Source organism: Pseudomonas brassicacearum subsp. brassicacearum (assembly GCF_008801605.1).
Classification (GTDB): domain Bacteria; phylum Pseudomonadota; class Gammaproteobacteria; order Pseudomonadales; family Pseudomonadaceae; genus Aquipseudomonas; species Aquipseudomonas brassicacearum.
This window is the reverse complement of the sequence record NZ_VZPJ01000009.1, coordinates 1-114019: the sequence shown is the minus strand read 5'-3', so window position 1 is coordinate 114019 and position 114019 is coordinate 1. Positions and strand designations below refer to the sequence as shown.

At 59.7% G+C, this 114019-nt stretch carries 111 protein-coding genes, 1 tRNA gene and 3 pseudogenes (1 of these 115 cut by a window edge); 65 read left to right on the top strand and 50 right to left on the bottom strand.

Features of this window, described 5'->3' with window-relative positions; all coding sequences use genetic code 11:
• The 4 genes from glcF to F7R20_RS20445 form a co-directional block, all read right to left on the bottom strand.
• Nucleotides 1–433, bottom strand: the start of a protein-coding gene (gene glcF, locus F7R20_RS20465) for a glycolate oxidase subunit GlcF (RefSeq protein WP_003203704.1). It extends 788 nt beyond the left edge of the window; only the first 433 of its 1221 coding nucleotides appear in the window; its start codon is at nt 431–433; the stop codon falls past the left edge of the window.
• Between the two features lie 161 nt (nt 434–594).
• Nucleotides 595–1653: a glycolate oxidase subunit GlcE gene (gene glcE / locus F7R20_RS20455; RefSeq protein ID WP_003203703.1), complete on the bottom strand. Its 1059-nt coding sequence runs from the start codon at nt 1651–1653 to the stop codon at nt 595–597.
• Entirely contained in the window at nt 1653–3152 is a 1500-nt protein-coding gene (gene glcD, locus F7R20_RS20450; RefSeq protein ID WP_003203701.1) for a glycolate oxidase subunit GlcD, read from the bottom strand. The genes glcE and glcD overlap by 1 nt, the downstream gene beginning before the upstream one ends.
• Before the next feature lie 90 nt (nt 3153–3242).
• Nucleotides 3243–4172, bottom strand: coding sequence for an alpha/beta fold hydrolase (locus F7R20_RS20445; protein ID WP_003203699.1), 930 nt, complete (start codon nt 4170–4172; stop codon nt 3243–3245).
• Between the two features lie 296 nt (nt 4173–4468).
• Between F7R20_RS20445 and F7R20_RS20440 the strand changes: the two genes are divergently transcribed.
• Both F7R20_RS20440 and F7R20_RS20435 read left to right on the top strand, forming a co-directional pair.
• On the top strand, nt 4469–5554 hold the full coding sequence (locus tag F7R20_RS20440; RefSeq protein ID WP_003203697.1) for a diguanylate cyclase: 1086 nt from the start codon (nt 4469–4471) through the stop codon (nt 5552–5554).
• A gap of 85 nt (nt 5555–5639) precedes the next feature.
• Nucleotides 5640–6878 carry a M20/M25/M40 family metallo-hydrolase gene (locus F7R20_RS20435; RefSeq protein ID WP_003203695.1) on the top strand — a complete coding sequence of 413 codons (1239 nt, stop codon included), beginning with the start codon at nt 5640–5642 and terminating at the stop codon, nt 6876–6878.
• A gap of 601 nt (nt 6879–7479) precedes the next feature.
• On the opposite strand, the gene F7R20_RS20430 is transcribed toward F7R20_RS20435, so the two are convergent.
• The gene (locus F7R20_RS20430) at nt 7480–8805 is read right to left on the bottom strand and encodes a substrate-binding domain-containing protein (protein WP_085983275.1); all 1326 of its coding nucleotides are present in this window, start codon (nt 8803–8805) and stop codon (nt 7480–7482) included.
• Nucleotides 8806–8909: 104 nt separating this feature from the next.
• Complete coding sequence (locus F7R20_RS20425; RefSeq protein WP_003203691.1) at nt 8910–9809, bottom strand: LysR family transcriptional regulator; 900 nt, start codon at nt 9807–9809, stop codon at nt 8910–8912.
• Between the two features lie 115 nt (nt 9810–9924).
• On the opposite strand from F7R20_RS20425, the gene F7R20_RS20420 reads away from it, so the two are divergent.
• Nucleotides 9925–10938, top strand: coding sequence for a polysaccharide deacetylase family protein (locus F7R20_RS20420; protein ID WP_003203689.1), 1014 nt, complete (start codon nt 9925–9927; stop codon nt 10936–10938).
• A 53-nt stretch (nt 10939–10991) separates the two neighbouring features.
• Complete coding sequence (locus tag F7R20_RS20415) at nt 10992–11543, top strand: ester cyclase (protein ID WP_003203686.1); 552 nt, start codon at nt 10992–10994, stop codon at nt 11541–11543.
• 35 nt (nt 11544–11578) lie between these two features.
• Here the strand turns inward: F7R20_RS20415 and xthA are convergent, their stop codons facing one another.
• On the bottom strand, nt 11579–12391 hold the full coding sequence (gene xthA, locus F7R20_RS20410; protein ID WP_003203684.1) for an exodeoxyribonuclease III: 813 nt from the start codon (nt 12389–12391) through the stop codon (nt 11579–11581).
• Nucleotides 12392–12568: 177 nt separating this feature from the next.
• Between xthA and F7R20_RS20405 the strand changes: the two genes are divergently transcribed.
• From F7R20_RS20405 to F7R20_RS20375, 7 genes are all read left to right on the top strand, one after another.
• Complete coding sequence (locus tag F7R20_RS20405; protein ID WP_003203682.1) at nt 12569–13219, top strand: GNAT family N-acetyltransferase; 651 nt, start codon at nt 12569–12571, stop codon at nt 13217–13219.
• 65 nt (nt 13220–13284) lie between these two features.
• Nucleotides 13285–15012, top strand: coding sequence for an autotransporter assembly complex protein TamA (locus tag F7R20_RS20400; protein ID WP_081352564.1), 1728 nt, complete (start codon nt 13285–13287; stop codon nt 15010–15012).
• Nucleotides 15009–18695 (top strand): translocation/assembly module TamB domain-containing protein, encoded by a 3687-nt coding sequence (locus F7R20_RS20395; RefSeq protein WP_003203678.1) that lies wholly within the window; start codon nt 15009–15011, stop codon nt 18693–18695. Before F7R20_RS20400 ends, F7R20_RS20395 begins: the two co-directional genes overlap by 4 nt.
• Nucleotides 18696–18935: 240 nt before the next feature.
• Complete coding sequence (locus tag F7R20_RS20390; RefSeq protein WP_003203676.1) at nt 18936–19409, top strand: MarR family winged helix-turn-helix transcriptional regulator; 474 nt, start codon at nt 18936–18938, stop codon at nt 19407–19409.
• Complete coding sequence (locus tag F7R20_RS20385) at nt 19406–20875, top strand: efflux transporter outer membrane subunit (RefSeq protein WP_003203673.1); 1470 nt, start codon at nt 19406–19408, stop codon at nt 20873–20875. Before F7R20_RS20390 ends, F7R20_RS20385 begins: the two co-directional genes overlap by 4 nt.
• A gap of 15 nt (nt 20876–20890) precedes the next feature.
• The gene (locus tag F7R20_RS20380) at nt 20891–22087 is read left to right on the top strand and encodes an HlyD family secretion protein (RefSeq protein WP_003203671.1); all 1197 of its coding nucleotides are present in this window, start codon (nt 20891–20893) and stop codon (nt 22085–22087) included.
• A gap of 139 nt (nt 22088–22226) precedes the next feature.
• On the top strand, nt 22227–23756 hold the full coding sequence (locus tag F7R20_RS20375; RefSeq protein WP_003203669.1) for a DHA2 family efflux MFS transporter permease subunit: 1530 nt from the start codon (nt 22227–22229) through the stop codon (nt 23754–23756).
• Between the two features lie 151 nt (nt 23757–23907).
• Here the strand turns inward: F7R20_RS20375 and lpxH are convergent, their stop codons facing one another.
• Nucleotides 23908–24657 (bottom strand): UDP-2,3-diacylglucosamine diphosphatase, encoded by a 750-nt coding sequence (gene lpxH, locus F7R20_RS20370; RefSeq protein WP_003203667.1) that lies wholly within the window; start codon nt 24655–24657, stop codon nt 23908–23910.
• Nucleotides 24654–25157 (bottom strand): peptidylprolyl isomerase, encoded by a 504-nt coding sequence (locus tag F7R20_RS20365; protein ID WP_003203665.1) that lies wholly within the window; start codon nt 25155–25157, stop codon nt 24654–24656. The genes lpxH and F7R20_RS20365 overlap by 4 nt, the downstream gene beginning before the upstream one ends.
• A 249-nt stretch (nt 25158–25406) precedes the next feature.
• Between F7R20_RS20365 and F7R20_RS20360 the strand changes: the two genes are divergently transcribed.
• From F7R20_RS20360 to F7R20_RS20345, 3 genes are all read left to right on the top strand, one after another.
• A complete protein-coding gene (locus tag F7R20_RS20360; RefSeq protein WP_003203664.1) occupies nt 25407–27104 on the top strand; it encodes a glutamine--tRNA ligase/YqeY domain fusion protein in 1698 nt (565 codons plus the stop codon).
• Nucleotides 27105–27125: 21 nt separating this feature from the next.
• Nucleotides 27126–28508: a cysteine--tRNA ligase gene (cysS, locus tag F7R20_RS20355; protein WP_003203662.1), complete on the top strand. Its 1383-nt coding sequence runs from the start codon at nt 27126–27128 to the stop codon at nt 28506–28508.
• A gap of 198 nt (nt 28509–28706) precedes the next feature.
• Nucleotides 28707–29162: a DUF2214 family protein gene (locus F7R20_RS20345; RefSeq protein ID WP_003203659.1), complete on the top strand. Its 456-nt coding sequence runs from the start codon at nt 28707–28709 to the stop codon at nt 29160–29162.
• A 193-nt stretch (nt 29163–29355) separates the two neighbouring features.
• On the opposite strand, the gene csrA is transcribed toward F7R20_RS20345, so the two are convergent.
• Entirely contained in the window at nt 29356–29550 is a 195-nt protein-coding gene (gene csrA, locus F7R20_RS20340; RefSeq protein WP_003179932.1) for a carbon storage regulator CsrA, read from the bottom strand.
• A gap of 247 nt (nt 29551–29797) precedes the next feature.
• Here csrA and F7R20_RS20335 point away from each other — a divergent pair, with 247 nt between their 5' ends.
• Entirely contained in the window at nt 29798–30163 is a 366-nt protein-coding gene (locus F7R20_RS20335) for a hypothetical protein (RefSeq protein ID WP_003203657.1), read from the top strand.
• Between the two features lie 144 nt (nt 30164–30307).
• On the opposite strand, the gene F7R20_RS20325 is transcribed toward F7R20_RS20335, so the two are convergent.
• Nucleotides 30308–30997, bottom strand: a complete 690-nt coding sequence (locus F7R20_RS20325; RefSeq protein ID WP_013693784.1) for an endonuclease — start codon at nt 30995–30997, stop codon at nt 30308–30310.
• A 5-nt stretch (nt 30998–31002) separates the two neighbouring features.
• Nucleotides 31003–31302 carry a DUF1654 domain-containing protein gene (locus tag F7R20_RS20320; protein ID WP_027913013.1) on the bottom strand — a complete coding sequence of 100 codons (300 nt, stop codon included), beginning with the start codon at nt 31300–31302 and terminating at the stop codon, nt 31003–31005.
• A gap of 197 nt (nt 31303–31499) precedes the next feature.
• On the opposite strand from F7R20_RS20320, the gene F7R20_RS20315 reads away from it, so the two are divergent.
• The 8 genes from F7R20_RS20315 to F7R20_RS20280 all read left to right on the top strand — a co-directional run bounded on the left by F7R20_RS20315 (nt 31500) and on the right by F7R20_RS20280 (nt 39043).
• Nucleotides 31500–31946 (top strand): hypothetical protein, encoded by a 447-nt coding sequence (locus F7R20_RS20315; RefSeq protein ID WP_003203651.1) that lies wholly within the window; start codon nt 31500–31502, stop codon nt 31944–31946.
• A 133-nt stretch (nt 31947–32079) separates the two neighbouring features.
• Nucleotides 32080–33036: a sugar ABC transporter substrate-binding protein gene (locus tag F7R20_RS20310; protein WP_003203649.1), complete on the top strand. Its 957-nt coding sequence runs from the start codon at nt 32080–32082 to the stop codon at nt 33034–33036.
• Nucleotides 33037–33094: 58 nt separating this feature from the next.
• Nucleotides 33095–34648, top strand: a complete 1554-nt coding sequence (locus F7R20_RS20305) for a sugar ABC transporter ATP-binding protein (protein WP_003203647.1) — start codon at nt 33095–33097, stop codon at nt 34646–34648.
• Nucleotides 34645–35622, top strand: coding sequence for an ABC transporter permease (locus F7R20_RS20300; protein ID WP_003203644.1), 978 nt, complete (start codon nt 34645–34647; stop codon nt 35620–35622). Before F7R20_RS20305 ends, F7R20_RS20300 begins: the two co-directional genes overlap by 4 nt.
• 3 nt (nt 35623–35625) lie before the next feature.
• The gene (locus F7R20_RS20295; protein WP_003203642.1) at nt 35626–36645 is read left to right on the top strand and encodes a LacI family DNA-binding transcriptional regulator; all 1020 of its coding nucleotides are present in this window, start codon (nt 35626–35628) and stop codon (nt 36643–36645) included.
• 23 nt (nt 36646–36668) lie between these two features.
• Nucleotides 36669–37583, top strand: a complete 915-nt coding sequence (rbsK, locus tag F7R20_RS20290; RefSeq protein WP_003203640.1) for a ribokinase — start codon at nt 36669–36671, stop codon at nt 37581–37583.
• On the top strand, nt 37580–37984 hold the full coding sequence (rbsD, locus tag F7R20_RS20285; protein ID WP_003203638.1) for a D-ribose pyranase: 405 nt from the start codon (nt 37580–37582) through the stop codon (nt 37982–37984). The genes rbsK and rbsD overlap by 4 nt, the downstream gene beginning before the upstream one ends.
• Nucleotides 37985–38014: 30 nt before the next feature.
• Nucleotides 38015–39043, top strand: coding sequence for a nucleoside hydrolase (locus tag F7R20_RS20280; RefSeq protein ID WP_003203636.1), 1029 nt, complete (start codon nt 38015–38017; stop codon nt 39041–39043).
• 47 nt (nt 39044–39090) lie between these two features.
• Here F7R20_RS20280 and F7R20_RS20275 read toward each other — a convergent pair whose 3' ends face one another.
• Nucleotides 39091–39288: a hypothetical protein gene (locus tag F7R20_RS20275; RefSeq protein WP_003203634.1), complete on the bottom strand. Its 198-nt coding sequence runs from the start codon at nt 39286–39288 to the stop codon at nt 39091–39093.
• A gap of 128 nt (nt 39289–39416) precedes the next feature.
• Here F7R20_RS20275 and F7R20_RS20270 point away from each other — a divergent pair, with 128 nt between their 5' ends.
• On the top strand, nt 39417–39722 hold the full coding sequence (locus tag F7R20_RS20270) for a hypothetical protein (protein ID WP_003203632.1): 306 nt from the start codon (nt 39417–39419) through the stop codon (nt 39720–39722).
• 161 nt (nt 39723–39883) lie between these two features.
• Complete coding sequence (locus tag F7R20_RS20265) at nt 39884–40198, top strand: I78 family peptidase inhibitor (RefSeq protein ID WP_003203630.1); 315 nt, start codon at nt 39884–39886, stop codon at nt 40196–40198.
• A gap of 68 nt (nt 40199–40266) precedes the next feature.
• Here the strand turns inward: F7R20_RS20265 and F7R20_RS20260 are convergent, their stop codons facing one another.
• Both F7R20_RS20260 and F7R20_RS20255 read right to left on the bottom strand, forming a co-directional pair.
• On the bottom strand, nt 40267–40479 hold the full coding sequence (locus F7R20_RS20260; RefSeq protein ID WP_003179963.1) for a cold-shock protein: 213 nt from the start codon (nt 40477–40479) through the stop codon (nt 40267–40269).
• A 289-nt stretch (nt 40480–40768) separates the two neighbouring features.
• Nucleotides 40769–41071 (bottom strand): hypothetical protein, encoded by a 303-nt coding sequence (locus tag F7R20_RS20255; RefSeq protein WP_003203628.1) that lies wholly within the window; start codon nt 41069–41071, stop codon nt 40769–40771.
• A 370-nt stretch (nt 41072–41441) separates the two neighbouring features.
• Between F7R20_RS20255 and thrS the strand changes: the two genes are divergently transcribed.
• From thrS to F7R20_RS20210, 9 genes are all read left to right on the top strand, one after another.
• Complete coding sequence (gene thrS / locus F7R20_RS20250; RefSeq protein WP_003203626.1) at nt 41442–43364, top strand: threonine--tRNA ligase; 1923 nt, start codon at nt 41442–41444, stop codon at nt 43362–43364.
• Nucleotides 43364–43915, top strand: a complete 552-nt coding sequence (gene infC, locus F7R20_RS20245; RefSeq protein WP_169432615.1) for a translation initiation factor IF-3 — start codon at nt 43364–43366, stop codon at nt 43913–43915. Before thrS ends, infC begins: the two co-directional genes overlap by 1 nt.
• 60 nt (nt 43916–43975) lie before the next feature.
• Nucleotides 43976–44170, top strand: coding sequence for a 50S ribosomal protein L35 (gene rpmI / locus F7R20_RS20240; protein WP_002553160.1), 195 nt, complete (start codon nt 43976–43978; stop codon nt 44168–44170).
• Nucleotides 44171–44200: 30 nt separating this feature from the next.
• Nucleotides 44201–44557, top strand: coding sequence for a 50S ribosomal protein L20 (gene rplT / locus F7R20_RS20235; RefSeq protein ID WP_002553161.1), 357 nt, complete (start codon nt 44201–44203; stop codon nt 44555–44557).
• A 109-nt stretch (nt 44558–44666) separates the two neighbouring features.
• Nucleotides 44667–45683 carry a phenylalanine--tRNA ligase subunit alpha gene (gene pheS, locus F7R20_RS20230; protein WP_003203624.1) on the top strand — a complete coding sequence of 339 codons (1017 nt, stop codon included), beginning with the start codon at nt 44667–44669 and terminating at the stop codon, nt 45681–45683.
• A gap of 36 nt (nt 45684–45719) precedes the next feature.
• Nucleotides 45720–48098 (top strand): phenylalanine--tRNA ligase subunit beta, encoded by a 2379-nt coding sequence (gene pheT, locus F7R20_RS20225; RefSeq protein ID WP_003203622.1) that lies wholly within the window; start codon nt 45720–45722, stop codon nt 48096–48098.
• A 3-nt stretch (nt 48099–48101) separates the two neighbouring features.
• Nucleotides 48102–48404 (top strand): integration host factor subunit alpha, encoded by a 303-nt coding sequence (gene ihfA / locus F7R20_RS20220; protein WP_002553164.1) that lies wholly within the window; start codon nt 48102–48104, stop codon nt 48402–48404.
• A complete protein-coding gene (locus tag F7R20_RS20215) occupies nt 48385–48741 on the top strand; it encodes a MerR family transcriptional regulator (protein ID WP_003179985.1) in 357 nt (118 codons plus the stop codon). The genes ihfA and F7R20_RS20215 overlap by 20 nt, the downstream gene beginning before the upstream one ends.
• 90 nt (nt 48742–48831) lie before the next feature.
• A tRNA-Pro gene (locus F7R20_RS20210) sits at nt 48832–48908 on the top strand.
• Between the two features lie 69 nt (nt 48909–48977).
• On the opposite strand, the gene F7R20_RS20205 is transcribed toward F7R20_RS20210, so the two are convergent.
• From F7R20_RS20205 to F7R20_RS20185, 6 genes are read right to left on the bottom strand one after another with little or no spacing between them, the layout of a single operon-like run.
• Complete coding sequence (locus tag F7R20_RS20205; protein WP_232002356.1) at nt 48978–50105, bottom strand: tyrosine-type recombinase/integrase; 1128 nt, start codon at nt 50103–50105, stop codon at nt 48978–48980.
• Entirely contained in the window at nt 50027–50440 is a 414-nt protein-coding gene (locus F7R20_RS31970; RefSeq protein ID WP_003203616.1) for a hypothetical protein, read from the bottom strand. Before F7R20_RS31970 ends, F7R20_RS20205 begins: the two co-directional genes overlap by 79 nt.
• Nucleotides 50441–50476: 36 nt before the next feature.
• Entirely contained in the window at nt 50477–50683 is a 207-nt protein-coding gene (locus tag F7R20_RS20200) for a hypothetical protein (RefSeq protein ID WP_003203614.1), read from the bottom strand.
• 47 nt (nt 50684–50730) lie between these two features.
• Nucleotides 50731–51201, bottom strand: coding sequence for a class I SAM-dependent methyltransferase (locus F7R20_RS20195; protein ID WP_003203613.1), 471 nt, complete (start codon nt 51199–51201; stop codon nt 50731–50733).
• Between the two features lie 49 nt (nt 51202–51250).
• Nucleotides 51251–52039 (bottom strand): hypothetical protein, encoded by a 789-nt coding sequence (locus F7R20_RS20190; protein ID WP_003203611.1) that lies wholly within the window; start codon nt 52037–52039, stop codon nt 51251–51253.
• Nucleotides 52036–52365 carry a hypothetical protein gene (locus F7R20_RS20185; protein WP_003203609.1) on the bottom strand — a complete coding sequence of 110 codons (330 nt, stop codon included), beginning with the start codon at nt 52363–52365 and terminating at the stop codon, nt 52036–52038. The genes F7R20_RS20190 and F7R20_RS20185 overlap by 4 nt, the downstream gene beginning before the upstream one ends.
• Before the next feature lie 112 nt (nt 52366–52477).
• Between F7R20_RS20185 and F7R20_RS20180 the strand changes: the two genes are divergently transcribed.
• Nucleotides 52478–53023, top strand: coding sequence for an MltR family transcriptional regulator (locus F7R20_RS20180; protein WP_003203607.1), 546 nt, complete (start codon nt 52478–52480; stop codon nt 53021–53023).
• Nucleotides 53024–53136: 113 nt separating this feature from the next.
• The gene (locus F7R20_RS20175; protein WP_033028132.1) at nt 53137–53367 is read left to right on the top strand and encodes a hypothetical protein; all 231 of its coding nucleotides are present in this window, start codon (nt 53137–53139) and stop codon (nt 53365–53367) included.
• Here the strand turns inward: F7R20_RS20175 and F7R20_RS20170 are convergent.
• Entirely contained in the window at nt 53364–54287 is a 924-nt protein-coding gene (locus F7R20_RS20170; RefSeq protein ID WP_003203603.1) for a DNA cytosine methyltransferase, read from the bottom strand. The genes F7R20_RS20175 and F7R20_RS20170 overlap by 4 nt on opposite strands.
• Nucleotides 54288–54324: 37 nt before the next feature.
• Nucleotides 54325–55104, bottom strand: coding sequence for a DUF2786 domain-containing protein (locus F7R20_RS20165; RefSeq protein ID WP_003203601.1), 780 nt, complete (start codon nt 55102–55104; stop codon nt 54325–54327).
• A 185-nt stretch (nt 55105–55289) separates the two neighbouring features.
• Here F7R20_RS20165 and F7R20_RS20160 point away from each other — a divergent pair, with 185 nt between their 5' ends.
• Nucleotides 55290–55913, top strand: a complete 624-nt coding sequence (locus F7R20_RS20160) for a DUF4145 domain-containing protein (protein WP_197675461.1) — start codon at nt 55290–55292, stop codon at nt 55911–55913.
• Between the two features lie 111 nt (nt 55914–56024).
• Entirely contained in the window at nt 56025–56627 is a 603-nt protein-coding gene (locus tag F7R20_RS20155) for a hypothetical protein (protein ID WP_149632430.1), read from the top strand.
• Here F7R20_RS20155 and F7R20_RS20150 read toward each other — a convergent pair.
• The 5 genes from F7R20_RS20150 to F7R20_RS32090 all read right to left on the bottom strand — a co-directional run bounded on the left by F7R20_RS20150 (nt 56624) and on the right by F7R20_RS32090 (nt 58877).
• Nucleotides 56624–56992, bottom strand: a complete 369-nt coding sequence (locus tag F7R20_RS20150; RefSeq protein WP_003203598.1) for a hypothetical protein — start codon at nt 56990–56992, stop codon at nt 56624–56626. The genes F7R20_RS20155 and F7R20_RS20150 overlap by 4 nt on opposite strands.
• A gap of 69 nt (nt 56993–57061) precedes the next feature.
• Entirely contained in the window at nt 57062–57655 is a 594-nt protein-coding gene (locus F7R20_RS20145; RefSeq protein WP_003203596.1) for a hypothetical protein, read from the bottom strand.
• Between the two features lie 2 nt (nt 57656–57657).
• The gene (locus F7R20_RS20140; protein ID WP_003203593.1) at nt 57658–58176 is read right to left on the bottom strand and encodes a lambda exonuclease family protein; all 519 of its coding nucleotides are present in this window, start codon (nt 58174–58176) and stop codon (nt 57658–57660) included.
• Between the two features lie 148 nt (nt 58177–58324).
• On the bottom strand, nt 58325–58678 hold the full coding sequence (locus F7R20_RS32095; protein ID WP_269458365.1) for a hypothetical protein: 354 nt from the start codon (nt 58676–58678) through the stop codon (nt 58325–58327).
• 13 nt (nt 58679–58691) lie between these two features.
• The gene (locus F7R20_RS32090; protein WP_269458367.1) at nt 58692–58877 is read right to left on the bottom strand and encodes a recombinase RecT; all 186 of its coding nucleotides are present in this window, start codon (nt 58875–58877) and stop codon (nt 58692–58694) included.
• Nucleotides 58878–58949: 72 nt separating this feature from the next.
• Between F7R20_RS32090 and F7R20_RS20130 the strand changes: the two are divergent.
• Nucleotides 58950–59039: pseudogene (locus tag F7R20_RS20130) on the top strand (IS5/IS1182 family transposase); the annotation flags it as partial.
• 29 nt (nt 59040–59068) lie between these two features.
• Here F7R20_RS20130 and F7R20_RS20125 read toward each other — a convergent pair.
• Both F7R20_RS20125 and F7R20_RS20120 read right to left on the bottom strand, forming a co-directional pair.
• Nucleotides 59069–59761, bottom strand: a complete 693-nt coding sequence (locus F7R20_RS20125) for a response regulator (protein WP_003203589.1) — start codon at nt 59759–59761, stop codon at nt 59069–59071.
• Entirely contained in the window at nt 59736–63131 is a 3396-nt protein-coding gene (locus tag F7R20_RS20120; protein WP_003203588.1) for an ATP-binding protein, read from the bottom strand. Before F7R20_RS20120 ends, F7R20_RS20125 begins: the two co-directional genes overlap by 26 nt.
• A gap of 320 nt (nt 63132–63451) precedes the next feature.
• On the opposite strand from F7R20_RS20120, the gene urtA reads away from it, so the two are divergent.
• The 9 genes from urtA to F7R20_RS20075 all read left to right on the top strand — a co-directional run bounded on the left by urtA (nt 63452) and on the right by F7R20_RS20075 (nt 72254).
• On the top strand, nt 63452–64696 hold the full coding sequence (gene urtA, locus F7R20_RS20115) for an urea ABC transporter substrate-binding protein (RefSeq protein WP_003203587.1): 1245 nt from the start codon (nt 63452–63454) through the stop codon (nt 64694–64696).
• A 115-nt stretch (nt 64697–64811) separates the two neighbouring features.
• On the top strand, nt 64812–65729 hold the full coding sequence (urtB, locus tag F7R20_RS20110; RefSeq protein ID WP_003203586.1) for an urea ABC transporter permease subunit UrtB: 918 nt from the start codon (nt 64812–64814) through the stop codon (nt 65727–65729).
• Between the two features lie 10 nt (nt 65730–65739).
• Nucleotides 65740–66927, top strand: a complete 1188-nt coding sequence (gene urtC / locus F7R20_RS20105; RefSeq protein WP_003203584.1) for an urea ABC transporter permease subunit UrtC — start codon at nt 65740–65742, stop codon at nt 66925–66927.
• Complete coding sequence (urtD, locus tag F7R20_RS20100) at nt 66924–67682, top strand: urea ABC transporter ATP-binding protein UrtD (RefSeq protein WP_003203582.1); 759 nt, start codon at nt 66924–66926, stop codon at nt 67680–67682. Before urtC ends, urtD begins: the two co-directional genes overlap by 4 nt.
• Nucleotides 67683–67692: 10 nt before the next feature.
• Nucleotides 67693–68382 carry an urea ABC transporter ATP-binding subunit UrtE gene (urtE, locus tag F7R20_RS20095; protein WP_003203579.1) on the top strand — a complete coding sequence of 230 codons (690 nt, stop codon included), beginning with the start codon at nt 67693–67695 and terminating at the stop codon, nt 68380–68382.
• Nucleotides 68383–68535: 153 nt separating this feature from the next.
• Nucleotides 68536–69765 carry a formamidase gene (gene fmdA / locus F7R20_RS20090; protein WP_003203578.1) on the top strand — a complete coding sequence of 410 codons (1230 nt, stop codon included), beginning with the start codon at nt 68536–68538 and terminating at the stop codon, nt 69763–69765.
• Between the two features lie 36 nt (nt 69766–69801).
• Nucleotides 69802–70149 (top strand): FmdB family zinc ribbon protein, encoded by a 348-nt coding sequence (locus tag F7R20_RS20085; RefSeq protein ID WP_003203576.1) that lies wholly within the window; start codon nt 69802–69804, stop codon nt 70147–70149.
• Between the two features lie 14 nt (nt 70150–70163).
• Nucleotides 70164–71207 carry an aliphatic amidase gene (locus F7R20_RS20080; RefSeq protein WP_003203574.1) on the top strand — a complete coding sequence of 348 codons (1044 nt, stop codon included), beginning with the start codon at nt 70164–70166 and terminating at the stop codon, nt 71205–71207.
• A gap of 3 nt (nt 71208–71210) precedes the next feature.
• The gene (locus F7R20_RS20075) at nt 71211–72254 is read left to right on the top strand and encodes an AAA family ATPase (RefSeq protein ID WP_003203572.1); all 1044 of its coding nucleotides are present in this window, start codon (nt 71211–71213) and stop codon (nt 72252–72254) included.
• A gap of 153 nt (nt 72255–72407) precedes the next feature.
• Here F7R20_RS20075 and F7R20_RS20070 read toward each other — a convergent pair whose 3' ends face one another.
• The gene (locus F7R20_RS20070; protein ID WP_003203570.1) at nt 72408–73370 is read right to left on the bottom strand and encodes a GlxA family transcriptional regulator; all 963 of its coding nucleotides are present in this window, start codon (nt 73368–73370) and stop codon (nt 72408–72410) included.
• Between the two features lie 95 nt (nt 73371–73465).
• Between F7R20_RS20070 and F7R20_RS20065 the strand changes: the two genes are divergently transcribed.
• The 6 genes from F7R20_RS20065 to arsJ all read left to right on the top strand — a co-directional run bounded on the left by F7R20_RS20065 (nt 73466) and on the right by arsJ (nt 78302).
• Nucleotides 73466–73909, top strand: coding sequence for a tautomerase family protein (locus F7R20_RS20065; protein ID WP_003203568.1), 444 nt, complete (start codon nt 73466–73468; stop codon nt 73907–73909).
• A 90-nt stretch (nt 73910–73999) separates the two neighbouring features.
• Nucleotides 74000–74347 carry an ArsR/SmtB family transcription factor gene (locus F7R20_RS20060; RefSeq protein ID WP_003203566.1) on the top strand — a complete coding sequence of 116 codons (348 nt, stop codon included), beginning with the start codon at nt 74000–74002 and terminating at the stop codon, nt 74345–74347.
• A 36-nt stretch (nt 74348–74383) separates the two neighbouring features.
• Nucleotides 74384–75442: a flavin-containing monooxygenase gene (locus F7R20_RS20055; RefSeq protein WP_081352563.1), complete on the top strand. Its 1059-nt coding sequence runs from the start codon at nt 74384–74386 to the stop codon at nt 75440–75442.
• A 133-nt stretch (nt 75443–75575) separates the two neighbouring features.
• The gene (locus F7R20_RS20050) at nt 75576–75956 is read left to right on the top strand and encodes a metalloregulator ArsR/SmtB family transcription factor (protein ID WP_003203561.1); all 381 of its coding nucleotides are present in this window, start codon (nt 75576–75578) and stop codon (nt 75954–75956) included.
• A 111-nt stretch (nt 75957–76067) separates the two neighbouring features.
• On the top strand, nt 76068–77072 hold the full coding sequence (locus F7R20_RS20045; RefSeq protein ID WP_003203559.1) for an ArsJ-associated glyceraldehyde-3-phosphate dehydrogenase: 1005 nt from the start codon (nt 76068–76070) through the stop codon (nt 77070–77072).
• 9 nt (nt 77073–77081) lie between these two features.
• On the top strand, nt 77082–78302 hold the full coding sequence (gene arsJ, locus F7R20_RS20040; RefSeq protein ID WP_003203557.1) for an organoarsenical effux MFS transporter ArsJ: 1221 nt from the start codon (nt 77082–77084) through the stop codon (nt 78300–78302).
• Between the two features lie 34 nt (nt 78303–78336).
• Here the strand turns inward: arsJ and F7R20_RS20035 are convergent, their stop codons facing one another.
• The 3 genes from F7R20_RS20035 to F7R20_RS20025 form a co-directional block, all read right to left on the bottom strand.
• Complete coding sequence (locus F7R20_RS20035; protein ID WP_003203555.1) at nt 78337–78603, bottom strand: thioredoxin family protein; 267 nt, start codon at nt 78601–78603, stop codon at nt 78337–78339.
• A gap of 22 nt (nt 78604–78625) precedes the next feature.
• Complete coding sequence (locus F7R20_RS20030; RefSeq protein ID WP_027913018.1) at nt 78626–80068, bottom strand: permease; 1443 nt, start codon at nt 80066–80068, stop codon at nt 78626–78628.
• Nucleotides 80069–80277: 209 nt separating this feature from the next.
• On the bottom strand, nt 80278–81717 hold the full coding sequence (locus tag F7R20_RS20025; RefSeq protein WP_033028203.1) for a hypothetical protein: 1440 nt from the start codon (nt 81715–81717) through the stop codon (nt 80278–80280).
• Between the two features lie 241 nt (nt 81718–81958).
• Here F7R20_RS20025 and F7R20_RS20020 point away from each other — a divergent pair.
• The 7 genes and pseudogenes from F7R20_RS20020 to F7R20_RS19990 form a co-directional block, all read left to right on the top strand.
• Nucleotides 81959–82123, top strand: a pseudogene (locus F7R20_RS20020) (alcohol dehydrogenase catalytic domain-containing protein); the annotation flags it as partial.
• 120 nt (nt 82124–82243) lie between these two features.
• Nucleotides 82244–82483, top strand: a complete 240-nt coding sequence (locus F7R20_RS20015) for a YceK/YidQ family lipoprotein (RefSeq protein WP_003203548.1) — start codon at nt 82244–82246, stop codon at nt 82481–82483.
• 117 nt (nt 82484–82600) lie between these two features.
• Nucleotides 82601–83641 carry a zinc-dependent alcohol dehydrogenase family protein gene (locus F7R20_RS20010; RefSeq protein WP_003203546.1) on the top strand — a complete coding sequence of 347 codons (1041 nt, stop codon included), beginning with the start codon at nt 82601–82603 and terminating at the stop codon, nt 83639–83641.
• Nucleotides 83642–84044: 403 nt separating this feature from the next.
• On the top strand, nt 84045–84896 hold the full coding sequence (locus F7R20_RS20005) for an IclR family transcriptional regulator (protein ID WP_003203545.1): 852 nt from the start codon (nt 84045–84047) through the stop codon (nt 84894–84896).
• A 127-nt stretch (nt 84897–85023) separates the two neighbouring features.
• Nucleotides 85024–86415: an MFS transporter gene (locus tag F7R20_RS20000; protein WP_003203543.1), complete on the top strand. Its 1392-nt coding sequence runs from the start codon at nt 85024–85026 to the stop codon at nt 86413–86415.
• 133 nt (nt 86416–86548) lie between these two features.
• On the top strand, nt 86549–87478 hold the full coding sequence (locus tag F7R20_RS19995) for a dihydrodipicolinate synthase family protein (protein ID WP_003203542.1): 930 nt from the start codon (nt 86549–86551) through the stop codon (nt 87476–87478).
• Nucleotides 87479–87684: 206 nt separating this feature from the next.
• Nucleotides 87685–88929: an OprD family porin gene (locus F7R20_RS19990; RefSeq protein ID WP_033028202.1), complete on the top strand. Its 1245-nt coding sequence runs from the start codon at nt 87685–87687 to the stop codon at nt 88927–88929.
• 35 nt (nt 88930–88964) lie between these two features.
• Here the strand turns inward: F7R20_RS19990 and F7R20_RS19985 are convergent, their stop codons facing one another.
• The 13 genes from F7R20_RS19985 to F7R20_RS19930 all read right to left on the bottom strand — a co-directional run bounded on the left by F7R20_RS19985 (nt 88965) and on the right by F7R20_RS19930 (nt 104683).
• Nucleotides 88965–90974 (bottom strand): DKNYY domain-containing protein, encoded by a 2010-nt coding sequence (locus F7R20_RS19985; RefSeq protein ID WP_003203538.1) that lies wholly within the window; start codon nt 90972–90974, stop codon nt 88965–88967.
• A gap of 61 nt (nt 90975–91035) precedes the next feature.
• Nucleotides 91036–91122 carry a small membrane protein YohP gene (locus F7R20_RS32485; RefSeq protein ID WP_442087941.1) on the bottom strand — a complete coding sequence of 29 codons (87 nt, stop codon included), beginning with the start codon at nt 91120–91122 and terminating at the stop codon, nt 91036–91038.
• Between the two features lie 81 nt (nt 91123–91203).
• Nucleotides 91204–91467 (bottom strand): hypothetical protein, encoded by a 264-nt coding sequence (locus F7R20_RS19980; RefSeq protein WP_003203536.1) that lies wholly within the window; start codon nt 91465–91467, stop codon nt 91204–91206.
• A 60-nt stretch (nt 91468–91527) separates the two neighbouring features.
• Nucleotides 91528–92634: a glycosyltransferase family protein gene (locus tag F7R20_RS19975; RefSeq protein ID WP_003203534.1), complete on the bottom strand. Its 1107-nt coding sequence runs from the start codon at nt 92632–92634 to the stop codon at nt 91528–91530.
• A complete protein-coding gene (gene wecB, locus F7R20_RS19970) occupies nt 92625–93734 on the bottom strand; it encodes a non-hydrolyzing UDP-N-acetylglucosamine 2-epimerase (RefSeq protein ID WP_003203533.1) in 1110 nt (369 codons plus the stop codon). Before wecB ends, F7R20_RS19975 begins: the two co-directional genes overlap by 10 nt.
• On the bottom strand, nt 93731–95317 hold the full coding sequence (locus F7R20_RS19965) for an FAD-dependent oxidoreductase (protein WP_003203530.1): 1587 nt from the start codon (nt 95315–95317) through the stop codon (nt 93731–93733). Before F7R20_RS19965 ends, wecB begins: the two co-directional genes overlap by 4 nt.
• The gene (locus F7R20_RS19960) at nt 95307–96590 is read right to left on the bottom strand and encodes an NAD-dependent epimerase/dehydratase family protein (RefSeq protein WP_027913023.1); all 1284 of its coding nucleotides are present in this window, start codon (nt 96588–96590) and stop codon (nt 95307–95309) included. Before F7R20_RS19960 ends, F7R20_RS19965 begins: the two co-directional genes overlap by 11 nt.
• Before the next feature lie 2 nt (nt 96591–96592).
• Nucleotides 96593–97000, bottom strand: coding sequence for a GtrA family protein (locus F7R20_RS19955; protein ID WP_003203525.1), 408 nt, complete (start codon nt 96998–97000; stop codon nt 96593–96595).
• The gene (locus F7R20_RS19950; protein ID WP_223523087.1) at nt 96997–97683 is read right to left on the bottom strand and encodes a class I SAM-dependent methyltransferase; all 687 of its coding nucleotides are present in this window, start codon (nt 97681–97683) and stop codon (nt 96997–96999) included. Before F7R20_RS19950 ends, F7R20_RS19955 begins: the two co-directional genes overlap by 4 nt.
• Nucleotides 97684–97775: 92 nt before the next feature.
• Complete coding sequence (locus F7R20_RS19945) at nt 97776–98798, bottom strand: glycosyltransferase family 2 protein (RefSeq protein ID WP_003203521.1); 1023 nt, start codon at nt 98796–98798, stop codon at nt 97776–97778.
• A gap of 12 nt (nt 98799–98810) precedes the next feature.
• A complete protein-coding gene (locus tag F7R20_RS19940; protein ID WP_232002351.1) occupies nt 98811–101219 on the bottom strand; it encodes a phospholipid carrier-dependent glycosyltransferase in 2409 nt (802 codons plus the stop codon).
• 47 nt (nt 101220–101266) lie between these two features.
• Entirely contained in the window at nt 101267–103561 is a 2295-nt protein-coding gene (locus F7R20_RS19935) for a glycosyltransferase (RefSeq protein ID WP_232002350.1), read from the bottom strand.
• A gap of 303 nt (nt 103562–103864) precedes the next feature.
• The gene (locus F7R20_RS19930; protein WP_003203515.1) at nt 103865–104683 is read right to left on the bottom strand and encodes an ABC transporter permease; all 819 of its coding nucleotides are present in this window, start codon (nt 104681–104683) and stop codon (nt 103865–103867) included.
• Nucleotides 104684–104867: 184 nt separating this feature from the next.
• Between F7R20_RS19930 and F7R20_RS31965 the strand changes: the two are divergent.
• The 4 genes and pseudogenes from F7R20_RS31965 to F7R20_RS19915 form a co-directional block, all read left to right on the top strand.
• Nucleotides 104868–106091 (top strand): annotated as a pseudogene (locus F7R20_RS31965) (ABC transporter ATP-binding protein); the annotation flags it as partial.
• Nucleotides 106071–107591 (top strand): polysaccharide pyruvyl transferase family protein, encoded by a 1521-nt coding sequence (locus tag F7R20_RS31960; protein ID WP_232002354.1) that lies wholly within the window; start codon nt 106071–106073, stop codon nt 107589–107591. The pseudogene F7R20_RS31965 and the gene F7R20_RS31960, both read left to right, overlap by 21 nt.
• Nucleotides 107585–108271, top strand: coding sequence for a 2OG-Fe(II) oxygenase (locus tag F7R20_RS19920; protein ID WP_003203512.1), 687 nt, complete (start codon nt 107585–107587; stop codon nt 108269–108271). The genes F7R20_RS31960 and F7R20_RS19920 overlap by 7 nt, the downstream gene beginning before the upstream one ends.
• A complete protein-coding gene (locus F7R20_RS19915; protein WP_003203510.1) occupies nt 108264–110429 on the top strand; it encodes a glycosyltransferase in 2166 nt (721 codons plus the stop codon). Before F7R20_RS19920 ends, F7R20_RS19915 begins: the two co-directional genes overlap by 8 nt.
• Before the next feature lie 461 nt (nt 110430–110890).
• Here F7R20_RS19915 and F7R20_RS19910 read toward each other — a convergent pair whose 3' ends face one another.
• The 3 genes from F7R20_RS19910 to bamA all read right to left on the bottom strand — a co-directional run.
• Nucleotides 110891–111727 (bottom strand): NAD-dependent epimerase/dehydratase family protein, encoded by an 837-nt coding sequence (locus tag F7R20_RS19910; RefSeq protein ID WP_197675460.1) that lies wholly within the window; start codon nt 111725–111727, stop codon nt 110891–110893.
• 25 nt (nt 111728–111752) lie between these two features.
• Nucleotides 111753–112697, bottom strand: coding sequence for a glycosyltransferase family 2 protein (locus tag F7R20_RS19905; RefSeq protein WP_003203505.1), 945 nt, complete (start codon nt 112695–112697; stop codon nt 111753–111755).
• A gap of 107 nt (nt 112698–112804) precedes the next feature.
• Nucleotides 112805–114019: outer membrane protein assembly factor BamA (gene bamA, locus F7R20_RS19900; RefSeq protein ID WP_151180612.1), on the bottom strand; the 1215-nt coding region annotated here is incomplete at its 5' end.

Sequence of the window (114019 nt, the reverse complement as noted above, 5' to 3'; positions counted from 1 at the left end):
CTGGCAGCAACGGACGGAAGATCGCTCCAAGACGCAGCAGGGCCTTGAACCGATCGGGGCTGGCGGCCAGGCTTCGCAGCCCCAGGCGCAGCGCGCGTTGGTCGGCGGGACGCGGCACGGCTTGGTCGACCACCGCCCGGCCGATGTCCAGCAGGTTGTGGTAATCCACGCCGGACGGGCAGGTGGTCTCGCAGTTGCGACAGGATAGGCAGCGATCCAGGTGCAGCTGGGTGCTGGCCGTCGCCGGCTGGCCTTCGAGCACTTGCTTGATCAGGTAGATGCGTCCGCGCGGGCCGTCCAGTTCATCGCCGAGCAATTGGTAAGTGGGGCAGGTGGCATTGCAGAAGCCGCAATGCACGCAGCTGCGCAGGATCCGTTCGGCTTCTTCGGCGCGGGGTAGATTTTTGCTTTCCTCACTGAACCGAGTCTGCATAGGTAGTGTCCTGTATCACAAATGCTGTTTCTTTTTGACGGCGTCTGTTGTCGTCATGCTGCGTTGCCGCTCCTCGCCATAGCGGGCTATGACTCGTCGCGGCGCCTTGCCTGACGACAACAGCCACTCGTCAAAAAGGAACGCATTTGCGACACAGGACACTAGAACTCCAGATACATCCGACCAGGGTTGAAAAGCCCCAGGGGATCGAGCTGGGTCTTGAGCTGCCGGTGATAGCGCAGCAGCGCCGGGGCCAGTGGCTGGAACGGTGTGTCGCTGGCACCCTGACGATAGCAGGTGGCATGGCCACCGACTTCATGGGCCAGGGTTTGCACCGTGTCGGCCTCGGTTTTCAACCAGCGTTGGGCGCCGGCCCAGTCGATCAACTGCGCGCCGGGCAGGGTGAGCGGCCCGGTATGGTTGGGCAGCGACAGGCGCCACAGCGGCAAGCCTTCATCGAAGAAGGCCAACTGATGTTCATTGAGTGCCGTCCAGTATTGATCGTCGATCACCTCGCCACCGAAACGCTGATGAGCGGCGCTGACCGAGCCTTCGCCACCCTCCAGGCGCAGGTGCAGGCAGTCGCCGTCATGGCTGGCTGCGCTGATGGGCAGGGGCTGACGGCCCCATTCGGCGAGTTTTTCCAGGGCCTCGGTGCTGTCCAGTTCCAGGCGGATACTCAGGCTGTGACGGGGCTTGGGCAGGACCTTCAAGGAAACTTCGGTGATCACCCCCAGGCAACCGAAACTGCCGGCCAACAGGCGCGACAGGTCGTAGCCGGCGACGTTTTTCATCACCTCGCCGCCGAAACGCAGCAACGTGCCGTGGCCACTGATCAGCCGCGTGCCCAGGACGAAGTCGCGCACCGAACCGGCCCACGGTCGACGCGGCCCCGACAGCCCGGCGGCGACCATGCCGCCGACCGTGGCGTCATCGCCAAATGCTGGCGGTTCGCAGGGCAGCCGCTGCCCGGCGGCGTCGAGGGCGGCAAGCAGTTCCCGCAGCGGGGTGCCGGCCCGGGCCGTGATCACCAGTTCGGTGGGGTCGTAGTGGACGATGCCACGATGCACGCGGGTGTCCAGCACTTCGCCGGCCACTTCGTGCCCCAGGAAAGCCTTGCTGTTGGCCCCCTGGATGCGCAGCGGCGTGGCGTCGGCCCGGGCGCGATTGACCTGTTCGAGCAGCAGGTGGCTGGCGTCCTGGTCGGCTTCGCGGTTCATCAGAAACGCTCCAGTTCAGGAAACGGCAGTTGTCCGCCATGGATGTGCATGGCACCGAATTCGGCGCAGCGGTGCAGGGTGGGGATGTTCTTGCCGGGGTTGAGCAGGCCTTGGGGATCGAATGCTGCTTTCACCGCGTGGAACAGGTTCAGTTCGTCGCTGTTGAATTGCGTGCACATCTGATTGATTTTTTCCCGGCCGACACCGTGTTCGCCAGTGATGCTGCCACCTACCTGGACACACAGTTCGAGGATTTTCCCGCCCAGGGTTTCGGCGCGCTCCAGTTCGCCGGGCTGGTTGGCATCGAACAGGATCAGCGGGTGCATGTTGCCGTCACCGGCGTGAAAAACGTTGGCGACGCGCAGGCCATGCTCGGCACCGAGGCTGGCGATGCGCTGCAGTACCTCGGGCAGGGCACGTCGCGGGATGGTGCCGTCCATGCAGTAATAATCCGGCGCCAGGCGACCCACCGCCGGGAAGGCGTTCTTGCGCCCCGCCCAGAAGCGCAGCCGCTCGGCCTCGTCCCGCGCCTGGCGCACCTCGGTGGCCCCGGCCTGCTCCAACACCTGGCGGACCTGTTCGCAATCGTCATGGACATCGGCCTCTACCCCGTCCAGTTCGCACAGCAGGATCGCTTCGGCCTCCACCGGATAACCAGCGTGGATGAAGTCCTCGGCGGCGCGGATCGCCAGGTTGTCCATCATTTCCAGGCCGCCGGGGATGATCCCGGCGGCGATGATGTCGGCTACCGCTCGCCCGGCCTTGTCCACCGAATCGAAACTGGCCAGCAGCACCTTGGCGACCTGGGGCCGGGGCAACAGTTTGACCGTCACTTCGGTGATCACCCCCAGCAAACCTTCGGAACCGGTGAACAGCGCCAGCAGGTCCAGGCCCGGCGAGTCCAGGGCTTCGCTGCCGAGGGTCAGGCGCTCGCCTTCGATGGTGAGGATTTCCAGCTTCAACAGGTTGTGCACCGTCAGGCCGTACTTGAGGCAGTGCACGCCGCCGGCATTTTCCGCGACGTTGCCGCCGATGGAACAGGCGATCTGCGACGAGGGATCCGGCGCGTAATACAGCCCGAACGGCGCCGCCGCCTGGGAGATCGCCAGGTTGCGCACACCGGGCTGAAGACGTGCGGTGCGGGCGTCGGGGTCGATGTGCAGGATCTGGTTGAACCGCGCCATCACCAGCAACACGCCGCTTGCCAGGGGCAGGGCGCCGCCGGACAGGCCGGTCCCGGCACCCCTGGCGACCACCGGCACATTCAGCCCATGGCAGAGCTTGAGCAGCGCTTGCACCTGCTCGACTCGCTTGGGCAGTACCACCAGCAGGGGCGTGGTGCGGTAGGCCGACAGGCCATCGCATTCGTAGGGCTTGAGATCTTCCTCCTGATGCAGGATGTCCAGGTCTGGAACCTGTGCCTGCAAGGCTTGAAGCAGCGCCTGTTTGTCCACCTTGGGCAAGGGGCCGTCGAGGTGTTCGTCGTAGAGGATGTTCATGAAGTCGATACCTCTGAGTCGGCTCGAATCCCTGTGGGAGCGAGCAAGCTCGCTCCCACAGGGATTCATTTTGTTATTTTCGCATCGCCGTCACTGCCCCAGCCCCTTGAGAAATTCCCGGTACAGCGCCGCGGTTTTTCCCGGTCGTTCGACCATGGGCATGTGGCCAATACCGTCCCAGATTTCCACCCGCAAATCGGCGATGCCCTTGCTCCACACCGGCACGCTGCTGACGTCGATCAACCTGTCCTTGCGCCCCCAGAGTAGCAGCGACGGGGCGCGGATGTCGGCCAGGCGCGGTTCCATCGGCGGGCTGGCGCGAAAATCGACGAAGATCTCCGCCAGTTCCTCGCGGCGCTGTTCGTAACGTTCGGCCATTGCCGCCAGCACCACGCTGGGCACCCAGGGCGGGGAGGCCATGGTCATTGCGTAGAACGGCGCGAAATCGTCCCGCGAGTCGACGAGGAACGGGTTATGCCCGGCGGCCAGGTGGCGTTCCATGTCGCTGGCCTGGGGCGCGGTGACGCCGGCCGGATCGATCAGCGCCAGGGTCAGCACGCGCTCGGGCGAGGTGGCCGCCAGCCATGCGGCGAGGTAACCGCCCATGGAATTGCCAATCACATGGACCTTGTCCAGGCCACAGGCGTCGAGCAACTCGATGACCCGCCGGGCCTGGGTCGGGATGTCATAGCCGCCGCCGGCCTTGAAGCCGGTTTCGCCATGGCCGGCCAGGTCGGGCACCACCACCCGGTAGTCGCCGACAAAATGTCGGGCGAAGCGCAGCCAGAGATTCTTGTCGGCGCTGTAGCCATGCAGCATCAGGATGCTGCCGGACGCTTCATAAGGCCCGCCTTGCCAGGTCGATACGGTCATCTCGCTGATGGGGACGGTGATCTTGTGCAACCGGTAGAGACGTGCCTCCAGCGCCATGCCCATGTCGTACAGCACATGGCCGATGCCTGGATATGTCAACCAGCTCCAGGCGATAAACACGGCAAGGACTACCCACAACACCAGCATGTTTTGCCCCCCATGGGTCAGGACAGAATGTGATCGGCCAGTCTGAGCCGACGGGCCAGATATTCTTAAGTGAAGCTGAAACCCGAGCACATCGCGATGACATGGCGCATTTGCTTTGCTACTTGCTATGACAGCCGCCGGATGACTCATGTATAGCCAAGATCCGCGGCAGGGCCCGACATTTGAAGGAGAATAAATACCCCCTCATTCAGTGGTGGCTATTTGATGCTGCCCTGATAGACTCCAAGCTACCCCCCGTCCCAACGACTTGGGAAACCCGCGGTGCAGAGGTTCCTATGCAAAAAACGGGAAAAAAGGGACGGACGCTGGCCAGGAGGCTTTATATATCGCGCATTCTGGGCCTGACGCTGGGGTTGCTGTTGGTGAGTGCTGCCGTCTTTCCCCTCGAGCCGGCGCCGTGGGTCTGGGGTTTCATGCTGTTCAACGGCCTGCTCTGGCCACACTTGTCCTACGGGTGGGCCCGGCGTTGCTCGGTGCCGTACCAAGCCGAACACATCAACTTATTGATCGATGCGGCGCTTGGCGGCTTCTGGGTCGCGGCAATGCAGTTCAACCCGCTGCCCGCAGCCGTCACGCTGGCGATGATGGCGATGAACAATGTCGCCATTGGTGGCCTGCGTTTCCTGCTCATTGGGGCCTTGGCCCAAGTGGCCGGCATTGTCGTGGGGGTGCTGATCTTCCCGCTGACCAGCGTGCCCATGACCAGCCCGGCGCAGATCTATGCTTGTTTGCCGTTGCTGTGCCTGTATCCGATGGCGCTGGGTTGGTTCTGCTATCGCCAGGCCTACATTCTGGGCCGGCAGAAACGCGAGTTGCTGGCCCTGAGTCGCACCGACAGCCTGACTGGTTTGCTTAACCATGGCGCCTGGAAAGATCGCCTCAACGAGGAGTTCCAGCGCTGCCAGCGTCACCCGAATGACGGGGCAGGGCGCGGCGCGATTGCGCTGATCGACATCGATCATTTCAAAGCCATCAATGACACCTATGGCCATGTCGCCGGCGACATCGTGCTGCGCCAGCTTGGCAAGATGCTCAAGCAAAACCTGCGCGCCGCCGATGTGGTCGGGCGTTATGGCGGGGACGAGTTCTGTGTGATTCTGCCGGACCTGACGCTTCACAACGCCGTGCAGGCCATGGACGGCTTGCGCGAGCGCTTTGCGACGCTCAGCTATGAACAGAACCCGGCGCTGAAGGTGAGCCTGAGTATTGGCCTGGCGGCCTTCAACCCGGCTTATGGCGATGCGACCCATTGGCTCAATGATGCCGACCAGGCGCTTTACGAGGCCAAGACCGGCGGGCGCAACCGGGTCACGTGTTACCGGCATCGGCAGGTGTTGGAGGTATCGGCCATTTCTCCCTGAGGTGGCCACCTGCGGTCTAGAGCCTTGACCCATTGTCGGGTAGGGTGCCTCTGGCACTCTTTCGATACGGAACAAGGATGAAATCATGATGATGACCGCTCTTCGCTCCCGTCTGGCCGTCAGTCTTGGCCTGAGCCTGGCCCTCGGCGCCTTTGCTCCCGTTGCTTTCGCGCAGCCCCATCAACAAGTCCTGAGCGACGCCGAACAGTACAAGGGCGAGGCCCTGAAACTGCTCGAACGCTTGGTGAACATCGACTCCGGCTCAGGCTATGTGCCGGGGCTGACCCAGGTCGGTGACATTGCCATCGATGAATTGCAGAAGTTGGGCGCCACCATCGAAAAGGTGCCTAACTCGGACGGCACCCAGCACATCCTGGCGACCCTCAAGGGCACCGGCAAGGCAAAAATCCTGCTGATGGCGCACATGGACACGGTGTTCAAGGAAGGTTCGGCCGCCGAGCGTCCCTTCCACATCAAGAACGGCCGGGCCTACGGGCCGGGGGTGATGGATGACAAGGGCGGCATCGTCGCCGGGATCTACGCCTTGAAGGTGCTCAAGAACCTGGACTTCAAGAACTACGCGCAGATTACTTTCCTGCTCGACGCCAGCGAAGAAACCGGTTCGGACGCCGCCACCGACCTGATCAAGAAAACCGCCAAGGCCCATGACGTGACGCTCAACCTCGAGCCGGGGCGCCCGGCCGATGGTCTGGTGGTGTGGCGCAAGGGCAGTGCCACGGCGCTGGTGGAGGTCAAGGGCAAGGCGTCTCACGCCGGTGTCGCGCCGGAGTTGGGGCGCAATGCGGCGATGGAAGCCGCGCATCAGATCTTGCAACTGGGCAAGCTCGGCGACGCGGAAAAGAAAACCACCATCAACTTCACGGTGATCAAGGCCGGCGACCGGACCAACGTGATTCCCGACCAGGCGAGCGCCAAGGCGGATGTGCGGGCAGCGGTGCCGGAAGAGTTCGACCGCATCGAAAAAGACCTGGCCCGGGTGTCGCAGGACAAGTTGATCGCCGACACCGAAGTCACCACCAGCCTCAAGCGTGGCTTGCCACCGATGCCGCAGACGGCGGAGTCGGACCGGTTGATGGCCATGGCCCAAGGCATCTATGGCGAACTGGGGCGCAAACTCACTGAAGAAGGTAGCGGTGGGGCGGCGGATGCCAGCCTGTCGGCCGGGGTTGGTACGCCGACGCTGGATGGCTTTGGCATTGTTGGCGGCAACATCCATACGCCGGAGGAATACGCCGAAGTCGAGAGTGTGGTGCCAAGGATTTATCTGTTGTCGCGGATGATCATGGAGTTGGCGGGGCGGTAAAGCGCTGCCCATTTTTTAAAGGATCGAAACATCGCACCGTCCCGCTGTGGGAGCAAGGCTTGCCCGCGATGCAGATGACGCGGTCTCCTGGGGAACCGAGGTGCCTGCATCGCGAGCAAGCTTTGCTCCCACTGGGATTTGTGTTGCGCCGCTTCGATCGTTCGGTGGCGGCTATACGCAGGTTGGTAGACCGGGTACCAAGGCAAACCCAGCGCGCCACAAGGGCGCCCCGCGCACAGCCGCCATAATAAATATGCCGGAGCCGTGCGCCTTAGTTTTACCCGGGCTACCAAACCCGATTGCTGATTCGTCAGCGACCCGGAAACGATAAAGCCCTGGCCTCAAGGCGCGCAAGCCGGCGGATTCTGGCGTAGTTGTAGGTAACGGCGCAAGACGATGTGGCTCGGTCCTACCCCGAGGCTAATGTGATAAACATCCAGGCTTTTGTAGTGAGGGAATTTAGCGAAATGTCGCAGCGTCCTGCTGTGGGAGCAAGGCTTGCCCGCGATGCAGATGACGCGGTCTCCTGGGGAACCGAGGTGCCTGCATCGCGAGCAAGCTTTGCTCCCACAGGGATTTGTGTTGCGCCGTTTGACCTGGTTCAGTAGACCCAAACCTCAACCCGTCGATTCCTGACCCTTCCTGCATCCTCGCTGTTGGCCGCCACCGGCATCAATGCGCCGAACCCCCGTACCTCTCGCAACGCCACGCCGTATTTGACCAGTTCGCGCCGCACCGCCATGGCCCGCAGTTTTGACAGAAGGTCGGCCCGCGCCGGGTCGTCCTTGGCGTCGCCAAACCCCACCAGGGTCACACGCCGGTCGGTTTTGCCATGCTGCTTTATATAGTCGAGCACGCGGCCCAGGTCCTGGTGGGCCTTGTTGTCCAGGCTGGCGCTACCTTCTTCGAAGCGGAAGTTCACGGTCAAGCGTTGGGCGTGGCGGCTCAGGGCCTGGTAACCCTCGGGCATCAATGCATTCGGCGTGACGGCCATGGCCTGGACGGTTTGGGCGATGAATCCATTGGCCGCGACGATGGTCTGGCCCTGCTCGCTTTGGGTGAACGCCACCAGCGCCTCGGCCCACGGGTTGGTCGCCTGGGGTGGCAAATAAAAGAACAGGCGCCGGGACAAGGGGTAGTCCTCGGTGGCGATCAGGTTGTTCAACGGCAACATGGGTTGGGAATCACCGTCGACAATCGCCAGTGCCTTGGCCTGGCGCACATAGGGCAAACCGATGAAGCCGATGCCTTGCGGGTCCTGGCTGACAGCGTCGGACAACTGTTCGCTGGATTCGAAGCGCCGTGCTGTAGGATCCAGCCGTTTTCCCTGTCGGCTGAGGACCAGTTCCTTGAAGGTGTCGTAGGTGCCGGACTGTTCATCCCGGGCATAAAGATGAATCGGCCCGCCAGCACCGCCCACGGCTTCCCAGGTTTTCGCCTCGCCACTGAATATCCGCGCCAGTTGCACGGTATCGAGCTGACGCAATGGGTTCTGCGGATGAAGAATAATCGCCAGGCCATCAATGGCGATGACCTGCTCGGCGGTGGGACTTTTCAGGTCGCCCAGGGACGACAGTTCCTTCAGCTCACTGTCCTTGATCGGTCGTGAAGAGGCGGCCAGGTCGGCGTTGCCCTGCTTGAGGGCGGCGAAACCGGTGCTGGAGCCGTGGGCGGCAATGTCGATTTCCACTCGCCGACCGTCAGTGGTCTGGCCGACGATCCGCTGCTCATTATCCGTGCCGGTGATTTCGGCGCTCACTTTGAGCAGCCCCTGGCTTTCCATCAGCCCTTTGACCAGCGCCGGGCCGAGCGTTGCCCCTATGGTATTGGAGCCTTGAAGGCGCAGGGCCGGGCCGGATTCTGGAAGAGGCAAGCCGGGAACAGGCTCGCGTTCAGCGCAGATCGCCAACGGCAGCCACAACGCCATTATCCAGACCACGCACAGACGCATGCCGACACCTTCAGAACCCAGGGAAGTGCCGGGAGAATAAGTCAGGCAGATGACTAAACGATGACAGGGCGATTGCGTTCTTAAGCGCCGGACTCCATTGCTGCCAGCTCGGTCACCAGATGTTCGATCAACGCCCTCACGCGCTTGGGTTGGACGCGGGCAGTCGGGTAGACGATCTGCAGTAGCGTGCTGCCGGCCGTGAACTCCGGGAGTAACTCCACCAACCGCCCGCTCTTGAGATCGTCGCGCACATCCCAGATCGACTTGAGACTGATGCCGTGTCCCTCCAGGCACCACTGGCGTACGAGGCCGCCGTCATTGGCGATTCGCCGACCCTGGACCAACACGCGATGCACCTCGCCGCGTCGGCTGAAGGTCCATTCCCGCGCCGTATTGATGCCCAGGCGCATCACCAGGCATTCGTGTCGGGTCAGTTCGGCGGGGTGCGTTGGCGTGCCATGACGCGCCAGATAAGTGGGCGCGGCACAGACCACGCGACGGTTTTCCCCCAAGGGCCTGGCGCGCAGTGAGCTGTCGGCCAAGGCGCCATAGCGAATGGCGAAATCGAGCCCCTGGCTGACCAGGTCCACGTAGCCGTCGCCCAGGTCCAAATCCAGGCTGACATCTGGATGCTCATCGAGAAATCGCGACAGGATGGGGTCGATGTATTGGCGTCCCAAATCTTGCGGGGCACTCATGCGAATCGGCCCGCTGAGGGTTTGGGTGCCGGCGCGAATGCTGCTGTGCAACTCGCCGGCTTCGGCCAGTAACCGGCGGGCCCCTTCGACCAGCAACTTGCCTTCGTCGGTCAGGCTGATCGCACGCGTGGTGCGATTGAGCAGGGTGGCGCCGTAGTAGGTTTCCAGGGTGGCGAGCCGTTCCGAGACCGAAGCGGGGGACAGCCCCACCTCCCGGCCGGCAGCAGAGAGTCCACCTTTCTCAACGATGAGTAGAAAAAGCTCGAGGTTCTTCAGGAACATTATTCGGTAATTCCGAAATGTATTTTCGCCAGTGGATCAATTATCAGGAAAACACGCAAGGCATACCTTAGTGCCTCAGACGATTGCACTTCAGTGTTTTTTCCAGGAGTCCGCCATGGCCATTTCCGAGGTACCCGATGCTACTCACAACCCCGAACGCAGGACCTTCCTGGCCCAGGCGAGCGCTGGTGCTGCGTTGCTGGCGGCGGGGGACCTTTTGACGACGGGCTCGGCGCAGGCCGGTATCTCGACAAAAGCCGTCGGCGTTTCCAAGAATGGTTTCTGGCCGGGCGACACCCGCTTGGTGATTTCGATTTCCATGCAATTCGAAGCCGGAGGGCAACCGCCCAAGGGGACCGACAGCCCGTTTCCCCCAGTGGATTTCCCTGACAGTGTCCCCTCCGATCCGGCGACCAATACCTGGTTTGCCTACGGCTATCGGGAAGGTATCCCACGCATGCTGGATTTGTGGGACCGCCATGACGTCAAGGTCACGTCCCATATGATCGGCGAAGCGGCGCGGCGCCAGCCGTCCCTGGCACGGGAGATTGTTGCGCGCGGTCACGAAGCGGCCGGCCATGGCCCGCGTTGGAGTTCGCAGTTTGCGATGAGTCGCGAGGAGGAACGGACGTTCCTGCGCCAGGCCGCCCAGATGGTGCAGGAGGTCACCGGGCAGCCGGTCACCGGTTACAACTGCAACTGGTTGCGCCGGGGGCCCAATACCCTGGCGTTGCTGCAGGAGCTGGGCTACCTCTACCACATCGATGACGTCAGTCGCGACGAGCCCTTCATCGAATCGGTCAATGGCAAGGACTTCGCAGTGGTCCCCTACACATTGCGCAATAACGACATCGTGCTGATCGAAGGCCGGCATTATTCGCCCCAGGCCTTCCTGGAGCAGGTAAAGCTCGATTTCGACCAACTCTACGAAGAAGCCGGCACACGGCGGCGAATGATGTCGATCAGCGCCCATGACCGTATCAGCGGCACGCCGCAAATGGTGCGGGTCTGGGATGAGTTCCTGCGTTACGCCAAAAGCCACCCGGGCGTGACGTTCATGCGCAAGGACGATATTGCCCGCTACACCCTCGCCAGTGCGCTGTCGGTGCGTGAAGCCGAAACGCTCTGAAGCCTTTTTACAAAACCGGGCCCCGGCCCTTGATCGACCCGAAGGAACCTACCATGCCGTTCTCATTCCTTGCCCTGCCTGGCGGCTTGCGCCTGGCCGGTTTTTCCCTGGCCCTGGGCCTGTCGCTGGGGGCCTCGGCCGCCACCGATGCGCTCGTGGCGCCCCAGAGTCTGATTGTCGACCAGAGCCTGTCGGCGTGGCAGGCGTCCGCCATGATCCTCGCGGCCCGGCGTTATGACACGTTCTGGCACACCGGAGACGAAGCGCTGGCCCGCGAAGCCCTGGCGCCTGGCTTCATCGACAAGACGCCACCTGCCGGGCGCAAGCAAGGCCCGGAAGGACCGTTACTGGCGTCTCGAGCCTTCCGTGGCGCAGTGCCGGATCTCAGTTGTGTCGTGGAACAGATGTTGGTGGTGGGGGATCGGGTCGTGGTGCACCTGCGCTTTCGCGGCCATTTCACCGGCACCTTTGACCAGCTCCGGGGCCAGGGCCAACCCGTGGAGTTCATCGCGACGGATATCTATCAGGTGGACCAAGGAAAAATCGTCGCCAACTGGCACATCGAGGACAACTTGAGCCTGTTCAAACAGCTGGGTGCTCTCTGACAGACAGGCTCGCCTTTGGCGAGCCGTTTTGCTGATCAGCTCAACTGCAACCAGATCGGCGCATGGTCCGACGGTTTTTCCATGCCTCGCAGTTCGTAGTCCACGCCGGCGTCCTTGACCCGCGGCAGCAGGCCGTGGGAGGTGAGGATCAGGTCGATGCGCAGACCGCGCTTGGGCTCGTCCTCGAAACCGCGGCTGCGGTAGTCGAACCAGCTGAAGCGGTCGGTGACGTCCGGGTTCAGGTGGCGGAAGCTGTCCACCAGGCCCCAGTTCTTCAGGCGGGCCATCCATTCGCGTTCTTCCGGCAGGAAGCTGCATTTGCCGGTTTTCAGCCAGCGTTTCATGTTGTCCGGGCCGATGCCGATGTCGCAGTCTTCCGGGGAAATGTTCACGTCGCCCATCACCACCACCGGCTGGTCGTTGCTGAAGCGGCTTTCCAGCAGTTGCTGCAAATCGCTGTAGAAACGTTCCTTGGCCGGGAATTTGGTCGGGTGGTCGCGGCTTTCACCTTGTGGGAAATAACCGTTCATGATGGTCACCGGCACGCCGTTGGCATCGGCGAAGGTGCCCCAGATGAAGCGCCGCTGGGCATCCTCGTCGTCGCCCTCGAAGCCCTTGTACAGGCTCAGTGGCGCCTGGCGGGAGAGCAGGGCGACGCCGTAATGGCCCTTTTGCCCGTGGTAATGCACGTGGTAGCCCAGGGCCTGCACCTCGGCCAGGGGGAATTGTTCGTCGTGGACCTTGGTTTCCTGCAGCCCGATCACGTCCGGCTGGTGCTTCTCGATCAGCGCCGCCAACTGATGGGGGCGGGCGCGCAGCCCGTTGATGTTGAAGGAGACGATCTTCATGGTCGGCTGTCCTGGCAAAACTGCGATGCTAGCTGACATGTCGGAACACGGCCAGCGTGGCAGTAGGACAAATGCGCTGCTAATGTCCTGTGGGTGTAGGAACGATCGCAACCCAATCGGGTTCGTACTCAATAAGAGCAGGGCCTCATCGAGCCTCGCCCCAGGAGAACTACCGTCATGCCTGAAACCGCCACCGCCATCGCCGACATCCATATGCTCGACAGTGGTTATTCCCGTGAAGCCCGTTCGTTGCTGTACCAGGCCTATCGCCACGAGCCGACTTTCAGCTACCTGTTCGAATCCGAGCGTCCCGGTTATGAACAGCGGGTACGGGCCACGGTGCGTGAGCTGGTCAAGCAGCATTTTCTCCAGGACCTGCCGGCCATCGGCTTGCTGGTCAACGACCGCCTGATTGGCATCGCCCTGATCGCCCCGCCGCAGCGGCGCCTGGGCATCACCGAAAGCTGGGCCTGGCGCCTGCGGATGGTCTTGAGCACTGGTTTTCGTTGCACCCGGCGCTACCTGGAATACCACGCGGCGGTGCTGGCCTGCCTGCCGTCGGATGCGGTCCATGTATTGCCGCTGCTGGGGGTGCATCCACAGTTCCAGGGCAAGCATTTCGGCGAACAGTTGCTCGAAGCGGTTCATAACTGGTGTGCGGTGGACGAGCATTCCCAGGGCGTGGTGCTGGACACCGGCAACCCACGTTACCTTGAGTTTTATAAACGCCAGGGTTACGAGGAAATCGGTGAAGTGGCGGTAGGACCGATCCGCGAGCATGTGTTCTTCCACGCCAACCCGCAGGTCCTGCAAAGCGCAACGGCATAGTCTGGCGAACTTTTGCGAAATGTCCGGCTCTATCAAGCACCTACGCTCGTGATAGCATCCGCGCCATGAACCTCCCAGGAAGAATGACCAGTGGCGCGCTCCTGCTGTCTCTCAGTTGCGCAGCGCTGGCAAACAGCGAATTGGAAGTACGGGTCAAGCCGTCCAACGATGAACTCAAGGCCAACGTAGAAGGTTACATCGGCGGCGTGGGTGATCGTGACGAGGAGGCCTTGCTGCGCTTCAGCCGTGGTGCCGAGGAGCAGGCGCGCAAGGCCGCCCAGGCGTTGGGCTACTACCAGCCGCAGATCGACAGTGAGGTCAAGGGCGGCAAGGACCCACGCCTGGTGCTGACCATCGACCCCGGCGAGCCTGTGCATTTGCGCAACGTCACCGTGCGCATTGATGGCCCGGCGGCATCGCTCAAAGCCTTTCGCGTACCCAGCAACGCCGCCCTCAAGCCCGGCGCGGTGCTCAACCATGGGCGCTACGAAGACGCCAAGCGAATCATCCAGAACCAGGCCTCGCGCTATGGTTTTTTCAGCGGGCGTTTCACCCAGCAGAAGCTGTTGGTTGACCCCCAGGCGGGCATTGCCGACATCGAACTGATTTACGACAGCGGCCCGCGCTATGCCTTGGGCCCGGTGAGTTTTGAGGGTGATACGCCGTTCGACGAAGATCTGCTGCAGCGCATGGTGCCGTTCAAGGCCGGCACGGCGTACGACTCCGAACTCATTGCAGAGCTCAACCAGGCCCTGCAATCGAGCGGTTATTTCGAAGGCGTCCGGGTGGATGCCGCACCGACGGCGGCCACTGACAACGTGATCCCGGTGGCGGTCAAGCTCGACACGCGCAAGCCGCGCACCATGGGCCTGGGCCTGGGTTTTTCCACCGATGTCGGCCCACGGGTCAAAGCCAATTGGACGCGTCACTGGGTCAACCCCCAGGGCCACAGTTATGGCTGGGAAGCGGAAGTGTCGGCGCCCCGGCAGAACGTCGGCCTGTGGTACGACGTGCCGCTGGATCCGCCGCTGACCGACAAGATACGTTACGCCGGCGGTTATCAATATGAAGAACTGGCCGGCACCGACAGCCTCAGCAAACTGCTCACCGTGGGCCCGGAATGGCACAGCAAGTTGCCCAGCGGCTGGCAGCGGGTGGTGTCGCTCAAGTGGCAGCGCGAGGAATATCGCCTCGGCGACGATGCGGGCCTGAGCACACTGCTGATGCCGGGCCTCAGCTATTCCTACCTGCGCAGCGACAACCGCATCGATCCGCACAACGGTTACCGCTTGCAGTTCGACACCAAGGTCGCCAAGGAAGGGCTCGGCTCGGACAACAACCTTTTATACGGCACCGCCATGGTCAAGGGCCTGACCACGGTGTTCGACAAGCATCGTTTGCTGGCGCGTGCGCAGATCGGCGGCAGCGCCACCAATGGCTACAAATCCATCCCGCCGTCCCTGCGCTTTTTTGCTGGTGGCGACCAGAGCGTGCGGGGTTACGACTACCAGAGCCTGTCGCCGGAAAACGCCGAGGGCGACCGTATCGGTGGTCGCTACATGGTCGCCGGCAGCCTCGAGTATCAATATTCAATCGCGGAAAAATGGCGGGTGGCGACGTTCATCGACCAGGGCAACTCGTTCAACAGCCTTGAACTGCCGAGCCTCAAGACCGGCGTGGGCGTCGGCGTGCGCTGGGTTTCGCCGGTGGGTCCGATCCGCCTCGACCTGGCCCATGCGATAGACGACGACGGTGGTATCCGCTTGCACTTTTCCATGGGGCCTGAGCTGTGACGCGTGGTTTGAAGATAACGCTGCTGGCGCTCGCCGGGGTACTGGTGGCGCTCGTGCTGGCCTTGAGCGTGGTGCTGGGCACGGCATTGGGCAGCCGTTGGGCCCTCGGCCTGGTGCCGGGGCTGACCGTGGAGAATTTCCAGGGGCGGCTGGGCGGACAGTGGAGCGCCGATCACCTGCTGTGGCAGCAGGACGCCAGTCGGGTGGAAGTGGATCGGCTGATATTCGCCTGGTCGCCGCTGTGCCTGGCACGCATGACCTTGTGCATCGAACAGCTCAAGGCCGACCAGGTCGCCTTGCAATTGCCAGCCTCTGCCGATGAGCCGAGCAGCGGCCCGATCAGCTTGCCGGATCTGGATTTGCCACTCGCCATCGAACTGGGCGACGTGCAGGTCGGCAGCCTGTCGTTCAACGGCAGCGAGCAGCTCAAGGGCCTGCAATTGGTTGCCCACTGGACCGCCGCGGGCATGCAGATCGATTCGGTGCAGTTGCAGCGCGATGAGCTGAGCCTGAAACTCTCCGGTCTGCTGAAGCCGGGCGGCGACTGGCCGTTGAACGCCGAGGGCCGGTTGACCTTGCCGGCGCCGGGCGCAACGCCCTGGGCCCTGGACCTGAAAGTCGACGGCAACCTGCTCAAGACCCTCAACCTCAAGGCCGACAGCAGCGGTTACCTGCAAGGCCAGTTGAACGGTGAGCTGCAACCGTTGGCGGACAACCTGCCCGCCAAGGTGCGCATCACCGCCGACGGCTTCAAGGCCAGTGCCGATTTGCCCGACACGTTGTTGCTCAATCAACTGGAATTGACCGGCGAAGGCGATCTGAAAAACGGCTATCAACTGCTCGGCAAGGCGACGCTGCCCGCCGAAAAAGGGCCGGTGGCGTTGTTGCTGCAAGGCACGGTGGACGCCAACGGCGCGCAGATCGCCGGCCTGGATCTGGATGCCGGCGATCAGCAAAGCCTGAAACTCAGCGGCCAATTGGACTGGCGCGAAGGCCTGCGCGCCGAGGCGAAAGTCGCCTGGCTGGATTTCCCCTGGCATCGCCTCTATCCGCTGATCGACGAGCCACAGGTGACGCTGCGCAGCTTCGACGGCGAAGTCTCCTACACCGATGGCCAATACCTGGGCAACTTCCAGGCCGCGCTGGACGGACCCGCCGGGGCCTTCAGCCTGGGCAGCCCGTTCAGTGGCGACCTGACGCAAATCCATTTGCCGCAGCTCAAGCTCGCGGCGGGGCAGGGCAAGGCCGAAGGGCACCTGAGCCTGCAATTTGTCGAGGGCATTGCCTGGGACACGGCGCTGCAACTGTCGGCCATCAACCCGGCGTATTGGCTTGGCGAACTGCCCGGGACCCTGGCCGGGCCGTTGCGCAGCAAAGGGATGATGAAGAACGATCGCCTCGATCTCGACGCGGACCTGGACCTCAAGGGCAAACTGCGTGGCCAGCCCGCGGTGTTCCAGGCCAAGGCCAGCGGCGCTGGCGAGCAGTGGAAGCTCAGCGCGCTGGATATTCGCCTGGGGGATAACCGCATCAACGGCAGCGGCAGCCTGCAAGAGAAGCTGACCGGCCAGATCGACATCAAGCTCGCACGCCTGGCTCAGCTCTGGCCGCAATTGCGCGGCCAAGTCGTCGGCCGTGTCGACGTGGCCGGCACGCTCAAAGCCCCCCAAGGCAAGCTCGGCCTGCAAGGCACGCAACTGGCCTTCCAGGACAACCGCCTGCAAAGCCTGAACCTGGATGCGATCCTCGACAGCGCCCAGCGCGGCAAGCTCGACCTCAAGGCCAGCGGTATCCGCGCCGGCGAAACGTCACTGGGCGTGCTGACGGTCAGCGGACAGGGCGACATCAAACGGCAAGCACTCAACCTCGACTTGCAAGGGCCGCAGCTCGACACGACCCTGGCACTCGATGGCGCGCTCGACCAAGGCAATTGGCGCGGGCGCCTGGCCAGCGGCGACGTGCAGGCCGGCGGTCAAGCCTGGCGCCTGCAAGCCCCGGCTAAACTGGAGCGCCTGGCCGATGGCACGCTCAACGTCGGCGCGCATTGCTGGCGTTCAGGCGAGGCCAGCCTGTGCGGTGAGGACCAGCGGCTGATGCCGGAACCGAAGTTGCGCTATCACCTCAAGCAATTCCCCATCGAAAGCCTGGCCCAGTGGATGCCCAAGGATTTTGCCTGGCAGGGCCGGCTCAACGCGGACCTGCAACTGGACCTGCCGGCCAGCGGTCCGAATGGCCGGATCCTGGTGGACGCCAGCGGCGGTACTTTACGGATTCGGGACAAGGAGGGCGATAAGGCGCAATGGCTGGACTTCCCCTACCAGACCCTGACGCTCAACAGCCGCCTGACCCCCAAGCGCATCGACACCGACCTGAATTTCGTCGGCGCCAGGCTCGGCGAACTGATGCTCCAGGCACAAATCAACCCCATACCGGCCAGCAAACCCGTCAGCGGCTCGTTCCGCCTGACCGGCCTGGACCTGTCCGTGGCGCGGCCATTCGTGCCGATGGTGGAAACCCTCACCGGTCACCTGAACGGCAGCGGAACCTTGTCTGGTGGTCTGCTTGCGCCCCAGGTCAACGGCAACCTGGTGCTCAGCGACGGTGAAGTGTCTGGCCCGGAACTGCCGGTCAGCCTTGAAGCCTTGCAGATGCGGGCAGCGATTACCGGCGAAGCGGTGCAGCTCAATGGCAATTGGAAAAGTGGCAAGAGCGGGCAGGGCAGCCTGAACGGCAACATCGGCTGGGGCGACGCCCTGACCATGAACCTGGCCCTCAAGGGTTCGCAACTGCCAGTCACCGTCGAGCCTTATGCGGTGCTCGACGTGGCGCCCGACCTGAACATCACCATGCACGGTGAGCGGCTTTCCATTGCCGGCAAGGTCCTGGTGCCCAAAGGCGAGATCACCATCCGCGAACTGCCGCCGTCCACCGTCAAGGTTTCGGATGACACGGTGATCGTCGGCCACCAGACCGAAGAGGGCAAGGCGCCGCTGGCCATGGCGATGGACATCGACGTGATCGTCGGCCAGGACAAGCTCGCGTTCTCGGGTTTCGGCCTGACCGCCAACGTGCAGGGCCAGGTTCACATCGGCGACAACATGGACACCCGCGGCGAGCTCTGGCTCAACGACGGTCGTTATCGGGCCTACGGGCAACGGCTGACAGTGCGGCGGGCGCGGCTGCTGTTCGCCGGGCCCATCGACCAGCCCTACCTGGACATCGAAGCGATCCGCCAGACCGACGACGTGATCGCCGGCATCCGCTTGAGCGGCAGCGCCGAACAACCGACCACGCAAATCTTCTCGGAACCGGCCATGAGCCAGGAACAGGCGTTGTCCTACCTGGTGCTGGGCCGGCCGCTGAGCACCACCGGCGAGGACAACAACATGCTCGCCCAGGCGGCGCTGGGCCTGGGGTTGATGGGCAGCTCGGGGGTGACCACCAGCCTGGCCAATAACCTGGGGATCGAGGATTTCCAGCTCGACACCCAGGGCAGCGGCAATGCCACCAGCGTGGTCGCCAGCGGCAACCTGTCGGAAAAACTCAGCCTGCGCTACGGCGTCGGCGTGTTCGAGCCGGCCAACACCATCGCCCTGCGCTACAAGCTCAGCAAGAAGGTCTACCTCGAAGCCGCGAGCGGCGTCGCCAGCTCGCTGGACATCTTCTACAAGCGCGATTTCTAACCTTCCCCGAACCCCCCTTTGTGGGAGCGGGCTTGTGTGGGAGCAAGGCTTGCCCGCGATATAGGCAACTCGGTCTATCAGTCGAACCGAGGTGATGCTATCGCGGGCAAGCCTTGCTCCCACAGGACCAGCTCCCACACACTTCATGTGAATAGCAAGCTAACTATTCGATTGACATTTGCTGCCTAAGCAGTAATATCTCGACATACATTCACTGCCTAGGCAGCAAACGGTGGTCAGATGAAGCATTTCACTCCAGACAACTTTCACAATTGCCATCTCGGCATGCTGCTCGGCCGCACCGCGCTGCTCAAGGATCGGATCATCGACACTCACATGGAACCTGTCGGCATCACCGCCGCGCAGTTCAAGGTGTTGATCATCATGGCCCAGTACGGCATCGAGACGCCGGCCGAGCTGTGTCGTTACCTGTCCCTGGACAGCGGCTCGATGACGCGGATGCTCGATCGCCTGGAGCAGAAAGGTTTCCTGGCCCGTGAACGCTCCGCCCAGGACCGCCGGCAAGTGCGCCTGGTGCTGACTGAAGCCGGCCAGGCCCTCGCCGATCGCCTGCCGTTTATCGGTGCCGAAGCCATGAACCAGTTGGCCGGCGCCATCAGCCCCGAGGAGCTGCAAACCCTCGAACAGATCCTCAAGAAAATTCTGCTCGCCGCCGGTGACCCCATCACCGTGTCGCGAATGGGGGGAAAATGAAGCGTAGAACCTTGCGTACCCGATTAAGCCTGGTGGTCTTGGCCATGAGCCTGGCTGGCTGTGCCAGCTACAGCGGCCTGAAGACCGAAGGCGTCAGCCTGGAGGCCCAGAGCCTCAAGGCTGGGCAATCGCTGAATGGTGTCACGCTGTCGCAGGCCGCGTGGCCGAAAAGAGATTGGTGGAAGAGCCTCGGCGACCCGCAACTCGATGGCCTGATTCGTGAAGCCCTGCGCGATAGCCCGGATATGCAGATCGCCAGCGCCCGGGTCCATCAGGCCAGTGCCGCCGCCTATGCCGCCAACGCGGCGCGCCTGCCGACCCTCGATGCCAGCGGTGGTGCCAGCCGTTCGCGCCTGTCCCGTGACCAGGACCCGCAAGGGCAGGGCGGGGCGTACAGCACCCTGCGCACGTTAGGTGTGGACTTCAATTACAACTTCGACCTCTGGGGCGGCCAGCGTGCCACCTGGGAAGCCGCCCTCGGCCAGGCCCGCGCCGCCGAGATCGATCGCCAGGCCGCGCAACTGACCCTGGCCGCCGACGTGGCCCGGGCCTACAGCGACCTGGGCCAGGCCCACATCATTTATGACCTGGCCTCCGAGGACCTCAAGCGCACCCGGCAGATGCTCGACCTGGGCAAGCGCCGCCTCACTGCCGGGATCGACAGCGAATATCAGTTCCAGCAGACCGAAAGCCTGGAAGCCAGCGCCGATGCAACCCTGATCGACGCAGAGAAACGCCTGCAAAGCGCCAAGATCGCCCTGGCGGTGTTGCTGGGCAAGGGGCCTGACCGCGGCAATGAAATCCCCCGGCCCAACGTGCTGCAAGCCAGCACGGTCGCCTTGCCATCGAACCTGCCGGCCGAGTTGCTGGGGCGGCGTCCGGACCTGGTCGCGGCACGCTGGCGGGTCGAGGCGGCGAGCAAGAACATCGAGGCTGGCAAGACCAACTTCTACCCCAATCTCAACTTGAGCGCAGCCGCCGGAACCCGGTCGTTGCTGGGCGATGCGATGTTCGGTTCGGCCAGCCGCTTCTTCAATGTTGGGCCGACGGTGTCGCTGCCGATCTTCGATGGCGGCCGCTTGCGGGCGGACCTGGATGCCCGGGACGCCGATTACGACCTGGCGGTGGCGCAATACAACAAGAGCCTGGTCACGGCCCTTGGCGATGTCAGCGACACCATCAACCAATTGCGTGACATCGCTCGCCAGATCGGCGCCCAGCAACATGCCACTGATATCGCACAGAGCTCCTACGACACGGTGGTCCAGCGCTACGGCTCGGGCATCGGTAATTACCTGGACGTGCTGAGCATCGAGCAGCAATTGCTCCAGGCCCAGCGCCAACTGGCGAACCTGAATGCCGACCAGATCGATTTGTCGATCCAACTGATGCAGGCCCTGGGCGGTGGTTTCGAAGCCCAGACCCTGGCGGCGGCCACCCCGGCCGCTACCACGCCAAATAACTGATTCGAGGTACTTGTCATGGCGACTGCCGAAACGACTCAATCCGAACATGCGCAGGACGGCAACCCACGCAAGCGCAAGGTCATGCTGCTGACACTGGCGCTGCTGGTCATTCTCTCGGGCCTGGGCGTCTGGGCCTGGCACGAACTGTATGGCCGCTGGAGCGAAAGCACCGACGATGCCTATGTGAACGGCAACGTGGTGGAGATCACACCGCTGGTCACTGGCACCGTGGTGAGCATCGGGGCCGACGACGGCGACCTGGTGCGTGAAGGCCAGGTGCTGGTGCAGTTCGACCCGAACGATGCCGAAGTCGGGCTGCAAAGTGCCCAGGCCAACCTGGCCCGGACCGTGCGCCAGGTGCGTGGCTTGTACAGCAACGTCGATGGCATGCGGGCGCAGGTCAATGCGCAAGAGGCCGAAGTGCAGAAGGCCCAGGAAAACTACAGCCGACGCAAGAACCTGGCGGCCGGCGGGGCGATTTCCAAGGAGGAACTGTCTCACGCCCGGGATGACCTGACCTCGGCGCAGAACGCCTTGGCCAATGCCCGGCAACAGCTCAAGACCACCAGCGCCTTGGTGGACGATACCGTGGTGTCGTCCCATCCCGATGTGCAGTCCGCCGCCGCGCAACTGCGCCAGGCCTTCCTGGCCAACGCCCGCAGTACCTTGATCGCACCCGTCACCGGTTATGTCGCCAAGCGCACCGTGCAACTGGGCCAACGGGTGCAGCCGGGTACGGCGTTGATGGCGGTGATCCCGCTGGATCAGCTGTGGATCGACGCCAACTTCAAGGAAACCCAACTGCGCGACATGCGCATCGGCCAGCCAGTGGACATCGAAGCCGACCTGTACGGCAGCGATGTGAAGTACAGCGGCACCATCGACAGCCTCGGCGCCGGGACCGGCAGCGCATTTGCCTTGCTGCCGGCGCAGAACGCCACCGGTAACTGGATCAAGATCGTCCAGCGGGTGCCGGTGCGCATTCACATCAATGCCCAGGAGCTGGCCAAGCATCCGCTGCGGGTCGGCCTGTCGACCCTGGTCAGTGTCGACCTGCACGACCAGAGCGGCCCGGTACTGGCCCAGCAGCCACCGCAGAAAGCCTCGTTCAGCACCCAGGTCTACGACCAGCAGCTGACCGATGCCGACGCGATGATCGCCCGCCTGATCCACGACAACAGTGCGGTGGCGAGCAAGACCGTGCAGCGCTGATCGCAATTGCAGGCCAACCTCTGAAACCTGTGGGAGCCAGGCTGTTGGCTTTGCTCCCACACAGCCAACAGCCTGGCTCCCACAGGGTTTGTGTCTTGCCCTAAGGGATTTCGCCACCTTCGCTTCATAGGATTTCGCAATGAGCAATAACGCGTCTTTCACGCCGCCCAGCCTGTTGCTCAGCACCATCGGGCTGTCGCTTGCGACGTTCATGCAAGTGCTCGACACCACCATCGCCAACGTTGCCTTGCCGACCATTTCCGGCAACCTGGGTGTCAGCTCGGAGCAGGGCACTTGGGTGATCACCTCGTTCGCGGTGAGCAACGCCATCGCCTTGCCGCTTACCGGCTGGCTGAGCCGGCGGTTTGGCGAGGTGAAACTGTTTTTGTGGGCGACGATGCTGTTCGTGCTCGCGTCGTTCTTGTGTGGTATTTCCACCTCGATGCCGGAGCTGATCGGCTTTCGTGTACTTCAAGGGCTGGTGGCCGGGCCGTTGTACCCGATGACCCAGACCTTGCTGATTGCCGTGTACCCGCCGGCCAGGCGCGGCATGGCCCTGGCGTTGCTGGCGATGGTCACGGTGGTGGCGCCGATTGCCGGGCCGATCCTCGGCGGCTGGATCACCGACAGCTACAGCTGGCCGTGGATCTTCTTCATCAACGTGCCCATCGGCGTCTTCGCCGCGCTCGTGGTGCAACAGCAGCTCAAGGCGCGGCCGGTGGTCACCAGCCATCAACCGATGGATTATGTGGGGTTGATCACGCTGATCATTGGCGTTGGCGCGCTCCAGGTGATTCTCGACAAAGGCAACGACCTGGACTGGTTCGAGTCGAACTTCATCATCATCGGTGCGCTGATTTCGATCATTGCCCTGGCGGTGTTCGTGATCTGGGAAATGACCGACCGTCACCCGGTGGTCAATCTCCGCCTGTTCGCCTATCGCAACTTTCGCATCGGCACCATTGTGCTGGTGGGGGGCTACGCCGGGTTCTTCGGCATCAACCTGATCCTGCCGCAGTGGTTGCAGACCCAGATGGGCTACACCGCGACCTGGGCCGGGCTGGCGGTGGCGCCCATCGGTATCCTGCCGGTGCTGATGTCGCCTTTCGTCGGCAAGTACGCCCACCGGTTCGACCTGCGCGTGTTGGCCGGGCTGGCGTTCCTGGCCATCGGCCTGAGCTGCTTCATGCGGGCCGGGTTCACCAACGAGGTGGATTTCCAGCACATTGCGATGGTGCAGTTGTTCATGGGCATCGGCGTGGCGCTGTTCTTCATGCCGACCCTGAGCATCCTGATGTCGGACCTGCCGCCGCACCAGATTGCCGACGGCGCGGGGCTGGCGACGTTCCTGCGGACCCTGGGTGGCAGCTTTGCCGCGTCCCTGACCACCTGGATCTGGATCCGCCGGGCCGACCAGCATCACGCCTACCTGAGCGAAAGCATCAGCACTTTCGAGCCGGCCACCCGCGAAGCACTCAACCAACTCGGTGGTGCGAGTGCCCCGGCCTATGCCCGGCTCGAGCAGGTCCTCAACAGCCAGGCGTACATGCTCTCCACCGTGGATTACTTCACGCTGCTGGGTTGGGCGTTCATGGGGTTGATCGTGCTGGTGTGGCTGGCGAAGCCGCCGTTCGCGGCGAAGGCTGGGCCTGCATCGGCGGGGCATTGATCCACACACAACACCCTGTGGGAGCGTACCTGTGGGAGCAAGGCTTGCCCGCGATGCAGGCGACATGGTTCAACTGCAAGACCGTGTCATCGTTCATCGCGAGCAAGCTTTGCTCCCACAGGCTCGCGCCCACAAAGGAGATCTGCGGTCTTTAGGTGCTTGGCAACGCCAACTGCGCATTACCAAACCCAAACGGCGCCAACGCAAACCCCTGTTCGTCCACCTGCAACGCCCAGCCTTGCTTGTCCCAATCCCCCAGCACAATGCGCCGGGCGGCGTGTTCGCCCAGTTGCAACTTGTGGATGGCGGGCCGATGGGTGTGGCCGTGGATCAAGGTCTTCACGCCGTATTGCTGCATGATCCGTGGGATCTCTTCGGGCGTGACGTCGACGATGTCATTGGCTTTCATGCGTGTCTGCGTGCGGCTTTCGCTGCGCAGTTTGCGCGCCAGCTTCTGGCGGCTGCCCAGCGGCAGGTGCCGCAGGACGAACAGCGTGACCGGGTTGCGCAGCCAGCGCCGCAGCTTCATGTAGCCTTCGTCGCGGGTGCAGAGGCTGTCGCCGTGCATCAGCAGCACCGGCTCGCCATTGAACTGCACGACACTCGGGTCCTTGAGCAGGGTGCAGCCGGCCGCTTTGCAAAAGGCCTGACCCAGCATGAAGTCGCGATTGCCGTGCATCAGGAAGATGGCCGTGCCGCTGTCGCTCAATTCGCGCAGGGCCTGGCAGATGGAACGCTGGAACGGCGTCATGGCATCGTCGCCGATCCAGGCTTCGAAAAAGTCGCCCAGAATGTACAACGCTTGCGCCGAGCGGGCGCGTGTGGCGAGTAAATCCAGAAACGCCCGGGTGATGTCCGGGCGCTCCTCTTCCAGATGCAAGTCTGAAATCAGCAATATCACTCAATGATCTCGGCTTTCTCGATGATCACGTCTTCTGCCGGGACATCCTGGTGGCCGGCCTTGGACGTGGTGGAAACGCCTTTGATCTTGTCGACCACGTCGGTGCCTTCGATCACTTCACCGAACACTGCATAGCCCCAGCCCTGGGTGGTCTTGCCGCTGTGGTTCAGGAAGCTGTTGTCCGCCACGTTGATGAAGAACTGCGCGGAGGCCGAATGCGGCTCCATGGTACGGGCCATGGCAACGCTGTACTTTTTGTTCGGCAGGCCGTTGTCGGCTTCGTTCTGGATGCTTGGGCGCTTGTCTTTCTTTTCCTTCATGCCGGGCTCGAAACCGCCGCCCTGGATCATGAAGTTGCCGATGACGCGGTGGAACACGGTGTTTTCGTAATGGCCGGCCTTGACGTACTCGACGAAGTTGGCAACGGTCAGCGGTGCCTTCTCGGCGTTCAGTTGCAGGACGATGTCGCCGTGGTTGGTGGTCAGTTTGACTTTGCTCATGATCGGTACTCTTTCAAGGAATTCGTGGGTTTCGGGGCTTCACTGCCCGCAACCGGTCTGGCTGTAATCGGCCAGGCTGGGCAGTTTAGCGTGCCGGGCACGAATTTCGAGGCTGTTTTTCATCTGGCCGTCGATTAAATTCAATCGTTTGCCGGCCTGGCCTGTCAGGTGCTTGACAGCATCGGCTATGATACGGGCTTTGATTTATCAGGCCGCACCCGGCCGCGCACTTGTCTGTTCAAGGATCCTATGAGCAAGCCCACTGTCGACCCTACCTCGAATTCCAAGACCGGCCCGGCCGTGCCGGTCAACTTCCTGCGCCCGATCATCCAGGCGGACCTGGACTCGGGTAAGCACACACAGATCGTCACTCGCTTCCCGCCAGAACCCAACGGCTACCTGCACATCGGCCATGCCAAGTCGATCTGCGTGAATTTCGGCCTGGCCCAGGAGTTCGGCGGCGTCACGCACCTGCGTTTCGACGACACCAACCCGGCCAAGGAAGACCAGGAATACATCGACGCGATCGAAAGCGACGTCAAATGGCTGGGCTTCCAATGGTCCGGTGAGGTGCGCTACGCCTCGCAATATTTCGACCAGTTGCATGACTGGGCAGTGGAACTGATCAAGGCCGGCAACGCCTACGTGTGCGACCTGACCCCCGAGCAGGCCAAGGAATACCGTGGCAGCCTGACCGAGCCGGGCAAGAACAGCCCGTTCCGTGACCGCAGCGTGGAAGAGAACCTGGACCTGTTCGCCCGTATGCGCGCCGGTGAGTTCCCGGACGGCGCTCGGGTGCTGCGTGCCAAGATCGACATGGCTTCGCCGAACATGAACCTGCGCGACCCGATCATGTACCGCATCCGTCACGCCCATCACCACCAGACCGGCGACAAATGGTGCATTTACCCCAACTATGACTTCACCCACGGCCAGTCGGACGCCATCGAAGGCATCACGCATTCGATCTGCACCCTGGAGTTCGAAAGCCATCGTCCGTTGTACGAGTGGTTCCTCGAGCACCTGCCGGTGCCGGCCACCCCGCGCCAGTACGAATTCAGCCGCCTGAACCTGAACTACACCATCACCAGCAAGCGCAAGCTCAAGCAACTGGTGGACGAGAAGCACGTCAACGGCTGGGATGACCCGCGCATGTCGACGCTGTCGGGCTTCCGTCGTCGCGGCTACACCCCCAAGTCGATCCGCAATTTCTGCGAAATGGTCGGCACCAACCGTTCCGACGGCGTGGTGGACTTCGGCATGCTGGAATTCAGCATCCGTGACGACCTCGACCACAGCGCCCCGCGCGCCATGTGCGTGCTGCGTCCGCTGAAAGTGGTCATCACCAATTACCCGGAAGGCCAGGTCGAGAACCTCGAACTGCCGCGCCACCCGAAAGAAGACATGGGCGTGCGCGTCCTGCCGTTTGCCCGGGAAATCTACATCGACCGTGACGACTTCATGGAAGAGCCGCCTAAAGGCTACAAGCGCCTGGAGCCTACCGGCGAAGTGCGCCTGCGTGGCAGCTACGTGATCCGCGCCGACGAGGCCATCAAGGACGCCGACGGCAACATCGTCGAACTGCGTTGCTCGTACGATCCCGACACACTGGGCAAGAACCCGGAAGGTCGCAAGGTCAAGGGCGTGATTCACTGGGTGCCGGCCGCCGCCAGCGTCGAGTGCGAAGTGCGCCTCTACGATCGCCTGTTCCGTTCGCCGAACCCGGAAAAGGCCGAAGACAGCGCCAGCTTCCTGGACAACATCAACCCTGACTCCCTGCAAGTACTCACTGGTTGTCGTGCCGAGCCTTCGCTGGGCAACGCACAGCCGGAAGACCGTTTCCAGTTCGAGCGCGAAGGTTACTTCTGCGCGGATATCAAGGACTCGAAACCCGGTGCTCCGGTATTCAACCGTACCGTGACCTTGCGCGATTCCTGGGGTCAGTGATCAAGTCTTAAGGGAAACCCTGTGCTTACGATCTACAACACGCTCACCAAGAGCAAAGAAGTCTTCAAGCCGCTGGATGGCAACAAGGTCCGCATGTACGTCTGCGGCATGACCGTGTACGACTACTGCCACATTGGTCATGGTCGCAGCATGGTCGCCTTCGACCTGGTAACCCGCTGGCTGCGGTTCAGCGGTTATGACCTGACCTACGTGCGCAACATCACCGACATCGAAGACAAGATCATCAACCGTGCCCGCGAAAACGGCGAGCCTTACGATGCGCTGACCGAGCGCATGATCAAGGCCATGCACGAGGATGAGGCGCGCCTCAATATCCTCAAGCCGGACCTGGAGCCCCGTGCCACGGACCACATCCCTGGCATGCTGAGCATGATCCAGACCTTGATCGACAAGGGCTACGCCTACGCACCGGGCAATGGCGACGTGTACTACCGCGTTGCCAAGTTCATGGGCTACGGCAAGCTGTCGCGCAAGAAGATCGAAGACCTGCGTATCGGCGCGCGTATCGAAGTCGACGAGTCGAAAGAAGACCCGCTGGACTTCGTGCTGTGGAAGGGCGCCAAGCCGGGTGAGCCGAGCTGGGAATCGCCATGGGGCGCCGGGCGTCCGGGCTGGCACATCGAATGCTCGGTGATGTCCACCTGCTGCCTGGGCGAGACCTTCGACATTCATGGCGGCGGCAGCGACCTGGAGTTCCCGCACCACGAAAACGAAATCGCCCAGAGCGAAGCGGCCACCGGCAAGACCTACGCCAACGCGTGGATGCATTGCGGCATGATCCGGATCAACGGCGAGAAGATGTCCAAGTCCTTGAACAACTTCTTCACCATCCGCGACGTGCTCGACAAGTACCACCCGGAAGTCGTGCGTTACCTGCTGGTGTCGAGCCACTACCGCAGCGCCATCAACTACTCGGAAGACAACCTCAAGGACGCCAAGGGTGCCCTGGAGCGTTTCTATCACGCGTTGAAGGGCCTGCCGAGCGTGCCGGCCGCCGGTGGCGAAGCGTTCGTGGCGCGTTTCACTGAAGTGATGAACGACGACTTCGGCACGCCGGAAGCGTGCGCGGTGCTGTTCGAGATGGTGCGTGAGATCAACCGCCTGCGTGAGAGCGATCTCAATGCCGCGGCCGGTCTGGCGGCCCGCCTGAAAGAACTGGCCAGCGTACTGGGTGTGTTGCAGCTCGAAGCCGATGACTTCCTGCAGGCTGGTGCCGAAGGCCGCGTGGACGCCGCCGAAGTCGAGGCGTTGATCCAGGCGCGCCTGACTGCGCGCGCCAACAAGGATTGGGCCGAATCCGACCGCATCCGCGACCAGCTCACTGCCATGGGCGTGGTGCTGGAAGATGGGAAGGGCGGCACGACCTGGCGTCTGGCGGACTAAAATCTTTTAACGTTCGCAATACCCCTGTGGGAGCGAGCTTGCTCGCGATAGCGGAATGTCAGACAACATTATTGTCGACTGATACACCGCCATCGCGAGCAAGCCCGCTCCCACATTTTTTTGTGACCAGCCTGGCATTCATTGTTTTATGAGCTAGTACTGTCAGGTCGATTCGACGTTCTCTGACAGGGTTCTTCCATGTTGGCTCATTGGTCTCTCGCGGCAATTCATCTGCTGGCCTTCGCCCTCGGGTTCTGGGCGGTGCTGACGCGCGGCACGGCGCTGCGACGCCTGGCGAGCGGTGTGGATGCGGTTCGGAGTGTCTTGGTCGCTGACAATCTGTGGGGCCTGTCGGCGCTGGTGTTGTTGGTGACTGGTGGGATGCGGGCGTTTGGCGGGTACGAAAAAGGCACGGATTATTACCTGCACCAACCGCTGTTTCACCTGAAGATGACCTTGCTCCTGCTGATCCTGTTGCTTGAGATCGCGCCAATGATCGCCCTGATCAAATGGCGGATGGCGCTGGGCAAAGGGGCTGCGATCGATCCTTCGAAAGCTGGCCGGTTTGCACGGATCAGCCACATCGAGGCTTTGTTGCTGATCTTGATGATGATCGCCGCCACGGGCATGGCGCGGGGCGTGAGCCTGGGTTGACCGGCCGCGAACGCCCGCTTCGTCATCATTAAAACGAAACGTCTGACAGCCATGCTAAGCGCCATGTCATTAGTATCGGTTCAACGGGCTGGACGAAAAGAAGTGGGATGGGCAGGGTAAGACACGGTCGACCAGAATCTTTAGCCAGCCATTGCGGCGATGCAAACGGGCTGGCTACGGACTGCAGCAAGGCTCAGGGAGTTTGCGGCTTGTCGGGGGCAGTGAGGCCCGCCTGAATACGCTGGTAAATCTCTTCGCGATGCACCGCAACGTTTTTCGGGGCGTTGATGCCGATCCGGACCTGTTGGCCGCTAACGCCCAGAATGGTGATCGTGATGTCGTCACCAATGTTTATGCTTTCACCGACTTTGCGGGTGAGTATCAGCATGGTGTTCTCCTTGATTGCTTTATAGGGCACCTGATTCAGACAGTGCAGATGTCGGTACTGCTTATAGATTAGTGCTAAGTGTCACAATGTGGGTGCCTCTTTCTGACGTACAGATGCAGCATTAATTCCCAGGGTGCGACTATACAGAGACGCCGGGCAGGATTCTCGTGTTTTGAGCACTGTTTGCGGCGATCTTGAGGGGCACGGGTGCTAAAATCCGTCCCTCATGTCTTCCGAGGGAAACGTTGTGCGCAAATTGGCTTGGGTTATTGCGGTATTGGTGCTGGCAGGATGCGGTGAGGGGCGTGACGTCGAAGCACCGAAACCCAAACCCGTAGCGACCTCCGCACCGGCCGCCGCTGCCGCGCCGCAGTGGGCCGTCGAGGTTCGCGGCGAAACGCCGCAGGCGGTCAGCGACCTGACCGGTTGGCTCATCGAACACAGCTTCATGTCGAACGTGGTGCGGGAAAACGGCAAGGAGCGCGTCCTGGTCGGTCCTTTCAGCTCCAAGGCTGAGGCCGAAGCCAAGCAGGAACAGGTGACGGCTGCCCTGGTCCGGGCGAAAAAACGCAACATCGAGACGTTGGTGGTGGATTACCCGACGGCCCAGTAATCGGGCAGCACAAATAAGCCAGTCAAGCCACAAAACCTGTGGGAGCGAGCTTGCTCGCGATAGCGGTGGATCAGCCAATGTTGATGTTGACTGACATGCCCCTATCGCGAGCAAGCTCGCTCCCACAGTTTCATAAATGCGAGGTCAGCCGCAGGCCTTCATGTCCACCGGCCCCACGAACTCGTTCCCGCGGCCCATGACGCACGCCACGCTCTGGTTGCGCTGACGCTCCCAGCTTTCGACCGGGTAGGTCTTGTCCCAGGCCTCATACAAGCGCCGGTCCTGATTCGAGAGGCGCAGGCCATATTGCTTGCTCATGTAGAAATAGGTCCGGGCGATCATGCCCCGGATAGAAGGGCGGGGCATGACCTTCTTGGCCTTGAAGTCCACCTGGGTCAGGCATGAGCCGTACTGACCCTTCTGCACCGGCAGCCAGCCGAAACTGAAATTGCTGCGATCACCGTTCACTTCCCCGATGCTCGGCACCAGGTTGTGCAGGTCGGCCTCGGCCCGTTGATAGACCGGGTCATAGCGGGTGCAGTTCTTGCGACCCCCTTGTTGCCAGCATTGACGCTGATGGCCGATCTGCCACGCCGGGACAATATGCTCCCACTCGATGCGAGCGGCGCGGCTGGCATTCTTGCGCGGTACATAACCGCAGGCGGCCAGGTTCACGCGATTGCCGGTGTATTTGCAGCCACAGTAAAACTCGGTGGATTGTGGCGCGTAGAGTTTCCAGGCGACTTTCTTGGCTTCGTTGAAGGTGCGCGGAGCACCGGCCTGTGCGCCCATGGCGATAAACACAAGCAAAAAAGCTAAACAGCGAACACTCATCAGACTCAATCTTCCTTCGGCACAACCCAGAAAACCTGCACACCACCATCGTCGCGATAGGCGAGGGTCACGTTGTCGTTCTCGTCGATTTCTTCCAGCAGGCGCTCCCACTCATCCACCGGCTCGTCGGGAAGACGGAAGATCAGGGCTGCCTTGGCTTTTTGCGCGGTGGGGGCGTTGATGATTTTCGAGACCCGCAGGCCGAGTCGTGTATAGGAATCTAAAGGGGTAGTTGCAGCGGAGGGCGGGGCCACAGGATTATCCTTATTAAGCTGTACGTGCATACAGTATTTAACCGTAGGCAATTACGCAACTGCTTAAAATTCAAGAAAATCGTCTGACAGCACTTTTTTCGTTTTGGTGTAGGCGAAAGGAATTTTTTATTGGCTGGCATAAATGGGTGGATCAACCGCTCTGGCCTGTGGCGGATTTGCGCGAGCGCTAAAGAAATTGCTTTGGCGGGCGATGTCCTGCGTAGGAATCCCACCCATGGAGTTTTGTCATGTCGTTTACAGTCGGCTTTCCCAACGCGGCGGCCGTGACCATCGGCGGTCAGTCCGCAGCCACCCTGAAGGCCTTGAATGAGGCGAGTACCGAGGCCGCCGATGAGGCCCTTGGCGAGACGCAAACGCCCGGCAAAGTCCGTGCGGGGGCGGGCGCGGAAGCGACCGATCAGGCACAAGAGAGCGGCAGCACCCAGAGCATTGCCGTCCAGATTTTGCTCAAGCGGATGCAAGAGCTTCAGCAACAGCTCAGGGAGCAGCAGCAACAACTGGCCGCCGCACAGGCGCGCGACTACCCAACGGCGGAAGCCAAGACCTCGGCGGTCATGGCGGCCCAGGGACAGATCGCCGACACCAGTGGCGCGTTGCTGGAGGTCACCGGCCGTTTGGTCACGGAGCTGGCAAAGGGCGCCAGTTCGGGTACGGTGGTCAATACGACGGCCTGAACTGCGACGTTGCGGATGAAACCGCAACGTTGACAAATCCCCGAAGCCTTACCATAGTTCACTTCACGCAAACGTTTGCGCGGCGTTCCGTGCATTGATTTGCTCACAATAATCATAAGATCGGAGTGAACCCATGAAGTTGCCATTCGCTGGACGCCTTCTCGCTGTTGCCATGCTCGCGGCCGCATCCGCTGCGCTGCCTATCTCCTCGGCATTCGCCCAGACCGCAGAAAAACCCAAGGTCGCCCTGGTCATGAAATCCCTGGCCAACGAGTTCTTCCTGACCATGGAAGACGGCGCCAAGGCTTATCAGAAGGAACACTCCGCCGATTTCGACCTGATCTCCAACGGGATCAAGGATGAAACCGACACTGCCAACCAGATTCGCATCGTCGAGCAGATGATCGTGTCCAAGGTCGATGCGCTGATCATCGCGCCAGCGGATTCCAAGGCCATGGTTCCGGTGATCAAGAAAGCCGTCGACGCTGGCATCACCGTGATCAACATCGATAACCAGCTCGATCCGGTCGTCGTCAAAAGCAAGAACATCAATGTGCCGTTCGTAGGCCCGGACAACCGCAAAGGGGCGCGCCTGGTGGGCGAGTACCTGGCCAAGCAGCTCAAGGCCGGTGACGAAGTCGGCATCATCGAAGGCGTGTCCACCACCACCAATGCCCAGGCACGCACCGCGGGCTTCAAGGACGCGATGGAGGCGGCGCAGGTCAAGGTCGTTTCCCTGCAATCGGGTGACTGGGAAATCAACAAGGGCAACCAGGTTGCCGCGTCGATGCTCAGCGAATACCCGAACATCAAGGCCCTGCTGGCCGGTAACGACAGCATGGCGGTCGGCGCTGTATCGGCCGTGCGCGCGGCGGGCAAGGCGGGCAAGGTGCAGGTAGTCGGCTACGACAACATCAATGCCATCAAGCCGATGCTCAAGGATGGTCGTGTCCTGGCGACGGCCGACCAGTTCGCCGCCAAGCAGGCCGTGTTCGGCATCGAGACGGCGCTGAAGATCCTCAAGGGCGAAAAAGTCGACAGCGGTATCAACGGCGTTATCGAAACTCCGGTCGAGCTGGTGACCAAGTAGTTATCCTGGCGACACAACGGTGCTCGCCCATCCGGGCGAGCGCATTGGAGAGTTTGTTATGTCCGTTCTCGACCCGAACGCTGTCCTGTGCGTCAGCGGTATCGGCAAGACCTATGCCCAGCCTGTACTGACCGATATCAACCTGACGTTGATGCGCGGTGAAGTGCTGGCGCTGACCGGCGAAAATGGCGCCGGCAAAAGTACCTTATCCAAGATCATCGGCGGGCTGGTGACGCCGACGACCGGGCAGATGCAGTTTCAAGGTCAGGATTATCGTCCTGGCAGTCGGACCCAGGCTGAAGAGCTGGGCGTGCGCATGGTGATGCAGGAACTCAACCTGCTGCCGACGCTTTCCGTGGCCGAAAACCTGTTTCTCGACAACCTGCCCAACCACGGCGGCTGGATCAGTCGCAAGCAATTGCGCAAGGCGGCCATCGAGGCCATGGCCCAGGTGGGGCTGGATGCAATCGATCCCGACACGCTAGTCGGCGAACTGGGGATCGGTCACCAGCAGATGGTCGAGATCGCCCGCAACCTGATCGGCGACTGCCATGTGCTGATTCTCGATGAGCCGACGGCGATGCTGACGGCCCGTGAAGTCGAGATGCTCTTTGAGCAGATCACTCGTCTGCAGGCTCGCGGCGTGTCGATCATCTACATTTCCCATCGCCTCGAAGAACTGGCGCGGGTCGCCCAGCGCATTGCCGTACTGCGCGATGGCAACCTGGTTTGCGTCGAGCCGATGGCCAACTACAACAGCGAGCAACTGGTGACCCTGATGGTCGGCCGGGAGCTGGGCGAGCATATCGACCTGGGCCCACGCCAGATCGGCGCGCCGGCGCTGACGGTTAAAGGCCTGACACGCTCCGACAAGGTCCGCGACGTGTCCTTTGAAGTGCGCAGTGGCGAGATCTTCGGTATCTCCGGCCTGATCGGGGCAGGGCGCACCGAACTGTTGCGGCTGATCTTCGGTGCCGATACCGCCGACAGCGGCACGGTGGCGCTGGGTTCGCCGGCCCAGGTCGTGAGCATTCGCTCCCCGTCCGATGCGGTGGCCCATGGCATCGCGTTGATCACCGAAGACCGCAAGGGTGAAGGCCTGCTGCTGACCCAATCCATCGCCGCCAACATTGCCCTGGGCAACATGCCGGAGATTTCCAGCGCCGGCCTGGTCAATGGCGATGCTGAACTGGCCTTGGCACAGCGGCAGGTCAATGCCATGCGCATCCGCAGTTCCAGCCCGACCCAGTTGGTGTCCGAGCTGTCGGGTGGTAACCAGCAGAAAGTCGTGATCGGGCGTTGGCTCGAACGCGATTGCGCGGTCATGTTGTTCGACGAGCCGACCCGTGGCATCGACGTCGGCGCCAAATTCGACATTTATGCGCTGCTCGGCGAGCTGACGCGCCAGGGCAAGGCGCTGGTCGTGGTGTCCAGCGACCTGCGGGAGCTGATGTTGATCTGTGACCGGATCGGCGTGCTGTCCGCCGGACGCCTGATCGACACCTTCGAGCGCGACAGCTGGACCCAGGATGACTTGCTTGCCGCCGCATTCGCCGGCTACCAGAAACGTGATGCGTTGCTCAATGAAGCAGCGCCTAGGGATTTTTCATGAAAACCGCACCTGCCGTCGGCAAATCGAGTGGCAACTTCTATGGTCTCGGGACCTACCTGGGCCTGGCCGGCGCGCTGCTGGCCATGGTCGCGCTGTTCTCGGCCCTGAGCAGCCATTTCCTGTCCTATGACACCTTCAGTACCTTGGCCAACCAGATTCCGGACCTCATGGTGCTGGCGGTCGGCATGACGTTCATCCTGATCATCGGTGGCATCGACCTGTCGGTGGGGTCGGTGCTGGCGCTCGCGGCATCGACGGTCAGCGTGGCCGTGCTCGGCTGGGGCTGGAGCGTCTGGCCATCGGCCTTGCTCGGCATGGCCGTGGCGGCGCTGGCGGGTACGGTCACCGGTTCGATCACCGTGGCGTGGCGGATCCCATCGTTCATCGTCTCCCTCGGCGTGCTGGAAATGGCCCGAGGCCTGGCGTACCAGATGACCGGCTCCCGGACCGCCTACATCGGCGACTCGTTCGCCTGGCTGTCCAATCCCATCGCCTTTGGCATCTCACCTTCGTTCATCATCGCCTTGCTGGTGATCTTCATTGCCCAGGCAGTGCTGACCCGTACGGTGTTCGGCCGTTACCTGATCGGCATCGGCACCAATGAAGAAGCCGTGCGCCTGGCCGGTATCAATCCAAAGCCTTACAAGATCCTGGTGTTCAGCCTGATGGGCTTGCTGGCCGGTGTGGCTGCGCTGTTCCAGATTTCGCGCCTGGAAGCGGCGGATCCGAATGCCGGTTCAGGGCTTGAGCTGCAAGTCATCGCTGCCGTGGTCATCGGTGGCACCAGCTTGATGGGTGGGCGCGGTTCGGTCATCAGCACCTTCTTTGGCGTGCTGATCATCTCCGTGCTGGCGGCGGGCCTGGCGCAAATCGGCGCTACTGAGCCGACCAAGCGCATCATTACCGGTGCGGTGATCGTGGTGGCAGTCGTGCTCGATACCTATCGCAGCCAGCGCGCCAGTCGGCGGGGCTGAACCATGGCGACGATCAAGGATGTAGCAGCGCTCGCCGGGATTTCCTACACCACCGTGTCCCACGTGGTGAACAAGACGCGACCGGTCAGCGAGGAAGTGCGGCTCAAGGTCGAGGCGGCCATCGAGCGCCTGGACTACGTGCCCAGCGCCGTGGCCCGATCGCTCAAGGCCAAGACCACGGCGACCATCGGCCTGCTGGTGCCCAACAGCCTCAACCCTTACTTTGCCGAGTTGGCCCGGGGGATCGAGGATTACTGTGAGCGCAACGGCTATTGCGTGATCCTGTGCAACTCCGACGACAACCCGGACAAGCAGCGCAGCTACCTGCGGGTGCTGCTGGAAAAGCGCATCGATGGCCTGATCTTCGCGTCCGCCGGCGGTGATGTCGGCTTGGCCGAGGGGCTGTCCAACGTGCGCACGCCCATGGTGATCGTCGACCGCGGGCTCGAGGGCGTCGACGCAGACCTGGTGCGTATCGATCATGAATACGGCGCTTACCTGGCGACCCGGCACCTGCTGGAGCTGGGTCACCGCGATATCGCCTTCATCGGTGGCCCGGCCAACACCAGCGTGGCGCAAATGCGCTTGGCCGGTTACTGCCGTGCGTTGAAAGAGGCCGGGATCGAGCTGCCCGTCGAGCGCATGCTCGAGAGCGATTTCACCAGTACCGGCGGCTACCGCGCCGCTGCGCAACTGCTTGAACAGCAGCCGCCGAGCGCGATTTTTGCGGCCAACGACATGATCGGCATCGGTGTGCTGCGCGCCGCCGCTGAACGTAACGTGCGCGTGCCCAGCGAACTGTCGGTCATCGGTTTCGATGACATCCAGATGAGCCGTTATGTCTACCCGGCGTTGACCACGGTAGGGCAGTCGATCCTGCAACTTGGCGAGATGGCGGCCGAAGTGCTGCTGCGACGAATTGCGACGCCGGGCCTTGCCGCCGAGCAGCGGATCGTGACGCCGAGTATTGTCCTGCGAGAGTCGACTGCACCGCTGTCCGGTACATTCGCCCAATACCGCTGAACCGAATTGATGAGTAGTGATGTATGCCAGCAAAAGTAGTGGTAATAGGCAGCCTGAACATGGACCTGGTAACCCGGGCGCCGCGTCTGCCGCGTGGTGGTGAAACACTGATCGGCGAGTCGTTCTCCACCATCCCGGGCGGCAAGGGGGCCAACCAGGCGGTGGCCGCCGCGCGCCTGGGGGCGCAGGTATCGATGGTCGGTTGCGTGGGCAATGATGCCTACGGCGAACAATTGCGTAACGGGTTGTTGGCCGAGGGCATCGACTGCCAGGCGGTCAGCGTGGTGGAGGGGGCCAGCGGCGTGGCGCTGATCGTCGTCGACGACAACAGCCAGAATGCGATCGTTATCGTCGCCGGTGCCAACGGTGCGCTCACCGCCGAGGTCCTGGACAGTGTCGATGAAGTGCTGCAAAGCGCCGATGTTGTCATCTGCCAGCTCGAAGTGCCGGATGCCACCGTCGGCCACGCCCTCAAACGCGCTCGTGAGTTAGGCAAAATCGTCATCCTCAACCCGGCGCCAGCCTCGCGGAGATTGCCGGCCGACTGGTACGCCTGCATCGACTACCTGATTCCCAATGAAAGCGAAGCAGCGGTCTTGAGCGAACTGGCGGTGGACTCCCTGGAAACCGCCGAAGCCGCCGCGGCGCATCTGATCGCCGCTGGCGCCGGCAAGGTGATCGTGACCCTGGGTGCCCAGGGGTTGATGTTTGCCAACGGCGCCAGCTTCGAACACTTCCCGGCCCCACGGGTCAAGGCAGTGGACACCACGGCGGCCGGAGACACCTTTGTCGGCGGCTTCGCGGCAGCCCTGGCCAGCGGCAAAAGCGAGGTCGACGCGATTCGTTTCGGCCAGGCCGCCGCCGCGCTGTCGGTCACCCGCGCGGGCGCGCAGCCTTCAATCCCCACGTTGCTGGAAGTACAGGCTTTCAAATCATGAAAAAGACGCCGTTGTTGAATGTGGCACTGTCACGACTGATCGCTTCCCTGGGCCATGGCGACAAGGTGGTCATCGGTGATGCCGGCCTGCCCGTGCCGCCCCATGTCGAATTGATCGACCTGGCCCTGACCCATGGCATTCCTGACTTTGTCAGTACCTTGAAGGTGGTGCTCAGCGAAATGCAGGTGCAAAGCCATGTCCTGGCCGAGGAGATCCTCGATAAACAACCGTCGGCCCTGACGACCCTGGAGGCGCTGCATGCCGAGGGTGCGCTGGGCGAGCGGGAGCTGGTCAGCCATGAACAATTCAAGATCATCAGCCGACAGGCGCGGGCGATCATTCGCACAGGCGAGTGCTCTCCGTACTGCAATATCGTGCTGGTCGCTGGAGTGACGTTCTAACCCTCTTCAACCCTGCACAAGGAGTGCGCCATGCACCGCTATGCTCAGAAAATGCATCAACTGATCCGGAGTCTGCTGCTTTTGTCATTGATCACTGCTACGAGCGCCCAGGCGGCGGAAAAAATCGACCTGATCATCGACACCGATCCAGGGGCTGACGACGTGGTGGCGCTGTTGTTCGCCCTGGCGTCGCCCGAGGAGCTGCATATCCGTGCGCTGACCACCGTCGCCGGCAATGTGCGCCTGGACAAGACCTCTCGCAACGCTCGCCTGGCCCGGGAATGGGCGGGGCGCGAAGACGTGCCCGTGTATGCCGGTGCGCCGAAACCGTTGATGCGCACGCCGATCTACGCGGAAAACATCCATGGCAAGGAAGGCCTGTCGGGTGTCACCGTGCACGAGCCGAAGAAAGGGTTGGCCGAAGGCAATGCCGTCAACTACCTGATCGACACGCTCAAGGCGGCCAAGCCACACAGCATCACCATTGCCATGCTTGGCCCGCAGACCAACCTGGCCCTGGCGCTGGTGCAGGAGCCCGATATCGTCCAGGGCATCAAGGAAGTGGTGATCATGGGCGGTGCGCATTTCAACGGCGGCAATATCACGCCGGTGGCTGAATTCAATCTGTTCGCCGACCCGCAGGCGGCCGAGGTCGTGGCCAAGAGCGGCGTGAAGCTGACGTACCTGCCGCTGGACGTGACCCACAAGATCCTCACCAGCGAAGCGCGCCTGAAGCAGATCGCGGCGCTGAACAACAATGCCAGCAAGCTGGTGGGCGATATCCTCAACGAATACGTCAAGGGCGACATGGAGCACTACGGGATGACGGGCGGGCCGGTGCATGACGCGACGGTGATTGCCTATCTGCTCAAGCCGCAGTTGTTCACTGGTCGTTCGGTCAATGTCGTCGTGGACAGTCGCGAGGGCCCGACGTTCGGGCAGACCATCGTCGACTGGTACGATGGCCTGAAAGCACCGAAGAACGCGTTCTGGGTGGAAAACGGTGATGCCCAGGGCTTCTTCGACCTGCTGACCGAGCGCCTGGCGCGCCTCAAGTAACCTGCCTGGCTATGCGCCCGCAGGTTGGGCCTGCGGGTGCGTGAGTATCAGTCCACGGCGTCGACCACGCTCGGGTAGCGTTCGAATGCCTGCTGGATGAAGTTGCGGGCGACCTCCGTCCCCAGTTCCCTCACCAGCAATTCTATGCCGATGATTGCCAGTTCCTCGGGGCTGCTCGGGCTATAGGAGCTATGGCCCTCCGACCATTTGGCATTGATGGTGGCTTCGATGCTGACGGTGCTCATGGTAGGGCTCGCGAGTTGGAGGGCTGTAAGTGGAGTTAAGCATTTTTGCCCCCGGTTTGGCACTGCGACTTAGGCATTGGAGGAGGGCTGTGCGACACTCTTTTTTTTGTTTTTAAAGGAGCCCCGCCGTGCAGATCGATTTGAACGCTCCGGATGGCCTGACCCTCGAGGCGGTTCGCCAATTACTGGCTTCGGCCAGTGATGACGAGCATACCCAGCTGCGCGTGACCAAGGGCGGTATCGCCTATTTGTCCTCGGGTGTGGTCGGTGGCGCTGACATCGATGGTTTGCTGTTTCGGCTCGAGACCTGGGCGAAGGGCTCGGGATATGTCGGGCGGGTCGCTGCCAGCGACGAGGTCTGGGTCATGCAGATCTACAATGCGCTGAAGGATAACTGGCCCAATCCTCCGTTCGATTACATCGACGTTTATTGAGCGGCGTTCATATCCAGTCACGATTCATGTCTGAACAGCGGTAGCGGCTCAGGCAAACTGCTGGTTTTCCGGATGAGCCAGACCGAGGGCTGTGGTGTTGAAACCAAGCGCCGTTTGGGTTGTCGCACGCTCTCTGTTTATTTATCGAAAAAGGAGGCTTCATGCCTTGGAAGCTCGCGTCATTGAGTACTCTGTTGGCCGCTGTGGTCTTGAGCGGTTGCAGCAGCACCTCGGAATCGACCCCCGAACCCGTGGCGACCGAGACCGGTCACAGCCGCTGCGAAGCAAAGGGCGCCGAGTTCGCCATTGGCAAGCAGGCCTCGCCACAATTGCTGGAGCAGGCTCGTACCCGTGCCGGCGCGCAGATTGCCCGGATCCTCAAGCCCAACGACATGGTGACGCTTGAGTACCGCTCCGATCGCCTGAACCTCAATACCGATGCCAACCTGGTAGTCAACCGGGTGAACTGCGGCTGACAGGCGGTTTTCAATCGCCCACAAAAAACCCCGTCACATGGACGGGGTTTTTTTAGTGCGCCGAGAAATTACTCTGGGCGAACCTGTGCAGCTTGCATACCCTTTTGGCCTTTCTCAGCCACGAAGGAAACGGTCTGGCCTTCTTTCAGGCTTTTGAAACCGTCGCTTTCGATAGCTTTGAAGTGTACGAACAGGTCGTCACCGCCACCTTGAGGAGTGATGAAGCCGAAGCCTTTTTCATCGTTGAACCATTTAACGGTGCCGGTTTGGCGATTAGACATGGTGTATCTCCAAGAAACATATATTTTCAGTGTACTGTGCTGCTCAGGCCAACTGGGCACACCCGGGTATCATAGTCGAAATGTTCGATTTGGGACCCCCCCAGACGCGCTGTTTGCCAATCAGTCGTGTTTACTTTACTGCCTTTACCCGCTGAAAGGCCCGGTTTTAAAGGCTTTCAGCCGAAAGTAAAGACGATAAAAAAAGCTGTAAAACCTGAATAAATCGTTCAAAAAAGCCTGAAATCAGAGCTTTTCAACCCTGCCGGGCCTGTTCAGGAACCCTGCTTTCTCACTTTTTCGCCTTGTTGTCGGCCTTGCATTTTGCGATCTCCCCCAGTGCCTTTTGCTGCAGCTGTGGGGTGGCCTTGTTGTCCATCAAGGCCTGGATGTCCGCGGCTGGATAGGACTTGATCGCATCGGCGCCACAGGCGCAATGCGCCTTGGCAGCGGCCGGGCCGATCTGGGGCGTTGCCGCCTCGGTGCATTGAGCCATGTATTTTTCGCGCTCGCCTTTGGGCCAGTCGGCATGGGCGGTCAGTGGGAGCAGCAGGGCGAGGGGGGCGACTACTGCAAACAATGTATTGAGACGCATGCGAAGATGCTCCTTTCGGGTCGATGTCTTGATATCTGAGGCGTTGCGCTCGGTTCAGTTCAGCACTCTGGCATAAAAACCGTGGATTTACGCCTGCTTCAATTCGAGCGCGGCGATGACCGTTCATCTGTGCTAGCATGCCGGGCTCGGGTATTTCCAGGCTGCGGATGACAACTCGTCCCGGCGGCAAATGTTCGAATAACCCTGATTTGAATCCCAGTCACTCTGGTTCGGTTTTCCCGGTTGGCCGCAAGGCTCCTGCCGCTGTAAGGCAGGCGTTCGTCATTGAATGGCCTGGACTGGATCTTGTACTGGCTCATCCCAACCCACGTGACCTTTGGTAGGGGTCACCACTAGGAGAGGAGGCGCCATGCCAACTATTACTCTTCCCGACGGCAGTCAACGTTCATTCGATCACCCGGTTTCCGTAGCCGAGGTCGCCGCATCCATCGGCGCGGGCCTGGCCAAGGCGACCCTGGCCGGCAAGGTCAACGGCAAGCTGGTCGACGCCAGTGACGTCATCGACAGCGACGCCACGCTGCAAATCATCACGCCAAAGGATGAAGAGGGGCTGGAGATCATTCGCCACTCTTGCGCGCACCTGGTCGGCCATGCGGTCAAGCAGCTGTACCCAAGCGCGAAGATGGTCATCGGGCCAGTCATCGACGAAGGCTTCTATTACGACATCGCCTTCGAGCGTCCTTTCACGCCGGAAGACATGGCGGCCATCGAACAGCGCATGCAGCAGCTGATCGAGAAAGATTACGACGTCATCAAGAAAGTCACCCCGCGCGCCGAAGTCATCGAAGTCTTCAAGGCCCGTGGCGAGGACTACAAGCTGCGTCTGGTGGAAGACATGCCGGACGAGCAGGCCATGGGCCTGTACTACCACGAAGAATACGTCGACATGTGCCGTGGCCCGCACGTGCCGAACACGCGTTTCCTGAAGTCCTTCAAGCTGACCAAGCTGTCCGGCGCCTACTGGCGTGGCGATGCGAAGAACGAGCAGTTGCAGCGCGTCTATGGCACTGCCTGGGCGGACAAGAAACAACTGGCGGCCTACATCCAGCGCATCGAAGAAGCCGAGAAGCGCGATCACCGCAAGATCGGCAAGCGCCTGGGCCTGTTCCATACCCAGGAAGAGTCCCCGGGCATGGTGTTCTGGCACCCGAACGGCTGGACCCTGTATCAGGTGCTCGAGCAGTACATGCGCCAGGTCCAGCGTGAGAACGGCTATCTGGAAATCAAGACGCCGCAAGTGGTGGACCGCAGCCTGTGGGAGAAATCCGGGCACTGGGCCAACTACGCCGACAACATGTTCACCACCCAGTCGGAAAACCGCGACTACGCCATCAAGCCGATGAACTGCCCATGCCACGTGCAGGTGTTCAACCAGGGCTTGAAGAGCTACCGCGAGCTGCCGATGCGCCTGGCCGAGTTCGGTGCCTGCCACCGCAACGAGCCGTCGGGTGCGCTGCACGGCATCATGCGCGTGCGTGCATTCACCCAGGACGATGCACACATCTTCTGCACCGAAGAGCAGATGCAGGCCGAATCCGCCGCCTTCATCAAGCTGACCATGGACGTCTATCGGGACTTCGGCTTCACCGAAGTCGAGATGAAGCTGTCCACTCGTCCGGAAAAACGCGTTGGCTCCGACGAGCTGTGGGATCGCGCCGAAGCGGCCCTGGCCGCCGCCCTTGATAGCGCGGGCCTTGCGTACGACCTGCAGCCGGGCGAGGGGGCCTTCTACGGTCCGAAAATCGAATTCTCGCTGAAAGATTGCCTCGGTCGTGTGTGGCAGTGTGGTACCTTGCAGCTCGATTTCAACCTGCCGATCCGTCTGGGCGCTGAATATGTGTCCGAAGACAACAGCCGCAAGCACCCGGTCATGCTTCACCGCGCGATCCTCGGTTCGTTCGAGCGTTTCGTCGGGATTCTGATCGAACACTACGAGGGCGCGTTCCCTGCGTGGCTGGCGCCGACCCAGGCAGTGATCATGAATATCACTGATAAACAGGCAGATTTTGCCGCCGAAGTCGAAAAAACTCTCAATCAAAGCGGATTTCGTGCCAAGTCCGACTTGAGAAATGAAAAGATCGGCTTTAAAATCCGCGAGCATACTTTGCTCAAGGTTCCCTTTCTCTTGGTTATTGGAGATCGGGAGGTCGAGATGCAGACTGTCGCTGTGCGTACTCGTGAAGGTGCTGACCTGGGCTCGATGCCCGTCGCCGAATTCGCTGAGTTTCTCGCGCAAGCGGTTTCCCGGCGTGGTCGCCCAGATTTGGAGTAATTATTATTAAGCGTGAAATGAGACAAGATAAACGAGCTGCACCGAAAGCCCCGATCAACGAGAATATCTCGGCACGCGAGGTTCGGTTAATTGGCGCTGACGGCGAGCAGATTGGCATCGTCTCGATTGATGAAGCGCTTCGTATTGCTGAAGAAGCCAAGCTTGATCTGGTAGAAATTTCCGCAGACGCAGTCCCACCGGTTTGCCGGGTGATGGACTACGGCAAGTCGATCTTCGAGAAGAAGAAGCAGATTGCCGCGGCGAAGAAAAACCAGAAGCAGATTCAGGTAAAAGAAATCAAGTTTCGTCCAGGGACGGAGGAAGGGGATTACCAGGTAAAACTGCGCAACCTGGTACGTTTCCTGAGTGACGGGGACAGGGCCAAGGTATCCTTGCGATTCCGCGGCCGTGAGATGGCCCACCAGGAGCTGGGGATGGAACTCCTCAAGCGGGTTGAACAAGACCTGCTCGAGTACGGTTCGGTCGAACAGCATCCTAAGATGGAAGGACGCCAGCTGATCATGGTCATCGCCCCGAAAAAGAAGAAGTAATCACCAGGGCACGGCAGGCCTTGCGATTATGTTTATCAACTGAATGCGGAGTATCCGAACATGCCAAAGATGAAGACCAAAAGTGGTGCTGCTAAGCGGTTTCTGAAAACTGCTAACGGTATCAAGCACAAGCACGCTTTCAAGAGCCACATCCTGACCAAAATGTCGACCAAGCGTAAGCGTCAACTGCGCGGTAGCAGCTTGCTGCATCCGTCTGACGTGGCAAAAGTCGAGCGCATGCTGCGCCTTCGTTAATTTTTGGATCAAGAATAGAGGAAGTAACTCATGGCTCGTGTAAAGCGTGGCGTCATTGCCCGTAAGCGTCACAAAAAAATTCTGAAACTTGCTAAAGGCTACTACGGCGCGCGTTCCCGCGTATTCCGTGTTGCCAAGCAAGCGGTAATCAAGGCAGGCCAATACGCCTACCGTGACCGTCGTCAGAAAAAACGTCAGTTCCGCGCTCTGTGGATCGCTCGTATCAATGCTGGTGCTCGTGTTAACGGTCTGTCCTACAGCCGTTTCATCGCTGGCCTGAAAAAAGCGTCCATCGAGATCGACCGTAAGGTTCTGGCTGATCTGGCAGTGAACGAAAAAGCGGCGTTTGCTGCGATTGTCGAGAAAGCTAAAGCCACCTTGGCTTAAGTACCCCCGGCAGTCACCGGGGCCTACATCTGTGGGCCCAGGTGTCGAACGTCATAAATAGGGGAAGAGCCTTAAAGCTCTTCCCCTATTTCGTATCTGGAGTCTGTACATGGAAAACCTGGACGCGCTGGTCGCTCAAGCACTAGAGGCTGTGCAAAGCGCTGAAGATATCAATGCCCTGGAGCAAATCCGGGTTCACTACCTTGGCAAGAAGGGCGAGTTGACTCAGGTGATGAAGACCCTGGGGAACCTGCCAGCCGAAGAGCGTCCGCAGGTCGGTGCGCTCATCAACGTTGCCAAGGAGCGTGTCACAGAGGTCCTCAATGCGCGCAAGGCGTTGTTCGAGGAGGCGGATCTGGCTGCCAAGCTCGCCGCCGAGTCCATCGACGTGACCCTGCCTGGCCGTGGCCAGACTTCCGGTGGCCTGCATCCGGTGACCCGGACGCTGGAACGCATCGAGCAGTTCTTCACCCACATCGGCTACGGCATTGCCGAAGGCCCTGAGGTCGAAGACGACTACCACAACTTCGAAGCGCTCAACATCCCAGGCCATCACCCGGCCCGGTCGATGCATGACACTTTCTATTTCAACGCGAACATGCTGTTGCGCACCCATACCTCGCCGGTACAGGTCCGCACCATGGAATCGCAACAGCCGCCGATCCGCATCGTCTGCCCAGGCCGTGTGTACCGCAGCGACTCCGATATCACCCACTCGCCGATGTTCCACCAGGTCGAAGGCCTGCTGGTTGATCGCGACATCAATTTCGCCGACCTGAAAGGAACGATCGAAGAGTTCCTGCGGGTGTTCTTCGAAAAAGAACTGGCCGTGCGTTTCCGCCCTTCGTACTTCCCGTTCACCGAGCCATCGGCTGAAGTCGACATGGAATGCGTGATGTGCAGCGGTAAAGGCTGCCGCGTCTGCAAACAGACTGGCTGGCTGGAAGTCATGGGCTGCGGCATGGTTCACCCGAACGTGCTGCGTATGTCCGGGATCGATCCGGAAGAGTTCTCGGGCTTTGCCTTCGGCATGGGCGTCGAGCGCCTGGCCATGCTGCGTTACGGTGTGAATGACTTGCGCCTGTTCTTCGACAACGACTTGCGGTTCCTTGCGCAATTTCGCTAAGCCGCAGACCCGTAACGAATCTAATAGGAGAGCAGGATGAAATTCAGTGAACAATGGCTGCGCGGCTGGGTAAGCCCGCAGGTAAGTCGGGACGAGCTGGTTGCTCGCCTGTCGATGGCCGGCCTTGAGGTCGATAGCGTCACGCCGGCCGCCGGTGATTTCAGCGGTGTGGTAGTGGGCGAGGTGCTGGGCACCGAGCAGCACCCAGACGCTGACAAACTGCGGGTTTGCCAGGTCAGCAATGGCGCGGAAACCTTCCAGGTCGTCTGTGGAGCGCCCAACGTGCGCCCGGGCCTGAAGATCCCGTTCGCCATGATCGGTGCCGAACTGCCGGGCGACTTCAAGATCAAGAAAGCCAAGCTGCGCGGCGTCGAGTCCAACGGCATGTTGTGCTCCCAGGCCGAGCTGCAGATTGGCGAAGGCAACGATGGCCTGATGGAACTCCCGGCGGATGCGCCGGTTGGCCAGGACATCCGTGAATACCTGGGCCTGGACGATGCGAGCATCGAGGTCGACCTGACGCCGAACCGTGGCGATTGCCTGTCCCTGGCCGGCCTGGCCCGTGAAGTCGGCGCGTTGTATGCCGCTCCAGTGACGCGTCCCGTGGTTGCGAGCGTGCCGGCCGTGCACGACGAAGTGCGTTCGATTGAAGTCCTGGCGCCGGCCGCGTGCCCGCGTTACCTGGGTCGTGTGATCCGTAACGTCGACCTGTCCAAGCCGACGCCGCTGTGGATGGTCGAGCGCCTGCGTCGCGCCGACGTGCGCAGCATCGACGCCGCTGTCGACATCACCAACTATGTGATGCTGGAGCTGGGTCAGCCGCTGCATGCGTTCGATCTCGCCGAAATCAACGGTGGCATCCGCGTACGCATGGCCGAAGAGGGTGAGAAGCTGGTGCTGCTCGACGGCCAGGAAGTGACCCTGCGCAGCGACACCCTGGTGATTGCCGACCACTCCCGTGCCCTGGCAATTGCTGGCGTAATGGGCGGCGAGCACAGCGGTGTCTCCACGACGACCCGCGATGTATTCCTGGAAAGTGCGTTCTTCGACCAGATCGCCGTCGCTGGCAAGGCCCGCTCCTATGGCCTGCACACCGACGCCTCGCACCGCTACGAGCGTGGCGTGGACTGGCAACTGGCCCGTGAAGCCATGGAGCGCGCCACAGGCCTGCTGCTGGATAACACGGGTGGTGAAGCCGGCCCGATCATCGAGACGGTCAGCGAACAGCACCTGCCCAAGATTGCCCCGGTCACCCTGCGTGCCCAGCGCATCACCCAGATGCTGGGCATGGAAATGGACCCGGCCGAAGTCGAACGACTGCTCAGCGCCTTGGGCCTGAACATCAGCGCCGATGGGGCAGGGCAGTGGCGCGTCGAAGTGCCAAGCCATCGCTTCGATATCAGCCTGGAAGTCGACCTGATCGAAGAACTGGCCCGCTTGTACGGTTACAACCGCCTGCCGGTTCGCTACCCGCAAGCACGCCTGGCCCCACAGGCCAAGGCTGAAGCCCGCAGCGACCTGCCGGAACTGCGCCGCCTGTTGGTGGCCCGTGGGTATCAGGAAGCGATCACCTACAGCTTCATCGATCCACGCCAGTTCGAGCTGTTCAATCCGGGTGTCGAGCCGCTGTTGTTGGCCAATCCGATTTCCAACGACATGGCTGCCATGCGCTCGTCCCTGTGGCCAGGCCTGGTCAAGTCGCTCCAGCACAACCTGAACCGCCAGCAGGATCGCGTGCGGCTGTTCGAAAGCGGCCTGCGTTTTGTCGGTCAGCTGGAAGGCTTGAAGCAAGAGCCGATGCTGGCCGGTGTCGTCTGTGGTAGCCGCTTGCCGGAAGGCTGGGCGCAAGGTCGCGATGTCGTCGACTTCTTCGACGTCAAGGCTGACGTCGAAGCGGTGCTGGGCTTCGCCGGTGCGCTCGACGCGTTCACTTTCGTCCCGGGCAAGCACCCGGCGCTGCACCCGGGGCAGACCGCGCGCATCGAACGAGACGGGCGTGAAGTCGGCTATGTCGGTGCCATTCACCCGGAATTGTCGAAAACCCTGGGCCTTGATCGTCCGGTCTTCGTTTTCGAGCTGGTCCTGGCCGAAGTGGCGCTGGGGAAAATGCCGAAATTCCAGGAGTTATCGCGCTTTCCTGAAGTGCGTCGTGACCTTGCGTTGCTGGCCGACCGTGACGTTGCTTCCAGCGCTGTGCTGGACGTAATCCGTGAAAATGCAGGCGAATGGCTCACGGACCTCAGGCTATTTGACGTGTATCAGGGTAAAGGCATTGATCCGCATAGAAAAAGCCTTGCAGTCGGCTTGACCTGGCAGCATCCATCGCGCACTCTTAATGACGATGAGGTGAATACCGCAACGCAGAATATCCTCACCTCGCTCGAAACCAGGTTGAACGCCACGTTAAGGAAGTGACGTATGGGGGCTCTGACGAAAGCTGAGATGGCGGAACGTCTGTATGAGGAGCTGGGCCTGAATAAACGGGAGGCCAAAGAATTGGTCGAACTGTTTTTCGAAGAAATCAGGCACGCTCTGGAAGACAACGAACAGGTCAAATTGTCCGGTTTTGGCAATTTTGACCTGCGGGACAAACGCCAGCGGCCTGGCCGCAATCCGAAAACGGGAGAAGAAATCCCGATCACGGCTCGCCGTGTGGTCACCTTTCGTCCAGGGCAGAAGTTGAAGGCCCGAGTTGAGGCTTATGCTGGAACCAAGTCATAACGACGAACTACCCGTCATCCCGGGCAAACGCTACTTCACCATTGGTGAAGTCAGCGAGCTGTGTGCGGTAAAACCGCACGTGCTGCGCTATTGGGAGCAGGAGTTTCCTCAACTCAACCCGGTCAAGCGCCGCGGAAACCGTCGGTATTATCAGCGCCAAGACGTGCTGATGATCCGGCAGATCCGCGCGCTGCTCTATGACCAGGGGTTCACCATCGGCGGAGCGCGTCTGCGCCTCTCCGGTGATGAGGCCAAAGACGATACAACCCAGTACAAACAGATGATCCGCCAGATGATCGCCGAGCTTGAAGATGTTCTGGTGGTGCTCAAGAAATAAATTTCTGCTTTTAAATACTTCCAGTTTTCAAAAGCTTGCGATATATTCCTGAGCGTTCCGTTGAGAAGCGGAACAAGATTCACGCCTAGTCGGGGCGTAGCGCAGTCCGGTAGCGCACTAGCATGGGGTGCTAGGGGTCGAGTGTTCGAATCACTCCGTCCCGACCATATTTTTCAATGACTTAGCCCAACTCTAGCCAGTTGGGCTTTTTCATTGGTGGGGAGTTTTTCGGGACTTCATCCTGTTTTCCTCTTCAAGATTGTCAGCACCGGTCCCCTAGAGTCGGTTGCTGATACCATATTTGCAGCTTCGATCAGATGCCCGAGCTCGGCGCCCGAGTAGTGACTGGTGATGCTGCCGTTCTTGTGTCCCAGCAAAGCCTTTCGGTCTTCCTGCGTGACACCTGCCGCCCGAAGGCGACGGCCAAACGTGTGCTTCAGGTCGTGCACCCTTATGGATGCATACCCAGGGTGAGCGGGGCGAAGGTTTTCCTCCTGCCAGAGTTTCGCCGCTCTCACCCGTGCTTTCTTCCAGGCCGAGTCGTTCATGCGATGCATGGCCGTGCCGTTGTACGGGAAAACCCATTCCTTGCTCAGGCCGCGCTGCTTATCAATGATCGACTTCGCCACGTTGTTCAGCACAACCAACCGCTCGTCGCCATTTTTCACGCCTGACCGTTCGTTCCTCCCGCCGAAGTCGGACGGTATCAGGAACACGCTGGTGCCAAGCTCCGGCACCGGAATCTCCCAGTCCCATCTCAACTTGCAGACCTCTTGCTCGCGGCAACCCGTGTTCACCTTGAACAGGGCCATCGTTTGCAGGTGCGCCGGCAATTCCCCGAAGAGGATCGACTGCTCTTCCCATGTCATGGGGTAGGGCTCGCGAACCTTTTTCTTCAGGTCCAACCTGGTCAGCATCGGAACCGAGTCCAGCCAGGGCCTGCGCTCCTCATCCCTCCATTTCCTCACGCAAAGCGAAAGGACCCGTATCACCCGCTCGATTGAGATGTTGATCGTTCTGGGCGCTACCGGCTTCAATTGCTTGCCGCACGGCATGACCATTCCCTTCAAGCGATCCCTCACGAACGGCTCAAGAGCCTGGTCATCGATGTGCGTCAATGGCAGATCCTTGAGATAAGGGTGCAGTTGCTTCAGGTGATGCGCAGTCAGCTTGATCGACGGCTGGTCCTTGTTGTCGATCAGGAACTTCGTTGCCGCCTCATCCCAGGTGCGCATCCGGCGCACGCCATACACCTTTTGCTGCCGAAGCTGCTCCAGGCGGTGAATCAGGTACTGCTCGGCTTCTTGCCGGTCACTAGTGCCAGTGCTTTCTCGAAGTCGCTCACCTCGGAAAACTTTGTCGATTTGCCAGATTCCACCTTTCTGGTAGAGGCCGGAGATCGCTTTTCTCGCCATGGTTTACCTCCTGTTGGTTCGCCACGGCGCTCGCTGCGGGGGCGATTGTTGTCCTGATTCGCTGCCTTTTCAATCGACTTGCTCTCGACGTAGGCGTCAGCCCACTGATCAAGCTCGATCCGATCGAAGGCTACCCCCTGCTTCCCGATCGGGAATTCGCGCACGTTTGGTCGAACCGTTTTGTTGAATTCGTCCCGGCACATACCGAGATAGCCGGGTGCATCCATGAACCGGATGAACCTCGGCGGAATGCTTGTTGCCTTTGCCGCTGTGGCGTTTGCCATGTACTTGCTCCGTGCCGCGCCTGGCGGCAGAAAGGGTTACGCGGGGCGCGCCTTCTGGATGATGTAAATGAGGATGCAGCCGGTGGCGGCGAGCCAGACCATCGAGCCGAAGCCGGCGGTGATCAGGCCTGCGTCCGAGCCCTGCTCGACCATTTCCGGCATCGCGTAGACGAACCAGAGCAGCGTGATGAGCAGGTACAGCAGGGCGCTGATCAGAACTTCAAACAGCTTTTTCGCTGACATAGGAATTCCTCGCCCGCCGTTCACCGGCAGGCTGTAGGTGGATTGGGTTAGTGGCGTTTCATGAAGGTGATCCAGTGCGTCTTTTCGCGCTTACCGGACTTGTGTCCAAACAGTGGTTGCTCATCGGTCAGGGCCAGGATCTCGCTGACTCGGACCTGGGTTTCGTTCCATTTGAAAATCAGGAACTGACCGGGGCGCAACACGCGGAAGCACTCGGCGAAGCCTTTGCGCAGGTCGTCCCGCCAGTCATCAGTCAGTATTCCGTACTTCAGGCGTAGCCAGCTCTCACGGCCCGCGCGAACCAGGTGCGGTGGGTCGAAAACAACCATGTTGAAGCTGGCATCGGGGAATGGCAGGTTGCGGAAATCCATGATGACGTCGGGCTCTACCTTCAGCACCCGGCCATCACACAGCACATGCTCTTCATCACGGATGTCGCCGAACAGGGCGCGCTGGTCGCCCTTGTCGAACCACATCATGCGGCTGGCGCTGCATGGATCAAGGACTTGCGCGTTCATGGCCTCGGCCCCCTGTAGATCAGGTGGGCCATGTAGAGCAGGGGGAGGATCATGGCGTCACCCGCTTGAACTCGATGACCCAGACCCATGGGTTGGCGTCCCAGGCATCAGGGCCATTGACTGCGTTCCAGAGGTTGGCGAACGCCCAGCGCGGCGCGCCAAGGCACTGTTCATGGCTGGTAGTCTTGTCCCACATCCAGCCATTGAGCTGCGGGTGATGCGCTTCCGGCGCAGGGCACGACCCGACATCGGTCCAGCCTTTACCACCGTGCCCGCACTTGCGGCCGTAGTCGGTGAAGAAACAGCCTTCGGCCTTGGCCTGGTCCTCGCTGATGTCCTGCAACCGCTCGACGCGGACGGCGGCGACCTCAAGCAGGATGCGGCAGACCCAGCGGTGCATGTGGATGCTCGGCCTGGAATCGCGCGGGTAATCCCAGTGGGCAACAGAGCCGTTGTACTCGGGATCTTCGCAACGGGCGTATAGGACTGGCTCCCTGTCGGCGGCGTAGCGTGACAGGACAGCACCGTTGGTTGTGTCGTAGTCCGCCTCGGTGGTCTCGCGCACCCACAGTCGGTCGCCTGGCTTGCCGTAGGGGCAGCGGCCATAGATCGCCAGTTCGGCGGCGCACTCTTCCTCAGTCGAGCCAGAAACGATGAATCCGTATCGCCGGTCATGCTGGCCTACCGCGATCCATTGGCAGCCATCGATATCAGAGCTACCGCGGTGCGGGATCTGGTCGCCCTTGACTGGGCGCCGGGTGACCGTCTTCCGGTCGTCCAGGATGGCGCGCACCATCGGCGCCGAGAACAAGATCGGCCGTTCCTTTACTTGAGTCATGGCGTCACCTCTCGGCGTGCCCACCAGCAGACCGGGCCGTCGTCCGTATCGTGAATCGCCAGGCAGAACCAATCCTCGCCTTCGGGACGGTCAGGATCCCAGTAGCTGCAATCCGGATCGCCCGCTTCGAAGTAGCGCTCCGAGACTGCCTCGTCGCTGTGGTATTCGAGCTCAACCATCTTCACCTGCAAGCGCTGTTCAGCGATCCAGGCTTTGGACTTTTCACCGTCGCCCTCTTCAAAGTCAGGCAGGTCGGGGTGCTGGAAAAAGCCGTTCTCGTCGCGCACGACTGGGGCTGGTTGAATCAATTTGATTTCTTCAGGCATGATTTCGTCCTTGCCGCTATAGCGGCTGAACTGTATGGATAAATTAAAGGACCTGTGAAATTTGGTGGTGTGCGTTATTATCGAGTAGCTTTAGTAGGTATTAGAAAGTCTTTTGCGTAATTATTGTCGGGGGTGCGGTTTGAGATCTGAGACTAAAACTTTAATTAACGAATCTGATAGAGGGTGCGTTATCATTGCAGCGGTAATTCTAGAAAAGCGGTTGGTCGACGACATAAGTGCGATTTTTGCAAAAAATGAACTTTCGAATAGATATATGTCTCACATATTCGACGGCAATGGGGCGCTTGGTAATTTCTCCTCAAAAATTTTAGTGGCGAAGGGCATGGGGCTGATATCTGGAGAGGTCATGCACGATTTGATGGTTATTAGAAAAATGCGAAATGAGTTTGCTCATTCTCTAACAGATGTCTCATTTTCTGATCCTAAGGTAAAATCACGTATCGATTCTATGTTTTTTGCTCGCCGAGCCAAAGAAAGTATGAAGGATAACCCAGCTTTCAACTTATCTGATGACCCCAATGGTCCTCCTGTATATTCATATAAGTCAATATTCTGTATCGCTGTTAAGGATTTGGATATTTATTTACTTGAAGCTCGCGTCTTAAGGTCTGGGTTGAAAATTAGGGCTGAAATCTAGATCAGTTACAAGAAATTAAGAAAGAGCTATTGGGGATGCTTGGCGGTGCATGCCCGGGCGGTGGAGTGGGTTGGAGAATCAGCTACAGTTCAGCGACCACAACGGAGGTTGCTATGAGCTGCTATATCTGCGGTAAAGACGTTGAAGCTGTTGTGTTCGCCGACAGCGAGGAATATCCGTGCTCAGACTGCGGACACTACCGAATTTCGGGAACGGCAATGGCGCTCTTCAAGTCGCACAACTGGACGTTCAATATTGATCTGGCGCGGCGATGGATCGCATCGCAGCAAGGTAATGGCACCATCCCGTTAATCGATTCGAACCGGGCGGCATCGCTGATCTAAGCGGCAGCCTTAAGCGCTTCGATGACCCGTTCGCCGGCCAGCGGCGGCACCGCATTGCCGGTCATGTGCATGGTCAGCCTATGATTGTCCGGGCGCTTGGTGTCTGGACCGAACGATTGGGCCGCCAGAGCCTCGTCAGCCGACAACATACGCATCTCGTCACCCCGCACCAGGGCCCAGCGGTCTAGCGTCGTGATGGTGCCGATTGGCCGGTCCAGGCTGCGACCGGTCAGGCCGGAGCCAGAGCCGTAATACGGCATGATGAAGTGTTCGCCGAAGCGCTCACGGCCATTTTTAACGCGGATCAGTGTCGATTCGGCGCGGCCAGGCTTTTCGATCTTGCTCCACTTCCCAGCGTTGAAGTCGAGGATGTCGCGGGCGGGCACATGCTGGCACCGGGGCAGCTGAAGGTGCAGCGGTGCCTTGCTGCGAGAGCAGACCATGAACAGCCGCACTCGGTGCTGGGGAACGCCAAGATCGGCGCAGTCAACTATGTGAGGTGCCAGCGCATAGCCAAGGCGTTGCATCGCGTCTGCCCAGGCCGGGTACAGAACCCAATCCATGAACTCCGGAACGTTTTCGATGATGGCGAAATCTGGGCGGTTGACTTCGGCGTTCGACACCGGAGACCAAGCAGTTGATCGTGAGTTGTCGTGCTTTGGATTGCCGTTATCCCGGCCCCTGGCCTTGGTGTGGCCTTGGCAGCAGGGGGAGGCAAGCATCAGGTCATGCTTTGGCACCTGCGACCAGTCGGCCTGGTGCAGATCCTGACAGACATGCTGCGTTTCAGGATGGTTGGCGCTATGCCATTCCACCGCGGCAGGCCAGTGGTTGGCCGCCCATAAGACCTGGAGCCCGGCGGCGCGGCCACCGGTGGTCCATCCGCCTAAACCGGCGAACAAATCGATTGCTGTGAGCATGCGTAATCCTTCGGCTATTGCGGTCGCTGGGTTGTGGTCAGGCGGTTGCGGACAGAGCGAGAGTTTCCTCGCCGCCGCGTGCAATGCCGGCGTGCAGCTCGACCTTGCTCCCAGCAAGCATGCCGGCGATTTGGGCGTTCATATCCAACTCAACGCCTTTACTTTTCCGCGACTCTTTGATGTCTTGAGCGGCCAGGTACTCGCTGATCAAGGCCTTGTCCTGCACCTGAATTGCGACGAGGCCTTGGCCAGCGGAGGGCTGACCGAGCGAATCATCGTCGCCTTGGGGCACAAGCGCTTTCAGCTTCGACTGGACCTCCCAAACCCACGCCAGTGCAAAGTGGTCGCCGGCGGTTTCTGCCGAATACTCACTGCGCCGAACTCCAGACCTGACTGCTGAGCAGTACTCCTTCCGCGCCTGTGTGAGCTTGGTGTGCAGGGCCTCATACGCATACAGCGCGATGTTCTGGGCCGGAGAAACGCCGACGAATATCGCGCACTCGATGACCTGGCCTTTTGCTGGACTCCACTTCCTACGCCGCAGGGTCGTGCAGCTGAATGCTTCCGCTACGGCGATGCTCAGTTGTTGGTCCCAAGCCGGCCGTCGCTTGGCGCGGAAGAGAGCCGACTCGACTTCGCCGACGTCGCTCAACTTCACATCCATCTCGGTGAGGCGGTATTCGCGCATCAATGCCTGTGCCTGCCGCAGCGCCGTGGCGGCTTCGTTCTCGTTGGCGCTTTGGGCCAGTGCCAGGCAGTGCTTGATTTTGCGGATCGCACGCTCAAGCTTCTTTTCGTCGATTTGTTGTGCGGACATAGAAGATCCTCGCCGGCTGGCGTGATTCGTTGAAGTGGGGTATTTGTGTCGCTCAAGACTGAGTTGGGCGGACGGCTATGGATCGGATAACCAAGGTTTTTGTGTTAGCTGTTGAGCTCGATAAGCTACAAAAGTATCCATGTAGAAAATGTAATCTTGAGACAAGGCACAAAGTGGTCGCGTGCTTGACTGAAAACGGCTCCCAAGACTGCGGCGGTGGTCACAGCGTTGACTGGACCGAAGAGAATCAGTTAATCCAGTGTATGGGCTGTGAGGAAGTGTCGTTCCGAGTCTGCTCAACAAATTCTGAGGACTATGATCATGAATATGACACGGGCCACCGCTTTTTCAATGAGACGATTACTTATTATCCCGGTCGCGCAATTGGTTCTAAGGTAATAGATCATTGGCTTCTACCGTGGGGCATAGGTCAAATTTATAAGGAAGCCCGGTCGGCTGTAGAGAATGAGCTATTTATCATCGGTGGCATAGCTATCAGAACATTGCTGGAGTCCATTTGCTCGGATGTTGGGGCAAAAGGTCGAAAGCTTGACCAGAAAATCGACGATCTTCATGCCAAATCATTGGTAACAAAGGAAGGCGTAGAAACACTTCACAAAATAAGAATTCTTGGTAATAGGGCAGCGCATAAGTCTGAAGCACATTCTAAAAATCAGCTTCTTTTAGCGCTTGAAGTAATCGAGCACATCCTCATTGGCAGTTACATAATTCCAGAGAGAGCGAAAGAACTCTTTAAGAATTTGGAAGTCGTGAAGCAGCTTCCATCTCCTGCTGACGCTCCACCATGATTGACCTCTATTCTTGCTGACGAGTCAGGCGCCGCCCTCCGTGACCGGTGGTGGCATGATTCGTTGAAGTGGGGTATTTGTGTACAAAATTAGTTTTGAGGAACTGGATAAATGGAACCGAAGGATTGGGTAACCTTCTCTCTCTCTGCCGCAGCTTTTGCGGTTGCTGCGGCTAGCTTCTATTTTTCGCACATACATAGGCCATCCGGAGCAATGCTGATATTGCTGGAGCGGCTATTCAGCCCGGAAAGGAGAAGGTTGACTGACGAGAAGGATGAGCAAGGGAACAATGTATGGGCCACTACTTCAGTGCAGACCCGAAACTTAAAGTACAGTCTGAGCAATACTGGCAAACAGGCACTGTATATAAAAAATGTCGAATTGCTGCAAGGGCCAGATAGTAGAGGGCATCTAAAAGGGCAGGGCTCATTTACAATAATTCCGAGCATGCCTGTTGATTCTTTTCTAATTGAGCCGGGTGAAATCAAAATCATTGAAATAGTGCATGCGACTAACTTCCAATTTCCAACAGGTTACGATTTCAAAAAAAATTGCTATGAGTTAGTAAGCCTTGAAGTCGTCTCTGCTGACGGAAATCGTTATCAAATTTGTCACGACATCACTAACCTAGGCGCTTCAGGCCCTGACATACATCATCCACTATGGGATGGGAAGGCTCTTGGCTCACCGGTTCGCGGATCGGGCTTCGTTTAAGTTAGATCAGGTATGAGGATCTCGTCTTCTGGCTCGCCGAGATCTGCGCTTAACGCGGCAATGCTCTTATTTCGGAAACTCTGCGACACCTTTGCGCTAGGCTCGTAAGGTGTCGTGACACAGCGCAGCATTGCGGCCTGGGTCTCGAAGTCTGCCGCGATCAGGTTCATCAGCAGCCGCTGGTGGACGTCCTGCTGGTTGTTGATGCCGTGGGCCTTCATGACTCGCTGAAGGTCCTTCTTGAAAACGCCGGCAACCTCAACCGTGAACTTCTCGATGCCCAGGGCGGCAGCCTTCGCCGCTGCCTTCTCGCGCTTCCGGCGCTGCTTGAGCGCTTCCGCCGTCGGCTGCTGTGTTTCGGCCATGGCCTGCTCCTTCGATTCCACTGGCCGGCAGTGCCAGCCAGGTCTGTCGTTTGCGTTGTTGGGTGCGAGCTATGCGGCGCATGAAGTGCAACCGCGCCGCGCTTTCGGGTAATCGATGCCGTGCTCGGCGAGGATGCGCTCGAACGTCTTGTTGGCGATCCCGAGTCGGCCACAGACCTGTCGCCGGGTGATGCCAAGCTCAAGGAAGGCTCTGATCCGCTCGGCGAACTTCGCGTCACGCTCCTCCAAATGCTTGTTTCGGTCTTCTCCGCCAGAGCGCAACCGAGCCGGCCGCTTGAATGTCAGGTTGTGGTCCTGGGCGATTCCGTACAGCGTACGGCGGCTGATGCCAAGGGCGTCGACGATCTCGGCCTGCGTGTGCGTCGGCGCCATCTCGCGAATCTTTTCGATCTGCTTCATCCGCGCCTGGTGGCGAATGTCCTGGGCGGACAGTGGTGGAGGCGGTGCCGGAGGGCGTCGGCGAACAAACGGCTTTGGTGCCGGCGGCATCTGGTTGCTGTAACTGATCGGCTTTGGCTTGTAGCCGATCGGCTCGGCCTCTTCGATTTTTCCGCCCGCGGCCAGGTATTGCTCGGCCTGCGCCGCCAGCTTTTCGCGTTCCGGCCGAAGGGCCTCGACCATGCTGAGGTGGTTGCTGATCATGCTCAAGCTCCCAATCTATGGGCCTGCGCCCGTGCTTTGTCTGCGACTTCATCAACCATCCGGCCAAGTTCCAGATTGAACTGGACCAGCTCTTGATGAAGCATCGCGATGTACTCGTCATCGCGCATAATGGTCTCGATGTACAGGCGGCAGTCTTCATCTTGGCGCGGATCGAACGACAGGAAATCCCACCATTCCCGGCCCGTGACGAACATGCAGCCCTGAACTTGCGGCTTATGTTCCTCGGGCATGCCTTCGAGCCAGGTGCGAACGTGGACGGCCTCATTGAATGGACATTTCGACTCAATGCCCCCGTCTTCACCAATCAGGCCGTCCGGCGAACAGCCCAGCCAGTCGTACTTTGGGTGGACCACAAAGCCCGACTTGATGACGTTATTTCCGGTCAGGATTTCGTAAAAGTCATGACTCGACTGCTCAACCTCGGTACCCCAGGCCATCGACTTACTGCTGACCGAATGTTTCGATCTGTTAGCCAGCCGTTCAAATGCCAGTTTGTGCATATAGGTGGTGCAGGCAGAAAGGGGGGGGGGCGCTTGCCGTGCCTGTCACGATCTCCCCAAGCAATCACATCCTTGAACCTGCTTGCTGTTAGGCGACCGCTGCGGTCCTGATGCCACTGTTCCGTGCGCTGAAGCTCTACAGAGGCGCTCATTGATTGCCGTCCTGCAGATCGCTGCCGGCATTAACGTCGAATCCCTCCTTGAGAGTTGTGAACTCTGCTTCGATAGTCTGCGCAATCGACTTCAGCTCGCCGTGACGAGTTACACCAATGGCGCCGCGCTGCTGCGGCTTCAGCGCCTTCCAAGCCTTTTCGTAACCCTCAATACCCTGCTCCTGAGCGATCTTTTTCAACTGCTCGAATAGGTCTGCGGTTGCGTCGGTTGTATCACCCTGAGGAACTGACGCGGCGCCCACGTCTGCTGGCTTTTCGTTAGTAGATCTCGGGGTAACATCTGTTTCAGGAAGCGTGTAGCCGTCGTCCAGCTCGTCGCGTGTGTACACGCTCAAGATCACGTCAGGGCAATACAGGCGGGCCCATTTTTTTGAGGGCCTGGTACGCGATCTGCTGCTTTGGATCGTCCGCCCATAGCGTCGAGTTCCGTGTCCGCGCCTGAGTCATCAAGGTGGTCAGTTCGCGGGGAGCGTCCTCGCCCACGAACGTAGCCCAAACGCGGACCTCAAGCCCTTTCTCGTCATTTATGTTCCAGTTTGGGACGCGGTACTTCTTCGGCTGCGGATACCGTATTCGCAGCCTCGATCAGATACCCAAGCTCGGCGCTGTCGCTGGCTTTTTGCTGACAAGGGCTTCGATGCTGAAGCCCAGCGGCGCTACTGTGACCATTGCCGGATGCGGCCGGTAATAGATCCAACACTACATCTGGCTATCGCGGCTTACCTTGAAGCACTGTTGCGAGAATCGGTCATGGCCGACAACGCCACGGAGGTCGCTGCTGTGCGCGTCTCTACACCTAACTTCACATACACATGTTCCAGATGTTTGTTCACGGTGCGTGGGCTCAGATCGAGAATGGTGCCAATGTCGCGGTTGGTCTTGCCGCAGGCCACCCAGCGCAGAACCTCGACTTCCCGACCAGTGAGCTGAAAGCGTGCCGACAGCACCCTGTGCGCCGGCTCGTCGTCCAGGCTCGGCGCGGCTGGCTGTGACGCCGCTCGGGCCGACAGCAGGATGCGCGAGGTGCGCAGGTGCGCGGCGACCCTGGCCAGCACTTCGTCGGTCTGGATCGGCTTGGTCACGTAGTCGCTGCCACCCACTTCAAAGCCCTGGACCACATGCCTGCTTTCCGTCAGCGCGGTCATGAACAGCACCGGAATATCGGCGTTGACCGGGTGCTCCTTGATCCGCCGGCAGGTCTCGAAGCCGTCCAGGCCCGGCATCATCGCATCCAGCAGGATCAGGTCCGGACGCCGACGTTCGATGCGGTTCAGGGCGCTGAGCCCGTCGAGGGCCACCAGCACCATGTAGCCGGCATCGTTGAGGGCGTCGGAGAGCATGGCGAGGTTGTCCGGGGTGTCGTCCACAATCAGCACGACACCGGGTTCAGCGACTGTGGTCAGTGCATTCATCTTCTGCCTCCTTGAGGGCGCGGTTGATTTCGTCCAGGCGAAAGTTTTTCAGCAGCTTGCGTAGCGAACTGATGAAAGGGGCGGTGGCTGGCGTCTCGGCCTGGATGGCGTCGAGTTTTTCGTGCAGACCGCGTACGTAGCCGATGGCGCTGAGTTCGCCGAGGGCGATGAGGTCAGGCTGTGAGGGCAATATCCCCGGTTCGGGGAATGTCGCAGGGGCTGGTTTTTCGCGGCGCAGCCAGTGCAGGTCGAGCTGCTTCTGGATCCGTTCGAGCAGCTCCGGGGTGTGTACCGGCTTGGCAAGGTAGTCGTTGCAGGCACTGGCCAGGCTGCGCTCGCGCTCGTCGTTAAAGGCATTGGCCGATATCACGATGATCGGTGCCGTGGACAACGCATTGCGGCGGATCAGCCGGCTGGTTTCCCAACCATCCATCGTCGGCATAGACAGGTCCATGAGGATCAGGTCCGGCCCCAGCAGGGCGACCTGGCGAATCGCTTCCTGGCCGTTGCTGGCCTGGACCACTTCAAAGCCCAGGGGCGTGAGCATGCCGCTGAGGACCTTGCGATGGTCCACATGGTCGTCCACTACCAGCACCAGACGCCGCGGCCCCTGGTAGCCGATGATGTCGTGTTCGACATGGATCACCGCCTGCGGCACCCGTACTTGCGAGAGAAACAGGCGCACCTGGAAACAGGTGCCCTTGTCCTGCTGACTCTTGACCTGCAACTCGCCGCCCATCAACGAGGTGAGCATGCGAGTAATGGTCAGGCCCAGGCCAACGCCCTTGTCCTGGCGCATCAGATCACCGCGTTCGAAAGGCTGGAAGATTCGCTCGATGTGCTCGGGGTCGATGCCGATACCCGTGTCGATGATGTCGAAGGTTGCCGTCTCGCGCATGTAACTGACCCGCAGGCAGACCTCGCCGCTGTCGGTGAAGTTGACCGCATTGCCCAACAGATTGATGAGGATCTGCCGGACGCGCTTTTCGTCGCCTCGCACCACCGCCGGCATCTTGCCGATCAGCTCCAGGCGAAAGCGCAACCCTTTGTCCCGGGCTTGTGGGGTAAACATCAGCTCCAGATCGTGGATCAGTTCCGGGAAGGGGATTTCCGTCGCTTCCAGGCGCAGTTTGCCGGCCTCGATCTTGGCCACATCGAGCAGGCCGTCGATCAGCGACAGCAGGTGCGAGCCGCTGCGCAGGATGGTCGCCAGGGCATCCTGATGCTGCTCCGGCATGGCCGCGTCGCGCTGCAGGATCTGGGTAAAACCGAGGATGCTGTTCAACGGCGTACGCAGTTCGTGGGACAGTCCGGTGACGTAGCGACTCTTGGCCGCGTTGGCCGCCTCGGAAGCCTCCTTGGCATCTTGCAGGGCCTGGTCGGTCAAGCGGTGGGCTTCGATTTCCTGCATCAGCAGTTGGGTCTGGCGGTCCGACTCTTCCTGGGCCACGTGGCGGCTTTCCCGCGTCAGAACCACCCACCAGGCGAGAATGGCCGCCAGTACCGAGAGCGTCAGGAAGGCCTTGAAAAATGCCTGGTACAGCGTCGCCTGGGCTTGCGGCGAGTGGGGCAGCCCCTGGGAGGCCTGGCCATAGATCAGCGCCAGAGCGCCGCTGAGCATCAGGATCAGTGCGAGCAGCAGGCCCAAGTAATGCACTAGCCGGGTGTGCAGGCGTGGCACCGTTGCATTGGGCAGCAACCAATGCAACAGCGCTTCGAACTGCGCCGACAGACGCCCGTGGGGTTTGCAGCGATCGCCGCAACGCGCGTCCAGCGAACAGCAAAGTGAGCAGATGGGCGTGCTGTAGGCCGGACAGAAAGCCATGTCGGCGGTTTCGAACGGGTTGCTGCACAGGCCGCAGGTGATCTGCGTGCTCGGTGCCACCGGTTGCAGCAGTAGCGGATCGCTGGTGCGGGCGATGTAATAGCGGCTGCGGGTGGCCCAGGCCAGCAGCGGGGTCATGACCAGCGAGGTGCCGAGGGCGACGAAGGGCGGGGCGGCCTGGGCCAGCGCACCAAATAGACCGAAGTGGGCGAGGACCGACAGCAGCGAGGCAATCAGCATAGAGCCGACGCCCACCGGGTTGATGTCGTAGAGGTGAGCGCGCTTGAACTCGATGTGTTTCGGTGACAACCCCAAGGGTTTGTTGATCACCAGGTCGGCGACCACCGAGCCGATCCAGGCGATGGCGATGTTGGCGTAGAGACCGAGCACCTGGTCGATGACGTCGAATACCCCCAGTTCCATCAGCATCAGGGCAATCGCCACATTGAACACCAGCCAAACTACGCGGCCGGGGTGACTGTGGGTGACCCGGGCGAAAAAGTTCGACCAGGCCAGGGAGCCGGCGTAGGCGTTGGTCAGGTTGATCTTCATCTGCGAGACGAAGACGAACAGCACCATGGCCGCCAGGGCCCATTCCGGCGAGGCGAACACATAACCGAAGGCCACCAGGTACATCTGGGTCGGTTCCGTAGCGCGCTCGATGGGGATCTCGTGTTGCAGGGCGAGAAACGCCAGGAAGGCGCCAGCGAACATTTTCAGGGCGCCGGGCAGGATCCAGCCGGGGCCGGCGCAGAGTAGGGCGGCCCACCAGCGCTTGCGGTTGGCCGCGGTTTTTTCCGGCAGGAAGCGCAGGTAGTCGACCTGTTCGCCGATCTGCGTCACCAGGGACAGGGCCACGGTACAGGCCGCGCAAAACGCCAGCAGATTGAAATCGCCGCCGCCGGTATCACGGCCCTGAAAACTGGTCCAGTCGCTGAAGGCCTCGGGGTTTTTCAGCAGTACAAACAGGTAGGGCAGCACCAGCAGCGCCAGCCACAACGGTTGGGTCCAGAGTTGCAGGCGGCTGATCAGGGTCACCCCATAGGCCACCAGGGGGATCACCAGCACAGAGCAGATCACATAGGCAAAGGCCAATGGGATATGGAAGTACAGCTCCAAGGCCAGGGCCATGATCGCTGCTTCCAGGGCGAAGAACAGAAAGGTGAAGCTGGCGTAGATCAGCGAGGTGATGGTCGAGCCGATGTAGCCGAAGCCGGCACCGCGGGTCAACAGATCCATATCGACGCCGTAGCGGGCTGCGTAGTAGCTGACGGGCAGGCCGGTGAGGAAGATGATCAGGCTCACGGCGAGGATCGCCCAGAAGGTGTTGGTGAAGCCGTAGCTCAGGGCCAGCACCCCGCCAATCGCCTCCAGGGCCAGGAACGACACCGCACCCAGGGCGGTGTTGGCGATGCGCAGTTCCGACCACTTGCGAAAGGACTTTGGTGTGTAACGCAGGGCGTAGTCTTCCATGGTTTCGTCGGCGACCCAGCTGTTGTAGTCGCGACGGATCTTGGCGATGCGCTGGGTGCCAGGTGGAAGCACGGTGAAAGACTCCTGGGGTCAAGGCGCTCCGTGCCTGGCGGGTGTGCCCGTGGCGGATAGCCGAGCAATTTTCATGCCCTGCACCACGGCGTCTTGCCGCGCCAGCTGGTGCCTGCGCGCGCGTCCGCGCAGTGCCGGTCGGTCGGGACCTGGAGCAATAGCCTGCGCCGCCTTGGTGCATTTTTCCCTACGTCAAATGACGTATGCGCTTACGTCAGGCTGCGTATACCCGTCGTCGAGACGCCCCTCCATGCTGATACCACCACCGTTGCTGGCCGCCATAGGGCGTACCACCAGCGTCACCGCAGAGGAGTAGCAGCATGCAACCACCATTGATCCGGACTAAAGGCCTGTTGCCGCGCCGCTTGGCGCTAGGGGCGGCGGCCCTGTCGTTACTGGCTGCCAGTGTGTTCAGCCAGGGTGTATGGGCGGACGAGGCCAACAGCACCGGCCTGGCGGTGACCGCCACTGAAGTCACGGTCGGCCAGTTGCACTCGGCCACCGGCACCATGGCGATTTCCGAGACCGGTTCGATCCAGGCCGAACGCTTGGCCATCGAGCAGATCAACGCTTCAGGCGGCATCCTCGGTCGGCAGATCAAGGTGATCCAGGAAGACGGCGCCTCCGACTGGCCGACCTTCGCCGAGAAGGCCAAGAAGCTCCTGGTCAACGACAAGGTGGCCACGGTGTTCGGCTGCTGGACCTCGGCCTCGCGCAAGGCTGTGCTGCCGATCTTCGAGAAGGAAAACGGTCTGCTGTACTACCCGACTTTCTACGAGGGGCTGGAGCAGTCGAAGAACGTGATCTACACGGGCCAGGAAGCCACCCAGCAGATCCTCGCCAGCCTCGACTGGATCGCCAAGACCAAGGGCGCCAAGACCTTCTACCTGGTGGGTTCGGATTACATCTGGCCACGCACCTCGATGAAGATCGCCCGCAAGCACATTGAGAACGTGCTGCACGGTACCGTGGTCGGCGAAGACTACTACCCCTTGGGCAACACCCAGTTCGGTTCGCTGATCAACAAGGTCAAGCTGAAGAAACCCGACGTGGTGTTCGCCGCAGTGGTGGGTGGCTCCAACGTGGCTTTCTACAAACAACTCAATGCGGCGGGCGTCAATTCGGCCAAGCAGACCTTGCTCACGCTCTCGGTCACCGAAGATGAATTGCTGGGCATCGGCGGCGAGAACATGGCCGGTTTTTATGCCTCGATGAAGTACTTCCAGAGCCTGGACAACCCCAACAACAAGGCCTTCGTCGACGCCTTCAAGGCCAAGTATGGCAAGGATTCGGTGATCGGCGACGTGACCCAGGCCGCGTATCTGGGCCCATGGTTGTGGAAGGCTGCGGTGGAAAAAGCCGGCAGTTTCGATGTCGACAAAGTGGTTGCAGCCTCGCCGGGCATCGAGCTGAAAACCGCGCCTGAAGGCTACGTCAAAGTGCATGAAAACCATCACCTGTGGAGCAAGACCCGCATCGGTGAAGTACAGCCCGATGGTCAGTTCAAGGTGGTTTACGAGTCTGATCTGATCGAACCGAATCCTTTCCCTAAAGGCTACCAGTAAGGGCTGGCGTCATCCCTGGCAAACCAGCTCCTACGGGCGTTGTGTAGGAGATGGCTGGCTGGTGATGGGGCCCCAACGGTTTCCACATCCTCCCTCCAAGCAGGAGTCCATCATCATGGAATGGCTATCGGAATTTGGTGCCATCGCGGCGATGCAGGGGTTCAACGGCTTGTCCGTGTTCTGCGTGCTGCTGTTGATGGCATTGGGGCTGGCGATCATTTTCGGCCAGATGGGGGTCATCAACATGGCCCACGGCGAGTTCCTCACGATCGGCGCCTACACCACCTATGTCTGTTCGAGCCTGACCAGCCATTTCACCCCGTGGTTTCAACCCTATTACTTTTTCATCGCCATCGCCCTGTCGTTTCTGGTGGCCGGGGCCATTGGCTGGCTGGTGGAGTGGGCGATGATCAGTCGGCTCTACAAACGTCCGCTGGACACGCTGCTGGCGACGTGGGGGCTGTCCCTGGTGATGCAACAGACCTTCCGTTCGGTGTTCGGCGCCCGTGAAGTCAGCGCCACGCCGCCGGAGTGGCTGATGGGCTCGTTCAACTTCACCGAGTCCATCGAGATTCCGCGCAACGGTCTGTTCATGATGGCCCTGACCCTGCTGCTCACCGGGGCCATTTTTCTCTTGCTCTACCGCTCGCGCTGGGGTCTGCAAGTACGGGCTACGGTACAGAACCGGTTGATGAGCCGTGCCGTGGGCATCAATACGCGCAAGGTCGATCGCATGACCTTTGCCCTCGGTTGCGGTGTCGCGGGGGTGGCCGGCGCGGCCTTTACCACCATTGGCTCAACCGGGCCCACCGCGGGCTCGCAGTACATAGTCGACACCTTCCTGGTGGTGGTCTTCGGCGGCGCACAAAGCCTGTTCGGCACTATTGCGTCGGCGTTCGTCATTGCCCAGACCCAATCGATCTCGGAGTTTTTCCTCAGTGGTTCGATGGCCAAGGTACTGACCCTGTCCGGGGTCATCCTGATCCTGATGTTGCGCCCTCAAGGGTTGTTCTCCATCAAAGTGCGCAAGTAGAGGCGAGCCAATGAAGCTTTTAGACAAGATGCTGGCGGGCAAGCAGAACCTGTTGGGCGTGGGCCTGTTGGCGCTGCTGATTTTCGTGGTCTTCCCGCTGACCCTGGATGCCTTTCGCCTGAACATGGTGGGCAAGTACCTGACCTATGCCTTCGTCGCTGTCGGCCTGGTGTTGTGTTGGGGCTATGGCGGCATTCTCAGCCTCGGGCAGGGGGTGTTCTTCGGCGTCGGCGGCTACTGCATGGCGATGTTCCTCAAGCTCGAAGCCTCCGACCCGCAGAGCACCAAAATCCAGTCGACGCCGGGCATTCCGGATTTCATGGATTGGAACCAGATCACCGAACTGCCGTGGCTCTGGGTGCCGTTCCACAGTTTCAGCTTCACCCTGTTGGCGGTGATCCTGGTGCCGGTAGTGCTGGCCTTCATCATTGGCATGGCGCTGTTCAAGCGGCGGGTGGGGGATGTTTATTTCTCCATCGTCAGCCAGGCCATCGCGCTGATTCTCACGGTGCTGATCGTCGGCCAGCAGGGCCTGACCGGCGGGGTCAACGGCATCACCGATCTCAAGACGCTGCTCGGCTGGGACCTGCGCAGCGACAGCGCCAAGTTGCTTTTGTACTTCATTAACGCGGCTTTGCTGTTCGGCTGCATTTTCATCGGCCGTTTCGTCCTCGCGTCGAAGCTCGGGCGGCTGCTGATGGCGATGCGCGACAAAGAGGAGCGGGTGCGCTTCTCCGGTTATGACGTGGCCAGTTTCAAGATTTTCGTGTTCTGCATCGCCGCTGCCTTCTCGGCCATTGGCGGCGCCATGTTCGCCTTGCAGGTGGGCTTCATGTCGCCTTCGTTCGTCGGCATCGTGCCGTCCATCGAGATGGTGATCTTTGCCGCCGTCGGCGGGCGCATGTCGCTGCTCGGCGCGGTGTATGGGGCCTTGCTGGTGAACTACGGCAAGACCTATTTCTCCGAGTCCTTCCCCGAGCTATGGCTGTACCTGATGGGCGGGCTGTTCATTGCCGTGGTCATGTACTTTCCCAATGGCTTGGCCGGACTCTGGGACAGCCATGGCCGCCAGACCCTTGGCCGTTTATTACGGCGTACCCCGCAGCAAGCCGCCGTTGCCGCGCCCCTGCCGGAGACGTCGCGCACTGCGCCGCCGACCCCGGCTCCTGAACGTCCTTCGCTGGAGACGCAGCCATGACCGCCGTGGGTTTTCAAATGAACAAGCCGGTGCTGGTTATCGAGGGGCTGACGGTGTCCTTCGACGGTTTCAAGGCCGTGGACAACCTCAACCTGTACATCGACCGCAATGAAGTGCGGGTGGTGATCGGGCCCAACGGCGCAGGCAAGACCACGGTACTCGACCTGATCTGTGGCAAGACCCGCGCCACCAGCGGCAGCATCCAGTTCGATGGAAAGGAACTGACCAAGATGCGCGAGTACAACATCGTCCGTGCCGGCGTCGGGCGCAAATTCCAGAACCCGTCGATCTACGAAAACCTCACGGTGTTCGAGAACCTGGAGATGTCCTACCCGGCGGGGCGCAAGGTGTTTGGCGCGTTGTTTTTCAAACGCAGTGCCGCAGTGATTGCCCGGGTTGAAGAGGTGGCGCGGGAGATCTTTCTCGGCGAGCTGTTGCAGCAACAGGCCGACCTGCTGTCCCACGGCCAGAAGCAGTGGCTGGAGATCGGCATGCTGCTGATGCAGAACCCTGACCTGTTGATGCTCGATGAACCGGTCGCAGGGATGAGCGTCAACGAGCGCGTACAGACTGCGGAACTGCTCAAGCGCATCAGCCAGGGACGCTCGGTGCTGGTGATCGAACACGACATGGAATTCGTCAAGAGCATCGCCCATAAGGTCACGGTGCTGCATCAGGGCAAGGTCCTGGCCGAGGGCAGCATGGAGTCGGTGCAGAACAACCCGAAAGTCATCGAAGTCTATTTAGGCCATTGAGGAAGCAGGCATGTTCAACGTAGACAAGCTGTCCTGTGGTTACGGCCAGAGCCAGATCCTCCACGACCTCGACCTGGCCGTGGCCAAACGCGAAATCGTCGCCGTGATGGGACGCAACGGTATGGGCAAGACCACGCTGTTCAAGAGCTTGATGGGCATCCTTCCGCAGTGGCGGGGGCAGGTCTGCGTCGATGGTCAGGAAGTCTCGAACCTGGAAACCCACGAGCGGGTGGAGCACGGCATCGCCTATGTACCTCAGGGACGGATGATTTTCCCCAGCATGACGGTGTTGGAAAACATTCAGACCGGCCTGCCGGCATCGGCCCGGGGCCAGGTGCCCGAAGACCTTTATGCGTTGTTTCCGGTACTCCACGACATGCGCTCGCGCAAGGGTGGCAACCTTTCAGGCGGGCAACAGCAGCAACTGGCCATTGCCCGGGCGCTGGCGACCAATCCCAAGGTGTTGTTGCTCGATGAACCCACTGAGGGCATCCAGCCGTCGATCATCAAGGACATCGCCCGCACTTTGAAAGAGATCCGCCACCTGCGCGACCTGACCATTGTGGTCTCCGAGCAGGTGCTGTCATTCACCCTGGAAATCGCCGACCGCTTCCTGGTGATCGAGAAGGGTCGCTTCGTGATTGAGGAGACCCGCGACAAGGTCGACGAAGCCACCATCAGTCGCTACCTCTCCGTGTAGGCGCGATCGGGCGGCGCGATGGTTTATAGGCCCCTTTTGTAGCAGCTGGAAAGCCAGCTCAAAGGGGTACGTCATCCAACGTATTGGCCGATTCGTGCCGCCATTCGAGACTGGTTCCAACGCGGTACATCCCTAATGTTCAGGAGCTTCGCCATGACCGATACCTTGATCAAAGTCGACCTCAACCAGCCCGCCACCGAGAACGAACAGATCCACAACCGCTGGCATCCGGACATTCCCATGGCCTGCTGGGTCAAGCCGGGGGATGATTTTATTCTCGAGACCTATGACTGGACCGCCGGCGCGATCAAGAACAACGACGACGCCTCGGATGTGCGTGACGTCGACCTGTCCACCGTGCACTACCTGTCCGGTCCGGTGGGCGTGCATGGCGCCGAGCCGGGGGATCTGCTGGTGGTCGACCTGCTGGACATCGGCGCCAAGGCCGAATCGATGTGGGGTTTCAACGGTTTCTTCTCGCGGCAGAACGGTGGCGGATTCCTCACGGATCACTTTCCCAGCGCACAGAAAGCCATCTGGGATTTCAAAGGCATGTTCACCAGCTCGCGGCACATTCCCGGGGTCAACTTTGCCGGCCTGATCCACCCCGGATTGATCGGTTGCCTGCCCGACCCGGTAATGCTCGGCGACTGGAACCGCCGCGAGCAGGAGCTGATCGACACCCACCCGACCCGCGTGCCGCCCTTGGCCAACGCGCCGCTGGCCGCCACCGCGCACATGGGCAAGCTCAAGGGCCAGGCCCGGGATGATGCTGCGGCCACCGGCGCACGCACCGTGCCACCGCGCGAACATGGCGGTAACTGCGATATCAAGGACCTGTCCCGGGGCTCGAAGATTTTCTTCCCGGTGTACGTCAAAGGCGCCGGGTTGTCGGTGGGGGATCTGCACTTCAGTCAGGGCGACGGCGAGATCACCTTTTGCGGTGCTATCGAGATGGCCGGCTGGGTGCATATGAAAGTCGAGCTGATCAAGGGCGGCATGGCCAAGTACGGGATCAAGAACCCGGTGTTCAAACCCAGCCCGATTATCCCGACCTACCAGAACTACCTGATCTTTGAAGGTATCTCGGTGGATGAAGCCGGAAAACAGCACTACCTGGACGTCAATATCGCGTATCGCCAGGCCTGTCTGAATGCGATCAACTACTTGACCAAGTTTGGTTATTCGCCCGCCCAAGGCTATGCACTGTTGGGCTCTGCGCCGGTGCAAGGGCATATCAGCGGCGTGGTCGACATCCCCAACGCCTGCGCGACCCTCTGGTTACCCACCGAAATCTTCGAGTTCGACATCAACCCCAACGCCAACGGCCCCATCAAACACCTCGACGGCAGTATCGATCTGCCGATTGCCCCGGACCTGTGAGACACGCCCGAGCTCGATCAATGTCTGGAGAGTGCCATGCCGACTTATGAGTACGAATGCCAAACCTGTGGCTCTTTCACAATGTTGCGGCCCATGGCCCAACGGCACGAGTCGTGCCAGTGCCCGTCTTGTGCGGGCCCAGGAGGGCGGTTGCTGTTGTCTGCGCCGGCACTGACGACGTTGTCGAGCAGTCAACGCCAGGCCATGGCGACCAACGAGCGAAGTGCCCACGTGCCGCAGACGCTTGGCGAGTACCAGCAGAACCGTCGTCATCCCAGTGGGTGCAGTTGTTGCGCACCGAGCAAACCGCTGGCCCCGACCAAAGAGAATCCACAGGGGCTCAAGAGTAAAACCGGCTCCAGACCTTGGATGATCAGCCATTAACAGAGGTAAATTTCATGCGTCATGGTGATATTTCCAGCAGCCCGGACACCGTGGGTGTCGCGGTCGTCAATTACAAAATGCCGCGGCTGCATACAAAAGCCGAGGTCATTGAAAACGCCCGCAAGATTGCCGACATCATCACCGGTATGAAAAGCGGTCTCCCCGGCATGGACCTGGTGGTGTTTCCTGAATACAGCACCATGGGCATCATGTACGACCACGATGAGATGATGGCGACTGCCGCCAGCATTCCAGGCGAAGAGACGGCGATCTTTTCCGCCGCGTGCCGTGCGGCTGACACGTGGGGGGTGTTTTCACTGACCGGTGAGCGGCATGAGGAACATCCCCACAAAGCCCCGTACAACACGTTGGTGTTGATCAATAACCAGGGCGAAATCGTCCAGAAGTACCGCAAGTGCATTCCCTGGTGCCCCATTGAAGGCTGGTATCCGGGTGACCGGACCTATGTCTGCGAGGGTCCCAAGGGCCTGCAAATCAGCTTGATCATTTGTGATGACGGCAACTACCCGGAGATCTGGCGCGACTGTGCAATGAAAGGAGCGGAGTTGATCGTCCGTTGCCAGGGCTATATGTACCCGGCCAAAGAGCAGCAGGTGATGATGTCCAAAAGCATGGCCTGGGCCAATAATTGCTATGTGGCAGTGGCCAATGCGGCCGGCTTCGATGGGGTTTATTCCTACTTTGGTCACTCGGCGATCATTGGCTTCGACGGTCGCACCCTGGGCGAATGCGGTGAAGAGGAAATGGGCATTCAGTACGCACAATTATCCGTTTCGCAAATCCGCGATGCGCGAGCGAACGACCAATCACAGAATCATTTGTTCAAGCTGCTGCATCGCGGTTACACCGGGGTCTACAACTCCGGGGATGGCGACAAGGGAGTGGCTGACTGCCCGTTCGACTTTTACCGCACCTGGGTACTGGACGCGCAGAAAGCCCGGGAAAACGTCGAAAAACTGACCCGTAGCACCGTCGGCGTGGCTCATTGCCCGGTGGGAGAGATTCCCCACGACGGTAAAGAAAAACACGCAGGCTAAACCATGCCTTTCGTGAACGATCGCATCGACCCAAACCACCCACAGCCGAGCCTGACCAGCGCATCACCGGCAGCAGATTTGTTGACCTCACGCTTCGCCTTCAATCCCGCCCAAGTCATGGCGTTGTTGCGCAGTCGAATTGTCGGCCAAGAACAAGCCATGAGCGCGGTCGAGGCGTTGCTGAACGTGGTTAAGGTCGATATTGGTGAACGTGAGAGGCCGTTGACGGTGAGCCTGTTCATGGGGCCGACCGGTGTCGGCAAGACCGAAATCGTCCGTCTGCTGGCACTGGCCATACACGGTCGCGCCGATGCTTTTTGTCGCATCGACATGCACACCTTGGCCCAGGAGCATTACTCGGCGGCGCTCACCGGAGCGCCACCTGGTTATGTGGGGAGTAAAGAGGGCGTCAGTCTGTTCAATAGCGAATTGATTCAAGGTACCTACAGTCGCCCAGGCATCGTGCTGTTCGATGAACTGGAAAAGGCCAGCAAGGAAGTGGTGCGCAGCTTGTTGGGCATTCTTGAGAACGGCCAGCTGACCTTGGCGGGCGGTAGCCGAACGCTGGATTTTCGCAATAGCCTGATCTTCATGACCAGCAACATTGGAGCCCGGCAAGCGACCACCTACAGGGAACGTTTTTCACGCGGTTGGCGGCGCTGGCTCGGCATCGCCCCACAAGGTGAGCAGGCTATGTTGGAGCTAGCGTTGCACGCCTGGTTCGAACCGGAATTTCTAAACCGTATTGATCGCATCCTGGTTTTCCAACGCATCGAAAGCCAATGGCTGGAAGCGTTGTTGCAGATCGAACTGAACAAACTCAACCAACGGCTCGGTCAGCATCGACGTACGCTGGTCCTGGACGTTGCGGCAAGCGACTGGCTATGCCGAAAGCATGACCCACGCTTTGGTGCTCGGGCCCTGACAAGGCGAGTGCGGGTCGAGCTGGAGCCTGCCATCGCTGAGTGTCTGCTGGCTTATCCGCAGGCAATGCAGATGACTGCGACGGTCGAATCAAACAGGCTCACGGTTGTTCCATTGTCGTAAGAGACGGCACCGGATTGCGGTCTGATGCTATAGCCTCGGGAATCGCTGTCGCACTACGCTGGGTGACGATGCGCATCACTCAGCGTGTTGGCTTTTACAGCGTCGGGCTTTTTCATGTCTGCGATTTTCGCTTTTGAAAGTTAAAACTGGATCTTACTGGCGCAGTTGTCTTGGGGATGCGTTCAACAGGCGGCGCATAAGTCGCCGCAGGGCCGTGGCATCCTGGTATCCCACCTGCTCGGCGATGGATTCAACGGAGTGTCTGCTGGTTTCCAGTAGCACGCGGGCCCTGTTCAGCTGCACACGCTGGATCAAATATTGGGTTGAAAGGCCGGTTGCTTTTCGAAGGTGCCGGGACAGCGTTCGCTCAGACATGCCCACGTACGCCGCAAGGCTCGGAACGCTAGGAGGATGGGGCAGACAGGCTTCTATATAGGCGGTGAGGTTGGCGACCAGTGTATTACCCCGGGCCATGATCGCTGGGTTGATGAATGGGGATTGCAACTGTCGGCCGTCGAGTAGAAGAGCCTTGCCCACATAGTCGGCGAGCGTCGGGGACAGGCGCCTGCGCAGCAGGTGCAGCATCAGGTCAGTTTGCGCGAAGGCTGCGCCAGCGGTCGTCAAGGGGGGATCGCAAAGCACCATGACGTTGGGGTCGACAATGCAGTCAGGCGCAATGCTCGACAGCCAAGGGGCGAGCCACCAGGAGGTCGTTACCTTTCGACCGTCCAGTAATCCTGCGGCATGCAGGAGAAAGACAGCCGAGCACGAGGCGGCAATCTCCTTGCCTTCATTCACATGTGCCCTCAGCGCTGGCAGTGCCTGAAGTACCCAGTCTTCTTCAAGACGCTGCAGCAGCGCGTCGAAGTCGCTGATGCCAAGGCCCGGAATGACCCAGCAGGAGTTGTCCTCGACGTCTGTCGTCAGTTCGTCGACCAACAGTTGCATGCCTTGCCCTAGCGTAATCAGCCCTGGCTGCGGCCCGCAAACTCGCCAGCGTGGCACGGCGAGGCCTTGGCGCTGCGCAAGTGTCGCGGCGGTGCCGAGGATGTCCAGGGTGGCCGCCACGCTTGAGGCGAACGACTCGGGAAAGACTAGAACAGTGAAATCGTACATTGTCCGATTATGCCCGAAAGAAGGCGAATCGGTCACTTATGGAGTGGAGAGATAACTGGCCCAATGGCGCTTCCAATTAACAGTGAGGTTTTGCCATGCCAAACATCTTGATCAAGGTGCCTACGGGAGCTTTCAATCAGCCACAGCGCCAACAGTTGCTTCGAAGCGTGAGCGACGTGGCAATACTTAATGAACACATGGGCGATACCCCTCAGCAGCGTGCTTTGTGCTGGGTACTCATTGAGGAAATTCAGGCCGATGAATGGCTGTGTGGAGGCGTTGCTCTTCATGTCAGGGCCGTTCCATGCATTGTCATCGTCAAGGTGCCTGCCGGCGTTCTTGATGCACCGATGCGCCAGCGCTACGTACGTGAATTGCATTGCGCAATACAGTCGAGCCTGGCAACGGAGGATCAGCGCCAGTTGCTGACCTCAATACAGATCCAGGAAGTTGTCGATGGCACTTGGGGGGCGAACGGTGATATTTGGCATTTGGCCGACTTCACCCGTGCGGCCGGGTACGGACATCTCACTCCCTAGGCTATAGGCCTTCCAGAAAGTGCAATGCTTGGGGACCGTCTCATTGCAGAGTGTTGACGCGTGCATAAGCATGCACATATAGTCGGTTGCATGACTGATCGAATCCTTCACCGAACCCGCGCAATTGACGCTGCCATCGAGTCTCTCGATGGCGCTTTCTTCAAGGCACTTTGTGAGCCTTCGCGTGTCGCTGTGCTCAAGCGTGTGATGCAACTGGGGCGCGCCGATATCGGCGAGATTGCGCAAGGATTGCCCCAGGAGCGTTCAGTTGTTTCCCGACATCTGCAAATGCTGTTAGAGGCAGGTATTGTCCGCGGCACCAAGGTCAGCAGGCAGATGTTCTACGAGGTGGACGGTCCGGCGGTGGTGGCACGCCTCGAAGCCATTCTTGAGCATATGAAAAGCCTGGCCCCGTTCTGTTGCCCAGGTACGTCCTGATTTTTTTTGTCTTTTAGTGTGCATGAGTGTGCATATATGAATGTAATAAATGAAGTCATGGATGTCATCGTAATTGGCGCTGGCCAGGCAGGATTAGCCTGTGGTTGGTATTTGCAGCAGCACAACCTCAGGTTCCTGATTCTGGATGCCGAGCGATCTGCGGGAGGGAATTGGCGCAATTACTACGACAGCCTGAAGCTTTTTTCTCCAGCGGCTTACTCGTCATTGCCGGGCATGCGCTTCCCGGCGGAACCTGATCATTACCCACTTCGTGATGATGTCGTGCGCTATCTGGAGGACTATGCAAAGGCATTCAACTTGCCAGTTCGTCAGTCCACCCGCGTACAGCATGTACGCAGAGAGCACGGGCTGTTTCGGCTTCAAACGGACGATGGGGAAGATTTTTGTTCCAAGGCGCTGATCGTCTGCACGGGTGGATTCAATCAGCCTTTCATTCCAGATATTCAAGGGCTTCAGGGTTTTCTCGAGCGCAGTTTGCACAGCGCGCAATATCGAAATGCCGATGGCTTTGGTGGGCAGCGAGTGGTTGTGGTCGGTGCTGCAAACTCGGCTGTTCAAATCGCTTATGAACTGGCTCATGTGGGCAAAGTCGTGCTGGCGAGCAGGGAGCCGATTCGGTTTTTTCCGCAGAAGATACTCGGCCTGGATTTTCATGCGTGGCTGAAGTGGTCAGGGTTGGAAAAGACTCGTTGGTTGAGCGATCAAAGTACGCCGGTGCTCGATGACGGGATCTATCGTCGAGCCCTTGAGCAAAAGCTTTTCGAGCGCAAGCCGATGTTCGAGGCGATAACACCAACCGGCGTGATCTGGGCTGATGGGCAGCACACTGAGGTGGATAGTTTGGTGTTTGCTACAGGATTTCGCCCGAACCTGGAGTTTTTGAGCGGGTTGGAATGCGCAGGCAATGAATATTGGGCTCATCGTAACGGGCAGGCGAAGCATCTGCCTGGGCTGTATTTCGTCGGTCTGCCGAAACAACGGAATTTTGCTTCAGCGACACTTAGAGGTGTCGGCCAGGATGCGGCCTACATCATGCCCAGCTTGATGCGATTTGTTCGCGATGTGCCTGTTTAGCGGGCAACTTTCGAGTTTTTCCGAAGGGAGGGGTTTATCTATTATTCGTAAAACCATATATTCGAAAAACCGTATATTAGTCGAGGCTTCACAATGACCAGCAAAGCCCGTGTTCTGTCCGCTGAGAATCGATATGGCTGACCATCTGACACCGACCACTGTTTTCAAATGTCTGGCAGATGACACCCGCGTGCGCACCATGCTGCTCATCACTAGTGAAGGAGAGCTTTGTGTTTGCGAGCTGACCTGCGCGTTGAACGAGAGTCAGCCAAAAATCTCCAGGCACCTGGCGCAGTTGCGCACTTGCGGCCTGCTTTCGGACCGTCGGCAAGGCCAATGGGTGTATTACCGACTGCACCCGAATCTCCCCGATTGGGTTCATCAAGTGCTGACCACTACGCTGGAAAGCAACAAGTTCTGGTTAAGCCCTGATGCCAAACGCCTTGATGAAATGGGTGACCGCCCTGAGCGTGCAGCCGTGTGCTGTGAAAGGCAGACCGCCTCATTACGCTGATTGGCACGCTGTAGCCTCAGGAACAATGATCATGAGTAACAGGAGCCCTCCCTCCTGTATCGGCTAGTTCGACAACCAGTCGAACGCCCACTGACAACAGAGCACAACAACATGACTATCAAAGTTGGCATCAATGGATTTGGTCGTATCGGTCGCCTCGCTCTGCGGGCTGCCTGGAGTTGGCCTGAGTTCGAGTTCGTGCAGATCAACGATCCAGCGGGTGACGCGGCGACTCATGCACACTTGATCAACTTCGATTCGGTGCATGGCCGTTGGAACAACGAAGCCCGCGCCGAAGGCGATAGTGTCGTCATCGACAATAAGCGGATCAAAGTCACGGCCAACAAGGCGATTGCCGACACAGATTGGTCGGGCTGCGATCTGGTGATTGAAGCCAGCGGCAAGATGAAAACCGTCGCGGTGCTGCAGGCTTACCTGGACCAGGGGGTCAAGCGTGTGGTGGTGTGCGCGCCGGTGAAGGAAAAAGGCGCGTTGAACGTCGTCATGGGCGTCAACCAGCACCTGTTCGACCCGGCGCAGCACCGTATCGTCACCGCTGCCTCTTGCACTACTAATTGCCTGGCCCCAGTCGTGAAAGTCATCCACGAAAAGCTGGGTATTCGTCACGGTTCGATCACCACCATTCACGACCTGACCAACACCCAGAGCATTCTCGATCAGCCACACAAGGATCTGCGTCGTGCGCGGGCCTGCGGCATGAGCCTGATTCCAACCAGTACCGGCTCGGCCACCGCCATTGCCGAAATCTTCCCGGAGCTGCGTGGGCGCCTGAATGGTCACGCCGTACGTGTGCCGCTGGCCAATGCGTCGCTGACTGATTGTGTCTTTGAAGTCGAACGGGCCACCACCGTCGAAGAGGTCAATCAGTTGCTCAAGGACGCTGCCGAGAATGAGCTCAAAGACATACTCGGTTTCGAGGAGCGCCCGCTGGTATCCATCGACTACCGTACCGACCCGCGTTCATCGATCATCGATGCGCTGTCGACCATGGTCATCAACGGCACCCAGGTCAAACTTTACGCCTGGTATGACAACGAGTGGGGCTATGCCAATCGCACAGTCGAACTGGCCAAAATGGTCGGTCTGGCAGTCTGAGGAGCGGCTATGAAAGCGTTGTTCGCCCTCGCTCCGCAAGTGCGGCAGTACCTGCTCGTGACGGGCAACTACTGGGCCTTCACCCTCACCGACGGCGCTTTGCGCATGTTGGTGGTGCTGCACTTTCACGCCTTGGGCTACAGCCCGCTGCAAATCGCGGCGTTGTTTCTGTTCTATGAACTCTTTGGTGTGATTACCAACCTGGTGGGTGGTTATCTTGGCGCTCGGCTTGGCCTGAACCGAACCATGAACATCGGGCTGGGGCTCCAGGTCGCGGCGCTGCTAATGCTGACGGTGCCGGTAGCCTGGCTGAGCATCCCATGGGTGATGGCTGCTCAGGCACTTTCGGGAATTGCCAAAGACCTGAACAAGATGAGCGCCAAAAGCTCCATCAAACTTCTGGTTCCCGATGGGCAACAGGGCAAGCTCTACAAGTGGGTGGCGATCCTCACCGGTTCGAAGAACGCACTCAAGGGTGTCGGCTTCTTTCTTGGCGCAGCTTTGCTGGCATGGGTCGGTTTCAAAGGCGCGTTGCTGACCATGGCGGGGGGCCTGGCGTTGATTTGGATCAGTAGCCTGATCCTGTTGAAGAAGGACCTGGGCAAGGCCAAAGCCAAGCCCAAGTTTCGTGACATCCTGTCCAAGAGCCGGGCGATCAACATCCTTTCTGCGGCGCGGATGTTCCTGTTCGGCGCCCGCGATGTCTGGTTCGTGGTGGCCTTGCCGGTGTACCTGAGCAGCGTGTTTGGCTGGGACTTCTGGAAGGTTGGCGGCTTCCTGGCGGCCTGGGTGATTGGCTACGGCATCGTCCAGTCGTTCGCGCCCAACATCACTGGAAAGAAACGAGGTCACGTGCCGGATGGTCGTGCGGCGTTTCTGTGGGCACTTGCACTGGCGGGTCTGCCCGCGGCCATTGCGCTCGGTCTGGACACCGGGCTGTCGCAACAAATGGTGCTGTTGGGTGGACTGATGGTTTTCGGTGCTTTGTTCGCCGTGAATTCGTCGCTGCACAGCTACCTGATCGTGTCCTACGCCAAGGAAGACGGCGTGTCGCTGGATGTGGGGTTTTATTACATGTCGAACGCCATGGGGCGCTTGATCGGCACCGTGCTCTCTGGCTGGATTTACCAGGTGTTTGGATTGGGCGCATGCCTTTGGATATCAAGCGCATTCGTGTTGCTGGCCGCCTTGATTTCCATCGCTTTACCCAGGCATGCCGAGGCGATATGAAGCTGCCAGGCAGGACGGCATGAACCTTATCGGGCTACGTGCATGTGGAGGAATTGGCAGGGCCCGCCGTCGAAATCCAGCCCTGAATATCCGCAACCGTCGGAATTTTCCCGCTGCTGACAACCTTCTCGTTGATCACCAGAGCCGGCGTGGAGAGGATGTCATAAGTCATCATCTTGCCCATGTCAGTGATCTTTTCGAATTCGGCCTGGATATTAAGATTCTGCGCAGCTTGACGGGCTACGGCCTCCAGTTTCTTGCAGTTGGCGCATCCTGAACCGAGGATTTTGATGTTCAGCATTGGAAGCTCCCTGATGTGAATGTCAGCTTGCTGTTTGTTGACGCTGAGAACGGATCAACTGGCAGATTGCAGCGGTTATGGCCAGCGCGACCGCCACCCCTGCAGCAAGGGTGCGCCAGCCGGTGCCATCGACCCAGGCACCGTAGAGCAGGCCTGCCACGATGCTGAACGACGCGACTAACCCAACGTAGGCGGCGGTCTTCTTGCGACCAATCACAGCCACCACCATGAGCATGCTCTGCAAGCTAAGTTCAGGATCTGCCATCAGATAGGCCAGGAGCGGGCCAGGATGCATACCAAGATCGAGGAACATGCGGGCGACGGGCACTTCTACCAAGGTGGGGAAGTACATGAACACGCCGAACCCTACTGCTATGGCATTGGCGAGCACGGAATTGCTGCCTGCAAGACTTTCAATCCACTCGGGTTGAATAACCTGGCGAACCATGCCGACGATGAATACACCCACCACCAGCACAATAAATATCTGCTTGACGAAGCGCCAGGCTTCCCACAGCCAGCCTTGCCAGTCTTCGGCTGGCAGTTTTCGGGCAAAGTACCAAACAGACAATAGGGCCAGTGCGACACCGAATAGTCGACCCGTGAAGATGAAAACCAACATGCCAGGTTCTGGCGTCAGGCGCATCGAGGCGATCAGCAAAGTACTGGCGGTCAGGCCCAGTGCAACCCATGTCCAGCTGTTGGCACCTTCGGTGATGTTATCCAGACCACGCTTGGCCGTGGCGGCAATCATCAGGAGCAGGGCGATGAGTACAGACCCTTGCAAGCTCACGCCTTCTTCTCCTTTGCTGGCGTCATATGGAACCCAGTCAAACAGGGTGTCCTGCCACGCCTGGGCCCAGAAAAGCGGGACTTTGATACTGATCAGGCCTGCGGTCAGGGGCCACAGTCTCAAGGTGCCCGCTATCAGCAGGGCCACCAGAGATAGGAGAATGCCCAGGGCAGGTCCGGAAATGCTGGCCTTCTCTGCGAACAGGGCATCTGCCTGTGCATCGTGGGTCAGGTCGTCTTTCCAGAATAGAGTCGCCATTATCAAGCCAATACCGATGCCGAAGATCAGGCAGAGAATCAAACGGGCAATTGCAAACTCTGCTCCCAGAATGTTGCCGGTATAGGCGAGGGCCATGATATTTCCTGCCGGGGCAAAAAACAGAAAGGTGATCGCCGGGCCGATACCCGCGCCTTTGCGGTAAACGCCCGCGAACAAAGGAACAATGGTGCATGAGCAGACGGCAATCAGTGACCCGGCCAGTGCCGCTGCAGGGTAGGAAACATAGACAGGTGCATGCCGACCCAGCCAGTGAGTGATGCTGGCTTTGGGAATAAGTGCTGCCATGGCCCCGGCAATGAAAAACGCTGGCAACAGACAAAGTAGGACGTGGGCTGCCAAGTAGGAAGCCAGACTGCCAGCTCCACCATTGATTAGCTTAAGCAAAAGGTCCATGGCAAACCCTGGAACATGACCATTAAAAGCCAGGCTCCAAGGTATTTGTTGTGCGCTGAACGGGCTTGACGTAGATCAGTTGCATGCTGAAAAACTTTACGTGATTCGCTAGACCACTGCACGGCGCGGCCCAGCGCAAAGCAAATCATCGCCAGGAAAACCGTCAGTATCCACTTTCATCCTGCAGGCCGAGTCGACTGTCTTTGCTTTCAACGCACCAGTGCCGAAGGGTTTTCCTGCAGCAGCACCGAGTTGTGCAGGGTAGCAAGCGCTTCCTTCAACATGGATTGTTCCTGCGCATCCTGGGACTTCTTGCTTTGCTTGGCGGCGTATTCCAGCAATACCAAGTGACTGCGGCTGGTTGAAGCTTCCTTCGGCACCACTGTCTCTTCAACCATTTTGCCCAGGACGTACTGCTGTGTCCGTGTGCCCTGGCTGGCGTTTTGCGTGACAGAGGCCCTGGTCAGTCGGCCGTCCTTGTAGGCGAGGCTGGCCGAGCTGCTGGCCTTGTCATTCACTTCTACGTAGAGATAGTTCTGCGAGTCGGTAGTTGTGCCTAGCACGGGGGCTTTCCCGCCCTTCAGGCTCTTGTGGTAACTGGCCGCTAGACTCGATTGCTGGACTTGATCGACGCTGCGATTGCTCATTATGGAACCTGCAACGACAGTTTTTTGCGACAGGGTATAAGCAAAGCTATCGACTTCAGACAGGCGCATCGGGTTGGACGCGTTGTTGGTTTGTTTGATGGACGCCTCGAAGTCTGCGAGCCCAGTCAGCAGGCCTTTGTCCGTCGCGTTACGGGTCAGTGGCTGTGACGGGGTAGCGCCCTGTGGATAGTGGCTGTTCATGGCGCTGAAGGCGTCCTTGAACATCTCCATCAGGGCAGCCTTGGCGTTGCCACGCTCCTGTACTCGCTCAAGCTGGGCGAGGTAGCTGTTCAGGGCGTTGGCCTGTTGCTTGGCATCGCCCAGGATTGCGCTGTTCTTCAGATCCACGCTCAGGTTCAATTCGCCATCCGGACCACTCATTTGCGTGGTGCGGCTCTGGCTGTCGGCGCGGTAGGCAAGGATCAGGTCCTCACCGTCCACGCCCTTGAGCTTGGCGTTCAGATCAATGGATGCCAATACGCTGGAGTCGAACTGCGTCAGCTTGCCCAGGTCGAGCTTGGGAGGCACGGCGGTCAACCCGTCGACAGCGGCCTGGAAGGCACTGCCCAGAACGCCAATCGCCTTGAGTTCGTCCTCGCTCAGCGGGCCACCGTCTACCGTGGCTTGAACGCCAAGTCCATCGTCCTGGCTGGTCAGGCTGAAGGTGACCGTCTTGCCGCTGGCGGTCTTGATGCTGAGGCTGATCAGGTTATCGGCTTTATTGTGCAGCAGCGTCTGTTCGGATTTTATCTCGGCGGCGTTGTGAGCCTTGTCCGCGGTGGTATGGAGCACTGACTGGGAAATGCTCGAACCGCTCTTGGCGAACTGCTCTACCAAGGCTGCACCCAGGCCGTGGAAGCGGTTGGCGATCGACAGCGATTTGGGGTTGATTCCCATGACGTTAGTGACAGCGTCCTGACCTGCCTTTTCCCAAACACGAACAGTCTCCTGGCCGGGCAGTTGCCCGAGTCGGGAATAGGTCTGTGATTCGATATCGGCCACGGGGTTGCCCAGGCTGACGATTGCCGCTGGTCGAGCCGGCAAGACATCAGCGCTCTCTATCACTGTTGCAGGCGATGCCGCGACGGCAGAGCGAGTCGGGATCTGGATGGGAATGGCAGGGCTGATCGGGGATAGGGTAGTCATGACAGTCCGTGTCGAAGGAGCAAAGTTACGTTCAATGTAGTGAATACACCGTCCGATTGAAAGCGTGGACGCTGAGATAAGTGGCAGAAAGCCATCCGGCGTGGTTGTTCAGGTCCTTGGCATGGGCGCATGCCGAAGCGACTGGCATGGCTGGAAAGGTCATGATCCTGACATTCAGTTGCCCCATGTGCCCGGTCACGAATTGGCAAGGATAGTGGCGGAGGTGGGGAGGGATGTCACTCGGTGGAAGCTTGGACGTCGACGGCTGACCTCAAAGGATCCTTCTTTGCGCTGGGTTTAAGGCCATCTTGATATGAAGGGTGACTCGCTTTTAGCGAAAGCGTCTATCCAGCTCTTCGCAAAGAAGTAATAAGGACATTACGTGCTACAAAAAGTGATTCTGCTGATTCTGATCGCCAGCTTGAGCGGCTGCATGGCCACCGCGATGCGGATGGATTACGACAAACACCGATGCCCCTATATCGGCCTGCGGTTTGACTGGTGGCTGGTGGGCACGTCCAAGGGGAAGCTGATCCCATTCTTGCTTATCGACGCGCCGTTTTCATTGGTGGTCGATACCGTATTCTTCCCCTTCGAATACCAGTACAGCTGCAACCTCTAAGAGACAGGGATTTTTACGCGTCGGGGATTTGTGGTTACTGTTGGCGTTGGTTCGCGGCCAGGCCCGTCCGCGAACCCGGATTCAGGCATAGCGCTTTTCTAAAGTAGAGGGATCCTCATGAAAGCCGTAGTTTACGAAGCCTTTTCCCAACCCCCGCGTTTGATGACTGTCGAAGACCCGACCGCCGAGCGTCACGGTGTGGTGGTTCAGGTCCTTGGCACGGGCGTCTGTCGAAGCGACTGGCATGGCTGGAAAGGTCATGATCCTGACATCCGGCTGCCCCACGTGCCCGGTCACGAATTGGCAGGGATCGTGGCGGAGGTGGGTCGGGATGTCACTCGGTGGAAGGTGGGCGATCGCGTCACCGTGCCTTTTGTCGGTGGCTGTGGGGCGTGCCCGGAATGCAATAGCGGCAACCAGCAGGTGTGCCACAGCCAGTTTCAGCCGGGCTTCACCCATTGGGGTTCTTTCGCCGAGTACGTGGGGATTCACAAGGCGGATTTGAATCTGGTCGCGCTGCCTGAAAACATGGATTTCGCCACGGCGGCGAGCCTGGGCTGTCGGTTCGTCACCTCGTTCCGCGCGGTTGTCGATCAAGGCAAGGTCTCGGCGGGCCAATGGGTGGCGGTTCATGGCTGTGGCGGTGTGGGGTTGTCCGCGGTAATGATCGCCAACGCTATCGGGGCGAACGTCATCGCCATCGATATCTGCGACGACAAGCTCAAGCTTGCCCAGTCGCTTGGTGCCGTTGCGACGGTCAACGCAAGCCGCGTGGCGGATGTGACCGAGGCGGTACTCGAGATTACGAAGGGCGGCGCTCATGTTTCGCTGGATGCCCTGGGCCATCCAACGACCTGCTTCAACTCCATCAATAATCTGAGACGGCGCGGCAGGCACGTCCAGGTCGGTTTGATGCTGGCGGACCAGAGCACGCCGGCAATCCCCATGAGCAAGGTCATTGCCTACGAGCTGGAGATCTGTGGCAGCCATGGCATGCAGGCTCACCGTTACGGCGCGATGATGGAGATGATCACGTCTGGCAAGCTGGCGCCTGAAAAACTGGTGGGCAAGACCATCAGCCTCGAACAATCCATTGATGCGCTCATGAACATGGATCGGTTTGACACGGCAGGGGTGACGGTCGTGACGGAGTTCTAAGTGGTAACGACGACGTTCTCCACTATCAACTGCGCTCGAGCGCAGGAATGCAGGCAATTCGTTGCCTGCATCTCAGCGGGGGAAGGTAGGGCTCCTAAACTGGACGTTTAAGCTCCAGATGTAAAATATATTCTCATCTGTCATCCGCGCGCCTTTGCAAGCACATCGTATTAGGACGGTGATTGTTCAGGTCGACGAGCGCTCAATACTTACTTATCGAAAACGTCTCGCTGCCAGGGCCTGAGGGCTGAATGGCGGGGGACGATCTATCCCATATATCAAAAATACATATAAACAATAAAAAATTGTCCCAATAGATATAGGACAAGGCGCCGCCAAAATAATATCCTAATTGAAAGAAAATAATTTCGCAATCCGAAAAAATCAAAAAAGAGCGAAAAAAATGATCAAGACTCCAAAGCATTCAGAAGGCAGCTCCGATCCGATCCAGGGTTGGGACGAAAAGAAGGCTCGAAGCACCGTTCAATCCTTGGCCAAGGGGTTTCGCGTACTGGAATCGTTCACTGCCGAAAACGATGAGTTGACCTTGAGTCAGATCGCTGCGACGGCCGATCTTGATCCTGGTACGACCTTCCGCATGCTCAACACGTTGGTAGATTTGGGGTATGTCTCCAGAATTCCGGAAAGCCGTCGTTTTGCGTTGACGCTCAAGGTGCTGGATCTGGGCTTTCATGCTATAGCCCGGACTGATTTGCGCAGCATTGTGCGACCTATCCTCCGAAGCCTGGTCAGTGAAACCAGCGAGGCTGCCAGCTTTGCCGTCCTGCAGGGCGCCGATGTGCTCTACCTGGAGCGGGTGCGGGCGGGCATCACCCGATTGGGCGTGGATATCCGCATCGGCACCACGGTGCCTGCAACCCAGACGGCCATCGGCCAGTCGATCCTTGCCTTCCTGCCGGAGCATCAGGTGCAGAAAGTCCAAGAACTCACCCCCACGACGCCATTCATCATGAAGCCACACGCCCTGGAGCGTCCGCTGTCGGAGTTGCTTGGGCAAATTCGCGACAATGGCTTCGTGTTGACTGAATCCCTGTTCACCGAGGGATTGAGAATTCTCGCGGTCCCCGTGCTGGACATCGACGGATATCCAGTGGGAGCGATCAGCATTGCCGCCCCTTCAGTCCGGTGTACGGCGGACGAGCTTAAAAGCCGCGCACTGAGCTCTACCCTGGAAGCTGCCAAGGATATTGGCAAGGCACTGGAGGCCAATGGAAGTATCGGTTCGAACTTCTAAAAGCTAGTCATGATTACACGGGCTCACGCTAAAGCCCGTTAGTTACTCAATGAACTTCAAGCATTGTGAAATTCACAACGCTCGCACCTGCACGCCCCGACAATATTGAAAATAAGAAGGAAGTGCCATGTTGATGCAAAACTTAGAAACAGAACCTGTGACTGAAGGGCTTAAAAGCCAAGCGAATATCAGTGCGAGACTTGAACGTTTGCCTATTACCCGGCAGGTCTTCTGGGCCAGGAATATTATTGGCGCCGCCACATTCTTTGATGGTTATACAGTCATCGCGATTGCCTATGCGATGCCGGTATTGGCCAAGGAATGGAACCTGACCGCGACCCAGATCGGCATGATTTTATCGTTCGGTTACCTGGGCCAGTTGTTGGGTGCGGTGTTCTTTGGTTGGTTGGCTGAACGTATCGGGCGGATGAAAGTGCTGACGTTCACCATTCTTCTATTCGTTGCCATGGATGTGGCCTGTCTGTTCGCCTGGAGCGCCGGCTCCATGATCCTGTTTCGCTTCTTGCAAGGCATCGGCACGGGAGGCGAGGTGCCGGTCGCCAGCGCTTATGTCAACGAACTGATTGGTTCGAAAAAACGCGGCAAGTTTTTTCTGCTCTATGAAGTCATGTTTCTGCTCGGTCTGGTAGGCGCGGGAATCATTGGTTACCTGCTGGTACCGATCTACGGCTGGAAAGCCATGTTCGCCGTAGGCCTTGTCCCTGCCACGATTTTGATCCCGCTGCGCTTCTTTCTCTTCGAGTCGCCACGCTGGCTGGCCTCTAAAGGTCGATTGCAAGAGGCTGATCGCATTGTGACGCGCCTGGAAAACAGCGTCTTGAAAGCCGGCAAGCAACTTGCGCCCGCCGTGGAAGTGCCTCAGATAGCAAGACCTGGCGCTACTCAAGGTTGGCGTGAGCTGTTCCATGGCATGTATTTCAAACGGTCCATGGTCATCTGGGCAATGTGGTTTGGTGCCTACATGGTTGCCAATGGCTTGATCACCTGGTTACCAACGCTTTATCGCCAACATTTCAATCTGCCCCTGGACACCAGTTTGGCTTACGGCTTTATCACGTCGGGGGCTGGCGTGGTTGCCGCCGTCATCTGCGCCTTGTTGATCGACAGGTTCGGTCGCCGCCGCTGGTATATGGGGGCCCTGTTTCTGGCTGCAATTCCCTTGTCGGTCCTGGCGCTGACCGGTGCGACGTCACCCTTGCAGATCCTGCTCTTGGCCGGCCTCGGGTACGCACTGGTGCAAACCGTTACATTCTCACTTTATCTGTACTCGGCAGAGCTTTATCCCACGCGCCTGCGTGCATTGGGTACCGGACTGGGCAGTGCCTGGTTGCGCTTGGGGTCCGCCACGGGGCCGTTGGTGGTGGGTCTGACAGTAACCAATGTCGGTGCGCATTATGTGTTTGGCATATTCGCAGTGATATTAATCATCACCGGTTGTGTCACTGCATTGTTTGCTGTTGAAACCAAGGGGCGAATACTGGAGGAACTTTCGCCTTGATAAGTGTTACGCCGGATCATTGATTAATTAGCTGCACACGTAATCTCCAATAAACCCCAAGTGATACTTGATTGTATTGCTTGCGTTCCTGCACGCGTCAGTTGCGGACACTTAGTAAACCAGAGGAAATAAAATGAGTACTAAGAACACGATTGATCTCAAAGGCCTGGTACCGGCTCCAGTCACTCCGTTTACCCGCGACGGCAAGGTCGACCATGATGCGATCCAGAAGCTTGGTTCCTGGTTGGGTAGCTTCGATGGCGTCAAGGGCTTGGTGGTGCTGGGGCACGCAGGAGAGGGCACGTTCCTCACCCAAGCCGAGCAGGCCTCGGTGATTCAGAGCTTCAAGGAATCGGTAGGCGGGCGGATCCCGATCATTGCTGGCATTACGGGGGAAGGCACCCAAGTGGCAGCCGAAGAAGCCCAGCGTGCCGTTGACGCAGGCGCCAGCGCGGGCTTGGTTTATCCCTCTCATGGCTGGCTGCGTTTTGGCTACCAGAAGGGGGCCGCACAGGACCGTTATCGGGCGATCTATGAGCACAGCGGTCTGCCACTGATTCTGTTCCAGTACCCGGATGTGACCAAAGCCACCTATGACCTGGAAACTCAGTTGGAAATCGCCAAGCAGCCAGGGGTTTTCGCCATGAAGAACGGCGTACGCAACATGCGCCGTTGGGACACTGAGATCCCGGTGGTACGTCGTGAGGTTCCGGACCTGCAGATCCTCACCTGCCATGACGAATACCTGTTGCACACCATGTTCGATGTGGACGGGGCATTGGTGGGCTACGGCAGCCTGACGCCTGAGCCGTTGATCGAGTTGATCGCCGCCGGCAAGCGCAGGGATTATCCGGCCGCTCGTGCCATCCATGACAAATTGCTGCCAGTCACCCGCAACGTTTACCACCGTGGCTCCCACATGGAAGGCACGGTGGCGCTCAAGCATGGCCTGGTAGCGCGCGGGATTCTGGATCACGCCACGGTGCGTTCGCCGTTGCTGCCACTGGCGGAAGGCGCTGATCGCGAAATCGCCGACGCCTTGCGCTCCGCAGGTCTGATCTGACCCGAGGAGGGGCGCTAACCAGGCGCCCCTCCTGCTGTGCTTGGCCGAACAGGGTTCCGTGATCTCGGGCCCTTTTTGGTCCATTCGCACCTACTGAAATATCCGATCCAACCATCGATCAGCTCCATCCCTCCGGCGATTCGACAAGTCGTTTCCCGAGGGAGAGCAGACCGCGTGTGCCCTTCAATAACAACAACAGGGGAATCATGGTCGTGAAAACAATAACGCTGCGTCTCGCTGGCATTTTACTGTGTGTCGGATTGCTGTCGCCTGGGGTGTTCGCCCAAGGTTTGGTTGAGGACAGCAAGGCAACGCTGACCTTCAGAAACTTCTTCTTCGAACGTCATTTCACTGCGCCTGATGCCGCACAGGGCCAGGCACGGGAATGGACACAGAGCTTTATTCTCGATCTTCGATCCGGCTTTACCTCAGGTACCGTTGGCGTGGGTGCCGATGTATTGGGCAAGTACGCCGTCAAGCTGGACGGTGGGGCGGGACGTTACGGCGCGTTGTTATTGCCCAAGGACGGTGATGGGGACCCGGCGGGCAGCTTTGGCCGGCTTGGGGTTGCCCTTAAAGCGAAAATTTCCGCCACCGAATTGAAAGTGGGCGAATGGATGCCCAACCTGCCGATTATCACCGCCGACGACTTCCGAGCGTTGCCACAAACGTTCGAAGGGACGCAGTTGTCTTCGCAGGATGTGAAGTACTGGACGCTTTTCGCTGGGCAATTCAACAAAACCAGTTTGCGTAATGATTCATCCATGGAGGACCTGGCTTTCGGTAGCGCTCATAGCGATGCGTTCAACTATCTAGGAGCCGACTACCGCCCAGCCTCTAAAAGCACCACATTGCGTTTATGGAGCGGGCAGTTAAAGGACATCTACCAGCAGCAATATGTCGGTCTGAACCAGCGCTGGTCGTTATCCCCGAGCGTCACCTTGAACACTAACCTGGGTTATTTCTGGGGCAAGGACGACGGCGCAGCCAAGGCTGGTCGTTTGGATAATCGAACGGCGTCATTGGTGATCGGCCTGGGCATTGATCAGCATACATTCAGTCTTGGTTGGCAACAGGTCAGCGGTGAGACTGGCTGGATGAGAGTCTCCGGTACTGGGGGCATCTACCTGGCGAACAATACTTTCAACCATGCCTTTGACAACCCGGGGGAGCGATCCTGGCAGTTACGTTACGACCTGGATTTCGCTGGTTATGGCGTTCCGGGGTTGTCATTGATGACCCGCTATGTCCACGGTGACGACGTAAGGTTACAACGCGTCGATGATGGTTCGGAGTGGGTGCGTGAGAGTGAGCTTGGGTATGTGGTTCAGAGCGGTCGGCTGAAAAATCTGGCTTTGCGTTGGCGCAATGCAAGTGTGCGCCGTGGATTCAACAGTGCGGATTACGATGAGAATCGTGTGATCATCAGTTATCCCTTGGGCTTTCTTTAAAAAAATTTTTACAGCGGTCGCTGATGGAGAGGTCGTCATCGATGGCCGAGCGATTCCCGATAATGCGCTTCGTCGACTTCGGTCAGGGTTGCATAACCGTCGTAGTGATAGATTCGATGTTGGTCACGGGCGTAGCGGTCATTCAGGAATTGGAGGGTCGTCAGGTCGATCCGCTTGGCGCTCAGCGGGCGTCGGTGGCAGAACAACTTGCGCGTGCCCAGTTGCAGGAAGTCGGGATGGGGCACGCGGACTTCATCAGGGTCGAATGCCACATCCAGTGGCTTGCCCTCCGAGAGAATCAGGCTAGGGCTGATGGCATAGGTGCCGAGAATGCGGGTGTCCGAGGGATGTAGCCGCTTTTTCGCCTCGCCGTAGTAATACACCGCATCCCGATCCTTGGCCCAACCATGACCGCAGGATTCGAACGTGGCCGCTTGCGCCTTACGAATCGGTTCCGGGACGTGGTAAAAAATCCGGTGACAGAACACGGTCTTACCGTCAGTCAGGTAGGGCGCACCCAGTGAGCGGAAATGCTCCGCGGGCTCCTGGGAAAATCGTTCAGGTACCTCGGATTCGGCGTTATGAAACGGGATCAGATACAAACCCTGGGCATCGCCGCACAGGTGCGTGTCCAGCAGTTTGAAACTTGCCGCGTCCAGCCCGTTGATCACGCGTCCACGGAAATACACCTGGCGGCCCAGCTCGAAACCCTGGCCGATGGCACGCAAGGGCAGGGTTTCTGCAGGCGTTTGCGATGTTTCAGGCAGGGCCTGTAGGCGGTGCCACCAATAGTCCTTCAACTGCGGATGGGCTTCGAAGTAAGGAGCCCATGCCTCTTGCATGGCCGCATCGATGATGCCGCCAGAACCCAGCGGGCCGTGCTTGTCACCGACCAGCACGGGCGCGTAATCCTGGTCATTACGATAGAGCTGGGTCACTACGAAGCTTTCCACGTCGACATCAAGGCGTTTCTGGCGTCTGTAGACGTGCTGATGATCACGGTAATAGTCGAACCCCAAGTGGCGAAAACTCGGACCATGGGCATCACGCAAGCGGGTTCCGGCGGCGTAGACGAATGTGTCGTCCACGGCAAAATAATCATGCTCGCGTTCGCTGGCGCTGACCACGCTGCCGCACTCATCAAACACTGGCTGCCAGCATTTGAGCAGGTGGAAATCGCCAACGTAGCGAATGCTCTTGCCGGTCAGGTAATAGGCGCGGTGCCGGTCTTTGGCGTAGCGTTCGTTAAGCACGGTGAAGGTCGCCAGGTCGGCATTGTCGATGCGGTAGAAGTATTCATATGAAATGCTCGACCCTTGCTGCGCTTGCACGATGATCGATTGCCCATCGGTGCCCCAGCGATGGGCGAGCATCTGGAAGTCGTCGGGGTTTGCGATCGGCAGCGGCGTGCCGTCCTTCTGATGCAGGGGCTTGAAGCCCTTGTAGACCTGATCGTCGATCACTCGATAGGAAGGGTGGTTGCAATAGCGCACCCGCGCCGTGGCGCTGGCGATAAATAGCCCTTGCAGAAAGATATTCACTCCGTCGCTGAACAGGGCAGAGGCTGACGTCACCGAGGCTGGCGACGCTGGCAACAGGGCCAGGCTGTCGGGTCGTGCCTCGGGGATTCGGCTGATCGCGTAGTCGCCAAACCAATAGGCGCCGGTTGCGTCGCGCCAGTACTGGTGGCCGAGGCTTTCCAGGCCGTTGTCGAAGCGAAACGGCAGGGCCTGCAGCGCGTGGTAGCCGTGGCGCTCCCGGTAGGCTGGAAGCAGGTAGTAATCACGCAGGGCGTCGCGCAAGACCCAATGGTTGCGTCGATGTCGCCAAACCGGCTGATCGGCCAGCAAGGGCGAGGGCGGATAACGCCCAGCACTGGCAGATTGTGCTATCGCGCTGGGGTATGCACCTTCGGGGTTGAGCATGATGTACACATCAGGCACTTGCCCGTCGCCCAGCAGCACACCGTCGACGAAGGCGAAACCTTGATGCCATTCAAGTTGCAGCGGCTCCCAGTCAGCCTTATCCGTCCCTGTGATTGTCATGTTATTGCGAACTGCTCTCCAGGGAGGTGGAACGCCAAGGCAATGATCGCCGCTGCCACACTCAGAAAATGAACTTGAACAGCGCAATCACCACGATCAGGCCAATCAGGAAAATGATGCCTACGGTACCGCCAAGGAATTTCAACATAAAAACGCTCTCATCGGATGGGCTTAATCGTCTAGACCGCTACCGATATCGCTCGTTTCGTTGAATATTCATGCGTGGTGATCAATGAACCGCAAAGGATCTGGGCACTGGCACATGCTCGAATTTGGAAATGGTCTTGATCCAGTAGCGGCGATAGTCCGTCTGGTCCGGCGCCAGCGGTTTGTGGCTGGACCAAGGATGTTTCTCCTTCAGGCTGGCGCGGTACGCTTCCCATTCTTTCTGCTCGGCCACTTCCCGGGCTTTGCTCCGGTCGTCGAACCAGCCCAGAACGTAAGCTTCGCCCTGGTCCGTGCCGTGCGCTATCAGCAAATAAATCTCTGTCATGACTGACCTACCGTTCTGTCCTGCGCCCCAGTCGCGGGGTCTTATCCTGGGTATCGGCCGTTATTTGCCGTTTTTGAGATTGATCGCAGAAAAACGCTGAGCCCAAAGGTGCGCCTGACGAAATTGTTGAACAGTCGAGCGGTCGCTTTGGCTGGCGAGTGCTTCCATGGCGGTTTTACCCAGATCGGTGCCTTGATCCACGATCCAGACGCCCGGTTCCCGGTCGCGCAGGGCCATTTCACCGAAGCGAGTGGAGATGACGGGCAGGCCGAGGGCGCGGTATTCGTAGTATTTGATCGGGTCGACCGAGGCGGTCAGGCGGTTGAGCTTGAACGGGATCAAGCCCACCGAAAACGTTGCCATGGCGGCGATTGCACTGGCGTGGGAGCATTCGGCGAGCAGCTCGATGTTGGCGGGCAATACGCAAGGCGGCGGTGTGAAGAGGGGGCCGATCAGCCGTATGCGGTTTCCAGGATTGGCCTGCGCCAGCGCGATGACCAGCTCCCAATCGAACCAACGCCCCAGCGTGCCAACGTAGCCGAGTACCTGTTGCTTGGCACCGAAGTCCAGGCTTTCGACCGGCGCCAGTGCGTGCATGTCACAGGCATTGAGGGCCAGTTCCACCTGGTCGGTTGTGCCCAGGAGTTTGTCGCGAAGGGGGTTGGAGGACGCCAGTACTTTGGATACCCGTCGAATGAGCTGTGCCTGGCGACGTTCCATGGACCTGCGTGACAGGCCCTGATAAAAGGCCGGGAAATCATCCATGGCATCGTAGACGGCATGGCTTGCAGGGATGAGGGCGAGCAGTTGCAGGGCCAATTCGGAAGGTTTTCCGACACAGATCAAGGGCGACCCTTCTGCGGAAAATGCCGCAGCCTCTTTGAACAGGTTGCACCACAGTCGCTTGAGGAGCATGGCCGAGCCCGGAATAGGCTCGATGGGTAAGCTCCGGGGTTTGCAGACCTGCAACCAGGGCGGAACGGTGACGCTTTGCCGGTCGGCAACAGGCGGCTTGCGCTTGAAATCGTTCAGCGTGGGTAAACGCGTCGGGTACGGATCGATCCAGAGTACTGGCGCGCCGGTCTGGTTGTGATACCAGTTGACGAAGTGATGGGGGCGCTGGCTGAAGCTGGCCCATGGCAACGGGGACAGGTAGATCATGCGCATGGCTGCAAGTGCTGCCTTAAAACGTCGACGATGCGCGCGGCGGCCTTGCCATCGCCATAGGGGGACACCCCGCGTGCCATGGCCTGATAAGCCTGCGGATCATCGAGCAGCCGCTGTGCTGCTTCGACGATGGTGTCCCGGTTGGTGCCGACCAGCTTGACCACGCCGAGGTCGACCGCCTCCGGGCGTTCGGTTTCCTCTCGAAGGACCAGCACCGGTTTGCCCAGGGCCGGGGCCTCTTCCTGCACGCCCCCGGAGTCACTGATGATCAGGTACGAGCGCTTCATTGCCGCGATAAACGGCGCGTAATCCAGCGGTGCGCAGAGGATGATGTTCGGGGTCCGCCCGAGCAGTTGGTGCGCGACATCCTTGACGTTCGGGTTGGGATGGACGGGATAGAGGATCTGGATGTCCGGATTCCGTTCGGCCAGGTGCTTGAGTGCCTGGCAGATATTCTGGAACGGTTCGCCGAAGTTTTCCCGGCGATGGGCGGTCACCAGCACCAGGCGTTTGCTGGCATCCAGTGGGATAGCCAAAGTGGAGTCTTGTGCGGCCGTCATCAGCAAGGCATCGATTACGGTATTGCCGGTCAGGGTGATATCGCTGGTGGCGACACCCTCACGCAGCAAGTTGTCCACGGCCTGCTGGGTGGGCGCGAAATGCCAGCGGGTCAGCTTGCCGGCGATCACCCGGTTGGCTTCTTCGGGGAACGGATTGCCGAGGTCCCCGGTACGCAGGCCCGCTTCGACATGGCCAAAGGGAATCCGCAGGTAGAAACACGCCAGTGCAGCACTCATGACCGTGGTCGTGTCGCCTTGAGCCAGCACGACATCCGGTTTCTCGGCTTGCAGTACGCCGTCGAGTCCAAGCAGCAAGCGTGAGGTCAGCGCCGCCAATGACTGGTTGGGGCGCATGATGTCCAGGTCCAGGTCGGCGGTGATTGCGAAGCCCTCAAGCACCTGATCCAGCAGGTCTCGGTGCTGGGCGGTGGCGAGCACCCGACAAACGATATTGTCTTGGGCCTGGAGCGCCTTGATCACGGGGGCCATTTTGATGGCCTCCGGACGCGTACCGACGATGCAGAGTACCTTGCGGGTCATGCCTTTTGATTTCCTATCGTTGTTACGAGTGAGCGTGCTATCCGGTCCGCGTTGGCCATGAGGGTCAGCGTGTGGGATTTCTCGGTAAGGCTGGGCAGGCAGGCGCCGTCGACAATATGCACACCGCCAAGGCCCGCGACTTCGCCAATGCAATCGGTCTGCCCGATCCTGGGCGTCGAGTGCATGGGCAGGGTTCCCGCATAATGGATATCCGCCCCCGGCTTGCCGACGGTGAAGCTCATGGGCATCAACAGTGCGCCCATTTTCCAATAGATCCGGCGCAGCGTTGCCTCGGCAGTTTTCATGAGCCCGGGGAGCTCGGGATGTGCTTGGCCGTTGATGCGCAACGAGCCGTTGGGGCGCAGGACCGCGGTGTTATTGGACAGGTGCCCGGGAAGGAAGATGTTCCCGACGAGGCAAGCGCTTAGCAGGTTTTTCAGCAGTTCGATGCTGTAGCGTTTGCTCATGGGGATCCGGCTGACAAACTCGGTCATCGGCAAGCCTGTGGTACTGAACGTCGAACCGAAAGCCGTGGTACTGGCCGTCAGCGTCAAGGCGAACGATAGCTGGCCCAGGCCAAATGTCGACACCCTTGGGGTTCCGAGCATTTTTGGCAGCCACAGCAGGAAGGCGGCCGTCGGTGATGACAGCAGCGGTATCGGGGCCGAATGGTTCAAGCCCTTGAGGGCGAGCCGGGTCGTGGCCAGGGTGCCCGCCGCCAGCAGCAGGCGCGTACCGCAGAAGCGCCGGGCGGAGCGATGGTCGGTGATCGCCCATGCACCGTCCAGTTTCTGCAGATCCTCCACGAGGAAGTCCTGGACGTGCTGGAACCCAGGGTATTGCTTGAGTTTTTGCAGCTCTTGCGAGGCGCTGTACAAGGCCTGGTTCTGACAGCCCCACAAGCAGTTTCCAGACAGGTCGCAAGCCTTGCGCTCGTCCAGCGGCTGGCTCAATACGGCGACCCTGGAGCGGCCAAGGCGAAACCCCAGTTCGGGAAACGCCGAGCGGCGCCGGGTGTACTGATCGAGCAGACGCTGGTGCAGTGTGTCCAACGGCAGGGGCGGTTGCGACCACTCATCGAGGCCGAAGTAGCTTGAGAGGTCGTCGTCGATCCGGCCACTGATACCGATCCGGCGAGATACCGTTTCATAGGATGCCTGCATCTCGGAACAATCGATGGGCAGCCCGGCAAAGTCGCTGGCCCCGAGCGTTGCCACGCCGCAACCCCAGGCATTGGACAGGCCTCCGGTGGCCAGTGAACCGATGCCGATAAAGTTGTCGGTCTCGATGCGATTGCGGGCGCTGAACCCTTCGAAGACATGGGCGTGGGTCGGCGTCTTCAGCTTGGGCGATACCGCGTCCAGTTGGTTCAAGGCGTGGAAGTGTTCGCCGATCATCCATTTCCAATGATGCTCATCGTTTGCCCTGGCGCTGAGAAATGGACGCGTCGGCGGCGGCGCTGAGCCTGTATTGGCCTGGGCGTCGACCATCAGGACGTTCAGGCCCGCCTTGACCAGCGGATAGGCCGCCGAAGTCCCGGCCGGGCCGCTGCCGACAATGATCACATCAAATTCAGGCTTCACGGTGGGCTTCACTTCCAAGCAACAACTGGCGGGCAAAGGGGCGGCCCAACAGCGCCGCTATCTTCCACGCCAGCGCTTTGACCGAGGTGAGTCCCAGCGCAACCAGCGTGGCGATCAGGCTGCGCGGCTGTTGGGTGCCGAGAAACACCTGCGCCCCCTGGGGGCTGGCTTCGGCAATACCGAGTGCAATCTGCAGGCGCCAGGCCAGTTCCTGGCCGTCGGGCTTGTGCAGGACACCGGGATTGTCCAGGAGCGCCAGGAATATCGGCCAGCGCATCAGCAAGCGTGAATGAATGATGGATCGGGTTTTGCCCGCACGTTCCAACGCCCTGGCGTAGCGACTGACCAGGCTTTTTTGCGGCGGGCGTTTGAGCAGGTAGTGCAAGAGCACCGTGGCTTCTTGCAGAAGCCCACGACGTTGCCCATGGCCGGAGCGATGCATGCCGTGGGCAAGGGGGCGCAACCGGATGCCGAGTTTCTGCAAGGAACGTTCGCTGTCCATGGGCGGCAGGTGGATGAGGGAAAAAATCCGTTCAAGGCCCAGTTTGGCGCTCAAGGATTGTCCGAGTGACAGGCGCAATAGCCTGAGCAATGCCACCGGCAGAGGGACAGGCAGGCGAGCGGCACGCACCCGGTGCGCGGCAATCGACATCAGGAAGCGGCCAAAGGCAATCGGCTGTACGGCGCCCAGATTGAGGATTTCGGCGTGAAGGTCATCCCGCTCGACGACCGCCAGTATCGAGGCTGCCAGGTCGTCGACATGAATAGGTTGTACGCCAGGCGCCGGCATCAGGATCGGAATAAACGGGCTTCGGCGCACCAGCCCTGACAACAGGCCAAAGAGCCCGCGTTCGGGGCCACCATACACTTGGCCGGGACGGATTACGCTGCCCCCGGCGGCCAGCACGTGCTGTTCGATACGCCACTTTGTCCGGCCATAAACGCCAGGGGCCGTGGCCTCGGCGGTTTGACTGGAGATGAAGATGAACCTGGCCGAGCCTTGTTGGGCGCAACGGATCAGTGCCTGGGCCGCCTTTATTTCGTCGTCCGCGTCGGCGTCAGCGCTTGTCGATGTGTCGGCCGCCAAATGGATCAACACCTGGGTGCCCGCCGGGAACTCGGGCGCCGGGCCCCGCAGGTCATAAGGGAGCCAAGTATAGGTGGCGGGACACGGCTGGCGCGTGGCGCACACGACCTCGTGTCCGCTTGCCGCCGCGAGGACAGACAAGCGTTGTCCGATGTAGCCTGTCGCGCCGGTAATCAGTAGCTTCATCGTCATGCGCCTTCGCCGCGGTCAGCGGGAACAGGCGGGCGCGCAGCGGAATGGAACACGAACAGTTTGCTGATCCAGTAGGTCAGGGCCACACAGACCACGTCGGAGACGAATTTCACCGGGGCAGGGCTGTTGACGAAATACAGCCCCACGCTGAACAGCGCTGAAGCGAGCGGAATATTGATGGCAAGCAATGAGAAATAGCGCACCGCTTGAACCTTGCTGCTGCCCCCGGTCGACTGGAACGTGAAGTGCCTATGCAAAAAGAACGCGAACACACCGGCGACGCCTTTACCGGCGATGTTGGCCAGGACGGGTTGATCGTTGAACAAGGCCATCAACAGCAAAAAGGTTCCCATGTCCAACGCATAAGCCACGAGTTGGATGGCGCCGTACCGGATAAAGGTCAAGACTTCCTCCGGATGACCACGATGTGGTGCAGCGCCAATACCCGTCTCAACGGATACAGCAGTTTTTCAACGACCTTGAGCACAGGGATCAGCGCGTCGGGCAGCAACTGGCGAAAGTTCAAGCCACCGGAAATCAGGTAGCGCAGATAATTGCCGCAGATTTCCTGGTGGACGATTTCCAGGCCCGGGTGCTTGCGCTCGAACGCCTGCCTGTCGCGAACGAAGACGATGTAGCTGAGGGCCTGGTTGGCGCCGTTCATGGGCCCGGTCGACGGGGTTTCCCAAGACGGGAAGTGCATATCGAAGCCTTCGGACTTGAACAGGCGCTTATAGAGAAAAGCGGCAAAGGGGCCGTGGAAGGGTTCGATCAATATGGCGCCGCCGCCGACCTTGAGGGTTCTTTCCAGCTCCGTGAAGAAACGATCGGGATGAGGGAAGTGGTGAAAACAGTTCTGGCCGTAAAATACTCTGGCTGAATGATCGTCCAGGCTCATTGCCTCGGCATTGAGCGCCATGTCCAGTTGCTCGGTGGCGACAATGTCCGTCGCCAATACTTCAGGGTACGAATTGCGCATGGGCGCGATGCCTGCCCCCAACTCCACCTCAAGACCTTCGACCTTGAAATAGCGGTCTGCCAGGCGATGAAACGCGTGGTGGAACTCCACGAATACTTCCCGAAGCATTCGCTTGCGTTCAAGCACTTTGCCGTGAAGTTCCAGGCGTTCGCTGCCATCGACATCCAATGTCTTGAGCGACGGGTCCGATAAAATCTCTCTCAGCGCTTTAATGAGTTTTCTTCCCGCAATGAGGTGGCTCTACCACGCCTGGATTGCCGTGGCCTGCTGGGTACGGAGGCGATGTCATAACCGAGGAACGCCATGATCAGTTGCAACCCCATGAGCATGGGCAGAGCGCTGAGCATCACGGTTCCGGCCGGCGTCGCGATGCCATTCTGTGCCGATTCATACCAGTGATAACTGCCGAAAAAGATGCCGAACAGGAACATGAGAATCCCGATCGGCAGCTCGATCGAAGCCAGGGACATGTCGCGCAGATAATAGTTGTAGAGCACGCGCTTGGTGAAATTGCGCAGGTGTTTGAACAGGAATTCACCGACGATTTTCGAGATCTTGAGGTGACTGACCTCATCGCCGTACCGGGCTTCCATCGGAATATCCACCACGACGGCGCGCACGGTATTCAGGCGGAACAGAATGTCTGTCTCGAAAAAGTAGCGTTGGCTGACCTTGTCCAGGGGTAACAGCCTGGCGACGTCACGGTGAATCGCCGTGTAGCCGTTGGTGGGGTCGAACAGATCCCAGTAACCCGTCGACAGTTTGGCCATCAGCGACAACACGGCGTTGCCGAAAAGGCGAATGCGCGGCATCGATTGGACTTCTTCCAGATCGAAAAACCGATTGCCCTTGGTGTAGTCGGCTTCTCCCGCCAGGATCGGCTCGATGAACAGCGGGATCAGGGTCGGGTCCATCTGACCGTCCCCGTCGACTTTGACGATGATACTCGCGCCGTCGTCGAGGGCGGCTCGATAACCGGTCATGACCGCACCGCCCACGCCTTTGTTGACGTCATGGGGCAGCACCTTGACCCGAGGGTCGTTACAGGAGGCCAGGACATGCCCGCCTGAACCGTCCGGGCAGGCATCGTCGATCACGTAGATGCGCCAGACCTCCGGCCCTATGGCCGCTATGACGGCGCCTATATGAGCGGTGACCCGATAGCTGGGGATGACGACGGCGACGCGTTGCTCGTCCGTGAAAAGCGCTGTTTTTGAGTTCATCGATATCGCCAACTATTGCCTGAATGAAAGTGACTTGAACTCCAGGGGAGTGTCGGTATGCCCGGATGCGTAAATGATCACGGATGTGGCATTGGCAGGGGCTACGACGTTCATCTCATGGGTCTCCCATTGCGTGGTGCAGTCAAACGTCTCGATGCTGGTGGTAATGAAGTCGCCTTGTTCGTCCATCCAATTGGCCTGGATTCTTCCGGCCGTGGCTGTCGTTGCGCAGCGTGCCGACACGCTGTTGATGTACGTCAGCCCCGGCGTCACGTCGACACGCTGGGTTGCCGGTGTCTTGACACTGACGGTCAGGATCTTGCGCGCGGCGTCGTAGGTCGAGGGTGACGTCAGGCTCCAGCCCTCAAGGCTGGACAGCTCTGGGTTGAGCAGGTGCTCGTAGTGCGTGTCATTGAGCTTGCGCAGTTCCATGTCACCCAGTCTGGCATACGACGTGGACACCGTGAGCAGCCGATCGAGTGGTGCCTGGGGAAGGGACTTGAGGTCGATCACCAGCCAGCTCACCTGGCGCCGGCGCAAGCGCTGGGCAAGTTCTGATGGCGAGGCCGCCGCGTCGAACTCGCTTTTCCATTTCAGGTTGTACCACGACGCGTAAAGAGCATCGCCATGCAAACCCGCCATCAAGGGCGACGCAAAGACCGCTACGGGCTGATGCCCGGTATTCAAGGCATTGACGGTGTCGACCATTTTTCGGATGGGCAGGCGTTCCAATAGATAGGCATCCCGACCTGTCGTGCTCAACAGTGCAGAGGGTTTGATTTCGCCATAGTAAGTCGCGGCCTGGATGAAACGGGTATTGGTCAGGATCAACACGGCACCGGCCACGATGGCGAGGCTGCGCGGGAAGATCCTGGCGTCGGAAAAGGGCAGGGCCAGGATCACTGAGAACAGCGCGAAGGAGGGGAACACATAACGCAGGTAGGCTGTTGAGTGGAACGTCATGAACATTGCGCCGGCGCCGACCAGGAGGATGCACAGGGCTTTCTTGTTGCCGCTCAACAGCACGGCGACGGCCGCCGTGGGCAGCAGCAGCCATTGAAAGCCCGCCGCGCCAACCCGCCCCTCGATGAACTGCGGCGACTTGAAGACCATTCGATAGAGGGTGTCCCAGGTTACCCCGGTACCGAAAATGGCCGGTGGTTCGAAGTTGATGTCCGGCCAGAGCGGCGAATGGAAAATGGCATTGAAAAACGGGAACACGGGGTTGCCGGTCAAGTACTCGGCAGAGACGTAAGGGGTAGCACCGGCCAGTATCAGGCCGGCACTGCCCAGCAGGAGTGTCTTGACGATTCCTGGGACAGCCCAGGCCTTGTAGTGCAGCAAGAGGATCACCAGCAGGACCGGCAGGACGCTCAAGGTCACGGCCTTGGTCGCCATGGCGAAGCCCAGCAGGAGGCCCGCCAGGAGCAATTGCGACAGGCGCTCCCTGGGCTCCGGCGTGAAGCTTGAGACCTTCAGGATCGCCAGCGTCCCGGCCATCATGAAGGCGGTCCACGCCGATTCGATATGCAGGCTGCTGCTTTCAGCGAAGGCGAGGGGCGTTGACAGAAAGATCAGGCTGGCCCAGCGGGCGCTTGTGGCAGAGCCACCGGCCCAGAGGGTCATGTTGCGGATCTGCCAGGCCAGCAGCAAGGTGAATGCGCTGTTGCTCAGGCGCGAGGCGGTTTCACCGGCCAGCATATAGACAATGCTGTAGATCCAGTCGGCCAGCATGGGCATGACCGCCCACACATAGGTGTTTGCATCGAACTTCCATTGATGCTGTTGGGCCAGGTGTGACGGGACGAAGAGGTGCATGGCCAACGCGTCATGCCCGACCTCCGGCATGAAGGCGACCAACACGTAGAGGCAGGCGAAGCTGCAGATCAGTACGTCGAACCCCGTCTGGAGGGGTGTTTGCGCTGAGCGGCTGGCCCGGATTTGCCGCAACAGTTCACGGCCTATCGACGTGACGTGCCTGTGACCCAATACAAGCGGCAACAACAGCAGCGCGCCATACAGCCAGGGGTAGTTGATTGGCAAGTAGGCCGCCAGGCCTGTCAGTGTGCCGAACGTACCGGCTCCCACCAGCAGGTGGACGCTCCAGTCGTCCAAGGCGTCCTGCCTGAGCAGCCACCTGCCGAGCACGGTCGAAGACAGTGCGAACACCGCGACGACCATCACCGGCCAAATCTGTGCGCAGACAATGGACAGGCACGCCAGCAGACCCAGGCAAAGAATGATCGGTGGCTTGCGAGTGAAGACGGTGAGGGCGGCCAGGCCTGCCAGTGACAGCAATATCGTTCGGGTGCCGCTGTTCATGGACGCCAGTTCAAGCGTCGAAAAACCGTATACGCCGACCACCGCACTCGCCAGTAAAACCAACAACACCACTGCGTATTTCAGGCTGAATCTGGGCAAAATATCGTCTCGGCTGTTCAGCACCTCGGTGCCATGCAAAAGGGTGCTTATACGTCTCGGTAGGTGTGCGGGACCCAGGATCCCCACTTGCTTTCGTAGATCGCCCGGTTCTTTTCGAAAAGTGCCTGTTTTTTCTTGGCACCCAAGGTGTCGAACGAGGCGGACAGGTGGTGGTGAACGAAGACGTCCTCGGCACAGGCCGCGCGCATGCCACGCCGCTGCACGCGACGGCAGTAATCGTCATCCTCGAAGAACCCCAGGCCATACTCTTCGCACAGGCCACCGATCTGCTCGTAGGTCGAACGCGGGAACATCACGCAGAAAAAGGCCAGGGTGTTGATCTCGAACCACTCACCCATGCGCGCGCGGGTCATTTGCGCGGCTTCGGCGGGCATGTCTTCTAACCGGTCATAGCCGGTGCTGACTTTGGCCTCATTGCCGATGTTGTTGGTGATCGGGCCGATGATGCCGATTTCCTTGTTGTCCTGCAGATGACGGATCAAGCCTTTGATCCAACCGGCGGTGACGACCGTGTCGTTGTTCAGGACCACCAGATAGTCGCCACTGGCTGCCGCTAGGCCCAGGTTGTTACCGGCGGCAAATCCCTTGTTGTCCGGGTTGAGGATGACGATCCGGTCTGGATGCCCCTTGGCCCAGGCGGTGAGGTAGGCCGGGGTCTGGTCGCTGGAGTGGTTATCGACAACGATTATTTCAAGGTTCGGGTATTGGCTCTGAGTCAACAGGCTGTCGAGGCAGGCCTTGGTCAGTTCGAGGTTGTTGTAGGTCAACACCACGACGCTGACTTTGGGCCGGGGCAATGTTGCGATGGCCTTGCGCAAGCTGGCGGCCCGATGCTGCCAGGTCTGGCCCCGGGCGAACGATTGGCGCGCCTTTGGCGTGGCGCTGGCTTCTGGCACTGCGTCCAGCGCATCGCGTATGGCCGAGATGAACTCGGTCGGCTCCTCAACCGCCCAGACCAGCTTGCCGAACTGGCTCAACTCCGGCAGTTTCACCGAGACCACCGGTTTTCCCGCGCTCAGGTATTCATAGACCTTGACCGGATTGGTGGCGAGGGTCAAAGGCATGACCTTGAACGGCAGCAGGCAAACGTCCATGGCATAGAGATAATAAGGCAGGGAGGCGTACGGGACTTCGCCTTCCAGGACCACATTCGGGCAGGCCTTGAAGTATTTTTTCGCCTGGACGGTATCGCTGCCGATCAACAGTATCAGGTGCTTTGGGAATGCCTGGGCGACTTGCTTGATCAGGTCCAGGTCGAACCATTCGGCAATGACGCCGTAGTAGCCAATGATTTTTCTGTTGGCGGGGTCCCGATAGATTTTGTCGGGACGTTGGCTGAAGAAGCTGAACTCGCAGGCGTTGCGGATCACCTCGACGTTGCGGTTTTCCCGCTTGCCGTGTTGTTCGATCCAGTCGGATGTCGCCACCAGCAAATCCGCCCTGCGCATCAGGGCGATTTCAAGGTCGAGCAACTCCTGGGCAACGTTGCCAAAGCCTTCATGGTGATCCATGCAGTCATAGACCAGCGTGGAGTTGGGGACACGCCTTGCCAGCGGGAACCAGTAGGCGTGCTGGACGATGCAATCCACGACATCGACGTTCGCCCATTGCAGGAGCATGGCCAGGCCTTGGCACAACTGGCGGATCGCGGCAGCTGACGGTGGGGCATGATAAATGGCCGGTGCGCCGAGCACCTTGAACCGGATCTGGAACAGCCGGTTGGAGCCCTCCAAGGGTTCCACTTCGAAGCCGGGGGCCTCATCGTCGATAAAATGGTTCGAGATATAAAATGTCGTTTGTCCCGCCCGGGCCAACTCCTTGGCCAGGTTTTGCGGGCGCTGGATGCGGAAGTGCCAGTCAATCACGCCGAACATCAGGATCATGGGTTGCCCGGGGCAAGACGGTACTTCAAGGTTTACGGGCGGTGGCAGGTGTTGCAACGGGGTGAGGCTTGCTGGCGCCGCTGATTCGCCCGGCGTTGCCTTGCGGCGCTTCAACCAGCTTCGAATCCGGTGCGCCAGCTTGCTTTTCTGCTGGGCGGTGAGTGGCAGCCAGGCGTAGACCCGGCGCGATAGCTTGTACAACTGCTTGCGTATCGAATAACGCAGCGGAGCGCGTTCGATGGCGTTGCCCCAGTCCGAAAGCTTGAACAGCTCAGCCTGCTTTGCCGCCAGTTGGGCGCGCAAATCCACCGCCCAATCGGACAGCGCGACAGCTTCGCTTTCTTTTGTCTGGAGTAGTGTCTCGACCTCTTTGAGGCGCTTTTCAGCCGCCCGCAGTTGCTCGCGCAGTCGCCCGGTCTCACCTTCTTGAAGTGACACGCGGGTGCGAAGCGCTTTTGAATCAAGGTTCAGTTGTTTGATAAGCCGATCTCGATTCTCGATTTCCTTGACCAGTTGCAAGGCTTCGATGGATCTGGATTGTGTTGAGCGAGTCAATTTGTCAATGCAATCAACAAGACGGTTGATCTGGTCCATGCGGTTTTCTGGTCCTTTGGTCAATACGGCAACGCAAACTCGGTCTTGCAGGATCGATGTTGGCTTCAATCATCAGACAGGCCCAGGCTCCAGCCGTGCCATGAATCATCATAGCGGTTGCTGGATGGGGCGCCACGCAACCAAGCGTCATATGACGTCGGCAAAGCCTTTGCGTGTTCTCTGGAACCAGGCGAACCCTGCGCAGGCAATCAGCACGGAGATCGCCGAATAAGCGGCCAGGTGCTCCCATTGTGGCGCCTTGCCCCAGAACATGACATCGCGAACCATTTCCACCGGCAGCGTCAGGGGGTTTGCCTGCAGGGCGGCCTGGTAGCTTTGGGGCAGTATCGAAAGTGGATAGAAAATCGGTGAGAGGAACAGCATCGCCGTGATGATAATGCCGATGAACTGGCCTATATCGCGCAGGTAGACGCTTATCGAGGCGAGAAACCAGGAGATCCCCAGCGTCAGCAACACCAATGGGAACAGCACCACCGGTAGCAGAAGAGCGGTTACCGGAGGGGTACCGAACAGGACGATATAGAAGACCAGCCAGGCCAGGACGCTGACACCCATGTGAAACAGCGCTGCGCCGAGGGACACCAGGGGCAGGGTTTCCAGTGGGAACACAATCTTCTTGACGTAGTTGGTATTGGCCAGCACCAGGCCCGGCGCACGGTTCACGCATTCGGAAAACAGGTTGAACACCAGCAGGCCAGCGAACAGCACCAGGGCGAATTCGCTCTTGGATTCTCCGCCGCCAGACCAGCGGGCCTTGAAGACAACGCTGAACACGAACGTGTAGACCACCAGCATGAAAACCGGTGTGAAGAACGACCATAAAATACCGAGCATCGAGCCTTTGTAGCGACCGATGACTTCTCTGCGGATCAACACGTAGATCAATATTCGATTGATCAGGACACTCTTGACCATGGCGGCAGGGGACGTGCTGAACGACTGCATCGGTGCTTGATCCTTAGGACAATAGCGGATGCTTCTTGAGTCGCATCCTCATGGAGGGTAGGCCAAGTGTAGATTCATTCGCAGTTTTTTATCCCATCTGTGCTTAACTCATCCGCAGCATCCAGCGAAGGACTGATTCAGTAACGCCGCAATAATGGCCGTGATTCATGGAAGGGTTTTGCCGATGTCGTTTGAAGTGGCCATCTGCGCCGAAAACCTGAGCAAGTGTTATCAGATCTACGATGCGCCCAAGGACCGTCTGTTGCAGATGCTGGTACGTGGCAGGAAGCGGTTCTATCGCGAGTTCTGGGCCCTGGACGATGTTTCCCTGACTATCGCAAGGGGGGAGACTGTCGGTATCATCGGCCGTAATGGCAGTGGCAAATCCACCCTGTTGCAACTGATCTGCGGAACGTTGATGCCAACCCGGGGCAGTGTCCAGGGGCATGGCCGGATTGCGGCGTTGCTTGAGCTGGGGTCCGGTTTCAATCCGGAGTTCACTGGCCGGGAAAACGTCTATGTGAATGCGGCGGTGCTGGGCTTGAGTCGCTCGGAAATCGACACCCGCTTCGATGACATCCTCGCCTTTGCCAATATCGGCGACTTTATCGACCAGCCCACCAAAATCTATTCCAGCGGGATGCTGGTACGGTTGGCCTTCGCGGTTTCGGTCTGTGTCGAGCCCGAGATCCTGATCGTCGATGAAGCCCTGTCCGTCGGCGATGCCTCGTTTCAATTCAAATGCTTGAATCGGCTGGAAGAACTGGCTGCCAACGGCACGACGCTGCTGTTCGTCTCCCATGACATGAGCATGGTCAAGCGCTTTTGCCACCGGGTCATCTATCTGCGCGCAGGCCGGGTCGTTGCCAGCGGCTCGCCCGATGAAATGGCCGAGCTGCATTTGCTCGACATGCGCGACGAGCAACGCCGCTGGGCCAGTGGCGGGGTCATACCGGTTACGCGCAAGTCATTCATGGGCGGGCAGGAGGGGATGGCCTTTGGGACCGAAGAGGGGCACATCAGCGCTGCCTGCTTCACCAACACTCGGCAGCTCTCCTCCAGTTACCTGTATGGCGACGACATCGAGATCCGCGTCGAGGCGTTGCTCCATGAGTCGATCACGCAACCCAACATCAGCTTCACCATCCAGGAAGCCAGGCTGCTGGTGATCGGCGGGGGCAACTTCGCACTGCAACCAGGCCCGGCCGAGAATGGCTGGCGGCGCACAGCGATCACGGTGCGCTTCCCGGCCAACCTCGCCGAGGGGCGCTATCATGTCACGCTCAAGCTGTTGCATGGCGCGACGGAAGATACCTCGCAACTGATCGAGAAACAGGTGGCGCCCTTGGCGTTCGACATGTTGCCGAACCACAAGAATTTCCTGGGCATGGTTGACCTGGGCTTGCAGAGGATCGACCCTCGACCAGTCGAGGCGCTTGCCAAGGCCTGCGGGACTCAAGGAGAGAAGGTTTTGACGCAACACCTGGACGAGCGCACGTGGCAGGTCGCTATATTCGGAACCTTTGATGTAGAAAACTACGGTGACCTGCTGTTTCCGATCATTGCCGAGGCGGAGCTGGCCCGGCGCTTGGGTTCAGTCAACCTGCATCGGTTTTCCTATCACGGGAAAACCCGATCTGAATGGCCCTATGCGGTGACGTCGTTGACGCAGTTGCCTCATGTAGCGGCCAGCCTGGATGGTGTTTTGATCGGCGGTGGCTTCCTGATCCGCTTCGATAAAGTCGTTGCCCACGGCTATGGTCCGACAACCGCCAATATCCATCACCCTACCGGTTATTGGCTGACCCCTGCACTCATCGCGCAGCAGCACGGGGTTCCGGTCATGTGGAATGCCCCCGGGATGCATTGCAACAGTATTCCCGACTGGGCCAGGCCGTTGTTGACGATGGCTCTTGAGCAGAGCCAGTACGTGCGAGTCCGTGATGCGCTGTCGCGCGATGCCCTCGGCGCGCTCACCCAGCAGGCCGAGATCGAAGTGCTGCCCGACACCGCGTTCGGCTTGCCCCGCCTGATCGATGAGCAGCAGCCTGGCGCCGAGTTCGTTCGCCTGCGCGAGCAGGCCGGGCTGACCGGGCCCTACATCGTGATCCACGCCATTCATGTGGTGGAATCTTTTGTAAAACTGTTCGAAGACCACGCCGAGGCGTTCCAGGGCTATCAGTTCCTGGTGGTGCCGATTGGCCCTGTCCTGGGTGACGATCCGTCGGTCATTGCGGCGCGCCTGCCCCAGGCCATCACCTTGTCGTTCTGGCCAGAGCCGTTGCTGATGGCGGAAATTCTCAGCCAGGCCCAAGCGGTGATCGGCCATAGCTATCACCTGGCAATCACCGCTCTGGCGTTTGGCGTCCCGGTGTTCTGCTCGGCGGATCTGACCACGGGCAAGTACACGGCGCTGGCGGAGTTCGATTCACTCCATGCGTTGCCGGACGCGGCGACGGTCGATCCACAATGGTTCCTCGCGCGCGTGGGCAAGACCCGGCCATCGCCTGCGGCGCGTGCGGCGGCGGATCGGTTGGTCGAGCACTGGGACCGGGTCGCGGCGATCATCCGCCAGGGCAAAACCTCGTCCCAGCCGGTGTTGGGCGCTTTTCTACAGCATCTACCCAACCTGCTCGAAGCCGCGGCCGAGGGGCGTGATCCATTGCCGGCTGAATGTCCGGTAAGCCCCGCCGTGCCGGAGCCTGAGGTCATCGAGCCGGCGCCGGAGCCGGCAGTAGAGACGCTTGCCCAGCAGCAACGGATTGCCCAGCTCAGTCAGCAACTGGCCCTCAGTGACGCCAGGATGCTTGAGTTGCAGAATTCCAATTCATTCCGAATGACCGCACCACTGCGTTCCATCGCCCGTGGTATCAGAAACCTGACAGCGAACAAGAACAGACAATGCTAGATCTCTCTCGTCTCACGCCAGCGGCGCTAAAGTCTCACCCGTTCTCATGGGCTGAAATTGACAGTCTGTATTCGGCCGAGGATGCCGCTGCGTTGGCGGCGACCTTCCCTCATGATCACTTCAAGACGGTGAGTGGTTATGGTGGTGAAAAAAACTATGACTATGAGGCCCGCGCCCTGGTAGACATGGGCACCCATACCATCGCTTTCCCCGAAGAACTGAGCGAGGCGTGGTTGAGGCTGGCGCAGGATCTTGGCTCGGCCGGCTATCGAGAGGCCATGTCGGAGCTGGCCGGGATTGATCTGCGCAGCGTGCCGATGGAGGTCAACGTTTTTCATTACGGTCCTGGCGCGAGCCTGGGGGCGCATCCGGACCTGCCCGATAAACTGGTCACCCATATCCTGTATTTCAATGAGTCCTGGGACCGCAACGACGGCGGGTGCCTGAACATCCTGCACCGCAACGATCCCACTGCCGTGGCGGCCGAGATCGAGCCCCTGGTGGGCAATTCGGCGATCCTGGTGCGTTCGGATAACTCCTGGCATGCTGTCACGCCCGTGGTAAGCGGCTGCCATTCCTCCCGCCGCAGCCTGACGGCGACGTTCTACCGACCGGGGTCCCTCAGTTCCATGTGGCCGCCGGGCGACAGCACTCCACTGCATGGATACCCACGTGCTTAAGCTCGACAGCACCTTGATCGACCGCGACGCCGCCTTGGCTCAAAGAGATGCGGCCATCAATGAGCGCGATATTGCCTTGGCAAAAGTCGACTTCCTGCAAAACACCCGTTCGTGGCGTTTCACCCGACCACTGCGCTCGCTTTTCCGGTTGATGCGTTATGGTTTTAGCGCCACGCAGGAATTCCCCGAGACGGCCGCTGCAATCGTCTATCCGGCCGCACCACAGCCGTTGCCGAACCCTGACGTCGCCCCGGATTTCACCACGAAAGGGCGCCTGGATATTCTCTGCTTCGCCAACATTGAGTGGGCTGCACGCTTCCAGCGACCGCAGCAGTTGATGAACCAGTTTGCGAGCAATGGTTACCGGGTGTTTTATATCGTCCCCTCCAGCGTGCCGGAACAGGGACAGCTCTATCGGTTGACCTCAGTGGCGCCCAATATTTTTGAAGTGGCGCTGCAGCGTGATGTGCAAGAGGCGTATTACGAAAAAGTGGTGACGCCTGAGAATCATCAGGCTTTGCTGCTCGCCATGGCCGCACTGGTCGCCGATATGCAGATCAGAACCGCCCTCTCGGTGGTGCATATTGCTTACTGGAGCCCCGTGGCACTCAGCCTGCGAACCATGCATGGCTGGCGCATTCTCTATGACTGCATGGATGACTGGGATGGTTTCCCGAACATCGGCGAACAGCTGTTGAGCGAGGAAAAGACCCTGATTGTCCAGGCCGACCTGGTGACCGTTTCCGCCGCGTTGCTTTACCACAAGTGGTGCGCCCATAACCCACGCTGCGTGCTGGTGCGAAACGCGGTGGATTTCGCTTTTTTTCGGCAGCACTGCTTTACCAATGATGTGCTGAGCGGGCTTGCCGGGCCTGTCATTGGTTACTACGGTGCCCTGGCGCAATGGCTCGATTATCCCTTGCTGGCGGCGTTGGCGGACAGGCGGCCAGAGTGGAACTTCATTCTGGTGGGGGATATTTTTGTCGACGATCTGGCGGGTCTTGAGCACAAGCCCAATGTCCAGTTGTTGGGCAGGAAGCCTTACTCGCAAATGCCGCTTTACCTGGATCATTTCGATGCCTGCCTGATTCCTTTCAGGCTCTACAACGTGACGCACGCGGTCGATCCGGTGAAGTTCTACGAGTACATCAGTGCAGGCAAGCCGGTGATTTCCACGCCTTTGGCGGAGATGAGCATTTACAAAGACCTGTTGTACTTCGCAACCGGAGTCGATGAGTTCATCGAGCAGATCGAGGGTGCCTTGGCCGAGCGCGACCTGGCCCTGTACAAACGACGCGTAGAACTTGCCCGGGCCAATGATTGGAAAGATCGATTCGATAGCATGCAACTGGCTATCGTCGGGCTGTATGAAAAAGTCTCCATCGTGCTCGTGACGTACAACAACCTCAATCTGACGATTCAATGTGTAAACAGCATTCTGCGCAATACCACCTGGCCCAATTACCAGCTCATTGTCGTCGACAACGGCTCGGAGGATGGTACGGGCGATTATCTCGAGCGCCTGCGCCAGGAAGTGCCGACCGCGAAGGTCATCCTCAACCCGGACAACCGAGGCTTCGCTGCGGCCAATAACCAGGGCTTGCGAGAAGCCGACGGTGACATACTGCTGTTGCTCAATAACGACACGGTAGTGCCAGACGGCTGGCTGGATCCGCTGGTCCGGCATTTGAGAGACCCTAGTATCGGCTTGGTCGGACCGGTCACGAATGCGGTAGGAAACGAAGCGAAAATCGAAGTTTCCTACACCGACATTCAACAGATGCAGGATTTTTCAGACTGCTATACCAAAGCCCACAAGGGGCAGTCGTTCGATATCTCGATGCTCGCCATGTTTTGTGTCGCCTTTCGCCGAGGCATTCTCGAAGAGGTGGGGTATCTGGATGAAGCATTCAGTATCGGAATGTTCGAGGACGACGACTACAGCCGTCGCGTGCAGGCGGCTGGCTACCGGACGGTCTGCGCCGAAGACGCGTTTATCCATCATTACGGGCAGGCTTCGTTCAGGAAGCTGATCGCCAGTGGTGAGTACCAGGCCCTCTGGGACAAAAACCAGGCGTATTTCGAAAGCAAATGGGGCGCTTGGCAAGCCCACGTTCATCGCGACGAGCCTGGCGTGGAGACAGGGGACAAGGGCTAGATCTCGACAAGGCCATGACCTTCAACATCCTCGTCGACGGTGACTCCGCCGTCGCGAGCAAGCTTTGCTCCCACAGTTCTGATGGGTGTACGACCGGGAGAGCCAGGTCGGCTACTAGGCCGCCTCGGCGTGGACGTTGATCTCGGGCGCCCCGTTAACCACGCTGGCTGAACGAAGGTATTGCGCAGTGGGCAACCCAGCATGGATGCCGGGTTAGCCGCGCTGGGCCATGGATGGCCCTTCGCGGCGGCCCACGGAGCGATGCCTTCGTTCAGGCATGCCGAGCCTAGGCGAGGCACCGAGTGGTGGGGCAAAGCGTTTTTGGTTACTTTTGACGCTTTTCCAAAAGTGACCCGCCGTAAGGGCGGAACCCTAAGCCGCCGTTACCGCAGCAACGGATATACACCCCGCCCCAGAGAAGCACATTTTTCCCTAAGCAATCCAGACCCAAACCATCCCACCTATCGACCAGGCAAATCCTCACCCATCAGATGAAACGCCCTGGGAGCAAAACCAAGCCAATCACTGGCGGGCGAATGGTCAAACACCAAGTCCTCGTTCATCCGCGCCACCAGCGCACTTGAAAGATGTCGATAGCGCGGCAGACACCGCATGATCGAAACGCCCCGGCTTAATACCTGGGCAGGGAGGGGCAGCGTTCGCTCCGGACGCCCCATGGCCTGGAATATTCGCCTCACCATCGTGTGATACGGCAAGACTTCCCCCCCTGAGAGGTTATAGCCGCCACTGGGCAGGCCAGGCGTGCTCATGGCGGACAGGCACGCCTGGATCACGTCACCAGCATGCACCGGCTGGCGCAGTCCGGTTCCGCCCCCGATAAGCGGGAAAAATCCGAAGCGTTGAATGAAACGTGCTATTTGCGAGATGTTCTTGTCGCGACCAAAGCCATAGATCATGGTCGGCCGCAGGATCACCCATTCGACTTGCCGTTCGATCGCCCACTGCTCGAGCTGTTCTTCTGCGCGTATCAAGCGTTGCGCCACGTCCCGTTCCCGAGCATCGGGCGATGTTTGCTTGGCAAAACGGCTTGTGGAGGACAGCACGACAACGCGTTTGACGTGGGTGCTGGCCAGGCGTTCCAGATAGTCGGGTAACACCCAGACAGGGGCGAATGACAGGAAGGTGTCCAGCGTCAGTCCGTGCCAGTCGTCAGCATTTCGCCACGTCACACCGGGGCAGGACACCGTGGGCAGGCTTCGAGTGAAGGCGTTTGTCGGGAGACCGGTTTGTGCCAGCAATGGCAAGGCGTGCTCGCCCAAGAGGCTGGAGCCGCCCAATATTCCTATCCGCAATTGGGGTCTCTTATCGTAGGTTCCATGCATGTTTAAACCGGGTAGCCGCGTGACGAAGGACCATCAGGCTGAATCGAAACCAGACCCCGATCACCACGCTGACCCATAGCACGGCAGGGTATTTGCGGCGGAAAAACTTGCGATAGAAACGCAGGATCCCCAGGTGTTTGTGCCATTCGACGAAATAGGGACGCTGGTGACTGCAGCCACCGAATACATGCATCACCTGGGCATCTGGCACGAACAGCACGCGCCAGCCGGCCTGATGGAAGCGCATGCACCAGTCCAGGTCCTCGCAATGAAGGAAATAGTCTTCGTCCCATAACCCGACACTCTCGATCGCTTCGCGCTTGACCAGCATGCAAGCCCCGGAAATGGCCTCAACGACAATGGGGGTGCCGGGTAGCGGCTCCTTGTGCAATAAAAAGTCGGACAACAGTGATGGGAAAAGTGCTGAGAGCCGCGAAAGTCCGAAAGCCCGCATGAAGGCGCGTCTGGGCGTTGGAAATACCCGGCGCCCACCGGCTTGCTCGCTGCCGTCCGGGTTGCACAGGAACCCTCCGACCATGCCGATCTCCGGCGCGCTATGCAGCGCCAGCAGCAAGCGGTCTATGGCATCGGCGGCCAGTACGGTGTCCGGGTTCAAGAAAAATAAATTGGGAGCCGCTGACAGGCGGGCACCTTGGTTGCACGCCACGGCGAAGCCGAGGTTGGCGGCATTGCGTACGATTTGAAGCGAGTCGCCGACAGCGTGGGTTCGCTCCACCAGCATCAGGCTATCGTCGTGGGAATCGTTGTCCACCACGATCACGCTGGAAGCGCCGGCGGCAAACGCCGACCTTACACACGCCAACAAAAGTTCACCGGCATTGTAATTGACGATGATCACATCACACTCGCCACGTAGAGATGATGTGCCCCATTCATCAATAACGAGCAGTTCCACTGCTTCCAACTTCATCACTCCATTGCTCAAACCTGGATACGTATGGGATCGCAACTACTCAGGTCTGTATCCAAGATAGCAGATCCGTGCCCTACGACCAGTTCCGGCCAGCGCTTTCAGAACGTTTGTCCCAAGGAAAACTGAAACACCTGCGTATCAGCGTTATCCGGCGTTCGGACCGGAAAGGCCACGTTGGCGCTCAATGGGCCCAGCGGGCTATACCAGGTCACCCCGACCCCCACCGAGCTGGCCATCTGGCTGAGATCGACCCCGTCGCATCCCTGGGTAGTGCTCAGATAGCACTTGTCGGAATAGACGCTGCCCACGTCCCAGAACACCGAGGTGCGCAGTGATTTGTTGTCTTTGATGAAGGGCAGTGGGAACAGGTATTCCACGCCGCCGGTGATGAGTATGTTGCCGCCCAGTGACTCGGTGTCCCGGTCGGAGTAGTACGCTTGGCCGGCACTGGCATAGGTGCCGGTGGCCGGTGTGTTGCGCGGGCCGAGAGTGCCGCTTTCAAAACCACGCACCGAGCCTTCGCCACCGGCGGTGTAGTTTTCATAGAACGGCAGGCCGTCGGTCGAACCGTAGCTGTTGCCGTAGCCGAGCTTGGTGTGCAAGCGCAGCGAGGTCGCGTCGCTGACCGGCAGGAACGTCTGCCCGGTGTAGTCGATCTTGTAGAAGCTCAGGTCGCTGCCGGGCACCGTCGCCATCAGGTTCAGGCTTTGCGAATGCCCACGGGTGGCCAGCACGCCCTTGTTCAGGGTCGATTCCGACCAGCCGAGGCTGGCCTTGAAGTTGGTGAAGTCCTTGCCTTCGCGCTCGATGAAATCGTAGATCTCATCGGCGCTGTAGGTCCCTGGTTCGATGCTGTCATGTTGCACCGTCACGCCGAAATTCAACCGTGAGGTTTCATTGATCGGGTAGCCGAGGGAGGTGCCGGCGCCGTAGCTGTTGATGGAATAGTACGAATTATCGTCATCGTAGTATTCGTTGTAGTCGGTGGCGTTATAGAACGCGTTGTAACCCAGGCTCACGCCGTCCGGCGTGAAGTAGGGGTCGGTAAAACCGATGTTGTACTTGCTTTGGTAGGACGAGCGGGTCAGGCCCAGGCTGGCGTAGTTGCCGGTGCCGAGAAAGTTGTTCTGGGTGATCGAGCCGCCCAGGATCAGGCCGGCGCTTTGCGAGAAACCGACGCTGGCGCTGATCGAGCCGGAAGCCTGCTCTTCGACGCTGTAGTTCACATCGACCTGGTCATCGACGCCCGGTACGGCCGGGGTCTCGACGTTGACTTCCTTGAAGAAGCCCAGGCGCTCCAGGCGGGTCTTGGA

Coding starts and splice junctions, on each gene's coding strand:
- wecB (WP_003203533.1), bottom strand. CDS start 93,734: ATGACCCGCAAGGTACTCTGCATCGTCGGTACGCGTCCGGAGGCCATC.
- xthA (WP_003203684.1), bottom strand. CDS start 12,391: ATGAAGATCGTCTCCTTCAACATCAACGGGCTGCGCGCCCGCCCCCAT.
- pheS (WP_003203624.1), top strand. CDS start 44,667: ATGGAAAACCTGGACGCGCTGGTCGCTCAAGCACTAGAGGCTGTGCAA.
- F7R20_RS20190 (WP_003203611.1), bottom strand. CDS start 52,039: ATGACTCAAGTAAAGGAACGGCCGATCTTGTTCTCGGCGCCGATGGTG.
- F7R20_RS20445 (WP_003203699.1), bottom strand. CDS start 4,172: ATGCTGGTGTTGTGGGTAGTCCTTGCCGTGTTTATCGCCTGGAGCTGG.
- F7R20_RS20200 (WP_003203614.1), bottom strand. CDS start 50,683: ATGTCAGCGAAAAAGCTGTTTGAAGTTCTGATCAGCGCCCTGCTGTAC.
- F7R20_RS20325 (WP_013693784.1), bottom strand. CDS start 30,997: ATGAGTGTTCGCTGTTTAGCTTTTTTGCTTGTGTTTATCGCCATGGGC.
- F7R20_RS20215 (WP_003179985.1), top strand. CDS start 48,385: ATGCTGGAACCAAGTCATAACGACGAACTACCCGTCATCCCGGGCAAA.
- F7R20_RS20080 (WP_003203574.1), top strand. CDS start 70,164: ATGCGTCATGGTGATATTTCCAGCAGCCCGGACACCGTGGGTGTCGCG.
- F7R20_RS20300 (WP_003203644.1), top strand. CDS start 34,645: ATGAAAACCGCACCTGCCGTCGGCAAATCGAGTGGCAACTTCTATGGT.
- F7R20_RS20420 (WP_003203689.1), top strand. CDS start 9,925: ATGGCCATTTCCGAGGTACCCGATGCTACTCACAACCCCGAACGCAGG.
- ihfA (WP_002553164.1), top strand. CDS start 48,102: ATGGGGGCTCTGACGAAAGCTGAGATGGCGGAACGTCTGTATGAGGAG.
- F7R20_RS20375 (WP_003203669.1), top strand. CDS start 22,227: ATGAGCAATAACGCGTCTTTCACGCCGCCCAGCCTGTTGCTCAGCACC.
- fmdA (WP_003203578.1), top strand. CDS start 68,536: ATGACCGATACCTTGATCAAAGTCGACCTCAACCAGCCCGCCACCGAG.
- F7R20_RS20415 (WP_003203686.1), top strand. CDS start 10,992: ATGCCGTTCTCATTCCTTGCCCTGCCTGGCGGCTTGCGCCTGGCCGGT.
- rplT (WP_002553161.1), top strand. CDS start 44,201: ATGGCTCGTGTAAAGCGTGGCGTCATTGCCCGTAAGCGTCACAAAAAA.
- F7R20_RS19995 (WP_003203542.1), top strand. CDS start 86,549: ATGAGTACTAAGAACACGATTGATCTCAAAGGCCTGGTACCGGCTCCA.
- F7R20_RS20140 (WP_003203593.1), bottom strand. CDS start 58,176: ATGCACAAACTGGCATTTGAACGGCTGGCTAACAGATCGAAACATTCG.
- F7R20_RS20060 (WP_003203566.1), top strand. CDS start 74,000: ATGACTGATCGAATCCTTCACCGAACCCGCGCAATTGACGCTGCCATC.
- F7R20_RS31970 (WP_003203616.1), bottom strand. CDS start 50,440: ATGGCAAACGCCACAGCGGCAAAGGCAACAAGCATTCCGCCGAGGTTC.
- F7R20_RS20405 (WP_003203682.1), top strand. CDS start 12,569: ATGCCTGAAACCGCCACCGCCATCGCCGACATCCATATGCTCGACAGT.
- F7R20_RS20195 (WP_003203613.1), bottom strand. CDS start 51,201: ATGAACGCGCAAGTCCTTGATCCATGCAGCGCCAGCCGCATGATGTGG.
- F7R20_RS20400 (WP_081352564.1), top strand. CDS start 13,285: ATGAACCTCCCAGGAAGAATGACCAGTGGCGCGCTCCTGCTGTCTCTC.
- F7R20_RS20155 (WP_149632430.1), top strand. CDS start 56,025: ATGGAACCGAAGGATTGGGTAACCTTCTCTCTCTCTGCCGCAGCTTTT.
- F7R20_RS20435 (WP_003203695.1), top strand. CDS start 5,640: ATGATGATGACCGCTCTTCGCTCCCGTCTGGCCGTCAGTCTTGGCCTG.
- F7R20_RS20045 (WP_003203559.1), top strand. CDS start 76,068: ATGACTATCAAAGTTGGCATCAATGGATTTGGTCGTATCGGTCGCCTC.
- F7R20_RS20000 (WP_003203543.1), top strand. CDS start 85,024: ATGTTGATGCAAAACTTAGAAACAGAACCTGTGACTGAAGGGCTTAAA.
- F7R20_RS20260 (WP_003179963.1), bottom strand. CDS start 40,479: ATGTCTAATCGCCAAACCGGCACCGTTAAATGGTTCAACGATGAAAAA.
- F7R20_RS20075 (WP_003203572.1), top strand. CDS start 71,211: ATGCCTTTCGTGAACGATCGCATCGACCCAAACCACCCACAGCCGAGC.
- glcE (WP_003203703.1), bottom strand. CDS start 1,653: ATGAACCGCGAAGCCGACCAGGACGCCAGCCACCTGCTGCTCGAACAG.
- F7R20_RS20295 (WP_003203642.1), top strand. CDS start 35,626: ATGGCGACGATCAAGGATGTAGCAGCGCTCGCCGGGATTTCCTACACC.
- F7R20_RS19990 (WP_033028202.1), top strand. CDS start 87,685: ATGGTCGTGAAAACAATAACGCTGCGTCTCGCTGGCATTTTACTGTGT.
- F7R20_RS32485 (WP_442087941.1), bottom strand. CDS start 91,122: ATGTTGAAATTCCTTGGCGGTACCGTAGGCATCATTTTCCTGATTGGC.
- urtD (WP_003203582.1), top strand. CDS start 66,924: ATGACCGCCGTGGGTTTTCAAATGAACAAGCCGGTGCTGGTTATCGAG.
- F7R20_RS20390 (WP_003203676.1), top strand. CDS start 18,936: ATGAAGCATTTCACTCCAGACAACTTTCACAATTGCCATCTCGGCATG.
- F7R20_RS20185 (WP_003203609.1), bottom strand. CDS start 52,365: ATGCCTGAAGAAATCAAATTGATTCAACCAGCCCCAGTCGTGCGCGAC.
- rbsK (WP_003203640.1), top strand. CDS start 36,669: ATGCCAGCAAAAGTAGTGGTAATAGGCAGCCTGAACATGGACCTGGTA.
- F7R20_RS20065 (WP_003203568.1), top strand. CDS start 73,466: ATGCCAAACATCTTGATCAAGGTGCCTACGGGAGCTTTCAATCAGCCA.
- F7R20_RS20035 (WP_003203555.1), bottom strand. CDS start 78,603: ATGCTGAACATCAAAATCCTCGGTTCAGGATGCGCCAACTGCAAGAAA.
- F7R20_RS19930 (WP_003203515.1), bottom strand. CDS start 104,683: ATGCAGTCGTTCAGCACGTCCCCTGCCGCCATGGTCAAGAGTGTCCTG.
- F7R20_RS19920 (WP_003203512.1), top strand. CDS start 107,585: ATGCTAGATCTCTCTCGTCTCACGCCAGCGGCGCTAAAGTCTCACCCG.
- urtB (WP_003203586.1), top strand. CDS start 64,812: ATGGAATGGCTATCGGAATTTGGTGCCATCGCGGCGATGCAGGGGTTC.
- F7R20_RS20125 (WP_003203589.1), bottom strand. CDS start 59,761: ATGAATGCACTGACCACAGTCGCTGAACCCGGTGTCGTGCTGATTGTG.
- F7R20_RS20055 (WP_081352563.1), top strand. CDS start 74,384: ATGAATGTAATAAATGAAGTCATGGATGTCATCGTAATTGGCGCTGGC.
- urtE (WP_003203579.1), top strand. CDS start 67,693: ATGTTCAACGTAGACAAGCTGTCCTGTGGTTACGGCCAGAGCCAGATC.
- F7R20_RS20050 (WP_003203561.1), top strand. CDS start 75,576: ATGGCTGACCATCTGACACCGACCACTGTTTTCAAATGTCTGGCAGAT.
- F7R20_RS20440 (WP_003203697.1), top strand. CDS start 4,469: ATGCAAAAAACGGGAAAAAAGGGACGGACGCTGGCCAGGAGGCTTTAT.
- F7R20_RS19945 (WP_003203521.1), bottom strand. CDS start 98,798: ATGAACTCAAAAACAGCGCTTTTCACGGACGAGCAACGCGTCGCCGTC.
- F7R20_RS20305 (WP_003203647.1), top strand. CDS start 33,095: ATGTCCGTTCTCGACCCGAACGCTGTCCTGTGCGTCAGCGGTATCGGC.
- F7R20_RS20365 (WP_003203665.1), bottom strand. CDS start 25,157: ATGAGCAAAGTCAAACTGACCACCAACCACGGCGACATCGTCCTGCAA.
- F7R20_RS20360 (WP_003203664.1), top strand. CDS start 25,407: ATGAGCAAGCCCACTGTCGACCCTACCTCGAATTCCAAGACCGGCCCG.
- F7R20_RS19960 (WP_027913023.1), bottom strand. CDS start 96,590: ATGAAGCTACTGATTACCGGCGCGACAGGCTACATCGGACAACGCTTG.
- F7R20_RS20070 (WP_003203570.1), bottom strand. CDS start 73,370: ATGTACGATTTCACTGTTCTAGTCTTTCCCGAGTCGTTCGCCTCAAGC.
- urtA (WP_003203587.1), top strand. CDS start 63,452: ATGCAACCACCATTGATCCGGACTAAAGGCCTGTTGCCGCGCCGCTTG.
- F7R20_RS20255 (WP_003203628.1), bottom strand. CDS start 41,071: ATGCGTCTCAATACATTGTTTGCAGTAGTCGCCCCCCTCGCCCTGCTG.
- F7R20_RS19985 (WP_003203538.1), bottom strand. CDS start 90,974: ATGACAATCACAGGGACGGATAAGGCTGACTGGGAGCCGCTGCAACTT.
- F7R20_RS20280 (WP_003203636.1), top strand. CDS start 38,015: ATGCACCGCTATGCTCAGAAAATGCATCAACTGATCCGGAGTCTGCTG.
- F7R20_RS20085 (WP_003203576.1), top strand. CDS start 69,802: ATGCCGACTTATGAGTACGAATGCCAAACCTGTGGCTCTTTCACAATG.
- glcD (WP_003203701.1), bottom strand. CDS start 3,152: ATGAACATCCTCTACGACGAACACCTCGACGGCCCCTTGCCCAAGGTG.
- F7R20_RS20175 (WP_033028132.1), top strand. CDS start 53,137: ATGAGCTGCTATATCTGCGGTAAAGACGTTGAAGCTGTTGTGTTCGCC.
- F7R20_RS20150 (WP_003203598.1), bottom strand. CDS start 56,992: ATGGCCGAAACACAGCAGCCGACGGCGGAAGCGCTCAAGCAGCGCCGG.
- urtC (WP_003203584.1), top strand. CDS start 65,740: ATGAAGCTTTTAGACAAGATGCTGGCGGGCAAGCAGAACCTGTTGGGC.
- F7R20_RS20385 (WP_003203673.1), top strand. CDS start 19,406: ATGAAGCGTAGAACCTTGCGTACCCGATTAAGCCTGGTGGTCTTGGCC.
- F7R20_RS20310 (WP_003203649.1), top strand. CDS start 32,080: ATGAAGTTGCCATTCGCTGGACGCCTTCTCGCTGTTGCCATGCTCGCG.
- F7R20_RS19975 (WP_003203534.1), bottom strand. CDS start 92,634: ATGCGCATGATCTACCTGTCCCCGTTGCCATGGGCCAGCTTCAGCCAG.
- rbsD (WP_003203638.1), top strand. CDS start 37,580: ATGAAAAAGACGCCGTTGTTGAATGTGGCACTGTCACGACTGATCGCT.
- csrA (WP_003179932.1), bottom strand. CDS start 29,550: ATGCTGATACTCACCCGCAAAGTCGGTGAAAGCATAAACATTGGTGAC.
- F7R20_RS31960 (WP_232002354.1), top strand. CDS start 106,071: ATGGTTGACCTGGGCTTGCAGAGGATCGACCCTCGACCAGTCGAGGCG.
- rpmI (WP_002553160.1), top strand. CDS start 43,976: ATGCCAAAGATGAAGACCAAAAGTGGTGCTGCTAAGCGGTTTCTGAAA.
- F7R20_RS20275 (WP_003203634.1), bottom strand. CDS start 39,288: ATGAGCACCGTCAGCATCGAAGCCACCATCAATGCCAAATGGTCGGAG.
- F7R20_RS20265 (WP_003203630.1), top strand. CDS start 39,884: ATGCCTTGGAAGCTCGCGTCATTGAGTACTCTGTTGGCCGCTGTGGTC.
- F7R20_RS20345 (WP_003203659.1), top strand. CDS start 28,707: ATGTTGGCTCATTGGTCTCTCGCGGCAATTCATCTGCTGGCCTTCGCC.
- F7R20_RS20315 (WP_003203651.1), top strand. CDS start 31,500: ATGTCGTTTACAGTCGGCTTTCCCAACGCGGCGGCCGTGACCATCGGC.
- F7R20_RS19980 (WP_003203536.1), bottom strand. CDS start 91,467: ATGACAGAGATTTATTTGCTGATAGCGCACGGCACGGACCAGGGCGAA.
- F7R20_RS20145 (WP_003203596.1), bottom strand. CDS start 57,655: ATGATCAGCAACCACCTCAGCATGGTCGAGGCCCTTCGGCCGGAACGC.
- F7R20_RS20170 (WP_003203603.1), bottom strand. CDS start 54,287: ATGCTCACAGCAATCGATTTGTTCGCCGGTTTAGGCGGATGGACCACC.
- F7R20_RS19950 (WP_223523087.1), bottom strand. CDS start 97,683: ATGCTTCGGGAAGTATTCGTGGAGTTCCACCACGCGTTTCATCGCCTG.
- F7R20_RS20425 (WP_003203691.1), bottom strand. CDS start 9,809: ATGTTCCTGAAGAACCTCGAGCTTTTTCTACTCATCGTTGAGAAAGGT.
- F7R20_RS20165 (WP_003203601.1), bottom strand. CDS start 55,104: ATGTCCGCACAACAAATCGACGAAAAGAAGCTTGAGCGTGCGATCCGC.
- F7R20_RS20430 (WP_085983275.1), bottom strand. CDS start 8,805: ATGGCGTTGTGGCTGCCGTTGGCGATCTGCGCTGAACGCGAGCCTGTT.
- arsJ (WP_003203557.1), top strand. CDS start 77,082: ATGAAAGCGTTGTTCGCCCTCGCTCCGCAAGTGCGGCAGTACCTGCTC.
- F7R20_RS20005 (WP_003203545.1), top strand. CDS start 84,045: ATGATCAAGACTCCAAAGCATTCAGAAGGCAGCTCCGATCCGATCCAG.
- F7R20_RS20010 (WP_003203546.1), top strand. CDS start 82,601: ATGAAAGCCGTAGTTTACGAAGCCTTTTCCCAACCCCCGCGTTTGATG.
- F7R20_RS20030 (WP_027913018.1), bottom strand. CDS start 80,068: ATGGACCTTTTGCTTAAGCTAATCAATGGTGGAGCTGGCAGTCTGGCT.
- F7R20_RS20380 (WP_003203671.1), top strand. CDS start 20,891: ATGGCGACTGCCGAAACGACTCAATCCGAACATGCGCAGGACGGCAAC.
- pheT (WP_003203622.1), top strand. CDS start 45,720: ATGAAATTCAGTGAACAATGGCTGCGCGGCTGGGTAAGCCCGCAGGTA.
- thrS (WP_003203626.1), top strand. CDS start 41,442: ATGCCAACTATTACTCTTCCCGACGGCAGTCAACGTTCATTCGATCAC.